The 112960-nt window shown below is 64.3% G+C and carries 103 protein-coding genes, 6 tRNA genes, 1 other RNA gene, 2 pseudogenes and 1 riboswitch (1 of these 113 cut by a window edge); of the genes and pseudogenes, 52 read left to right on the forward strand and 60 right to left on the reverse strand.

Going from position 1 to position 112960, the window contains the following annotated elements:
- Nucleotides 1-116 precede the first annotated feature (116 nt).
- Nucleotides 117-467 (reverse strand): annotated as a pseudogene (locus tag ACTJLC_RS12600) (alpha/beta hydrolase); the annotation flags it as partial.
- Nucleotides 468-679: 212 nt separating this feature from the next.
- Here ACTJLC_RS12600 and ACTJLC_RS12605 point away from each other — a divergent pair.
- The gene (locus tag ACTJLC_RS12605; RefSeq protein WP_310130081.1) at nt 680-2065 is read left to right on the forward strand and encodes an amino acid permease; all 1386 of its coding nucleotides are present in this window, start codon (nt 680-682) and stop codon (nt 2063-2065) included.
- A gap of 230 nt (nt 2066-2295) precedes the next feature.
- Here ACTJLC_RS12605 and ACTJLC_RS12610 read toward each other — a convergent pair.
- Nucleotides 2296-3925, reverse strand: a pseudogene (locus ACTJLC_RS12610) (methyl-accepting chemotaxis protein).
- 336 nt (nt 3926-4261) lie between these two features.
- Nucleotides 4262-4346 (reverse strand) — tRNA-Leu (locus ACTJLC_RS12615).
- 252 nt (nt 4347-4598) lie between these two features.
- Here ACTJLC_RS12615 and ACTJLC_RS12620 point away from each other — a divergent pair.
- The 3 genes from ACTJLC_RS12620 (at nt 4599) to ACTJLC_RS12630 (ending at nt 6502) form a co-directional block, all read left to right on the forward strand.
- A complete protein-coding gene (locus ACTJLC_RS12620; RefSeq protein WP_083084201.1) occupies nt 4599-4934 on the forward strand; it encodes a YkgJ family cysteine cluster protein in 336 nt (111 codons plus the stop codon).
- Between the two features lie 55 nt (nt 4935-4989).
- Nucleotides 4990-5583 (forward strand): DUF1439 domain-containing protein, encoded by a 594-nt coding sequence (locus tag ACTJLC_RS12625; protein ID WP_073427061.1) that lies wholly within the window; start codon nt 4990-4992, stop codon nt 5581-5583.
- 82 nt (nt 5584-5665) lie between these two features.
- Complete coding sequence (locus ACTJLC_RS12630; protein WP_073427062.1) at nt 5666-6502, forward strand: undecaprenyl-diphosphate phosphatase; 837 nt, start codon at nt 5666-5668, stop codon at nt 6500-6502.
- Between the two features lie 100 nt (nt 6503-6602).
- Here the strand turns inward: ACTJLC_RS12630 and trmB are convergent, their stop codons facing one another.
- The 5 genes from trmB to ACTJLC_RS12655 all read right to left on the reverse strand — a co-directional run bounded on the left by trmB (nt 6603) and on the right by ACTJLC_RS12655 (nt 10279).
- Nucleotides 6603-7382, reverse strand: a complete 780-nt coding sequence (trmB, locus tag ACTJLC_RS12635; protein WP_310121380.1) for a tRNA (guanosine(46)-N7)-methyltransferase TrmB — start codon at nt 7380-7382, stop codon at nt 6603-6605.
- A gap of 566 nt (nt 7383-7948) precedes the next feature.
- Nucleotides 7949-8022, reverse strand: a tRNA-Gly gene (locus ACTJLC_RS12640).
- Nucleotides 8023-8102: 80 nt separating this feature from the next.
- Nucleotides 8103-8666: a YggT family protein gene (locus ACTJLC_RS12645; protein ID WP_073427064.1), complete on the reverse strand. Its 564-nt coding sequence runs from the start codon at nt 8664-8666 to the stop codon at nt 8103-8105.
- A gap of 221 nt (nt 8667-8887) precedes the next feature.
- Nucleotides 8888-9208: an EthD family reductase gene (locus ACTJLC_RS12650; protein ID WP_073427065.1), complete on the reverse strand. Its 321-nt coding sequence runs from the start codon at nt 9206-9208 to the stop codon at nt 8888-8890.
- A gap of 150 nt (nt 9209-9358) precedes the next feature.
- Nucleotides 9359-10279 (reverse strand): Rossmann-like and DUF2520 domain-containing protein, encoded by a 921-nt coding sequence (locus ACTJLC_RS12655; RefSeq protein WP_310130089.1) that lies wholly within the window; start codon nt 10277-10279, stop codon nt 9359-9361.
- Between the two features lie 776 nt (nt 10280-11055).
- On the opposite strand from ACTJLC_RS12655, the gene ACTJLC_RS12660 reads away from it, so the two are divergent.
- Together ACTJLC_RS12660 and ACTJLC_RS12665 are read left to right on the forward strand one after the other, a co-directional pair.
- Entirely contained in the window at nt 11056-11376 is a 321-nt protein-coding gene (locus ACTJLC_RS12660) for a hypothetical protein (protein ID WP_073427067.1), read from the forward strand.
- A 231-nt stretch (nt 11377-11607) separates the two neighbouring features.
- Nucleotides 11608-12573, forward strand: a complete 966-nt coding sequence (locus tag ACTJLC_RS12665; RefSeq protein ID WP_310130092.1) for a threo-3-hydroxy-L-aspartate ammonia-lyase — start codon at nt 11608-11610, stop codon at nt 12571-12573.
- A gap of 84 nt (nt 12574-12657) precedes the next feature.
- On the opposite strand, the gene ACTJLC_RS12670 is transcribed toward ACTJLC_RS12665, so the two are convergent.
- Nucleotides 12658-13338, reverse strand: coding sequence for a LysE family translocator (locus ACTJLC_RS12670; protein WP_073427069.1), 681 nt, complete (start codon nt 13336-13338; stop codon nt 12658-12660).
- 52 nt (nt 13339-13390) lie between these two features.
- Nucleotides 13391-14959, reverse strand: a complete 1569-nt coding sequence (locus tag ACTJLC_RS12675) for a UbiD family decarboxylase (RefSeq protein ID WP_310130095.1) — start codon at nt 14957-14959, stop codon at nt 13391-13393.
- A 608-nt stretch (nt 14960-15567) separates the two neighbouring features.
- Between ACTJLC_RS12675 and ACTJLC_RS12680 the strand changes: the two genes are divergently transcribed.
- Entirely contained in the window at nt 15568-16752 is a 1185-nt protein-coding gene (locus tag ACTJLC_RS12680) for a lytic transglycosylase domain-containing protein (RefSeq protein WP_310130098.1), read from the forward strand.
- A 188-nt stretch (nt 16753-16940) separates the two neighbouring features.
- Here the strand turns inward: ACTJLC_RS12680 and ACTJLC_RS12685 are convergent, their stop codons facing one another.
- The 4 genes from ACTJLC_RS12685 to ribBA form a co-directional block, all read right to left on the reverse strand.
- Nucleotides 16941-18137, reverse strand: coding sequence for a pyridoxal phosphate-dependent aminotransferase (locus ACTJLC_RS12685; RefSeq protein ID WP_310130100.1), 1197 nt, complete (start codon nt 18135-18137; stop codon nt 16941-16943).
- Nucleotides 18138-18275: 138 nt separating this feature from the next.
- Nucleotides 18276-18710, reverse strand: a complete 435-nt coding sequence (gene nusB, locus ACTJLC_RS12690; RefSeq protein ID WP_073427073.1) for a transcription antitermination factor NusB — start codon at nt 18708-18710, stop codon at nt 18276-18278.
- Nucleotides 18707-19213, reverse strand: coding sequence for a 6,7-dimethyl-8-ribityllumazine synthase (ribH, locus tag ACTJLC_RS12695; protein ID WP_073427074.1), 507 nt, complete (start codon nt 19211-19213; stop codon nt 18707-18709). The genes nusB and ribH overlap by 4 nt, the downstream gene beginning before the upstream one ends.
- Before the next feature lie 49 nt (nt 19214-19262).
- Nucleotides 19263-20399, reverse strand: coding sequence for a bifunctional 3,4-dihydroxy-2-butanone-4-phosphate synthase/GTP cyclohydrolase II (gene ribBA, locus ACTJLC_RS12700; RefSeq protein WP_114163079.1), 1137 nt, complete (start codon nt 20397-20399; stop codon nt 19263-19265).
- A gap of 302 nt (nt 20400-20701) precedes the next feature.
- Here ribBA and ACTJLC_RS12705 point away from each other — a divergent pair, with 302 nt between their 5' ends.
- Together ACTJLC_RS12705 and ACTJLC_RS12710 are read left to right on the forward strand one after the other, a co-directional pair.
- Nucleotides 20702-20929 carry a transcriptional regulator gene (locus ACTJLC_RS12705; protein WP_009889671.1) on the forward strand — a complete coding sequence of 76 codons (228 nt, stop codon included), beginning with the start codon at nt 20702-20704 and terminating at the stop codon, nt 20927-20929.
- On the forward strand, nt 20926-21309 hold the full coding sequence (locus ACTJLC_RS12710; RefSeq protein ID WP_073427076.1) for a type II toxin-antitoxin system death-on-curing family toxin: 384 nt from the start codon (nt 20926-20928) through the stop codon (nt 21307-21309). Before ACTJLC_RS12705 ends, ACTJLC_RS12710 begins: the two co-directional genes overlap by 4 nt.
- Nucleotides 21310-21351: 42 nt before the next feature.
- On the opposite strand, the gene ACTJLC_RS12715 is transcribed toward ACTJLC_RS12710, so the two are convergent.
- The 5 genes from ACTJLC_RS12715 to ACTJLC_RS12735 all read right to left on the reverse strand — a co-directional run bounded on the left by ACTJLC_RS12715 (nt 21352) and on the right by ACTJLC_RS12735 (nt 25613).
- The gene (locus tag ACTJLC_RS12715; protein WP_310130106.1) at nt 21352-21981 is read right to left on the reverse strand and encodes a riboflavin synthase; all 630 of its coding nucleotides are present in this window, start codon (nt 21979-21981) and stop codon (nt 21352-21354) included.
- 15 nt (nt 21982-21996) lie between these two features.
- Nucleotides 21997-23166 carry a bifunctional diaminohydroxyphosphoribosylaminopyrimidine deaminase/5-amino-6-(5-phosphoribosylamino)uracil reductase RibD gene (ribD, locus tag ACTJLC_RS12720; RefSeq protein WP_073427078.1) on the reverse strand — a complete coding sequence of 390 codons (1170 nt, stop codon included), beginning with the start codon at nt 23164-23166 and terminating at the stop codon, nt 21997-21999.
- Nucleotides 23167-23250: 84 nt separating this feature from the next.
- Nucleotides 23251-24534, reverse strand: a complete 1284-nt coding sequence (gene hemL / locus ACTJLC_RS12725) for a glutamate-1-semialdehyde 2,1-aminomutase (protein WP_310130109.1) — start codon at nt 24532-24534, stop codon at nt 23251-23253.
- Between the two features lie 159 nt (nt 24535-24693).
- Nucleotides 24694-25362: a hypothetical protein gene (locus tag ACTJLC_RS12730; protein WP_310130111.1), complete on the reverse strand. Its 669-nt coding sequence runs from the start codon at nt 25360-25362 to the stop codon at nt 24694-24696.
- A 116-nt stretch (nt 25363-25478) separates the two neighbouring features.
- Nucleotides 25479-25613 carry a hypothetical protein gene (locus ACTJLC_RS12735; protein ID WP_310130114.1) on the reverse strand — a complete coding sequence of 45 codons (135 nt, stop codon included), beginning with the start codon at nt 25611-25613 and terminating at the stop codon, nt 25479-25481.
- Here ACTJLC_RS12735 and ACTJLC_RS12740 point away from each other — a divergent pair.
- The 3 genes from ACTJLC_RS12740 (at nt 25612) to ACTJLC_RS12750 (ending at nt 27800) form a co-directional block, all read left to right on the forward strand.
- The gene (locus ACTJLC_RS12740) at nt 25612-26832 is read left to right on the forward strand and encodes a Bcr/CflA family multidrug efflux MFS transporter (protein WP_310121446.1); all 1221 of its coding nucleotides are present in this window, start codon (nt 25612-25614) and stop codon (nt 26830-26832) included. The two genes, ACTJLC_RS12735 and ACTJLC_RS12740, sit on opposite strands and share 2 nt — an antisense overlap.
- Nucleotides 26833-26949: 117 nt before the next feature.
- Entirely contained in the window at nt 26950-27180 is a 231-nt protein-coding gene (locus tag ACTJLC_RS12745) for a hypothetical protein (RefSeq protein ID WP_073427232.1), read from the forward strand.
- A gap of 215 nt (nt 27181-27395) precedes the next feature.
- Nucleotides 27396-27800, forward strand: a complete 405-nt coding sequence (locus ACTJLC_RS12750; protein WP_073427080.1) for a RidA family protein — start codon at nt 27396-27398, stop codon at nt 27798-27800.
- Nucleotides 27801-27951: 151 nt separating this feature from the next.
- On the opposite strand, the gene ACTJLC_RS12755 is transcribed toward ACTJLC_RS12750, so the two are convergent.
- The 4 genes from ACTJLC_RS12755 to rph form a co-directional block, all read right to left on the reverse strand.
- Nucleotides 27952-28041 (reverse strand) — tRNA-Ser (locus tag ACTJLC_RS12755).
- A gap of 55 nt (nt 28042-28096) precedes the next feature.
- On the reverse strand, nt 28097-29326 hold the full coding sequence (hemW, locus tag ACTJLC_RS12760; RefSeq protein WP_440844134.1) for a radical SAM family heme chaperone HemW: 1230 nt from the start codon (nt 29324-29326) through the stop codon (nt 28097-28099).
- A complete protein-coding gene (gene rdgB, locus ACTJLC_RS12765) occupies nt 29323-29970 on the reverse strand; it encodes an RdgB/HAM1 family non-canonical purine NTP pyrophosphatase (RefSeq protein WP_440844136.1) in 648 nt (215 codons plus the stop codon). Before rdgB ends, hemW begins: the two co-directional genes overlap by 4 nt.
- Nucleotides 29963-30703, reverse strand: coding sequence for a ribonuclease PH (rph, locus tag ACTJLC_RS12770; RefSeq protein WP_114163073.1), 741 nt, complete (start codon nt 30701-30703; stop codon nt 29963-29965). Before rph ends, rdgB begins: the two co-directional genes overlap by 8 nt.
- A gap of 209 nt (nt 30704-30912) precedes the next feature.
- On the opposite strand from rph, the gene ACTJLC_RS12775 reads away from it, so the two are divergent.
- The 5 genes from ACTJLC_RS12775 to ACTJLC_RS12795 all read left to right on the forward strand — a co-directional run bounded on the left by ACTJLC_RS12775 (nt 30913) and on the right by ACTJLC_RS12795 (nt 35859).
- Nucleotides 30913-31836, forward strand: coding sequence for a YicC/YloC family endoribonuclease (locus ACTJLC_RS12775; protein ID WP_440844138.1), 924 nt, complete (start codon nt 30913-30915; stop codon nt 31834-31836).
- A gap of 18 nt (nt 31837-31854) precedes the next feature.
- On the forward strand, nt 31855-32535 hold the full coding sequence (gene gmk / locus ACTJLC_RS12780; protein WP_073427085.1) for a guanylate kinase: 681 nt from the start codon (nt 31855-31857) through the stop codon (nt 32533-32535).
- Nucleotides 32536-32595: 60 nt separating this feature from the next.
- Complete coding sequence (rpoZ, locus tag ACTJLC_RS12785) at nt 32596-32799, forward strand: DNA-directed RNA polymerase subunit omega (RefSeq protein ID WP_073427086.1); 204 nt, start codon at nt 32596-32598, stop codon at nt 32797-32799.
- Nucleotides 32800-32894: 95 nt separating this feature from the next.
- Nucleotides 32895-35252 (forward strand): RelA/SpoT family protein, encoded by a 2358-nt coding sequence (locus ACTJLC_RS12790; protein ID WP_073427087.1) that lies wholly within the window; start codon nt 32895-32897, stop codon nt 35250-35252.
- 118 nt (nt 35253-35370) lie between these two features.
- Nucleotides 35371-35859 carry a phage protein NinX family protein gene (locus ACTJLC_RS12795; RefSeq protein WP_114163071.1) on the forward strand — a complete coding sequence of 163 codons (489 nt, stop codon included), beginning with the start codon at nt 35371-35373 and terminating at the stop codon, nt 35857-35859.
- 124 nt (nt 35860-35983) lie between these two features.
- Here ACTJLC_RS12795 and ACTJLC_RS12800 read toward each other — a convergent pair.
- Nucleotides 35984-36060: transfer RNA gene (locus tag ACTJLC_RS12800), tRNA-Arg, on the reverse strand.
- Between the two features lie 89 nt (nt 36061-36149).
- Nucleotides 36150-36226, reverse strand: a tRNA-Arg gene (locus ACTJLC_RS12805).
- Nucleotides 36227-36346: 120 nt separating this feature from the next.
- On the opposite strand from ACTJLC_RS12805, the gene greB reads away from it, so the two are divergent.
- Nucleotides 36347-36916: a transcription elongation factor GreB gene (greB, locus tag ACTJLC_RS12810; RefSeq protein ID WP_154873394.1), complete on the forward strand. Its 570-nt coding sequence runs from the start codon at nt 36347-36349 to the stop codon at nt 36914-36916.
- Between the two features lie 440 nt (nt 36917-37356).
- Here greB and ACTJLC_RS12815 read toward each other — a convergent pair whose 3' ends face one another.
- Complete coding sequence (locus tag ACTJLC_RS12815; protein ID WP_073427090.1) at nt 37357-38502, reverse strand: porin; 1146 nt, start codon at nt 38500-38502, stop codon at nt 37357-37359.
- A gap of 528 nt (nt 38503-39030) precedes the next feature.
- On the reverse strand, nt 39031-39255 hold the full coding sequence (locus ACTJLC_RS12820; RefSeq protein ID WP_310121467.1) for a hypothetical protein: 225 nt from the start codon (nt 39253-39255) through the stop codon (nt 39031-39033).
- Nucleotides 39256-39683: 428 nt separating this feature from the next.
- Between ACTJLC_RS12820 and ACTJLC_RS12825 the strand changes: the two genes are divergently transcribed.
- Complete coding sequence (locus ACTJLC_RS12825) at nt 39684-39887, forward strand: cold-shock protein (protein ID WP_064268598.1); 204 nt, start codon at nt 39684-39686, stop codon at nt 39885-39887.
- Between the two features lie 343 nt (nt 39888-40230).
- Complete coding sequence (locus tag ACTJLC_RS12830; protein ID WP_310130123.1) at nt 40231-41382, forward strand: exonuclease domain-containing protein; 1152 nt, start codon at nt 40231-40233, stop codon at nt 41380-41382.
- A gap of 103 nt (nt 41383-41485) precedes the next feature.
- On the opposite strand, the gene ACTJLC_RS12835 is transcribed toward ACTJLC_RS12830, so the two are convergent.
- The 3 genes from ACTJLC_RS12835 to ACTJLC_RS12845 all read right to left on the reverse strand — a co-directional run bounded on the left by ACTJLC_RS12835 (nt 41486) and on the right by ACTJLC_RS12845 (nt 43352).
- Nucleotides 41486-42082: a chorismate mutase gene (locus ACTJLC_RS12835; RefSeq protein WP_310130126.1), complete on the reverse strand. Its 597-nt coding sequence runs from the start codon at nt 42080-42082 to the stop codon at nt 41486-41488.
- 267 nt (nt 42083-42349) lie between these two features.
- Nucleotides 42350-42499 (reverse strand): hypothetical protein, encoded by a 150-nt coding sequence (locus ACTJLC_RS12840; RefSeq protein WP_028200145.1) that lies wholly within the window; start codon nt 42497-42499, stop codon nt 42350-42352.
- 358 nt (nt 42500-42857) lie between these two features.
- The gene (locus tag ACTJLC_RS12845) at nt 42858-43352 is read right to left on the reverse strand and encodes an aldo/keto reductase (protein ID WP_440844145.1); all 495 of its coding nucleotides are present in this window, start codon (nt 43350-43352) and stop codon (nt 42858-42860) included.
- Between the two features lie 202 nt (nt 43353-43554).
- Here ACTJLC_RS12845 and ACTJLC_RS12850 point away from each other — a divergent pair, with 202 nt between their 5' ends.
- Nucleotides 43555-43755: a hypothetical protein gene (locus ACTJLC_RS12850; protein WP_073427096.1), complete on the forward strand. Its 201-nt coding sequence runs from the start codon at nt 43555-43557 to the stop codon at nt 43753-43755.
- A gap of 271 nt (nt 43756-44026) precedes the next feature.
- On the forward strand, nt 44027-45202 hold the full coding sequence (locus tag ACTJLC_RS12855; protein WP_310130129.1) for an acyltransferase family protein: 1176 nt from the start codon (nt 44027-44029) through the stop codon (nt 45200-45202).
- A 167-nt stretch (nt 45203-45369) separates the two neighbouring features.
- On the opposite strand, the gene ACTJLC_RS12860 is transcribed toward ACTJLC_RS12855, so the two are convergent.
- The 5 genes from ACTJLC_RS12860 to pepN all read right to left on the reverse strand — a co-directional run bounded on the left by ACTJLC_RS12860 (nt 45370) and on the right by pepN (nt 50314).
- Nucleotides 45370-45445, reverse strand: a tRNA-Thr gene (locus ACTJLC_RS12860).
- A gap of 55 nt (nt 45446-45500) precedes the next feature.
- Nucleotides 45501-46517 (reverse strand): class 1 fructose-bisphosphatase, encoded by a 1017-nt coding sequence (locus ACTJLC_RS12865; RefSeq protein WP_073427108.1) that lies wholly within the window; start codon nt 46515-46517, stop codon nt 45501-45503.
- A 121-nt stretch (nt 46518-46638) separates the two neighbouring features.
- Nucleotides 46639-47094, reverse strand: coding sequence for a HigA family addiction module antitoxin (locus tag ACTJLC_RS12870; RefSeq protein ID WP_073427109.1), 456 nt, complete (start codon nt 47092-47094; stop codon nt 46639-46641).
- Between the two features lie 16 nt (nt 47095-47110).
- On the reverse strand, nt 47111-47392 hold the full coding sequence (locus tag ACTJLC_RS12875; RefSeq protein ID WP_073427110.1) for a type II toxin-antitoxin system RelE/ParE family toxin: 282 nt from the start codon (nt 47390-47392) through the stop codon (nt 47111-47113).
- A gap of 216 nt (nt 47393-47608) precedes the next feature.
- Nucleotides 47609-50314: an aminopeptidase N gene (gene pepN, locus ACTJLC_RS12880; protein ID WP_310130132.1), complete on the reverse strand. Its 2706-nt coding sequence runs from the start codon at nt 50312-50314 to the stop codon at nt 47609-47611.
- A 246-nt stretch (nt 50315-50560) separates the two neighbouring features.
- Between pepN and ACTJLC_RS12885 the strand changes: the two genes are divergently transcribed.
- A complete protein-coding gene (locus ACTJLC_RS12885) occupies nt 50561-51268 on the forward strand; it encodes a DUF4136 domain-containing protein (protein ID WP_073427112.1) in 708 nt (235 codons plus the stop codon).
- A gap of 170 nt (nt 51269-51438) precedes the next feature.
- Here ACTJLC_RS12885 and ACTJLC_RS12890 read toward each other — a convergent pair whose 3' ends face one another.
- Nucleotides 51439-52011, reverse strand: coding sequence for a TMEM165/GDT1 family protein (locus ACTJLC_RS12890; RefSeq protein ID WP_114163567.1), 573 nt, complete (start codon nt 52009-52011; stop codon nt 51439-51441).
- A 58-nt stretch (nt 52012-52069) separates the two neighbouring features.
- A riboswitch (yybP-ykoY riboswitch) is annotated at nt 52070-52235 on the reverse strand.
- A 591-nt stretch (nt 52236-52826) separates the two neighbouring features.
- Here ACTJLC_RS12890 and ACTJLC_RS12895 point away from each other — a divergent pair.
- Genes ACTJLC_RS12895 through ACTJLC_RS12980 form a run of 18 tightly spaced genes read left to right on the forward strand, consistent with a single transcriptional unit; the run spans nt 52827 to nt 70140 of the window.
- A complete protein-coding gene (locus ACTJLC_RS12895) occupies nt 52827-53585 on the forward strand; it encodes a beta-ketoacyl synthase chain length factor (RefSeq protein WP_310121532.1) in 759 nt (252 codons plus the stop codon).
- Nucleotides 53569-54363, forward strand: a complete 795-nt coding sequence (locus ACTJLC_RS12900; RefSeq protein WP_073427115.1) for a lysophospholipid acyltransferase family protein — start codon at nt 53569-53571, stop codon at nt 54361-54363. The genes ACTJLC_RS12895 and ACTJLC_RS12900 overlap by 17 nt, the downstream gene beginning before the upstream one ends.
- Nucleotides 54338-54637 (forward strand): phosphopantetheine-binding protein, encoded by a 300-nt coding sequence (locus ACTJLC_RS12905; RefSeq protein WP_073427236.1) that lies wholly within the window; start codon nt 54338-54340, stop codon nt 54635-54637. The genes ACTJLC_RS12900 and ACTJLC_RS12905 overlap by 26 nt, the downstream gene beginning before the upstream one ends.
- A 3-nt stretch (nt 54638-54640) precedes the next feature.
- Nucleotides 54641-54892, forward strand: a complete 252-nt coding sequence (locus ACTJLC_RS12910; RefSeq protein ID WP_073427116.1) for an acyl carrier protein — start codon at nt 54641-54643, stop codon at nt 54890-54892.
- Entirely contained in the window at nt 54892-55554 is a 663-nt protein-coding gene (locus tag ACTJLC_RS12915) for a hypothetical protein (RefSeq protein WP_073427117.1), read from the forward strand. Before ACTJLC_RS12910 ends, ACTJLC_RS12915 begins: the two co-directional genes overlap by 1 nt.
- Nucleotides 55551-57368, forward strand: coding sequence for an AMP-binding protein (locus ACTJLC_RS12920; RefSeq protein ID WP_440844151.1), 1818 nt, complete (start codon nt 55551-55553; stop codon nt 57366-57368). The genes ACTJLC_RS12915 and ACTJLC_RS12920 overlap by 4 nt, the downstream gene beginning before the upstream one ends.
- A complete protein-coding gene (locus tag ACTJLC_RS12925; RefSeq protein WP_440844153.1) occupies nt 57368-59089 on the forward strand; it encodes a glycosyltransferase family 2 protein in 1722 nt (573 codons plus the stop codon). The genes ACTJLC_RS12920 and ACTJLC_RS12925 overlap by 1 nt, the downstream gene beginning before the upstream one ends.
- Complete coding sequence (locus ACTJLC_RS12930; protein ID WP_310130140.1) at nt 59076-60677, forward strand: HAL/PAL/TAL family ammonia-lyase; 1602 nt, start codon at nt 59076-59078, stop codon at nt 60675-60677. Before ACTJLC_RS12925 ends, ACTJLC_RS12930 begins: the two co-directional genes overlap by 14 nt.
- The gene (locus ACTJLC_RS12935) at nt 60674-61105 is read left to right on the forward strand and encodes an acyl-CoA thioesterase (RefSeq protein ID WP_114163054.1); all 432 of its coding nucleotides are present in this window, start codon (nt 60674-60676) and stop codon (nt 61103-61105) included. Before ACTJLC_RS12930 ends, ACTJLC_RS12935 begins: the two co-directional genes overlap by 4 nt.
- On the forward strand, nt 61093-61800 hold the full coding sequence (locus ACTJLC_RS12940) for a LolA family protein (protein ID WP_310130143.1): 708 nt from the start codon (nt 61093-61095) through the stop codon (nt 61798-61800). The genes ACTJLC_RS12935 and ACTJLC_RS12940 overlap by 13 nt, the downstream gene beginning before the upstream one ends.
- Complete coding sequence (locus ACTJLC_RS12945; RefSeq protein ID WP_310130146.1) at nt 61800-64244, forward strand: MMPL family transporter; 2445 nt, start codon at nt 61800-61802, stop codon at nt 64242-64244. Before ACTJLC_RS12940 ends, ACTJLC_RS12945 begins: the two co-directional genes overlap by 1 nt.
- Nucleotides 64241-65425 (forward strand): beta-ketoacyl-[acyl-carrier-protein] synthase family protein, encoded by a 1185-nt coding sequence (locus ACTJLC_RS12950; RefSeq protein ID WP_310130148.1) that lies wholly within the window; start codon nt 64241-64243, stop codon nt 65423-65425. Before ACTJLC_RS12945 ends, ACTJLC_RS12950 begins: the two co-directional genes overlap by 4 nt.
- 22 nt (nt 65426-65447) lie before the next feature.
- Nucleotides 65448-65933 carry a hotdog family protein gene (locus ACTJLC_RS12955; protein WP_310130151.1) on the forward strand — a complete coding sequence of 162 codons (486 nt, stop codon included), beginning with the start codon at nt 65448-65450 and terminating at the stop codon, nt 65931-65933.
- Nucleotides 65930-66655, forward strand: coding sequence for a 3-ketoacyl-ACP reductase FabG2 (locus ACTJLC_RS12960; protein ID WP_310130154.1), 726 nt, complete (start codon nt 65930-65932; stop codon nt 66653-66655). Before ACTJLC_RS12955 ends, ACTJLC_RS12960 begins: the two co-directional genes overlap by 4 nt.
- The gene (locus ACTJLC_RS12965) at nt 66655-67881 is read left to right on the forward strand and encodes a beta-ketoacyl-ACP synthase (protein WP_114163050.1); all 1227 of its coding nucleotides are present in this window, start codon (nt 66655-66657) and stop codon (nt 67879-67881) included. Before ACTJLC_RS12960 ends, ACTJLC_RS12965 begins: the two co-directional genes overlap by 1 nt.
- Nucleotides 67878-69131: a beta-ketoacyl-[acyl-carrier-protein] synthase family protein gene (locus tag ACTJLC_RS12970; RefSeq protein ID WP_310130158.1), complete on the forward strand. Its 1254-nt coding sequence runs from the start codon at nt 67878-67880 to the stop codon at nt 69129-69131. Before ACTJLC_RS12965 ends, ACTJLC_RS12970 begins: the two co-directional genes overlap by 4 nt.
- A gap of 34 nt (nt 69132-69165) precedes the next feature.
- A complete protein-coding gene (locus tag ACTJLC_RS12975) occupies nt 69166-69645 on the forward strand; it encodes a signal peptidase (protein ID WP_073427128.1) in 480 nt (159 codons plus the stop codon).
- A 51-nt stretch (nt 69646-69696) separates the two neighbouring features.
- Nucleotides 69697-70140, forward strand: coding sequence for an excinuclease ABC subunit A (locus ACTJLC_RS12980; protein WP_073427129.1), 444 nt, complete (start codon nt 69697-69699; stop codon nt 70138-70140).
- Nucleotides 70141-70199: 59 nt separating this feature from the next.
- Here the strand turns inward: ACTJLC_RS12980 and ACTJLC_RS12985 are convergent, their stop codons facing one another.
- Nucleotides 70200-70928, reverse strand: a complete 729-nt coding sequence (locus ACTJLC_RS12985) for a class I SAM-dependent methyltransferase (protein ID WP_083083289.1) — start codon at nt 70926-70928, stop codon at nt 70200-70202.
- A gap of 90 nt (nt 70929-71018) precedes the next feature.
- Here ACTJLC_RS12985 and ACTJLC_RS12990 point away from each other — a divergent pair, with 90 nt between their 5' ends.
- Entirely contained in the window at nt 71019-72278 is a 1260-nt protein-coding gene (locus ACTJLC_RS12990) for an NAD(P)/FAD-dependent oxidoreductase (protein ID WP_374710275.1), read from the forward strand.
- Nucleotides 72279-72358: 80 nt separating this feature from the next.
- Here ACTJLC_RS12990 and guaD read toward each other — a convergent pair whose 3' ends face one another.
- The 10 genes from guaD to ACTJLC_RS13040 form a co-directional block, all read right to left on the reverse strand.
- On the reverse strand, nt 72359-73756 hold the full coding sequence (guaD, locus tag ACTJLC_RS12995) for a guanine deaminase (RefSeq protein WP_310130166.1): 1398 nt from the start codon (nt 73754-73756) through the stop codon (nt 72359-72361).
- Between the two features lie 104 nt (nt 73757-73860).
- Entirely contained in the window at nt 73861-74913 is a 1053-nt protein-coding gene (locus ACTJLC_RS13000; RefSeq protein WP_310130169.1) for an adenosine deaminase, read from the reverse strand.
- 23 nt (nt 74914-74936) lie between these two features.
- Nucleotides 74937-75953: a xanthine dehydrogenase accessory protein XdhC gene (gene xdhC / locus ACTJLC_RS13005; RefSeq protein ID WP_310130171.1), complete on the reverse strand. Its 1017-nt coding sequence runs from the start codon at nt 75951-75953 to the stop codon at nt 74937-74939.
- Between the two features lie 96 nt (nt 75954-76049).
- Nucleotides 76050-78506, reverse strand: a complete 2457-nt coding sequence (gene xdhB / locus ACTJLC_RS13010) for a xanthine dehydrogenase molybdopterin binding subunit (protein ID WP_310130174.1) — start codon at nt 78504-78506, stop codon at nt 76050-76052.
- Nucleotides 78506-80062 carry a xanthine dehydrogenase small subunit gene (xdhA, locus tag ACTJLC_RS13015; protein WP_310130177.1) on the reverse strand — a complete coding sequence of 519 codons (1557 nt, stop codon included), beginning with the start codon at nt 80060-80062 and terminating at the stop codon, nt 78506-78508. Before xdhA ends, xdhB begins: the two co-directional genes overlap by 1 nt.
- Before the next feature lie 336 nt (nt 80063-80398).
- A complete protein-coding gene (locus ACTJLC_RS13020) occupies nt 80399-80908 on the reverse strand; it encodes a disulfide bond formation protein B (protein WP_154873374.1) in 510 nt (169 codons plus the stop codon).
- Between the two features lie 121 nt (nt 80909-81029).
- Nucleotides 81030-82409 carry an amidase gene (locus tag ACTJLC_RS13025; RefSeq protein WP_310130180.1) on the reverse strand — a complete coding sequence of 460 codons (1380 nt, stop codon included), beginning with the start codon at nt 82407-82409 and terminating at the stop codon, nt 81030-81032.
- A gap of 64 nt (nt 82410-82473) precedes the next feature.
- Nucleotides 82474-83154, reverse strand: a complete 681-nt coding sequence (locus ACTJLC_RS13030; RefSeq protein ID WP_154873373.1) for a GntR family transcriptional regulator — start codon at nt 83152-83154, stop codon at nt 82474-82476.
- Nucleotides 83155-83309: 155 nt separating this feature from the next.
- Nucleotides 83310-84662, reverse strand: a complete 1353-nt coding sequence (locus ACTJLC_RS13035) for an MFS transporter (protein WP_310130182.1) — start codon at nt 84660-84662, stop codon at nt 83310-83312.
- Nucleotides 84663-84673: 11 nt separating this feature from the next.
- Nucleotides 84674-85360 carry a DUF2848 domain-containing protein gene (locus ACTJLC_RS13040; RefSeq protein ID WP_310130186.1) on the reverse strand — a complete coding sequence of 229 codons (687 nt, stop codon included), beginning with the start codon at nt 85358-85360 and terminating at the stop codon, nt 84674-84676.
- Between the two features lie 207 nt (nt 85361-85567).
- On the opposite strand from ACTJLC_RS13040, the gene ACTJLC_RS13045 reads away from it, so the two are divergent.
- The 3 genes from ACTJLC_RS13045 to ACTJLC_RS13055 all read left to right on the forward strand — a co-directional run bounded on the left by ACTJLC_RS13045 (nt 85568) and on the right by ACTJLC_RS13055 (nt 90308).
- Nucleotides 85568-87325 (forward strand): cation:proton antiporter, encoded by a 1758-nt coding sequence (locus ACTJLC_RS13045; RefSeq protein WP_114163038.1) that lies wholly within the window; start codon nt 85568-85570, stop codon nt 87323-87325.
- A gap of 307 nt (nt 87326-87632) precedes the next feature.
- Nucleotides 87633-89066: a gamma-glutamyl-gamma-aminobutyrate hydrolase family protein gene (locus ACTJLC_RS13050; protein ID WP_412534839.1), complete on the forward strand. Its 1434-nt coding sequence runs from the start codon at nt 87633-87635 to the stop codon at nt 89064-89066.
- Between the two features lie 528 nt (nt 89067-89594).
- Nucleotides 89595-90308 carry a DUF2968 domain-containing protein gene (locus ACTJLC_RS13055; RefSeq protein ID WP_310121584.1) on the forward strand — a complete coding sequence of 238 codons (714 nt, stop codon included), beginning with the start codon at nt 89595-89597 and terminating at the stop codon, nt 90306-90308.
- Between the two features lie 74 nt (nt 90309-90382).
- On the opposite strand, the gene ACTJLC_RS13060 is transcribed toward ACTJLC_RS13055, so the two are convergent.
- Nucleotides 90383-91573, reverse strand: a complete 1191-nt coding sequence (locus tag ACTJLC_RS13060) for a hypothetical protein (RefSeq protein ID WP_310130189.1) — start codon at nt 91571-91573, stop codon at nt 90383-90385.
- Between the two features lie 298 nt (nt 91574-91871).
- The gene (locus ACTJLC_RS13065; protein WP_073427144.1) at nt 91872-92396 is read right to left on the reverse strand and encodes a GNAT family N-acetyltransferase; all 525 of its coding nucleotides are present in this window, start codon (nt 92394-92396) and stop codon (nt 91872-91874) included.
- A gap of 304 nt (nt 92397-92700) precedes the next feature.
- On the opposite strand from ACTJLC_RS13065, the gene ACTJLC_RS13070 reads away from it, so the two are divergent.
- The gene (locus tag ACTJLC_RS13070; RefSeq protein WP_440844164.1) at nt 92701-94002 is read left to right on the forward strand and encodes an MFS transporter; all 1302 of its coding nucleotides are present in this window, start codon (nt 92701-92703) and stop codon (nt 94000-94002) included.
- A 138-nt stretch (nt 94003-94140) separates the two neighbouring features.
- Here ACTJLC_RS13070 and ACTJLC_RS13075 read toward each other — a convergent pair whose 3' ends face one another.
- Nucleotides 94141-95988, reverse strand: coding sequence for a tetratricopeptide repeat protein (locus tag ACTJLC_RS13075; protein ID WP_440844166.1), 1848 nt, complete (start codon nt 95986-95988; stop codon nt 94141-94143).
- A gap of 140 nt (nt 95989-96128) precedes the next feature.
- On the opposite strand from ACTJLC_RS13075, the gene ACTJLC_RS13080 reads away from it, so the two are divergent.
- The 3 genes from ACTJLC_RS13080 (at nt 96129) to ACTJLC_RS13090 (ending at nt 99381) form a co-directional block, all read left to right on the forward strand.
- Complete coding sequence (locus tag ACTJLC_RS13080) at nt 96129-96476, forward strand: ArsR/SmtB family transcription factor (protein ID WP_440844168.1); 348 nt, start codon at nt 96129-96131, stop codon at nt 96474-96476.
- Nucleotides 96473-97510: a cation diffusion facilitator family transporter gene (locus ACTJLC_RS13085; RefSeq protein WP_440844170.1), complete on the forward strand. Its 1038-nt coding sequence runs from the start codon at nt 96473-96475 to the stop codon at nt 97508-97510. Before ACTJLC_RS13080 ends, ACTJLC_RS13085 begins: the two co-directional genes overlap by 4 nt.
- 137 nt (nt 97511-97647) lie before the next feature.
- Nucleotides 97648-99381: an FAD-dependent monooxygenase gene (locus tag ACTJLC_RS13090; protein ID WP_114163031.1), complete on the forward strand. Its 1734-nt coding sequence runs from the start codon at nt 97648-97650 to the stop codon at nt 99379-99381.
- A 110-nt stretch (nt 99382-99491) separates the two neighbouring features.
- Here ACTJLC_RS13090 and ACTJLC_RS13095 read toward each other — a convergent pair whose 3' ends face one another.
- From ACTJLC_RS13095 to ACTJLC_RS13110, 4 genes are read right to left on the reverse strand one after another with little or no spacing between them, the layout of a single operon-like run.
- Nucleotides 99492-99743 (reverse strand): formate dehydrogenase subunit delta, encoded by a 252-nt coding sequence (locus ACTJLC_RS13095; RefSeq protein ID WP_440844172.1) that lies wholly within the window; start codon nt 99741-99743, stop codon nt 99492-99494.
- A 7-nt stretch (nt 99744-99750) separates the two neighbouring features.
- Entirely contained in the window at nt 99751-102696 is a 2946-nt protein-coding gene (fdhF, locus tag ACTJLC_RS13100) for a formate dehydrogenase subunit alpha (RefSeq protein WP_310314640.1), read from the reverse strand.
- A 15-nt stretch (nt 102697-102711) separates the two neighbouring features.
- Nucleotides 102712-104280, reverse strand: coding sequence for a formate dehydrogenase beta subunit (locus ACTJLC_RS13105; RefSeq protein WP_440844174.1), 1569 nt, complete (start codon nt 104278-104280; stop codon nt 102712-102714).
- Nucleotides 104277-104762 (reverse strand): NAD(P)H-dependent oxidoreductase subunit E, encoded by a 486-nt coding sequence (locus ACTJLC_RS13110; protein WP_073427153.1) that lies wholly within the window; start codon nt 104760-104762, stop codon nt 104277-104279. The genes ACTJLC_RS13105 and ACTJLC_RS13110 overlap by 4 nt, the downstream gene beginning before the upstream one ends.
- Before the next feature lie 137 nt (nt 104763-104899).
- Here ACTJLC_RS13110 and ACTJLC_RS13115 point away from each other — a divergent pair, with 137 nt between their 5' ends.
- Both ACTJLC_RS13115 and ACTJLC_RS13120 read left to right on the forward strand, forming a co-directional pair.
- Complete coding sequence (locus ACTJLC_RS13115; protein WP_083083300.1) at nt 104900-105979, forward strand: substrate-binding domain-containing protein; 1080 nt, start codon at nt 104900-104902, stop codon at nt 105977-105979.
- A 108-nt stretch (nt 105980-106087) separates the two neighbouring features.
- Nucleotides 106088-106354, forward strand: a complete 267-nt coding sequence (locus ACTJLC_RS13120) for a hypothetical protein (RefSeq protein ID WP_073427155.1) — start codon at nt 106088-106090, stop codon at nt 106352-106354.
- Between the two features lie 90 nt (nt 106355-106444).
- Here ACTJLC_RS13120 and ACTJLC_RS13125 read toward each other — a convergent pair whose 3' ends face one another.
- From ACTJLC_RS13125 to ompA, 6 genes are all read right to left on the reverse strand, one after another.
- On the reverse strand, nt 106445-106804 hold the full coding sequence (locus ACTJLC_RS13125; RefSeq protein ID WP_073427156.1) for a COG4315 family predicted lipoprotein: 360 nt from the start codon (nt 106802-106804) through the stop codon (nt 106445-106447).
- A 96-nt stretch (nt 106805-106900) separates the two neighbouring features.
- Nucleotides 106901-107050, reverse strand: coding sequence for a hypothetical protein (locus ACTJLC_RS13130; protein ID WP_310314629.1), 150 nt, complete (start codon nt 107048-107050; stop codon nt 106901-106903).
- A 345-nt stretch (nt 107051-107395) separates the two neighbouring features.
- Nucleotides 107396-107765, reverse strand: a transfer-messenger RNA (tmRNA) gene (gene ssrA, locus ACTJLC_RS13135).
- 124 nt (nt 107766-107889) lie between these two features.
- Nucleotides 107890-108603 (reverse strand): phosphoglycolate phosphatase, encoded by a 714-nt coding sequence (gene gph, locus ACTJLC_RS13140; protein WP_073427158.1) that lies wholly within the window; start codon nt 108601-108603, stop codon nt 107890-107892.
- A 31-nt stretch (nt 108604-108634) separates the two neighbouring features.
- Nucleotides 108635-109333, reverse strand: a complete 699-nt coding sequence (ubiG, locus tag ACTJLC_RS13145; RefSeq protein WP_073427159.1) for a bifunctional 2-polyprenyl-6-hydroxyphenol methylase/3-demethylubiquinol 3-O-methyltransferase UbiG — start codon at nt 109331-109333, stop codon at nt 108635-108637.
- A gap of 210 nt (nt 109334-109543) precedes the next feature.
- The gene (gene ompA, locus ACTJLC_RS13150; RefSeq protein WP_073427160.1) at nt 109544-110191 is read right to left on the reverse strand and encodes an outer membrane protein OmpA; all 648 of its coding nucleotides are present in this window, start codon (nt 110189-110191) and stop codon (nt 109544-109546) included.
- 475 nt (nt 110192-110666) lie between these two features.
- On the opposite strand from ompA, the gene gyrA reads away from it, so the two are divergent.
- Nucleotides 110667-112960 carry the 5' portion of a DNA gyrase subunit A gene (gene gyrA, locus ACTJLC_RS13155; protein ID WP_073427161.1) on the forward strand. It continues 343 nt past the right edge of the window, so the window shows 2294 of its 2637 coding nt (coding positions 1-2294); it begins with the start codon at nt 110667-110669; its stop codon lies off the right edge, out of view.

A 112960-nucleotide genomic window follows, 5' to 3' on the forward strand; every position in this document is an offset into this window, starting at 1 on the left:
CCGTCGGCATCTGCATCGCCGGCAGAAGGAACCTCACGTGATTCGCAATCTGTTCAAGGAAAAGCATGTTCGTTACGCCGCCTGAGAACATAAGGCAATATTTGATGCACCCATCAGTAACCCTTCTGCTGCAGTTTCGCGACGACGCCGTTCCAGCTCGAGCCGTCGACGAAAGCGCCGTGCACCAGCACCACATTGCGCACGGGGCCGGTCATCGGCGCGGCGGGCGGCGTTGGGACTGTGGCGAAAGGCGTGGCGGGCGGCGCGGTTGGCGCGTCGGTCGCCGCCGGTGCAGATGCTGCGGTGGGCGCCGCTTGATCCGGAACTGGCGTGCCCGGCTCGCTGGCCGGCCTGGCCTCGGGTGCCATGATGAGTGACGCCGCAGGCGCCGTGCTCTGCGCGAGCGCACCCGCCCCAGCGAAACACAGACACAAAGCAGCGGCGCGGAGCAGGCGTTTGGGCGACATGTTGAATCTCCGAAGGCTGAAACCTCGACTAGCGCAACATACCGAAGCGGCTCGCGGTGTCAATCAATATCGTTGCACGTCAGTAAGGTGCGGAACCGGGCGCGGGTTGCTCCCAGTATTTAGGCCCTTTCGGTCACGGTAAAATTTTTGGTTCTGCCGGGACGGACCACGAGTCTGTCCGGGTGATCGAAATCCATACACTGGGGCGCAATTTGAATAGTGCACAACCGCAAGACGGCCTGAAGCGCGGGCTCAAGAATCGCCACATCCAGTTGATCGCGCTGGGTGGCGCGATCGGCACCGGCCTGTTTCTCGGCTCGGCCAGCGTGCTTCAGGCAGCCGGCCCGTCGATGATTCTCGGCTATGCGATCGGCGGCGTCATCGCCTTCATGATCATGCGGCAGTTGGGCGAGATGGTCGCGCAAGAACCGGTTGCCGGTTCGTTCAGCCACTTCGCGTACAAGTACTGGGGCGACTTTCCCGGCTTTCTGTCCGGCTGGAACTACTGGGTGCTGTACGTGCTCGTGAGCATGGCCGAGCTGACCGCGGTCGGCACCTACGTCCATTACTGGTGGCCCGGTGTGCCGACGTGGGTGTCGGCGCTGGTGTGCTTCGCGCTGATCAACGCGATCAATCTCGCCAACGTCAAAGCCTACGGCGAAACCGAGTTCTGGTTTTCGATCGTCAAGGTCGTGGCGGTGATCGGCATGATCGCGTTCGGCGGCTATCTGCTCATCAGCGGACGCGGCGGCCCGCAAGCCTCGCTCGCCAATCTCTGGAGCCACGGCGGCTTTTTCCCGCACGGGTTTCAAGGCCTCTTCATGATGCTGGCCGTCATCATGTTCTCGTTCGGCGGGCTCGAACTGATCGGCATCACGGCGGCCGAAGCCGCCGATCCGCAGAAGAGCATTCCGAAGGCCGTGAATCAGGTGATCTACCGGATTCTGATTTTCTACATCTGCTCGCTGACAGTGCTGCTCTCGCTATATCCGTGGAACCAGGTCGCGGCCGGCGGCAGCCCGTTCGTCATGATCTTCTCGCAGATCGGCTCGACACTGACCGCGAACGTCCTCAACGTCGTCGTGTTGACGGCGGCGCTGTCCGTGTACAACAGCGGCGTGTATGCGAATAGCCGCATGCTCTACGGTCTCGCGGAGCAGGGCAACGCGCCGCGTGTGCTCATGAAGGTCGACCGGCGCGGCGTGCCGTATATGGCGATCGGTTTGTCGGCGCTCGCCACGTTCACCTGCGTGATCCTCAACTATCTGATTCCCGCCGAAGCGCTCGGCCTGCTGATGGCGCTGGTGGTGGCCGCACTGGTGCTGAACTGGGCGTTGATCAGCCTGACGCATCTGAAGTCGCGCAAGGCGATGATGGCGGCGGGCGAGACGCTCGTCTTCAAGTCGTTCTGGTTTCCGGTCAGCAACTGGATCTGCCTCGCCTTCATGGCGATGATCCTCGTGATTCTGGCGATGACGCCGGGCCTGTCGGCCGCGGTGTGGCTCGTGCCCGCGTGGCTGGTCGTGATGTGGGGCGGCTATGTGTTCAAGCGCCGGCGCGCGGCGATGCTTGTCGGCGCGCGAATGGCCGAGCGATAAAGCTCGCGGCGGTGGGGGCGGCGAGTATTGCGCTGTGACGTCGGCGCAGGCGTCGCGCGATTCAGAGCCGCTCCACGCATGCCGCTGAAACGGCTGCGGGAGCGGTTTTTATTTGCGCGCTGACATAGCGGATTCGGAGGGCGCGCCGCTTTGAATTTGCACGATGGCTTGCCGCCTCCGCGTGGAACGGAGCCGATCCGCGAACGACCGGCGCGACGCGCAGCCGGCGCTCACGCGAACGCCGGCTCGCGCGCGCGGCGCGGCGCTGCCTGGGGTTCGCTCCCGGCTTCCTCGCCGACGTCGCGCGTGTCGAGCCGGAAGGCCGCGGCCGTGTGCTGCAGATGCAGCGCCTGCTCCTTCAGCGACTGCGCCGCGGCCGCCGCTTCTTCGACGAGCGCCGCGTTCTGCATGGGTCATGCTGTCCATCTGCGTGACCGCGAGATTGACCTGATCGATGCCCGCGCTCTGCTCGGCCGCCGCCGCCGCGATCTCCTGCACAACGCCGGTCACGCGCAGGATCGCGTCTCGCGCGTCGTCGATCGTCGAGCCGGTGCTTTCGACCAGCGTCGCGCCGCTGCCGACGCGTTCCACCGCATGGCTGATCAGCTCGCGGATTTCCTTCGCCGCGGTCGCGCTGCGTTGCGCGAGACTGCGCACCTCGCTCGCGACGACCGCGAATCCACGGCCCTGCTCGCCCGCGCGCGCCGCCTCGACGGCCGCGTTGAGCGCGAGGATATTGGTCTGGAATGCGATGCCTTCGATCGTCGCGATGATCTCGACCATGCGCCCCGATTCGCTCGAAATGTCCTTCATCGCGCCGACGGCCTCGGTGATCATGTCGCCGCCCCGGTTGGCGATGTGCGCCGCATTGGCCGCGAGATCGCTGGCGGTGCGCGCGTGCTCCGCGGTCTGCCGGACCATCGCGGTCATCTGTTCCATGCTCGAAGCCGTTTCCTGCAACGACGCCGCCTGGTTCTCCGTGCGCGCCGACAGGTCCGCGTTGCCGTTCGCGATTTCGTTCGCGCCGCACGCGACGTTGTCGGAGGCGCGCTTGATCTGGCGGATCGTGCCGGTGAGCGCGTCGCGCATGCGCTGCATCACGTGCAGCAGGCTCGACGTGTCGCCGCTGCGCGTGGCGATCGCAACGGTCAGGTCGCCGGACGCGATCGCCTCGGCGACCTCCGCCGCGTAGGCCGGATCGCCGCCGATCGTGCGGAGGATGCTGCGGTTCGTCACGGTGACGAGCGCCACCAGCAGCAGGGAGATCCCGACGAAGATCGCGCCCAGCATCCACAGCGAGCGCATGAAAGCGGCGTCGATGTCGTCGACGTAGGCGCCCGTCGCGATGATCCAGTCCCACGGCGCGTAGCGCAGCACGTAGCCGATCTTGGCGACCGCCTTCACCGGCGTCACGTTCGGGTGCGGAAACACGTAATCCACGAAGCCGCCTTCGGGCGCCTGCGCCACCGAGGCGAAGCTCACGTAATGGTGACGGCCGTCGGCATCGGCCGTTGCGGCGAGGTCGCGGCCTTCGAGCGCCGGCTTGATGGGGTGCATGACCATCCGCGGCTTCGAGTTGATCACGAGGAAATAGCCGTCCTCGCCATAGCGGATCTCGCGCAGCCGGGCGAGCGCCTGTTTTTGCGCGTCCGCTTCGGACATCGCTCCGCCTTGCGCCAGCGCCGCATATTCCTTGACGATACTCACGCCGACCTGCCCGACGTTCATGAGATCGTGCTTACGCTCCTCGATGCGGGTCTCGCGCGATTGCCAGGCGGCGAATACCGATACCGCCAGCAACGCAACGAGACTGATCAGCAGCGGCAGCCATAACTTCTGCGTAAAACGGAGCTTTCGCATCTGCGCCTTCTTCATCGAGGTTGGTGAAGTTCGCGCCGCGGCGCCACGCAATGCGGCACTCGAAACCAGCGCGGCCGATTTGCCGGCGGACTGACTGGCAAACGGTTCCTGTCCGCGTTATCGGCGCGGCGGGAATAAAGTTTCTAGAGTTAAACCCGCGGTGAGACTTCTTGCGGTTTCGAACGCTCGATTGGAAGCTGATTGCGATTGCCAAAGAACGCGTTGAGCATCGACGTGTGGCGGTGTGACAAGCTTGGGGAATTTTTCCGCGAATGGAGGGATTTCGCGGGATTGGGTACTGAAGGGTAGCGGGGATGCTAACGCTTGGATTTTGTTTGGTGCCCAGGGCCGGAATCGAACCGGCACGCCTTGCGGCGGGGGATTTTGAGTCCCCTGCGTCTACCAATTTCACCACCTGGGCAGATCTTGCAGCGCACGCGCTGGAACATGGCGCGCGGCGAAGACGCAGATTATGGCCGAAAATCCGGCGACGGGCAAGCCGGCCGCTTTGGGTTCGCGCGAAGCCTTCACGCAAGCGTTCCCGTTCAGGCTCGAACGTATCGGTGAAGCGGATGCCATACGCACGCAATTATGCAAAAGCCCGCACGGAATGCGATGGCACAATGCGGTTCTGCTTATGCATTGCGTGTTGTCGAGTGTCAGGAAAAATGCCGTGAAAGATGTGCCAAACACCGTTGCGAAGCGCGAATCCCCGTTCCATGTGGCGGGTCACGCCTGCCGACCCGATTGCGGCGCGTGCTGTATCGCGCCGTCGATTTCGAGTCCGATTCCGGGCATGCCGAACGGCAAGCCGGCGGGCGTGCGCTGCGTGCAACTCGGTGACGATTTGCGCTGCGCGATCTTCGGGCAGCCGGAGCGGCCGGCCTGCTGTTCGGGCCTGCAACCGCAGACCGAAATGTGTGGCGCGAACCGCGACGAAGCACTCGCGTGGCTAACCCGGCTCGAAACGCAAACTCAGCCGCAAGCGCAAGCGTCGGCACGCCGATAGCGCGAACGGCGCGCCGCAACCGATGTCAGAAAAAGCTTCCCCAAGGAGATTTCGCATGACCCGATCCGCTGCGCCGACCCGGCGCCGCTTCCTGCTCGCAGCGCTGACAGGCTGCGGCGCGCTTGGCATCACTGTGTCGCTGGCAGCCTGCGCCGCATCGATCTTTCCGTTCATCCCGTCGCACTACACGTTTTCGCAGCAGCAGGTGCAAGACGCGGTGCAGCGCAAGTTTCCGTATCAGCGCACGGTGTCGCAAGTGTTCGATGTCGTGCTGACGCATCCGGTGGTCGGCCTTCTGCCGGATGCGAACCGCGTCTCGGTGAAGCTCGACGCGCGCTTCGCGAGTCCGTTCATGCCGCAGCCGGTCGACGGCGTCTTCACGCTTTCCAGCGAACTCGCCTACGACGCCGCCAGCAAGTCGGTCGTGCTGAAGTCGCCGAACGTCGACAACGTCAGCGTGACCGGACAGGCGCAGGCCTACACGCAGCAGATCAACGCCGCGGCGGGACTGCTCGCCACACAGTTGCTGACCAATTATCCGATCTACACTTTCAAGCCCGAACAGCTGCAATTCGCCGGTGTGAATTACGAACCCGGTACAATCACCATCCTTACAAACGGCATACGTGTGCAAATCGTCGAGAAATGACGCAAGCGCGCGGTCGTCAGGGCCGCAGCGTCATCGTGCGGCCCTTGTTCCAACTATCTACATACAGCGATGAGGGGCACGGATGGACTGGCTATTGGCTTGCAAGGCGCTGATTCTGGGCGTCGTCGAAGGGTTGACGGAGTTCTTGCCGGTATCGAGCACCGGCCACTTGATCGTCGCGGGCAGTCTGCTCAATTTCACCGATGAACACGCGAAAACCTTCGATGTCGTGATCCAGCTCGGCGCGATTCTCGCCGTGTGCTGGGAGTTCCGCCGCCGCATCGTCAGTGTGGTGGTCGGCTTGCCGAGCCGACCCGATGCGCGCCGCTTCACGCTGAACGTGATCATCGCGACGATTCCGGCAATCGTGCTTGGTTTGCTGTTGGAAAAGTCCATCAAGGCCGCGCTGTTTTCGCCGGTGCCGGTCGCGTTCGCGCTGGTGGCGGGCGGGGTGGTGATCCTGTGGGCCGAAGCACGCCAGCGCGCGCAAGGCGAGAGGGCGGCGCGCGTGCAGAGCGTGGACGATCTGACCGCGCTGGATGCGCTGAAAGTGGGCCTGGCTCAATGTTTCGCGCTGATTCCAGGCACTTCGCGCTCGGGCTCGACGATCATCGGCGGAATGCTGTTTGGGCTCGACCGGCGGGTCGCCACGGAGTTCTCGTTCTTCCTCGCGATTCCGATCATGTTCGGCGCGACCGGTTACGAGCTCCACAAAGGCTGGCAACTGCTGTCCGCGGATGTGCTCGGCACCTTGGCGATCGGTTTCGTGGCGGCCTTCATCAGCGCGTTCGCCTGCGTGCGCTGGCTGTTGCGCTATGTCGCCGCGCACGATTTCACCGCTTTCGCGTGGTATCGGATCGGCTTCGGGCTGTTGATCCTGCTGGTCGGCTATAGCGGCGCGTTGAGCTGGACCAGTTGAGTTTGTCTTGACCCCGTTGCCATGAGTGCCATGAGTGCCATGAAAAAAGGTCCGCGTTTGCGGACCTTTTTCGTTGCAGCTTGCGAGGCGCGATCAGCGATCAGAGCGCGCCGCGTTTGCGGAACACCAGATCCCAGACGCCGTGTCCGAGCCGCAGCCCGCGGCGTTCGAACTTCGTCACGGGACGATACTCGGGGCGCGGCGCGTAGCCGTCGGCGGTGTTCTCGAGCGCGGGCTCCGCGCTTAGCACTTCCAGCATCTGTTCGGCGTAGTTTTGCCAGTCGGTCGCGCAATGCAGATACGCGCCAGGCTTCAGGCGCGAAACCAGCAAGGCGACGAATTTCGGCTGGATCAGCCGGCGCTTGTGATGACGCGCCTTGTGCCACGGATCGGGAAAGAAGATATGCGCGCCGTCGAGGCTGTCCGGCGCGATCATCTGTTCGAGCACTTCGACCGCGTCGTGCTGAATGATGCGGATGTTCGACAACTGCTGCTCGCCCATCAGCTTGAGCAACGCGCCGACGCCTGGCTCATGCACCTCGACGCCGAGGAAGTCGTCGTCGGGACGGTGCGAGGCGATTTCCGCGGTGGTCGCGCCCATTCCGAAGCCGATTTCCAGCACACGCGGTGCTTCACGGCCGAACACGCTGTTCCAGTCGGGTTGCTGCGGGGCGAAGGGCACCACGAAACGCGGACCGAATTCATCCATCGCGCGGCGCTGGCCGGTCGAGACGCGGCCGGCGCGCGTGACAAAGCTGCGGATACGGCGCCGGTGCGGGGCTTCCTGTTGCAGCGTGTCGCCGGCGGATTGGCCATCGGTTTCGCTCGCGGGCGTCGTGAGTTCGTCGGGCAAGCCGGCGTCGTTTGGATCGTGGATCATTGTCGAGACTGCTACAAGGTGAGGACTTCGCGCCGCCACTACAAAAAAGCCGCCTTCATCGAGGCGGCTCGTGCTGGATTCCGCTAGAGGCTCGAGGCTTAGCAGGAAGGTGGAGCGGGCGTTGCAAGTGCGCGTAAGGTAGCACAACCCAAAAGGCGGCGTCCAGACGAGGGCGCTTGCGGCTGCGTTCGGCATCGCCGGCATGATGACGTTTTGGTCACCGTCATGGCCATCCGTAAGTGGGATCGCGCAATCCGAGGTCTTCGGCACGCGGGCTTTATCAGTTATTGCCGGCGCAATATGCGTTGAATCCCGAGGGAGAAAAATCGTTTGGGAATGCGGTGGAAGAATGCCGCGGCGGCATTCGCTATGTTCTCGGCCGCTATCGCAATGCCGCGTTTGCTCGCCGGTTATGGCAAGCGAATCAGTGGGTTTGAGATGCGTGAAAAACGCTGATTGTTTTTGAGTGACAAGCGCAAGAGGATGCGACATGCGGGACATGCAGATTCTTTCGCGTGGCCGCCTGGTTTCTATCTGGTTCGTCACCAGGCGGGATGGAAAGTATCTGGAGCGGGCGATGGGAATCGAACCCACGGCTCTAGCTTGGGAAGCTAGGGTATTACCATTATACGACGCCCGCAGAGCGCATTATTTTACTCGGGAACAGGCGGTTAGCGCAAATCGCGCCGCCGCCCGCTTTCACTGGCGCAGCGAGCGCCTTCAGATCACGAAGTAAGTCAACTGAACGGCCGCGCGCGTTACCACCATCAGCAGCACCTGCACGATCACGAACAGCAGGATCGGCGAGAGGTCGATGCCGCCGAGTTGCGGCATCACGCGGCGCAGCGGATTCAGAAACGGCGCGGTCAGTTGATACAGGATCGGCATGGCCGGCGAGCGCGGATTGAGCCATGACAGCAACGCCATCAGGATCGTCAACCAGATGATCAGATTCAGCGCCCACTTGACGAGCGTCAGCACGGCGACGATCAGCAGCGTCGGCGCGAGCGTGAGCGGATCGGCGCCGGTGAGCACCACCATCAGCACCACATAGACGATCGCCGCAAGCAGAGCCGCGACGATACTCGCCCAGTCGACGTTGCGCGTGCTGTGCAGAATGCGCCGCAGCGGCAGCACGATCCAGTTGGTGGCTTGCAGCACGGCATTCGTGACCGGGTTGTAGGGCGGCATGCGCACGACTTGCAGCCATGCGCGCAGCAGCAAGGCGGCGCCGAACAGCGTGAAGATGGTATTGAGTAAAAAGCGGGCGATATCGCCAAACATCTCGTGTCCTTATCCTTCGAATAGCGGCCGTCCACCGGCCGCGGGGTGCCGGCGCTGTCCATCGACGCGCCGGCGGTTTCATTTGGGTTCAAGCGCTCTCTCGCGGGAGCGGCGCGTCAAGCATCTTTCTCAAGCAATCGCGCGGCGCTCCGATTCAGCGCCTCGCGAGTCGTGTTCAACGTCGAACCAGCGCGTCGCGACCCGACCCAAGCCGCTCGACATCAAGCCGAAACCTTGATCTCGCTGATCAGGATCGTGCCGTTGCCAGCATCGGTGTAATTGGGGATGTCCGCGACCAGTTGCTCGGAAGCGGGCTTGAACGCCTTGTAGAAATCATCCGCGCTGTCGAACAGAAAGTGGCCTGCCGCGACATACGGCGGCGGCGTGCCCGGCGGCCCCGCGTTGATGCCGACGTCGACCGACCAGCCCTTCAGCGACCGCCCAAACAGTTTCGCCGCAAGCGGCATGTGCGTGACGCAGTAATAGTTCACGTCGAAATGGCCGTTTTCCCGGTACGGATAAAGGATGCTGACCTTGATCATTGTTGGTTCTCGTCTGTTGATGCCGAAGCCTGGTCCCTGAGCGTGGTCCTTAACCTGCCCTTAACCCGGTCCCTAACTTGGTCGCTAAGCCGGCCCCTAAGCGCGTCGCTGGCGGATTGCGCGCGGCGCCGGACGTCACATTATCACGGCTTACTTGACGCTTGCACCTGCCGCAGCCGCATTTAGGGAGCGGGTGAGCGATTCCTCCACGGCCTCGGCGATCGCTTCGATCGCGGCGGGCGGTGCGGCGCGGCGTCGGGCGAGTTCGACCGCGCGCCGCGACAGCAAGCCGTACAGCGCCGCATGGTCGCCGCCGAAGCCTTCGAGCAGCGCGAGCTGTTTGCGCACGACGCCCGTGTCGCCGCGTGACACCGGGCCCGCGAGCGCGTTGGGCAAACCCTTGTCGCGTGCGGTTTCAATGGTGCCGGCGAGCATCGGCAGCAGCGCGCGCAGCGCGTCGTCTTCGGCAAAGCCCAGCGTGCGCCACAGCGCGACGCATTCGGCGAGGCTGCACAGCGCAAAACTCGCGGCATAGTGCGCGGCGGCGTGATACAGCATGCGGCCGCCCGCCGGAATGGACAGCGGATGGCAGCCCAGCGCGACGGCGAGCGCCGTCAGCGAGCCCTTCAACGGCTCGTCGGCCTCGATCGTGACCGAGCAGCCGGCGATCCGGTCGAGGTCGGCGAGATCGCCGCCAAACAGGTACAGTGGATGAAAGCCCCCGACCGCCGCGCCCTGATCGCGCGCCGGCGTCAGCAGTTCGACCGGCGATGCGCCGCTGCAATGTACGAGCGCCTGGCCGTGCGGCCTGAACCGCAGTGTGTGCGCTGACGTACCGATGCTGTCGTCGGGAACGGCTAAAAAGACGATGTCCGCGGCGTCGACCACCTGTTGGGGATCGTCGAACGCCGCGCACTGCCCGATTTGACTGGCGAGGCGGCTGGCCGAAGCCGCCGTGCGGCTCGCCACCGCGGTGACCGGATAGCCGGCGCGTGAAAAACCGAGCGCGAGACAATGCGCGAGGCGGCCCGCACCGATAAAGCCGAGACGCGGCAAAGAAGACTGGGACATAGGTGCCTGCTCCAGACTGGGACGTTTGAAGGGAATGCCGCAGTATCGCGCATCCGTCCGCCCTGCGGCATGGCCGTGCCGGCTTTCCTCTGATCAGTTCGCGCCCGATATGGCGTGGCTGAGCGCTCATCGGGCGGCGCGCACCCGGTGGGCTCGCAAACTGCTTAAAGTGGACCATGAGATTGGACCATGAACCGGTTTCGCAGTTGTTGTTCCGGGTATTTGTCTCGCAGTCAGATTCGGGAGGTCACCATGAGCATTTTTTCTTACCGAAAACACTTGCGGTTCCTGACACATGCGCAGCGCCGCCGTTGGTGGGAGCAGAAAAAGCGTCTTACGCCGCGCGTGCGGATCAGCGGCGCGTATGTTCCACCCAGCGTGTCCCGCGAATTCGTCTATGTGAAAGTCGGTTGAAATAGCGCCGTCTCGACAGCCAGGGAATGCCCGGCGCGATTGCGTCGGGCATTTTGGGTTTTGGGCGTCAAATTGAATCTAATTTGTAATCAAAGATTACCGGTTGCCGGTCGGCCGGGGCGGCGCGGTGGAAAAGCTATTGACCGGCGCGCGTTAAGAAGACATGCAATCCCTTGGTGGGCAACTCACCGCGCGGCCCGCCCGTTGCAGGCAACGCAGGCCGCCGGAGCCGCTCCTTGCCGCGAATTGCAATTTGCAACAAATGCAAACAGCGCTATGCGATCTTTTTCGATACATTGATTTTGTAGCATGCAAGGCATGCGAAGTCGGCGACCACAGTGGGCCGCGCCAGGAGAATAGAAGTGAAAAAGATCGTTCCGTTTGTCGTTGCCGCCGCGCTCGGCGCGGGGCTTGTCGGCGCCGCGCAGGCGCATGTTTCCGTCGGTATCGGCATCGGGGTGCCGATCGCGCCGGCGTACCCGGTCTATGCCGCACCGCCGCCTGTCTATTACGCGCCGCCCCCGCCGGTGGTGTATGCGCCGCCTGTGGTCTACGGCCCGCCCCCTGCGGTGGTGGTGGGTGGCGGGTACTACGGCTACGGTCGTCCTTACTATGGCCGTGGCTACTATCGTGGTGGTTATGGTGGTTATTACGGGCACGGTCGCGGCTACTATCGTCATTGATCGCGGCAACAACGGAATGTACTAACGGCGTAACGCCGGCTTGACCGCCGGGTTACGCCGTTTGTTTTTATGCGGGCCTTTTGAGTTGTTGCAGCGATGAAGCCTTGAGTCCGCGCTCGCGGTGTTTCGCGCTGCCGGCCCAGGTAAAAGATCATCGCGCGGTTCACGTTCCAAAGCATTGTGGAAGCTGGGAGAATGGCGGCTTCGCCACCGCTCTGGAGAGTTTCGCCGATGCAAGCGCTTCCCGCTCCCACCTTCGACGACGTACTCGACGCCGCAGCGCGTCTTGAGGGCGTCGCTCACCGCACCCCCGTTTTGACTTCGAGCACGTTCAACGAGCGCACCGGGGCGTCGGTGTTCTTCAAATGTGAAAACTTTCAGCGCATGGGCGCGTTCAAGTTTCGCGGCGCCTACAACGCCATTTCGCATTTCGATGCGGAGCAACGCAAGGCCGGCGTGCTGACGTATTCATCGGGCAATCATGCGCAGGCGATCGCGCTGTCGGCGCGCCTCGCGGGCATCAAGGCGACGATCGTGATGCCGCACGACGCACCCGCGGCCAAGGTGGCGGCGACGCGAGGCTATGGCGGCGAGGTGATCACCTACGACCGCTATACCGAGAATCGCGAGGAGATCGGCCGGCGGCTCGCCGAAGAGCGCGGCATGACGCTGATCCCGCCATACGACCATCCGCATGTGATCGCAGGGCAGGGCACGGCGGTGAAAGAGCTGATCGATGAAACCGGCCCGCTCGACATGTTGTTCGTTTGCCTCGGCGGGGGCGGGCTGATCGGCGGCAGCGCGTTGTCGGCGGCGGCGCTGAGTCCGGCGTGCACGGTGATCGGCGTCGAGCCCGAGGCAGGCAACGACGGTCAGCAATCGCTCGCGCGCGGTGAGATCGTGCATATCGACGCGCCGCGCACGATCGCCGACGGCGCCGCTTCCACGCATCTGGGCGATTACACGTTTGCGATCATCCGCAAACGGGTCGCGCGAATCGAAACGGTCAGCGACGCGCAGTTGATCGAGACCCTGCGTTTTTTCGCGCAGCGCATGAAGATGGTGGTCGAGCCGACGGGCTGCCTCGCCGCAGCCGCGGTGCTGAACGGCGTCGTGCCGGTGAAGGGCAAACGCGTGGGCGTGGTGGTGAGCGGCGGCAACGTCGATCTCGAGAAGCTCGCGCAGTTTCTCGCCTGAGCCTCGTTCGTGAGCAGGCTTCCGCTGCCACGCTTGCTGCATCTAAAGCGAAGACGGCTCGTCAGCCTCGGCTGCGAACCGTCTTTATGAGCTTGCCGCGTGCGCGGTCTGCACGATCAGATCGCGATACCCGTTGACGATCACGCTATACGAGAAGTACGCGAACAGCAGCGCCGACAGCACATGGCAGGCGCGCAGCAAACCGGTGCCGGCGCGTTTGCGCCCGTGGCTGCCGAGTCCGCAGATAAAGACCGTCCAGCACAGACCGCCGAGAAAGAAGCCGCCTAAAAACACCGGCGCGGTCGTCGCGCTCGTGGCGCCGGCTTTCGCGATCAATGCGCCGCCCACCGCCGCGAACCACAGAATCGCCGAGGGCGACGACATCGCCAGCAACACGCCGCGCAGAAAACCGCGCCACGCTGACAGATGCGGCGCATCGGCATCCGCCTCGCCGGCCACGGGCGGGGCCGAGGCCGGGAACATCGCCTCGCGCGCCATCTTCCACGTCAGAAAAAGCAGGATCGCCGCGCCGCCGATCCACACCACCCAGCGCACCGACTCGAACTGCAACAACGCGGCCATGCCCGCGAGCGCGAGCGCCGCGTAAATCAGATCGCCGATGCAGGAACCGAGGCCCAGCCAGAAGCCCGGCTTGAAGCCGTGCGACAGCGTCAGCGAAATCATGGCGACGTTCACGAGACCGATATCCAGGCACAGCGACAAGGACAGGAAAAAACCGTCCGACATCATTGAAAAGGCATGCATCCGCGCAACGGCTCCGTCAGCTTCGTTATTCAGTCTTGTTGTACCGATCGCCCTACAGGCCCAACTCGTTCCACAGCGTGTCGATGCGCTGCTTGACCGCGTCGTCCATCACGATCGGGCGGCCCCATTCACGGTCGGTTTCGCCGGGCCATTTGTTCGTTGCGTCGAGTCCCATCTTCGAGCCGAGCCCGGCCACGGGCGAGGCGAAATCCAGGTAGTCGATCGGCGTGCGGTCGACCAGCACCGTGTCGCGCGACGGGTCGACGCGCGTGGTGATCGCCCAGATCACCTCCTTCCAGTCGCGGATGTTCACGTCCTCGTCGACCACGACGATGAATTTCGTATACATGAATTGCCGCAGGAAGCTCCACACGCCGAACATCACGCGCTTGGCGTGGCCGGGATAGCTCTTTTTCATCTGCACGATCGCCATCCGGTAGCTGCAACCTTCGGGCGGCAGGTAGAAGTCGGTGATCTCGGTGAATTGCTTCTGCAGCAGCGGCACGAACACTTCGTTGAGCGCGACGCCGAGCACGGCCGGTTCATCGGGCGGTTTGCCGGTGTAGGTGGAGTGGTAGATCGCGTCGCGCCGCATGGTGATGCGCTCGACCGTGAAGACGGGAAACCACTCCTGTTCGTTGTAGTAGCCGGTGTGGTCGCCGTATGGACCTTCCAGCGCATGTTCATAGCCGGCCGACGCGCCCTTGGCCGGACGCGGCGGAGCACCTGCGGGAGCGGCCGAGGGCGTGCCTTCCTGCGGATGAATGAAGCCTTCGAGCACGATCTCCGCGCGCGCCGGGACCTGCAGGCCGTCGACGCCTGGCGTGATGCACTTCGCGAGTTCGGTGCGCCCGCCGCGCAGCAGCCCGGCGAACTGGTATTCGGACAGCGTGTCCGGCACCGGCGTGACCGCGCCGAGGATGGTCGCCGGATCGGCGCCCAACACCACGGCCACCGGATAGGGCTTGCCAGGATTGCGCAATGCGAACTCGCGGAAATCGAGCGCGCCGCCGCGGTGCGCAAGCCAGCGCATGATGAGTTTGTTACGGCCGATCAGTTGCTGGCGGTATATGCCTAGATTTTGTCGGCTCTTATTCGGGCCTTTTGTGACGGTAAGACCCCATGTGATCAGCGGGCCGGCATCGCCCGGCCAGCAGGTCTGAATCGGCAGTTTTTCCAGGTCGACATCGTCGCCTTCCCAGACGATTTCCTGGCAGGGCGGCGCGCTCACCGTTTTGGGCGCCATGTCCCAAACCGCCTTCGCGAGCGAGAACAGCTTGCCGGCATCCCTGAACCCTTTCGGCGGCTCCGGTTCCTTCAATGCGGACAGCAGACGGCCGACGTCGCGCAGCGATTCGAGTGCGGCGCCGTCGCCTTCACCGGCTTGCGTGTCGATGCCCATGCCGAGCGCGACGCGGCGCGGGGTGCCGAACAGGTTGCCGAGCACGGGAAACGCATGCCGCTGCCTGCTCTCGAACAGCACGGCCGGGCCCCCGGCGCGCAGCACGCGATCGCATATCTCGGTCATTTCCAGGACGGGGGAGACGTTTTGCGAGATACGGCGGAGTTCACCGATCCGTTCCAGGCGGCCGACGAAATCGCGCAGGTCTTTGTATTTCATCTGTTGCGGTTCAGAGCCGCGCAAGCGGCGAAAAAGGAGGGCGCGGCAAGCATTTGCGGCACCAAAACGATTGTCGATTTTACCTGTGTTGGCTGACGCACGTGGATCGGCCAAACGGCCAGGTTCGAACGAGAGAATCGAGATAGCTCGAGAAGGGCTTGGCGCGCGGTTTTGAGTGGCGTGAGCGCCTTTCATTATTACAATTAGTTATACTTTTGCCTATCTATAGTGTTGACGATCTATAAAACGCTGAATAGAATCCGTCCACGTTGGTTGCAGGGCGTGAACCTTTTTACCACTGCCCCCGGTCCCATCAGACGCAACGCGTCACCGTTTTGCCGACCCCCTGCACGGTATCTGACGGCCTTGTTGAAGTCCTCGCCAGCGTCCGACTGACGCTGGTTTTTCGCGTGGGAGCCGCCGCCCGCCTGCTTTTTGGTATGCCGCGGGCTCTTTCCAGGATGGCTCCCCACAAACGGTATGTGCCGTTTTCCCGACGCCGCTGCTGGCCTAACCAGACAGAGCACGCGACGTCTTGACTCTGCGAATGTGTGTTACCGCCTGTTGAACTGGCGGAGTTCGCGGATCATGCAACATGGGAGATCTGAATGAACGCCTGGTTATCGTGGCGTCCCGATGAGCGTATCGCGCAAGTTGTGCGCGGTGTGCTGCGTCGCGGGACCCGAATGAGTCATCACCTGTTCAGCATCGTCGGCGGTATCGCCGTCGTGGTGGCGCTCGCGCTGTGGCTGATGCCGGCCGCCTGGCGCGGCACCGTGGCCGCCAAGCTGATGCCGGTCATTTCCGCCGCTGTGCAAGCCGGTCCCGCACGTCTGCTGCAGGGCCATCCGCTGCCGGCCTTCGGACCGGCTGGAAGCGCGGCTTCCGACGACTCGTTGTCCGCGAATTCGGGCGCTGCCGACGCGATCGGCGGGGCGAGCAACGCTAACACCATCGTGAGCACCAGCAATACCGGCTACGACGGCGCCTTTGACGGCACGGGCTCGGCCGGCATGGGCGTGGCGGCGCTCAACGGGCTCGACCCGCGCACCATGCACAGCGTCGCCGCGCTGGCGGAGCTGATTCCGTCGCAGCGCGTCTCGGCCGACGCACGCGACGACCGCGTGCTCATCTCGACTCGCGAGCAGGATCTGGTGGCGTCGTACCTCGCGCGCCGCTATCGGGTGGCGCAAGAGCCGGTGAGCGAACTCGTGAAGGCCGCGTTCGACACCGGCCGCGAAGTCGGTCTCGACCCGCTCCTGCTGCTGTCGGTGATGGCGATCGAATCGGGCTTCAATCCCTACGCTGAGAGCGGCGTCGGCGCGCAAGGGCTGATGCAGGTGATGTCCAAGGTGCATTCGGACAAGTTCCAGTATTTCGGCGGGCAGAGCGCGGCGCTCGAACCGGTCGCGAACATCAAGGTGGGCGCGCTGGTGCTGAAGGACTGCATCGCGCGCGGCGGTTCGCTGCCGGGCGGCTTGCGCCTGTACGTCGGCTCGACCTCGCAGGACGACGGCGGTTACGGCGCCAAGGTGATGGCCGAGCGCGGCCGTCTGCGCGACGTGGCACGCGGCCGCAAGGTGCCGGTCAATGCCCCGCAGGCGCCGGTCCTGACCGCCTCGAACAATGCGCCTGCCGCGGCTGGCACGAACAACGGCAAGCGCGTGCAGGTGACGATGGAAGGCAGTCGTCCGCTGAGCGCGGCAGCGCCGAAGACGCCGGTTTCCGAGCAGGACGACGCCAGCTCGAATGCGCCCAAGCATGTGGCATCGGCTTCGGAGATGGGCGCCTGAGGTTCACGGCGTTACGCTGATCGCGTATTGCGACAGCGATGGTTACGAAAAAGGACACCCGACGAGGTGTCCTTTTTGCGTTTGGGGAACGGCGTTTGGTTCGGCTGGCCGCGGCTGATGGCTCATATGACTCATACGGCCCCTGGCTCCTGTCGGCCGTGACCCGCGCGGCGTGCCGCTTTTTCCGGTCAATGTAACCCGAAGAGCCTCGCCAACCGGTCGACCGCTTCTTCCAGTTTCGGATAGGCGGTTGCGTACGACAGCCGGATGTACCGCTTCGGCGCGTGCGTGCCGAAGTCCATGCCCGGCACCAGCGCCACGCCCGCATCGTGCAACATCGCTTTGGTGAGCGCCGCGCTGTCGCCGGCCGCCGGATGCGCGACCGTGCGGCAATCGGCGTACACGTAGAACGCGCCGTCCGGCATCACCGGCACCGAGAAGCCGAGCGATTCCAGGGCCGGCGCAATGAAGTCGCGGCGGCGCTTGAATTCGAGCCGCCGCGCTTCGTAGATCGCGATCGTTTCCGGTTCGAAGCACGCTAGCGCCGCATGCTGGGCGAGCGCGGACGCGCAGATGAACAGGTTTTGCGCGAGCTTTTCGAACGCGCCGACCATGCCGGGCGGCACCACCAGCCAGCCCAGACGCCAGCCGGTCATGTTGAAGTACTTCGAGAAACTGTTGACGGTGATCACGTCGTCGCCGAACGAGAGCGCCGACACGGGCTTCGCGTCGTAGCTCAGGCCCTGGTAGATCTCGTCGACGATCGTGAAGCCGCCGCGCGCCCGCACCGCCTTGACGATGCGTTCCAGTTCGGCCGGTTCGATCGACGTGCCGGTGGGGTTCGACGGCGACGCCAGCAGCACGCCACGGGTGCGCTCGTTCCACAGGCGCTCGACGTCCGCGGCGGTCAACTGGAAACGCTCGGCTGGGCCGCTCGGCACCATGACCGGTTTGCCTTCGGCGGCCATCACGAAATGACGGTTGCACGGATAGCAGGGGTCGGGCATCAGCACTTCGTCGTCGCGATCGACCAGTACCGCGCAAGCCAGCAGCAATGCCGCCGAAGCACCGGCGGTGACGACGATCCGCGCCGGATCGACGCTCACGCCATGGGCCTCGGCGTAATGCGCGGAAATCGCCTCGCGCAGCGCATGCAGGCCGAGCGCGCTGGTGTATTGCGTGACGCCGCGGCGCAACGCGCTCGCAGCCGCCTCGATGACCGGCTCAGGCGCCGTGAAATCGGGTTCGCCGATTCCCATGTGAATGATGTCGCGCCCGTCGCGCTCAAGGAGCGCGGCTTCCTTCGCCAGTTCCATCACGTAGAAAGGCTGGATGGCGTCGACGCGGGCAGCAAGCCGCACCAAGGGTTCGGTCACGGAGTTCATACGATCAAATCCAGTTCAGAAGCAAGGGCGGGACGGCGTCTCGTGCATTAGATTCATGCGTTCGACGGCGTCCTTGCAGCGGCTCGGCCCTGCTCGAATACGGCGCATGGCGCGCGAAACGGCCATGCGCGCGACACTTCAATGCTTGCGGGCGGCCTGTGTTTCAGCGACGCGCAGTTGCGCCGACAGCTTGTCGAGCACGCCGTTCACGTACTTGTAGCCGTCGGAGCCGCCGAACGTCTTGGCGAGCTCGACCGCTTCGTTGATGACCACGCGATAGGGAATGTCCAGGTGGTTCTTCAGTTCGAAGGCGGCGACCAGCAGCACCGCGCGTTCGACCGGCGAAAGCTGCTCGAGCGGGCGATCGAGGCACGGTGCGATAGCGGCGGAGAGCGCCTCCGAATCGCGGATCACGCCGTGCAGAATGGCGTCCAGATGCTCGTGGTCGGCCTTGTCGTAGCCCTGCGCGCCGCGCAGTTGCGCGTCGATTTCACCGCCGGGCGAGCCCGACAGCAGCCACTGATAGAGCCCCTGCGTGGCCAACTCGCGGGAGCGTCGGCGTGCGCTCTTCATGCCTGTTCCTCTTCTTCGTCTTCTTCCTCATCGTCGCCGCCGAGTTGTTCGAGCGCGACGGCGAGGTTCGCCATTTCGACGGCCACGCGCGCCGCATCGCGACCTTTCTCGGTCATGCGGGCGACGGCTTGCTCGTCGTTTTCGGTGGTCAGCACCGCGTTCGCGACCGGAATGCCGAAGTCGAGGCCGATACGCGTGATGCCCGCGCCGCTTTCGTTCGACACCAGTTCGAAGTGGTAGGTCTCGCCGCGAATCACCGCGCCGAGCGCGATCAGCGCGTCGAATTGCGCGCTTTCGGCGAGCTTTTGCAGCGCGAGCGGAATTTCCAGCGCGCCCGGCACGGTGACGAGCAGCACGTCTTCACCGGTCACGCCGAGGCGTTCGAGTTCCTCGATGCAGGAGTCAGCGAGGCCGTTGCAAACGGGTTCGTTAAAGCGCGCCTGGACGATGCCGATGCGCAGTCCGTCGCCGTCGAGATTCGGTTGATATTGTCCGATTTCCATGTGAATTCCGTAGTGTTTTGAGTGAGCGCGAAGCGCGTGAATGGTCGGATCAGCCTTGCTGCGGGGCCTGCGAGGTGCTGCCCGGCATCGGCACGAAGCCCGTGACTTCGAGACCGTAGCCCGACATGCTGCCCAGCTTGCGCGGGTTCGACAGCACCTGCATCTTGCCGACACCGAGTTCGCGCAGAATCTGTGCGCCGATGCCGTATGTCTTGAAGTCGACCGGGCGGCGTTTGAGCGCCTCCGCTTTTTCCTTCGAATCGAACGCCTTGAAAACGTCGATCAGATGATCTTTCGAATCGCCGCAGTTCAGCAGCACGATCACACCGAGGTCGTGTTGGGCGATTTCCTTCATCGCCGCGTCCAGCGTCCACGAATGGGTGGATTCGCCGACTTCGAGCAGATCCAGCACCGACAGCGGTTCGTGTACCCGCACCAGCGTGTCGTGGTCGGGTTGCGGCGTGCCGCGCACGAGAGCGATATGCGGCTGGCCGCTCGGCTGGTCGAGATACATCACCGCGCGAAACGCGCCGTGCGCGGTTTGCATGGTGCGCTCGCAAATCCGCTCGACGATCGACTCGGTGCGGCTGCGATAGTGGATCAGGTCCGCGATCGTGCCGATCTTCAGGCCGTGCTCGCGGGCGAATTCCAGCAGATCCGGCAGGCGCGCCATCGTGCCGTCGTCCTTGATGACTTCGCAGATCACCGCGGCCGGCGTGAGGCCGGCGAGCGCCGTGAAATCGCAGCCGGCTTCCGTGTGGCCGGCGCGCACCAGTACGCCGCCCGGCTGAGCCATGATCGGAAACACGTGGCCCGGCTGCACGATGTGCTCCGCTTTCGCGTCCGGCGCGACCGCCGTGGCGATCGTGCGGGCGCGGTCGGCCGCCGAAATGCCGGTGGTCACGCCTTCGGCCGCTTCGATGCTGACCGTGAACGCCGTGCCGTACTGCGTGCCGTTGCGGTAGGTCATGAGCGGCAGGTTGAGCAGCTTGCAGCGTTCCTGCGTGAGCGTCAGGCAGATCAGACCGCGGCCGTAGCGGGCCATGAAATTGATCGCTTCCGGCGTGACGAATTCGGCGGCGATCACGAGGTCGCCCTCGTTTTCGCGGTCTTCTTCGTCGACGAGGATCACCATCCGGCCTGCTTTCAGTTCGGCGATGATCTCTGGAGTGGAGGCGAGCGTCATGTTGGCGAGATTTTCGGGAAAGCGCGTATTTTACGCCACGCGCCCGTCCACGTCGCCTCTGCCGGACGGTATAGGCCGTTTGGCTGGCTGGCGCTGAGCCGCCCGCCGTTGCTATTGCTCGTTCGAACGGTGGATGCATGAACGGGTTGAGGGCGGCAAGGCGCCGCCGCCAGCCCATGCGTGTGCGGGTGTTGCCGGTTTTTGCAGTTTGTTATTTCGGCGTGTTTCAGTCAGCGGAGACAGCCTTGTTCCTTGGGAGATTTGCGGCTATATAATAAAAGTTATATAGCGAGGAGGGCGTCATGCTTACTTTCAAGGTCACAACGGTGGGGGCTTCGGCTGGCTTCATTCTCACCAAGGAGGCGATGGCACGCCTCAAGGTACAGAAGGGCGATACGGTCTATCTGACCGAGGCACCCGAAGGCGGGTACCGGATCACGCCATACAACCCGGACTTTGAACGCCAGATGAAACTGGCCGAAGAGATCATGCACGATGATCGCGATATTTTGCGAGCACTGGCCAAATGACAGCATGGCGTTGGGTGCGCGCGGATCTCACTTATGCCGTGCATGATCGCCAGCTTGCCGAGCACGGCGGGCTCGATGGCGTGCGCGACAAAGGGGCGGTGGAGTCGGCGCTCGCACGGCCGCAAAATCTGGACGTGTATGCCGATGCCGATGCGGCTGCCCTGGCAGCGGCCTATGTCTACGGGTTGGCGCGGAATCATGGCTTCGCGGACGGCAACAAGCGGACAGCCTGGGTGGTTGGGCGGCTTTTCCTCGCCGACAATGGCTATCGGCTGAAGTTCGACCCCGCCGACGCGGTAAAGACGATGGAAATGGTCGCCGCCGGGGCGCTCGAAGAAGTTGCGCTGGCGGAGTGGTTCCGGCAGCGGATCGCCGAGTAAGTCGGCGAGGACTGAACCGGGGACTCCGCCTGGTTCAACGAACTACGACCGACCCGTGGTTGACGCCGCCGACAGCATGCGCTCAACATACCGCGCGATCAGATCGATCTCCAGATTCACCTTCGCGCCTTCGCGCAGATGCTTGAGGGCGGTGACTTCAACCGTGTGGGGAATCAGGTTGATCGAGAATTCGCAGCCATCGTCGCGATCTTTAACCGAGTTGACGGTCAGACTCACGCCGTTGACAGTGATCGAGCCTTTGTACGCCAGATAGCGGCCGATCTCGCGCGGCGCCAGCACGCGCAGTTCGTGCGATTCGCCGACCGGCGCGAAATGCGTGACCGTGCCGAGGCCGTCCACGTGGCCGGAGACGATATGGCCGCCGAGCCGGTCGCGCGCGCGCAGCGCCTTCTCGAGATTGACTTCGCCGGGTTCGCCGAGGCCCGCCGTGCAGTTCAGGCTTTCGCGCGACACGTCCACTTCGAACGAATGCGCGGTTTTCGCGACCACCGTCATGCAGGCGCCCTGGATCGTGATGCTGTCGCCGAGCTGCACGTCCTCGAGATCGAGGCCGCCGGCTTCGACGTTCAGCCGTACGCCCGCGTCGCCGTCCGTGCCCAGCGGCTTGACTGATTCAATGCGGCCGACTGCCGCGACGATTCCTGTGAACATCGTGCTATTCCTTGCTCAATTCGAAACGGGTGGGGATGCCGGATCGGTGCCGGGGCCGGCGGTATGCTCAGGCGCGACCGAGGGCACGAAGCGCGCGAGAATCCGCAGATCGTCGCCGATCCGGTCGATCGAGTGGAAATTCAGTTTGACGCGGCCTTCGAGCGTTTCGGGGGCGCTCAGATTGAACATGCTCATCGAGTCCATGCCGAGCAGGCTCGGCGCGAGATAGACGAGCAGTTCGTCGACGCAGCCTTCGCGCAGCAGCGAGCCGTTCAGCTTGTAGCCCGCTTCCACGTGCAGTTCGTTCACGTTGCGCTCGCCGAGCACCGTGAGCATGGCGGGCAGGTCGACCTTGCCGGCGGCGTTCGCCAACTGCACGATTTCGGCGCCGCGATCGCGCAGCGCGTTGGCGCGCTCGGTATGACGCTGGTCGAGATTGCCGCAAAAAATCAACGTGGATGCGCCGGCCAGGATCTGCGCTTCAGGCGGCACGTCGAGCTGGCTGTCGATCAGCACGCGCCGCGGCTGGCGCGGCGTGTCGACGGCGCGCACCGTCATGCGTGGATCGTCTTCCCTGACGGTGCCGATGCCGGTCAGAATCGCCGACGCGCGGGCACGCCACGCATGACCGTCTGCGCGCGCCGCTTCGCCGGTGATCCATTGGCTGATGCCCGAGGGCAAGCCGGTGCGGCCGTCGAGCGAGGCCGCCACTTTCATCCGCACCCACGGGCGGCGGCGCGTCATGCGCGACACGAAGCCGATGTTCAGTTCATGCGCTTCGTTGGCGAGCAGCCCGCAGCGTACTTCGATGCCGGCGTCGCGCAGCATCGCGAGGCCACGCCCGGAAACTTGCGGATTCGGATCTTCCATTGCCGCGACCACGCGCGCGACCTGCGCTTCGATCAGCGCGTTCGCGCACGGCGGCGTGCGGCCGAAATGGCTGCACGGTTCGAGCGTCACGTAGGCGGTGGCGTCGCGCAAATCGTGACCGCGCGAGCGCGCGTCTTTCAACGCGCGGATCTCGGCGTGGTCCTGCCCGGCCGGTTGCGTGAAGCCCTCGCCGATCACCGTGCCGTTCTTGACGAGTACGCAACCCACACGCGGATTGGGGTCGGTCGTGTACATGCCGCGCTTGGCTAACGCGAGCGCGCGTTCCATATGGACGAAGTCGGTTTGCGAGAACATCGGGGTCCGGTCGGTACGGTGGCTAGGCAGTATGGGGCTTCGGTTCAGGCTTCGGTACGGTTTGCGTTGCGTCCGTTGCGGGGTTCAGGCCGTGAGCGAGGCGAACACGCCGCGCGCCGCGTCGATCGTGGCGTCGATGATCGCGTCGTCGTGAGCGATGGAAACGAAGCCCGCCTCGTAAGCCGACGGCGCAAAGTACACGCCGGCGTCGAGCATCTTGTGGAAGAACGCGTTAAAGCGCGGCACGTCGCTCTGCGTGACCTCGGCGAAGCTCGCCGGGATCGATTCGGTGAAGTACAGCCCGAACATGCCGCCCAGCGAATCGGCCGCGAACGGCACGCCGGCTTCGCGCGCCACCGTCGCGAGACCTTGCGCGAGCCGCGTGGTGCGCGCGGCCAGCGTGTCGTAGAAGCCCGGCGCCTGGATCAGTTGCAGCGTTTTCAGACCGGCGGCAACGGCGATCGGATTGCCCGAGAGCGTGCCCGCCTGATAGACGCCGCCGAGCGGCGCGAGGTGAGCCATGATGTCGCGCCGGCCGCCGAAAGCCGCCGCCGGCATGCCGCCGCCGATCACCTTGCCGAGGCACGTCAGATCCGGCGTGATGCCGTAGACCTCTTGCGCGCCACCTAACGCGACGCGGAAACCGCACATCACTTCGTCGAAAATCAGCACCGAGCCGTATTCGGTGCACAGACGGCGCAGCGCTTGCAGGAATTCGGGCGTGGCGCGCACGAGGTTCATGTTGCCCGCGACCGGCTCGACGATCACCGAGGCGATTTCGTTGCCGAATGCCTTGAACGCTTCCTCGAGTTCCGCGACGTTGTTGTATTCGAGCACCGTGGTGTGCTTGGCGATGTCGACCGGCACGCCTGCCGAAGTCGGATTGCCGAAGGTCAGCAGGCCCGAACCCGCCTTGACCAGCAGGCTGTCGGCGTGGCCGTGATAGCAGCCCTCGAACTTGACGATACGGCTGCGGTTCGTGAAGCCGCGCGCGAGACGCAGCGCGCTCATGGTCGCCTCGGTGCCGCTCGATACCATGCGGACCTGTTCGATCGAGGGCACCAGCTTGCAGATTTCCTCGGCGATTTCGACTTCCGATTCAGTCGGAGCGCCGAACGAAAAGCCGTTGACCAGCACGCGCTGCACGGCTTCGAGCACTTCCGGGTGGACGTGGCCGAGGATCATCGGGCCCCACGAGCCGATGTAATCGGTGTAACGCTGGCCGTCCGCGTCCCAGAAGTAGGCGCCTCGGGCGCGCTCGATGAAGCGTGGCGTGCCGCCGACCGAGCGAAATGCGCGGACCGGCGAGTTCACGCCGCCAGGAATGGTGCGTTGCGCGCGGTCGAAGAGGGTTTCGTTTTTGGACATGACGATGGATGGAATTGGGGTAGCGCGGCGGCGCGTGGGGCGTGCAGCCGGTTCGCGCGGCGCCGGGGTGAGTGGCGAAATTGTACCGGAGTCAGCGTGAACAGGCTTTGCGGTAGCCCCTGCCAGGCTGGGCTTGCACGCAGTGATTGCGCGCGTGGCTCATCGACGCCGCTTGCGTGTCGTTGTCGTGGGTTTCGTCGCAGCCCTGGTTGCCGCCTTGGTCCCGCCCGTAACCGCGCTTTGGTTCGACGGTGTTGGCGACGCGTCCGACGTGTCCGACTTGATCGTCGTGCGACCTTGCGCCGCGCTTTTTTCAGCAGCGGCCGCATGCGCGGTGACCTTGCTGGAGCGCGTGGGTCCCGCCGGCGCGGCATCGAATCCCGGCGGTTTGCGCCTGCCGGTGAGCTCGGCCCAACGCTTTTCCAATGCACCTTCGGCGATCGGCTTGATGACGGTGCCGGAACTCTGTGCATCCCATGTCTGCACCGAGAACGGATGCACGCGCAACGCTTCGCGTGGGATCACCGGGCTCTCGTGCGCATCGACCAGCCAGTCGTAGACGAAGTCGATGCACAGCCGGTAGCCGCGTTTGGTCGCCGGGTCGGGAACCTCATAGGGGGCGCGCGTCACGTAACCGGAGCCGAAAATGCCCTTCGGCTCCTGGGCGACGCGATGCAGGAACACGCGATCACCCGGCAGGATGCCGCGAGCGAATCCGCATCCCCATACGTCAGTCACCGCGATACCCGCGGCGACACGCTTTGCGACGTCGGGCAATTCGGGCCACGGCCATTTCCTGGGGCTCCAGATCAGCAGGAATGCGGTCATCGAAAGGTCCAGGCGGAACGGTGGGCAAAGGGCACGGCGGACACACCAAGCGTAGCGTCCGCGGGGTTCAGGCGGCAGCTTAACCGATCGGCGACGCGCTTGCCGCAGGCGCATTCTCATGTGGCGCCCGATTGCGATCCGACGCGGCGGCGCTTTAACCGTCGCGTACAATCGAGGCCGTCAAGCTGCTGTTTTCCCTGTTTCACCGCTTCGCTGCCGGTCACGGCGCGGCGCTTCATCTGGATTCCCATGTCTCACGTCGTCAGACGCCGGCCCGATGGCCGGCTGATTCTGTTGCTCGGTGCGCTTGCCGCGTGCGGACCGATTTCCATCGACATGTATTTGCCGAGCCTGCCGACCATCGCGCAGGCGTTCGCCATCAGCACCGGCGCCGCGCAAACGACGCTCACCAGCTTCATGTTCGGCTTTTCGATCGGCATGCTGCTCTATGGTCCGCTGTCGGACACGTATGGCCGCCGACCCGTGTTGCTCGGCGGCATCGTCATGTATGCGGTGGCCAGCGTGGCGTGCGCGCTGTCGTTCTCGATCGGATCGCTTATCGTGTTCCGCTTCGTGCAGGCACTGGGCGCGGGCGCGGCCTCGGTGCTGGCGCGCGCGATTGCGCGCGACGCGCACGGGCCGACCGACGCCGCCCGCGTGCTGTCGATGCTCGCCATCGTCACCTCGATCGGGCCGTTGCTGGCGCCGTTGATCGGCGGGCAGTTGCTGCTGCTCGGCGGCTGGCGCGTCGTGTTTGTCGTATTGACGCTGTTCGGGACGGTGTGCGCGGTGACCGCGTTCCTTAAGGTGCCTGAAACGTGGCCGCGCGAGAAACGTGCGCAGTCGGCCTTGCTGCAATCGTTCGGCGCATACGGCAAGTTGCTGCGCGATCCGGTCGCGTGGGGGCACATGATGTGCGGCGGCATGGCGTTCGCCTCCATGTTCGCGTACATCACCGCGACGCCGTTCGTGTACATCGAATATTTCCACGTGTCGGCGCAACACTACGGCTTTCTGTTCGCGCTGAATATCGTCGGCATCATGCTCGGCAACTTGATGAACACGCGTCTCGTCGGCCGGCTCGGGTCGCTGCCGATCATTTCGTTTTCGGCCAGCGTCAGTTGCATCGCTTCGCTGTTCGTCTGCCTCGTGTCGCTGACGGGATGGGGCGGGTTGTGGTCGATCGTGGCCGGTCTGTTTTTCGTGGTCGGCGTGGTGGGTCTGTTATCCGCCAATTGCACGACCGATCTGATGCACCGCTATCCGGCGAATGCCGGCGCCGCGGCCGCGGTGTTCGGCGCGATGCAGTTGGCGCTGGGCGCGTTGTCGAGCCTCGCGGTCGGACTTTGGGAGGACGGCTCGCCCAAGGGCATGGGCATTGTCGTTGGCGTCGCGGGCTCGCTGTGCTACGTCGGGCGGATCCTGGTCGTCCGGTGGCATGGAACGAAGGTGCCCGTTGCCGCCGCTTGATGGCGAGTTGACCTCGCCGCGCGACGGCTACGGAAAACACCAGGTGTTGCGCGCGCGCGACCGTGCAGTTTGATTTGCGTTGCTATGATGGTGTCACTGTTCCTCGGAGCGGCAATCATGGCGATCAGAGACTTGATGAATGGCGAACGGCAGCATGCCGCTTTTGCCGAAGCGCAGAAGCTGGCGGACAGCGGCGCGTATCACGACTACACCGATATCGAATACGTCTTGCGCTTTGATTACGGATTGTCCGACGTATCGACATTGCTCGACAGCCAGTTGATGCATCGCGATCTGAATCGCCGTTGCGCCGATGCGCGCGAGAAGCTCGAGACGCTTGGCGTGTGATGTGTGATGCGCGGGGCGGGGGACGGGCGGTCTGCACCGGCTCTTTCGCTGGAACGGTTGATCGCGCGAAATATCGCGGTGTCGGTTTGCCGCGTTGTCTCTCTGCGAGCGTTCTCCATGCTTTCGCGTAAGCCGTTGCGGTCGCACGATCGAGCCGCATGCGGCTCATATGCGTGGGCATGCGCAGCATAGTCACCACCTTCGGAATCGGATTCATGGCTGATAGCCAGCAGGCCCTTCGTTTGCCGCATACAGACAACCCCGTCAACCTCGCGAAACCGGGCGGTCATTACAGTCACGTCGCGATCGCCAACGGTTTTGTTTTCGTGTCGGGACAGTTGCCGATCAATGCGCAAGGCGAGAAGCTTTCCGGCGCCTCGTTCGAGGTTCAGGCCGAGCAGGTGCTGGCCAATCTACGGGCCGCATTGGAAGGCGCCGGCAGCAGCATCGCGCAACTGGTGCAGGTGCGCGTCTATATCGCGGATGTCGAATACTGGGTGAGCTTCAATCAGATCTACGCGCAATGGGCCGGCGACGCACGGCCGGCGCGTGCGGTCGTGCCGGTTCCGCAACTGCATTACGGATTGAAGATCGAGGTTGAGGCGACCGCGCTGGTTTAGGTGGTGGTGGCAAAAAACAGCGAGGGGCGCGACCGGAGCGGACCACAAGTCGATCAGATTAGACGAGCCGACTCGTTCATTGCGCGTTGATTGCTATCACGCCCAGTAGAAACGCAAAACGGACCTCGCGGTCCGTTTTGCATTGATGATCTGGCGGAGGCGGTGAGATTCGAACTCACGGAAAGATTGCTCCTTCGCCGGTTTTCAAGACCGGTGCCTTAAACCGCTCGGCCACACCTCCAAGCCGCAAATTGTAACCTGAAAAAACCTCGTTGCGGCGTCCGGCCAGCCCGCAATCACTGCGAATCCTTCAGAAACAGCGCTTGCAAATCGTTCAGAAACGCCTGGCCGAGCGGCGTCGGCGCAATCTTTTCATGGTCGCGCGTAATCAGCTTGCGCTGTTCCGCTTCCTGTAAAGCCGGTTCGATCGACGTCATCGACATGCCCGTGCGTTCGATGAACCGATGCACCGGAAACCCCTCCACCAGCCGCAGCGCGTTCAGCATGAACTCGAACGGCAGATCGCGTGGTCCGACCTCGTGCTCTTCCTGCACTGCCGCGCCTGCCTTGGCCTGCTCGATGAAGGTGGTGGGATGCTTGTAGCGCGCCTGACGCAACACGCGATTCGGAAACGACAGCTTGGTGTGCGCGCCCGCGCCGATGCCGAGATAGTCGCCGAAGCGCCAGTAGTTCAGATTGTGCTTGCTCTGACGATGCGGCCTCGCATACGCCGACACCTCGTAGCGCTCGTAACCGGCCGCCGCCGTGCGTTCGTGAATCCAGTCCTGCATATCGGCGGAGGCATCGTCGTCGGGCAAGGCGGGCGGGAATTTGGCAAACAGCGTGTTCGGTTCGAGCGTCAGGTGATACAGCGACAAATGCGGCGGCGCGAACGACAGCGCCGTTTCGACGTTCGCCTGGCATTCGGCGAGCGTCTGCCGCGGCAGGCCGAACATGAGGTCGAGGTTGAAGTTGTCGAACCTGGTCGCGGCGACTTCGACGGCGTGACGCGCTTGCGCCGAGTCGTGGATCCGGCCGAGCGCCTTCAGGTGCGCTTCGTTGAAACTCTGGATGCCCACCGACAAGCGGTTCACGCCGCTCGCGCGAAACTGCGCGAACTTGTCGGCTTCGAAGGTGCCGGGGTTGGCTTCAAGCGTGATTTCCGCGTCGGCGTCGAGCGGCAGCAGCGCGCGCACGTCGGAGAGCATGCGGTCGAGCCCGGCCGCCGACAGCAGGCTGGGCGTGCCGCCGCCAATGAACACCGTATGCACCTGGCGTCCCCAGACGAGCGGCAGCGCCATCTCCAGATCGGCGCGCAAGGCGTCGAGATAGTCGTTCTCGGGAAATGTCTCGCCTTTCCACTCGTGCGAATTGAAATCGCAATACGGACACTTGCGCACGCACCACGGAAAATGCACGTACAACGACAACGGCGGCAGCGACGTCAGCCGAATGCTGCCCGGCGACGTGAATGCCTTGATGACGCCATTGCCGATATCGGCCGGCGCCGGTCTGATCGGAATCACGCTTCCTCCGTCAAACGCGCGAGCAGTTGCCGCAACGCCATTGCGCGATGGCTGCCGGCGTTCTTCACCGCCGGCTCCAGTTCCGCGGCGCTGGCATTCAGCGAGGGCAAAAAGAAGTACGGGTCGTAGCCGAAGCCATGCCGGCCGCGCGGCGCGTCCAGAATCTCGCCATGCCAGCGGCCTTCCGCGATCAACGGCTCGGGATCGTCCGCGTGACGCACGAGCGCCAGCACGCAGTAGTAATACGCGCGCCGGTCAGCTTCGCCCTTCAACAGGGAGACGAGGCGCGCGTTATTCGCGGCATCGCTCTTCTCGCCGCCGGCCAGTTGCGCGTAACGCGCCGAATAGACGCCCGGCGCGCCGCGCAGCGCGCGCACGCACAGGCCGGAATCATCCGCGAGGGCGGGCAGGCCGGTGAGCTTCGCCGCATGACGCGCCTTGGCAAGCGCGTTCTCGATGAAAGTCGGATGCGGCTCTTCCGCCTCCGGCACGTTCAACTCGCCTTGCGGAATCAATTCGATGCCGGCCGCGCCGAGCAGCGCCGCGAATTCGCGCAGCTTGCCCGCGTTGTTCGACGCCAGCACGACTTTTGTCAACGGCGAACCTGATGCAATCGCGCCGTTGCCTTGACGACCTTCACTCACCCTTGTGCTCCAACGCTTCTTTCTGCTTCGCGATCAGCGTGTTGATGCCGTCGCTCGCCAGATCAAGCAGCGCGTTCATTTCAGCGCGCGAGAACGGCACGCCTTCGGCCGTGCCCTGAACTTCGACGAAACCGCCCGCGCCCGTCATCACCACGTTCATGTCGGTGTCGCATTGCGAGTCCTCGTCGTAATCGAGGTCGAGCACCGGCAGTCCGTCGTACACGCCGACCGAAATCGCGGCGACGTAATCGCTGATCGGCGAGGTTTCGATACGGCCGGTGGCGAGCAGCTTCGTCACCGCATCGTGCGCGGCGACGAAGGCGCCGGTGATGCCGGCGGTGCGCGTGCCGCCGTCGGCCTGGATCACGTCGCAATCGATGTGCAGCGTGCGCGCGCCGAGCTTTTCGAGATCGAACACCGAGCGCAGCGCGCGGCCGATCAGACGCTGGATTTCCTGCGTGCGGCCGGTTTGCTTGCCGCGCGCCGCTTCGCGGTCGCTGCGGGTGTGGGTGGCGCGCGGCAGCATGCCGTATTCGGCGGTGAGCCACCCTTGACCACGGTCACGCAAAAACGACGGCACGGTTTCCGCGATGCTCGCCGTGCAGATCACCTTGGTGTCGCCGAATTCGACCAGCACCGAGCCCTCCGCATGCTTCGTGTAGTGGCGCGTGATGCGCACGTCGCGCAGCTGGTTGGCCTGGCGGCCGCTGGGGCGTTGGGTGGTGTCGGTCATAGTGGGTTTGGTCGTGAGGAAGGCGGAAGGAAAAGCGCAATTTTACAGCCGATCGGGCAGGCCGGTTGCCCACGTGCAGCGGGCATCTCAAAGGGGTTCTATCGCCAAAGATGGGATAATACGAATTCCCCGCCCCGCGCCTCGTACACGCCGGGCGATTCGACTCTCCGGCCATCGTCGAACGCATGGCCACAATCGCGAGAAATACGATGATCTACAGCATGACTGGCTATGCGAGCGCGACACGCGAACTCGTCGCGGCGGCAGGCACCGGCGGCGTGAGCGTCTCGGTCGAACTGCGCACGGTGAACTCGCGCTTTCTCGATCTGAACTTCCGCATGCCCGAAGACGTGCGCGTGTGCGAACCGACGCTGCGCGAGATGCTGATGAACAAGCTTTCGCGCGGCAAGGTGGATATCCGCATCAACCTGCAGCGCAGCGAACAGTCCGCCAACGCGGGGTCGATCAGTCACGACACGCTGGCGCAACTCGCGTTGCTCGAGCGCATGGTGCTCTCCACGTTCCCGGAAGCGGAACGTCTGCGCGCCGGCGAAATTCTGCGCTGGCCGGGCGTGCTCGCGGAAACCGGCGTGGCGCAGGACGTGCTGCGCGACGCGGTGCTCGCCTGCGGCAAGCAGGCGATTACCGATCTGATCGACGTGCGCGCCCGCGAAGGCGCGCAACTGGCGACGATGCTGCTCGCCAACGTCACCGAGATGGAAGCGATCGTCACGAAGATCACGCCGCTCGTGCCGGAGCTGATCGCCAGGCACCAGCAGAAGATCGTCGAACGTTTGCAGGAAGCGCTCGGCATCGCCGCGCCGGATACGGCCGCGACCATCGTCTCGCGCGAGGAGATCAACGAACGGATTCGCCAGGAAGTGACGATGTACGGCATCCGCATCGACATCGCCGAGGAACTGTCGCGCCTCACGGCTCACCTGAACGAAACGCGTCATGTGATCGAGAAGGGCGGCAAGGTCGGCAAGCGGCTCGACTTCATGATGCAGGAGCTCAATCGCGAGGCGAACACGCTCGGCTCGAAGGCGGCCGCGAAAGAACTGGCGGATTCGTCGATGACCTTGAAGCTGCTCATCGAACAGATGCGCGAGCAAGTACAAAACCTGGAATAAGGCTGGAGCAACACGAACATGACCGACCCTACACGCGAAACCGGCGCACCGCGCAATCCCTACGCCGGCGCTTATCCGGGCAACCTGTTCATGGTGGTCGCGCCGTCGGGCGCGGGCAAGTCGACGCTCGTGAACGCGCTGCTCGCCGGCGACGAAGCGATCCGTCTGTCGATCTCGTACACCACGCGCCCGCCGCGCCCGAAGGAACAGGACGGCGAGCACTATCACTTCACGACCGTCGACGATTTCATGAGGCGTCACGACGCGGGCGAGTTTCTGGAAAGCGCGGAAGTCCACGGCAACTACTACGGCACTTCGCGTGTGTGGATCGAGGAGCAGATGAAAAGCGGCCATGACGTGCTGCTCGAAATCGACTGGCAAGGCGCGCAGCAGGTGAAGAAGCAGTTTCATAACGCAGTGGAAATCTTCATCCTGCCGCCGTCGCTCGAAGCGCTCGAAGAGCGGCTGAAAAAACGCGGCCAGGACGAGCCGAACGTCATCACGCGCCGCCTGCTCGCTGCGGGTAGCGAGATGGCGCACGCGGCCGAAGCGGAGTATGTCGTGATCAACGACAACTTCGATCGCGCGCTCGGCGAACTGCGGTGCCTCGTGGCCGCCACGCGTTCGCGTTTCGGCTCGCAATACGCGCGTCATACGCAGCTTTTCGTGCAGCTCGGCATTCACCTGCCGCACGCGTGAGCGCGGTGGTGTGTCGAGCACATAAGGTAGAATAAGCAACATACTGAGAAGGAACCCAACATGGCCCGCATTACCGTCGAAGACTGCCTCAAACAGATCCCGAATCGTTTCGAACTGGCGCTTGCCGCAACCTATCGCGCGCGTCAGCTCGCTCAAGGGCACACGCCGAAGATCGAGAGCCGCGACAAGCCCACGGTCGTCGCATTGCGTGAAATCGCGGCGGGAATGGTCGGCGTCGAAATGCTGAAGAAGGTGCCGGTTTAAGGCGCCCCGTTCCGTTCCGATCGCGGCTTATCTCCCGCATGTAATCGCATCAACGTACAGATCGGCGTCCAACCCTAACCGCTACGGAGGCGACCATGAGTGCTACCCCGCCCACCGCCACGGATGTGGAACACGACGCCGACTCGCCCTCTTCTGCACGGAAGTACATCGACGCGGTCCTCGAACAGTCGTTTCGCCATCTGTTCGGGCCGACCGCCACGCCGGAGCAACCGCGCCGGCATGACGTCGTATCCATTGCCAGGCTGACGTCCGCCTTGTCCGGCTATCTGCAGCCGGAAGAGATCAAGGAGGTCAAGGCGGCCTTCCATTTCAGCGACGAAGCCCACCTCGGCCAGTATCGCCAGAGCGGCGAACCCTACATCACGCATCCTGTCGCCGTCGCGGAAATCTGCGCCGGCTGGAACCTTGACGCCCAGGCGATCATGGCGGCGCTGCTGCATGACGTGATGGAAGACCAGGGCGTGACCAAGGCGGAACTCGCCGAGCGATTCGGCGCCAAGGTCGCGGAACTGGTCGACGGGTTGTCGAAGCTGGACAAGATGGAGTTTCGCAATCGCGAGGAGGCGCAGGCGGAAAATTTCCGCAAGATGCTGCTGGCGATGGCGCGCGACGTCCGCGTGATTCTGGTGAAGCTCGCCGACCGGTTGCACAACATGCGCACCCTCGGTGCGGTGCCGCATGAAAAGCGCCGCCGCGTGGCGCGCGAAACGCTCGATATCTACGCGCCGATCGCGCACCGGCTCGGTCTGAACAATACCTATCGCGAGTTGCAGGATCTCAGCTTCGCGAACTTCAATCCGCACCGGTACGCCACGCTCGAAAAAGCTGTCAAGGCCGCGCGCGGCAATCGGCGCGAGGTGGTCGGCAAGATCCTGGAGTCGGTGCAGCGCGCCATTGCGGACGCGAAGCTCGACGCGGAGGTCACCGGCCGCGAAAAGACTATCTTCAGCATCTACAAGAAGATGCGCGACAAGCAACTGTCGTTCTCGCAGGTGCTCGACGTGTACGGTTTTCGCGTGGTGGTCGACAGCGCACTGGAATGCTACACGTGCATCGGCGCGCTGCATGCGCTCTACAAACCGGTGCCGGGCAAGTTCAAGGATTACATCGCGATTCCGAAGGTGAACGGCTATCAGTCGCTGCACACCACGCTGGTCGGCCCGTTTGGCGCGCCGATCGAGTTCCAGGTGCGCACGCGCAAGATGCATGAGATCGCGGAAGCGGGCGTGGCCGCGCACTGGCTGTACAAGAACGGTGGCGCCGATCTGAACGACGTGCAAAAGCGTGCGCATCAATGGTTGAAATCGCTGCTCGACATTCAGAGCGAAGCGGGCGATTCGAGCGAATTCCTCGAGCACGTCAAGATCGATCTGTTCCCGGATGCGGTCTACGTGTTTACGCCGAAGTCGAAGATCATGGCGTTGCCGCGCGGCGCCACCGCGCTCGACTTCGCCTATTCGATCCACAGCGACCTGGGCAACCAGTGCGTCGCGGTGAAGATCAACAATGAACTGCTGCCGCTGCGTACCGAGTTGAAGAGCGGCGATATCGTCGAGGTGATTACAGCGCCGTATTCGAAGCCGAATCCGGCGTGGCTGGGTTTCGTGCGCACCGGCAAGGCGCGTTCGGCGATCCGCCACTATCTGAAGACGATGCGTCTGAACGAATCCGTGCAGCTCGGCGAGCGCCTGGTCGATCAGGCGCTGAAGGGCTACGGCCTCGCGTTGTCGGACGTGACGCCCGAAGCGTGGGAAAAGCTCGTGCAGTGGACGGGTAACAAGAATCGTCAGGAAATCTTCGCGGACATCGGTCTCGGGCGGCGTGTCGCGGCAGTCATGGCCAAGCGCATCGAGGTGCTGATGAGCGGCCGCGATGCCGACGACGACGGCTCGCGCTCCGAATCCGGGTTGCCTCATGCGCCGCCGGTCGTCATCACCGGCACGGAGGGTATGTCGGTGCAGTTGTCCGCCTGCTGCCGTCCGATTCCGGGCGACGACATCATGGGCTATATCGGCATCGGCCTCGGCATGGCGATCCACACCACGGATTGCCGTGTCGCGCAGCGGATTCACCGGCGCGATCCGGGCCGCTGGATCGACGTCGCCTGGGCGCCGCAGCCCGGACGTCTGTTCGACGTTGCCGTGAAGGTGCTGGTCAAGAACACCAAGGGCGTGTTTGCCCGCGTGGCGGCCGACATCACGTCGGCGGACGCGAACATCGTTCACATTGCGATGGACGAGGATTTGTCGCAGGAATCCACGGTGCTGCGCTTCGTGATCCAGGTGAGCGATCGTGTCCATCTCGCCAATGTGATGCGCAGGGTGCGCACGAACCCGGACGTGATGCGTATAGCGCGTGAACGGCCGAGCGAGGAAGGGCATCATCGGCACGACGGCGGCATGCGGATCGACCGCGAGCGGGCGGATTACTGATCTAGGGCTTGCTCCAGGGCGCCTTTGGATTGGGCCCGCTGCGCTTCGGGCCTCCTTCGTTCCACTCTGAACCCGCCGGTCACCAGCGAGTCTCATCTGAAAATCAGGGAGAACGCTCATGAAAGTAGCTGACCTCAACGGCTTTGCGCTCGACTATTGGGTCGCTCGCAGCCTGCACGACTTCGTGCGCGAAATCCAGTTCACCGACAGCGGCGAAACCGTTTCGATCATCGGCAATGACCGCGGTCGTCCGTGGGACGGCCGCTTCACGCCCTCCACCTCGTGGGAGGCGGCCACGGCGGTCCTTGATCGGGTGCGACGGCTGGAAGTGCGTGAGCGGACCGACCACGGCGTGGCGCACTGTGTCGCCGAATTCGATGGCGGGCGAGGAGCCGTGGAAGGGCGAGGCGAGTCGTTGCGGGTTGCGCTGCTGCGGGCTTTCGTCGAAAGCCGTTTCGGCGATAGCGTGGGCGACGTGATACGTCAGGCGCAGACGCTGATGGGCGAGCGGGCGCATGCGATCGGCGAGCAAACAGCGGAAGATTTCGCCGAGGACGTACCGACCCCGGATGGCCGGATCGGCGATATCAAGTCGCCGCCGCGGTAACGGCCTGAATGTAGACAGCCACTGAGGTTGCCGGGCGTGGCGGGGTCTCAAGCTAGCGTAATCACGGACGCCGGACATAAAAACAAAGGGCCTTCCGATCGGAAGGCCCTTGTGCATGTGCGGATGGTGCGGCTGGCAGGATTCGAACCCACGACCCCTTGGTTCGTAGCCAAGTACTCTATCCAACTGAGCTACAGCCGCACGCTAAAACAGGTAGCGTCTCGCGCAATGATGCTGCGATGAAACCGGGTAAAACTAAGGGCCTCCCCGGAGGGAGGCCCTCGAATAAGTGGTGCGGCTGGCAGGATTCGAACCCACGACCCCTTGGTTCGTAGCCAAGTACTCTATCCAACTGAGCTACAGCCGCACGCAGAAACGAGATTATAGCAAAGCTTTTGAAAAAGGGAAGCATGTAACTGCGATTTGTCTCATGGTCACGATCGTGTACCCTTGGTAGGCAGTCGCTTGCTGCGGTTAACGGACCATCATGAACAAGGCCTTTGTCAAAGAGTCGAGTGAAGAGAATGACGACGACCTCGACGTCGCCCAGCCGGAAGTGCCGGCGGGTACGAAAAACTACATCACGCCGGCCGGTTACCGGCGCATGCGTGATGAACTGCTGCATCTGATCGACGTCGAGCGGCCGGAGGTGGTCAGGCTTGTGTCGTGGGCGGCGTCGAATGGCGATCGCTCCGAGAACGGCGATTACATCTACGGCAAACGCCGGCTGCGCGAAATCGATCGGCGAATCCGCTTTCTGACCAAACGCCTCGACCTTGCCGAAGTCGTCGACAGCAGCAAACAGGAAAACGTCGATCAGGTGTTCTTCGGCGCGACCGTCGAATACGCGACGGAAGACGGCGAGGTGCATAGCGTGACGATTGTCGGCATCGACGAGGTCGATCTCGACATCGGTCATGTGAGCTGGATCTCGCCAATTGCGCGCGCGCTGCTCAAGGCAAAAATCGGCGATACGGTGACGCTGTATACGCCGGCCGGACCGCAGCCGATCGATATACTCGACGTCAAATATCCGCCGCCTGACAACGGTGGCTAGACCGGCGCCGCGCGCCGTCGTGTCGCAATAGGCGGGCGAGACGAAGGAGGGTGGTGCGCTTCGCGCTGCTTTGGTGCCCCGCGCAAGAGAGTCCTGAACGCCGGGCAGCGCGCGAATCTGCTCGAGCGTGCCGTTGCGTTTCCAGCTCAGATACCTCGCGTAACAGGTTTGTTATGGCGGAAAGTGGGTGGGCAGATATAGCCAGCGCTCGCCCGTGCGCTCAATCCATGGAATTGCGTCGAGCATGGCACGCGGGTCCGCGGTTGCTGGGCCAGCGATCTCTAGCGCCCGCCGTACGGAGCAAGTGCTTGGTGCGCTCCGATTCGACATCTGACAACCGGTCTATCCCATATCGTCAGCGCGCGCTTCTATTTGCGGCATCAATGAAAAAAGGCGCCGCGAACGGCGCCTCTTTCATAGTGCGGGTACTGCTCGCCGCTTTAGAAGCGGTGACGCAGACCTGCGGTCACAGCAACTTGCTTGTTGTTGCCCGAAGCGGCCAGACCGTTGATGTCGGCATCGACGACGGCGTTTTCGTTGACTTGCTGATATTCGCCTTGCAGGTACACGTCGGTACGCTTGGACAATGCGTACGCGGTTTGCAGGTTGAACTGGTTCCAGTGCGGACGCGTGCCAGCCAGGCTCGCACGGGTGTACGTGTACGAACCGGCGATGCTGACCGCCGGCGTCAGAGCGTAACGAGCGTTCGCTTCGAAGTTCTGGAAGTGAGCGCTGTTGTTGGCGAAACCGATACCGCCGGTTTGGCCCGATGCGCCTTGGCCGATGCCAGCGAGGCCCGACAGGTTCGTTTGCGAGTACACGAGGCCGACGGTTGCCGGGCCGAACGAGTAGTTCGCGCCCGCGCCCCACGTTTGCTGACGGCCGGCGAAGAACGTGTTGTCGCTCGACACCGCACCACCGCTATTGAACGCTGCGGATGCGCCTGTTGCGCCGTTGCTGTTCAATTGCAGGTAAGCCGCAGCGACGTTCAACCCGCCCCAGTTATACGATGCGCCCGCGCTGTAAGCGCGATTGTTCGCAAAGCCGTCGGCCTGGTTCGAGAAGCCGTACATGCCGCCGAACTTGAAGCCGCCGTAGTTGACGCTCTGAAACTTGACCGAGTTGTTGACCCGGAACGAGTTGTTCAGGTTGTCGTTGTCGAACGGGTGCGCGAACTGCGTACCGCCGTACTGCGTGCCGGTCAATGCCAGCGGGCCGACATAGTCGACCATGCTGTCGTATTGACGGCCGAGGGTGACGGCGCCGAACTGGTTGCTCGACAAGCCGACGAACGCCTGACGGCCGAATTCGCGACCACCTTGCTTCAGCGAACCGTCGTTGATGCCGAAGCCGTTTTCCAACGTGAAGATGGCCTTCAGACCGCCGCCCAGATCTTCAGCGCCGCGCAGGCCCCAGCGGCTGCCGTTCACCGAACCGCTCGTTTCTTGCCAGTTGCTGTGGCCATGTTGGTTGTTCGTGTAAGTAATACCGGCGTCGATCAAGCCGTACAGCGTGACGCTGCTTTGAGCATGTGCAGCCGTTGCGAACACGCCCGTGAGGGCCGCGACCATGAGAGTCTTTTTCATGTTGTAACTCCGAGAGCGAGAGTGGGTAATGGAACCCTGGCTTCAGGAAACCTTCACGCGGGCGCTGCGAGAGGCGTGGTCCGCATAAGCGCGCGTCGCAGTCTGAACGCGCCGGTTTCCAATTACGCAAAGTGTAGGGAGACGGCTTGGGCCGTGGGCGTTCCGATTTTTGCAATAAAGTATTACGCGATAAGAAACGATGCGCCGTGCGGATCGAGCCTTATAAACAAAGGCTTTCGCGGTTATTGGAACGATGGGGATCGCGTGTCAACCAAACAGCGTTGCTCATTTACTACAGCGTTCGATGCGAGAAAACAACGTTGGAAATCACCACGAAATGATTGTTGTCGGTATTGCAATAGATGATTGTTATTTATGTAAACAATCACGCGAGACCGAGCAGCTATACTCAGGTTTCTGCTTTCCGAAGCAGACTTTTTCGTTGACGAAAAAGATCTCCAAACCTTTGTCGGCGCGACTTCCTAGTCGCGCTTTTTTTTCGCCCGCCGGTCTCGGAGAGGGACGTACTCAGTGCGCCGGCAGTGGCCCGTCCACGTCGGTCCAATCGACCAGGCGAGGGACGCTCCAGTCTTCCATCACGTAACGGCGCGCGTCCATCGGCGATGACAACAGGTTTTGCCAATGATCTCCATGCCACATGGGATCGAACTCCAGCGTAGATGAGTCGGAGAAAACCTCAAACGGCGATTGGATGAGCCAACTGATAAAACGTCGCAATTGGTTGAACAGCATGGTGAACTCCTGATACGCGTTACTACTAGGTGATTTCCATCATGATGCGCCGACTCGGGACCAACAACTCGGACAAACACTTACGGAAAAACATCTTTTGTTACATATTTTAGGATGAAATCTGAAAATTTTCCCGCTATCCGGCATAAGCAGTTTTTAATCCAGTAACAAGACCCGAATCGGCCGGATTGCAGCGGGATGAGTGACGCTCTTTTAACTTGGCACGCACCGCGCATTATCTCTATGCAGGCTAAATGCATACGAAAAATTTGCTTGACGCCAATTCTTCGTTCCTCGTATAACGACAGTGCCCTTTCATTCAATCTGATTTGCGCACAGCCGTGAGGGCCTCAATGGTGAATGAAATGGCAAGCAATTCGGCGCGAGCGCAAATGCGCGATATTTGAAACTCATCAAGGAAACAGGAAATGGAAACGGGTATCGTCAAATGGTTCAACGATGCTAAGGGGTTTGGTTTTATCACGTCGGATTCGGGTGGCGAGGACTTGTTCGCGCACTTTTCGGAGATTCGCGCCGAAGGCTTCAAGTCGCTAAAGGAAAACCAGCGCGTCTCTTTCGACGTCAAGGCCGGCCCGAAGGGCAAGCAAGCGGCGAACATTCAGCCGCTGTGAATCGCAGCAACGCTGCTTCTCGTACGCTGCCGGGCAATTGATTGTAGAGAGCCCTCGTTTAATGCGAGGGCTTTTTATGTGTATCGGGTTTTTCTTGCGATGCGCAATGTCCAGGTTTAAAAGAACGGCAGCGGTCGCGACCAAAATCGAATGGCTTCCTTGATTTTTTGAATCCGCCTTACTCGCGCTAAGTAATTCCCGGGACGCTAGTCCGCGACTGGGGCGCATCTCAAATCCACGCTCTCCGTACGCAGTCCAGCCCTAAACGACATGCTGTTCGAGTACGCAGCAGCCAACTGGTGCATACTTCCCGCAAAGCCACGCGTCCAAAGTATCTTCTTTCATGTCTGAACAGTTTCCGCCGGAACCGGCCCTGAATGTACCCATCGCTTTCGTCGACCTTGAAACCACCGGAGGCTCGACCAGCGAGCATCGCATCACCGAAGTCGGCGTAGTCGAAGTGGGACCTGCTGGCGTGTCGCGTTGGAGCAGCCTGGTCGACCCGCAGCAGCCGATTCCATCCTTTATTCAGCAGCTCACCGGCATCACGAACGCCATGGTGCGCGGCGCGCCGACCTTCGACGCCATCGCCCCGGCACTGTTCGAGCGCCTGAACGGCAAGCTGTTCGTGGCGCACAACGCCAGTTTCGATCGCGGCTTTTTGCGCGGCGAGTTTCGCCGGGTGGGACTCGCGTTCGACCCAGACGTGCTATGCACGGTGCGCCTGTCGCGCGCGCTTTTCCCCGCGGAGAAGCGCCACGGGCTGGACGCATTGGTGGAACGGCACGCACTCGTCCCGTCGGATCGCCACCGCGCGCTGGCCGACGCCGATCTGATCTGGCAGTTCTGGCAGCGTCTGCACGGCCTCGTACCGCTGGACGTCTTGCGGACGCAAATCGAGCGCACCACGCGGCGTTACCAGCTTGCCGGGGACATCACGGAAGACCTGCTCGATACGGCGCCGGCCGGATGCGGCGTGTATGTGTTCTATGGAGACGCAGACCTGCCGCTGTACGTCGGACGAAGTGTGCGCGTGCGACAACGGCTGCGCTCACATTTGACCGGCGAGCGGCGTTCGTCAAAGGATATTCGGCTTGCTCAGCAGGTGCGTCGTGTCGAATGGCGCGCGACCGGCGGCGAATTGGGCGCGATGCTCGCGGAAGCGCAGTGGATCGCCACGCTGCGCCCCGGTCATAACCGTGTGCCGCGCGTCACGAAGAGCGATCCGGCGGATGCGCCGTGGCCGTTTCCGGGGCCGGTTGTTTTCGAGGAGCGGGAGGAGGCGTCGCAGTCGCGCGCCTTTCACGTTGTCGACCGGTGGCATTACGTCGGCCACGCGTCTTCGCTTGCGCAGGCCGCGCAGTTGCATGCTTCGAGCGTCGCGGGACCATTCGAACCATCGACGTATCGCATCCTGCAGAGCCATCTCGCGCGCGGCTTGCGCTTGATGCCGCTGAGTGTATCGAGTGACACCCCCGTGCCGAGTCCTGCTTGAAGGAGCTCGTCTAAGCGCTTCCCGCTCAAAGCGAGTTGCACCCGGCATTCGCGTGCCGCCCCCGTGCAACCGCTCCAGGTCTGCGGCTCTCAAGCTTGCATGATCAACCGGTCGCGCCCACTCCACCGGTTTCACAGACATGGCCCAGCGCGCGCGTCAGCGCGCCCGAACGGGTCGAGTCGTAGCGCGTCAGCGATTTCCAGTTAGCCAGCGATTGCGCCACACGCGACGGACAATCCGGCGCGGCGCGCAGCGGCTGCACGCGTGCGAGCCCGGCCACGAGCGACTGTGTCAGCCGGTCCAACTGCGGTCTCGTACTCGTGGCGAGATCCGGCGCCGGCCCTTCGGGCGGCTGACTGCTGCGCCACGAGGCGAACAGCGCGTTTTGCACGTCCTTGCTTGCGTCGATCTGATCCTGGAAGAAGGCCCGAGCGAACGCCGGGTCCACATTCGCCGCCACGGCGCGCTTCTCGACGTCGGCAAGCAACGCGTTCTCCCGCGGCGTGTCGGTGATCTCCCGATGGTTCGCCCACTTCCAGCGCGCGACAGGTTCCGCCAATGCGAGACGTTGCGAAGCCAGCGCGATCAGATTGGTGAGGGCGGTGTCGTCGCCGTCCGCGATGGCTGGGACGGGCGCGAACGCGAGGGCCGCAAGGAACATAAGCGCGCATGATGCGCCGAAGCGATACGAACGATTCATGGAAGGCGGGCGTGGGCCGAGCGGCCGTCGAAGAAAAAACAGAAGGATAGACGATGTGCGGGAACGGATGCGCCGACCGGCGGAAAACAAGCGCGGCGACGTCGCGGGACTGCGGACGAGACACGTCCGCGTCGCGAGGGCGGCGCCGAACTCAACCGGCCATGTGCCGCTTGCCCGGATGAGTATCAAACGACTCGTGGGACGCGTGCACCCCATCGCCGCCCGCGGCACGCGCGGACGCCGATGCTGCATCGCGCCACTGCTCGATTATTTCGAGTCGCACGACTTGCGTTGTTCGTCGAAAAAAGCGCGAACGTGCTCAGGCAATTCCGCACCCAAAAATTCGACGCCAGCGGGCTCCGGATCCGGACTAAAAACTTTATCCGGGGTCGGAATCTTCGGCGGTTTGGCATCCATGGTCTCTCTCCTTTACAAACCGATTATCTGCCTCGGTCCCCGTTTCGCACCAGTATCTGATGCGACTGAAATGTTCTTTGTTGCTTTAACGGCACATGGCGGCAATGCAACATGGTATTTGAATAAAATTTTTCGGTTGATTCGGTAGGCGGGCCATCGATGGTGATCTTTAGGTCATCCGCGATTTTGTGCAATGCAGAATCGGCACGATTTTCGTCTTGCGAATCGCACGTCCGTTATTTACCGATCCCGCCCGCCATTTCATTCAACCCATTCAGTCAGTAAACGATTGATACCCCGATATCGTTGACGGGTAAGTACGCTTTCGAGCGTTTCGGTAAACAAACATGCTGCGCTTTCACGCGCTCGACGCAGGAATCTTCACGGGCTTGGCGTAGGCCGCTGGCTTGTCGGCGACTTCCACTTCTCCGTGGATTCGCGCTTGATGTCCGTCCGCGAACATGTAATACGGGAATGGGCGCGCGGGTTCCGATATGGCGTCGAGCCGCGCGACCAGTTCGGGCGCGAGCGTGAAGTCCAGCGAGCCGAGCGACTCCTGTAACTGATCCGCCCGCGTGGCGCCCACGATGATGCTCGATACGCCACGCTTCTGGTGCAGCCAGTTCAGCGCGACTTGTGCCATGGGGCGCCCGGCCAGATTCGCGACCGTCTCCAGTTCCGCGACGATCCGGAAGTTGCGCTCGGTCAGTTTGTCGAAGCCGGGCGGCGGCGCGCTGGCCATCGCCGCAAGACGCCCGTCGCCGGAAAAACCGCTTTTTTCGCATCGAAAAAGCGCATTGTCCGCGGGGTTGTGACGAGCGCCGTTCTTCCTGACACGAGCGTTGGCCCACATCGGCCAAAGTCCGCTGAGGTTTTCCGCAGGCCCATGCAGCCATCCTCGCGCGCCAAAACATCGCCGCCAAATGACAGGCCGGTTCGCGCCGTCACCGCCGCCTATCATTGAAGCAGCTATCCGCGGCCCTGAGTGCGGTGGATAACGGAAGCGCCGCGACTGGCGCGGAAGATGGCTGTGTTCGCCCTTCAGAGAGTTCGTCATGGAAAACGCTGTCTACTGGAATGGACGCCAGGTCGGAATCGAATGTGCCGGCCGGATCTTGTGGTTCCCGTCGGCACCGCAGGAAGCGGTCGTTGCATACGGGACTCGGCGAAACGAGACGGCGATTGTTGAAGATCCCGTCGTGGCCCGCAATCTTTCGATCACCGGTCAATACGACAGGCTGCGCGTGGGCGAGTAAGTGCAATGCGGCGCCTGGGTTGCCGTGGCAGCCAATGGCGACTCGGCTATAGAAAGTGCGGAAAGACAAAAAGCTCAGTCGCGAGGACTGGGCTTTTTGCTTGAATCTCGAAGCAAGAAGTTTGGTATTTCTCGACGCTGCTGGAAATTGCCAGGCTCCGCCGGAATGAGTAAAAGGGAAACGATCTCTCGCCAATGCGTGGGTGTCGCGCCAACGGCAGAGGACAGCGTGCCTCCTCTGGCTATAATTGCCGCTTTTTCGGCGTGTTCCCATGCAGATTGGCGGCTCCGACCTCGTATCCGGCGTTGCGCTTGTCATCGCTATTTCAATGGCGATTTCAATTTGTCTCGCCCGCTTCGGCTTCTTCAAGTCCGTTTTACAGCGCGAAATCTCTTCCAGCCGATTCCATGCAATTGACGGTCTACGCGGATATCTGGCATTGGGCGTCCTGGTGCATCACGTCGTAATCAACGAACAGTTTTATCGAACGGGATCATGGGATTTGACACCGTCGCGATTAAACACCTTTCTGGGACGCGGCTCGGTTGCCTTTTTCTTCATGATCACCGCTTTCCTTTTCTGGGGGCGAGTTATCGAGAACGGCGGCGGCATGGACACATTGAAGTTTTATGCGTCCCGCGTTCGTCGTCTGGTGCCGATGTACCTTGCGAGCGCGGGACTTGTCATCGCTACAGCCGCGGCGCTGACACATTTCCGCCTTTCGGTGCCGCTCGCCGACATCGCCGAACAAATCGCATCCTGGTTGCTTTTCACTATTCCCGGCGCACCGGATATCAATGGGCTTAAGCAGACCGGCCTGATCAACACTGTTTTCTGGTCGCTCGTCTACGAGTGGAAGTTTTATTTGATCCTGCCGTTCGCCGCAGCGCTTGCTGCCGGCGGTCGAACCTGGGTTGTGGCGACGGGTGCGGGACTCTGCATCGCGCTATTTTCACCGACGCAGATCGAGTGGTTTTTCGTCGGTGGCTGTGCCGCCGCTCATCTGGTCCGCGTCAGGGCGGTACGGGAACTGGCTGCGGGGTTGACTGGCTCAGTTGTCGCGCTTGGCTGCATTGCTGCAACAGCGCTTTACCAGGCTAATACGTATACGCCGCTCGGCGCCGCTTTGCTCTTCGCTCCCTTTGTTATCTTCGCGGCGGGTAATTCCCTTTTCGGCTTGCTCACCTGTCGTCCCGCACGGCTTCTGGGCCTTCTTAGTTATAGCGTGTATCTGCTTCACAACTGGGTGCTGTATCTCGCCTCGCGTTTGGTGAATCACTACACGCCGGTCGCGGACCTGTCGCCGGCACACTATTGGGCCTTGGCTGCCGCGGTCGCCACGGTGACTGTTATGTGTTCCGCCTTCACATACCGTTTCATCGAATACCCCTCTATCGGTGGAATTCGGAAGGCGATTCCTCGGCGATCATGGCGCCCCGCGCGGTGATGAAACGCCACCGTTGCCGCGCGATAATTTCGTCGCCGTGACCTCGCGGGGCGGTCGTCGAAGGAGCGCGGTTCGGCTTGCATGAACGAGTCGCCAGTAGCGGATACAGAGAACCTGAAAAGCAAAAAGCCCAGTCGCGAGGACTGGGCTTTTTGCTTGAAACTTATTGGTGCCGGAAAGAGGAATCGAACCCCCGACCTTCGCATTACGAATGCGCTGCTCTACCGTCTGAGCTATTCCGGCATCAGGAGAATCGAGATTATAGGGACTTCTTTATCAGCTTGGCAAGCCCCTGAACTCACTTTTTCGCTTCGAGATGGTAGCGGGTGACCCGGTCGACTTCGTTCTTCGAACCGAGGAACACGGCCACGCGCTCATGCAGGCTCTTGGGTTGAATGTCGAGAATGCGTTTCTCGCCGTTGGTTGCCGCGCCGCCCGCCTGTTCGACGATGAACGACATCGGATTGGCCTCGTACATCAGACGCAGCTTGCCCGGCTTGTCGGGCGTGCGCTTGTCCGCCGGATACATGAAGATTCCGCCGCGGTTCAGAATACGATGTACGTCGGACACCATCGAGGCGATCCAGCGCATGTTGAAGTCGCTCTGACGCGAGCCTTCCTTGCCGGCCTTCAATTCGCCGATGTACTGCTGAACCGGCGGATACCAATGGCGTTCATTCGACGCATTGATCGCATACTCGCGCGTTTCGACCGGAATACGCATATCGCTTTGCGTGAGCACCCACGAGCCTAGCTCGCGGTCGAGCGTAAAGCAGTTCACGCCGTTGCCGGTGGTGAGCACGAGCACGGTTTGCGGGCCGTACACCGCATAACCCGCGGCGACCTGTTGCGTGCCCGGCTGCAAGAACGATTGTTCGGTAGGCTGCTGACCGTCCGGGCAGCGCAGCACCGAGAAGATCGTGCCGATCGACACGTTCACGTCGATGTTCGACGAACCGTCGAGCGGATCGAACACCAGCAGGTATTCGCCCTTCGGGTAATTGGCCGGAATCGGGAAGAACTGCTCCATTTCCTCGGACGCCATGCCGGCCAGGTTGCCGCCCCATTCGTTCGCTTCGAGCAGAATTTCGTTCGACAGAATGTCGAGCTTCTTCTGCACTTCGCCCTGGACGTTTTCGCTGCCCGCCGTGCCGAGCGCATCCCCCAGCGCGCCCTTGCTGACGTGGTAGCTGATCGCCTTGCACGCGCGCGCGACGACTTCGATCAAAAGGCGCAGATCGGCAGGCAGGTTGTTGGTCTCGCGCTGCTGCTCGATCAGGTACTTCGTGAGAGTGGTACGACGTTGCAAAGCCATTGCTGTACTCCGGAGGCTTGAGGAATGTCTCGATTTTACCCGCTCGCTGTGCCGGCTCCGTGCTTTTAAAAACCAAAGGGCGCGAGGCGGTGGCGCGTGACACCGGCCGAGGCGGCGAATTTCAGGCTTTGCCGCGCGCCTTGCCGAGCGCGGCGTTGCCTCTGAGACTGGCCGCAAGCGCAGCGGCGCGGCCATGCTCGGCCGACACTTTCGGCATTTTCGGGCGGTCCGCCTTGGGCATGGGTTCGATCTCGCGTTCGATCTGCTCGCCGGCCGCCGCGGTGGCGACGCGCAGATCGTAGGCGATTTGCAGATGGAGCCAGAACTGCGCGCTCGCACCGAAGTAGCGCTCGAGGCGCAGCGCCGTATCCGCGGAGATGGCGCGCTTGCCGCGCACGATGTCATTGATGCGCGGCGCCGGCACGCGCAACGCCAGCGCCAGCGCATTCACGGACATGCCGAGCGGCTCCAGAAACTCGCTGCGCAGAATCTCGCCCGGATGAATCTCCGGGATGCTGTCGCCGGTATCGATGTCGGAGAAATCGATGCTGTTCAGATCGGAGCGTTTGATGACCATGCCGGTCTCCCAATAGTCAGTGATAGTCGACAATCTCGACATTCAGCGCCTCTCCGTCGACAAAATGAAAACAGATGCGCCATTGCGCATTGATCCGAATACTCCATTGCCCGCTGCGCCGGCCTTGCAAGGCTTCGAGCCGGTTGCCGGGCGGCGCGTGCAGACTGTGGATGGAGCTGGCGGCGTCGATCATCAGCAGCTTGCGGTGCGCGAGCGCCTGCATGTGAAGCGGCAGTGAGTGCACGAACTTGCCCTGAAAAATTCTCGCCGTGGCCTTGTCGCCGAATGTCGTGATCATGGGATGATATAACGCATCGCGTTAAACGTAAAGAGTTAAATGGATGCGTTTACTTTCACTCCGCCGGCGTCAAACGAACAGTCGTCCGGATGGCTAACCTTGAGCGCCGCGGGCCGGCCGACTCGCAAACGCGCACGCACACGCACACGCGCGGGACGAAAAAAAGCCGGCAACACGTGCCGGCTTTCCGATGCAAGAACAGCTTTCAGGTGTGCATCACGCGAGCGCTTTCTCCACGATCTCGCGCACGTCGCGCGATTTCACCTGCGACGCCACTTGCTCCAGCGCCGCACGCATGCCCTCGCGCAGCGTCGGCGTGAAGCGGCGCCACAGTTCGAGCGAGCGGGCGAGGCGGGCGGCCACTTGCGGATTGATGGCGTCGAGCGCGATCACCTGGTCGGCCCAGAACGCGTAGCCCGAGCCGTCTTCGGCGTGGAACTGCGCCGGGTTGGCCGCGCAGAAGCTGAAGATCAGCGAGCGCGCGCGATTCGGGTTCTTCAGGTTGAAGGCCGGATGCGTCATCAGTTTGCGCACGATCTCGATCACCGGTCGCTGCGCGCTGCCACGCTGCGTGGCTTGCAGCGCGAACCACTTGTCGATGACGAGCGGCTCCTTCTCGAAGCGCCGGTAGAAGTCGTCCAGCGCCTGCTGCGCCTGCGCGCCGCCGCCATGCGCAGCCGCCGCGTTGAGCAGCGCCGCAAGCGCCGCCGAGCGGTCGGTCATGTTGTTCGCGGCATCGTATTGCGCGGACGCGAGGCGCACGGCGTCGGCCGGATCGTCCAGTTCCACGAGATACGACAGCGCGAGATTCTTCAGCGTGCGATGACCGGCGGCCTCGGGTGTCGCTTCATATGCGCCGGGCGTGCGATGTTGTTCATACACCGCGAGCCATTCGTTCTTGAGCGCATTCGCCAGGCGCTTGCGCACGAACTGTCGCGCGGCGTGCACGGCGGCCGGATTGGATTCCGCCATCTGCTCGGCGAGATATGCTTCGGACGGCAGCATCAACGCCAGTTCGCGGAACGAAGGCGAGAGCGTTTCGTCGGTGAGCACGCGGGCGAACGCGGCGACCACCGAGTCGTCGAGTTCCAGCGCAACGCCGGTGGCCGCGCGTCCGGCGAGCGCCAGCAGTTCACGCGTGGCGAGCCGTTGGCCGGCTTCCCAACGGTTGAACGGATCGCTGTCGTGCGCGAGCAGGAACGCCAACTGTTCGGCGGAGTAGTCGTATTCGACGATCACCGGCGCCGAGAAATTGCGCAGCAGCGAGGGCAGCGGGTCTTGCGCCACATTGACGAACGTGAAGGTCTGTTCGGTCTGCGTGAACTCGAGCACGCGCGTGGTGGAGGCCGACGCCGCGGCATCGCCTTCGAGTTGCAGCGGCAGGTCGCGGCCGTCCTTGCCGATCAGGCCGATCGCGAACGGAATCAGCAGCGGACCCTTTTGCGTTTCGCGCGCGGCAGGCGCGGCCTCGCCATAGCCTTGCGTGAGCGTCACGCTGTAGCGCTGCTGCGCGGCGTCGTACTTCGTGCGCACGGACACGCGCGGCGTGCCGGCCTGGCTGTACCAGCGCTCGAACTGCGCCAGATCGCGGCCGTTCGCATCGGCCAGCGCATGGCGGAAATCGTCGCAGGTCACGGCCTGCCCGTCATGACGCTCGAAGTACAGGTCCATGCCCTTGCGAAAACCCTCGCGGCCGAACAGCGTCTGATACATCCGCACGACTTCCGAGCCTTTCTCGTAGACCGTCATCGTGTAGAAGTTGTTGATCTCGACGTAGCTTTCCGGGCGCACCGGATGCGCCATCGGACCCGCGTCCTCGGCGAACTGCATCTGGCGCAGCACGCGCACGTCCTCGATACGCTTGGTGGCGCGCGCGGCTTCGTCGCTACCGTTGCTCTGGCCGCCGGCCATGTCGGCCGAAAACTCCTGATCGCGGAACACCGTCAGGCCTTCCTTCAGGCTCAACTGGAACCAGTCGCGGCAGGTCACGCGATTGCCAGTCCAGTTGTGGAAGTACTCGTGGCCGACCACCGCCTCGATGTTCGCGAAGTCGGTATCGGTTGCCGTCTCGGGGTTCGCCAGCACGTACTTCGTGTTGAAGATGTTGAGCCCCTTGTTCTCCATCGCGCCCATGTTGAAGTCGCTCACCGCGACGATCATGAAGCGGTCCAGATCGAGTGCGAGCCCGAAGCGTTTTTCGTCCCAGCGGATCGAATGGATCAGCGAATCCATTGCGTGACGGGTCTTGTCGAGATCGTGCGGTTCGACCCACACCTGCAAAAGCTTTTCCTTGCCCGAACCGGTTTTCACGCGTTCCTCGAGCGCGACCAGCTTGCCCGCGACCAGCGCGAACAGATAGCTCGGCTTTCTGAACGGATCTTCCCAGCGCGCGAAATGGCGGCCGTCCGGCAAATCGCCTTCCTCGAGCAGATTGCCGTTCGACAGCAGCACCGGATAATCCGCCTTGCTCGCCCGCAGGGTGACCGTGAAGGTCGCCATCACGTCCGGACGGTCGAGGAAGTAAGTAATGCGCCGAAAGCCCTCGGCCTCACACTGCGTGAAGAAGTTGCCGCTCGATACATAGAGCCCCGACAGCGTGGTGTTCCCGGCCGGATTGCAGATGCTGGTGAGCGTGAGCTCGAAGCTGTCCGGCACGTTGTCGAGCAGCAAGCCGTGCTCATGCGCATGCGCATTGGCGAAGGGCTTGCCGTCGATCGCGGCGCCGACGAACTCCAGTTGCTCGCCCATCAGCTCCAGGTGCGCGGCGCGCGACGCGTCCGGATTGCGGCGCACGCGCATCGTGTTTCTGACGACGGTGCGTTCGGGGACCAGATCGAACTCCAGTGCGACGGTGTCGATCAGGAAGGCAGGCGGCGCGTAATCGGCGCGGCGGATCACATTGGGCGTTGCGGTATCGGCCATGGCGTTCTGTGGTGATGGGACTTGAGCGGCCGGCTGCCTGAAGCTCATATGAAGGCCATATGAAGGGCAATGAAAGCGCAGACCAGCCGGGCTTGTCGGGCCATTGTACAAAGCCTCGGCGGATCGTGCGGGCCGAACTTTTTACCGAACCGCCAGGTCAGCGTATTATCGGGCGCCCATGCGGATAAGCCGTATGAATGGGAGAACCCAAGGCAGAGGCAACACTGAGGCTTCACGAGGTAGACCATGAAAATCAATCGATGGACCCGCCGCGCCACGCTGCTACTGGCGGCGCTGACGGTACTGCTGTCCGGCTGCACCACCTATGTCACCACCCAGGTCACCGCGTTCTCGGACTGGAGCGGCAGCGACGCTACCCGTACCTACGCGTTCACGCGGGCGGCGGATCAGCAGAACAATCTGGAACTCAGCACTTACGAGCGCATCGTCGCCAACGAACTCGCCGCGCATGCGTTCCGCCAGGTCGACACCGCGCAGGCGCGTTACCTGGTCGGGCTCTCGTATGGCATTCGCTCCGACATGGTGACGGTCGCCGAGCCGGTGTATTACAACCCGTGGCCGGCGCCTTATTGGGGAAGGCCGTTCGATCCGTGGGGTCCCTGGGGGCCTTGGGGTCCGTTTCCGACCGCTTACGTGAATCAGAGCTACCCGATCTTCACGCATCTGCTGGGCGTGCGGATTACCGAGCGCGCCACCGGCAAGGAGGTCTATAACGTAACGGCGCGCAACTCGGGCGGCGAGTCGTCGCTGGTGCGGGCCATGCCGTATCTGGCGCGCAGCGCGCTGGCCGATTTCCCGATCGGCAACGGCGTGGTGCGCACGGTGAAGATTCCGCTCGACAAGAACGGCGGCGCCTCGAACGAAGTGGCCGCGACCGGCGCCGCGCCAGCGGCCGCGCCGGCGCCGGCGTCGGGCGCGAAAGCGGTGCAGTAGGCAAGCGGTGCGAAGCCGGCGCGCGCAAAAGGCGTCGGCTGTGGCACGGCTCAAACGGCCCGGCAGGTCATCCTCGCCGGGCCGTTTTCTTTGGCGCGCCGCGATGCGCCGCGCGGTGAGGCGGGCGTTGCACCGCCGCCCTCAGGCCCGGCCGCGCTTGCGAACCACGGCTAAACTCCCACGCCGCACAACGCCAGCACGCCCAGCACGATGAATATCACCGCCGCGATGCCGTGCACGAGCGTCGTCGGCAGGCGATGCGCGAAGCGGTCGCCGAGCAGGATCGCCGGCACATTGGCGATCATCATGCCGACCGTGGTGCCCGCCACCACGCCGACGTAATCGTGAAAGCGCGCGGCGAGCGCCACCGTCGCGATCTGCGTCTTGTCGCCCATCTCCGCAAGAAAGAACGTCACCACGGTCGCGCCGAACACGCCGAAATGCGTGCGGCTGGTATCGGCTTCGTCCGCGTCGAGTTTGTCCGGCACGAGAATCCACAAGCCCATGCCGATGAACGATACCGCCAGCGTCCAACGCATGATGGTCGGCGTGAGCAGCGAGCCGAGCCACGCGCCGAGCGCGCCGGCGCAGGCGTGATTGATGAGGGTGGCGGTCAGCACGCCGAGAATGATCGGCAGCGGCTTGCGATAGCGCGCGGCCAGCACGAGCGAGAGCAGTTGTGTTTTGTCGCCGATCTCGGCGAGCGCGACCGCTCCGGTCGAAATGATGAAAGCGTGATCCACGTTGTATAGGTTCCCCGGGCCGAGATGTGAACGAGCGACGACCCACGACACGCCGGGCCCTCTTGCGGCGCGTGTGGATCATCGGTCTCGCCAGGCCAGAGGCTGCGGCTGCCATGGCCGTACAGGCCAAGTGTGTTGACAGACGCCCCCGCGAACCGCACGTGCGATGCACCGGACAGCGGTGCGGACGTGCCGCGGGGCGGCTACTCCCCAATGAGGGACGGAGTATAGCAGGCGTGACTGTCCTTATGCGCAACGGGGACGCCGCAGGCCAGTACGGGAACGGCGCGATTGGTTGGCACGGCGAAGCGGGCCTTGGACTGCATGGATAGCCGCTCGCTCACGCGCCGGCCGACGTTATTGAGATGTTCCCAGGTGAAACAGTTCGTGGAAAGTTAAATGAAAGTATGTGTCCGTTAATCCCCGGCATCGCGCCGCCGGGGAGCGTCGCAAACCGTCCCGCACCCGATCCGATCAGGGCGGCGGGGCCGCCGGACCGGCGCGAAACGGCTACTTCGCGGATCCGTGGCACTGGCGAGACGGATTACAGATAGATACGTCTTTTCCGGCTGATTTAATCCAGAATATTCAGTATGATTCCGGCGACCCAAGGAGCCCGAGACCATCCACCAACAAATATCAAAAGGCACTTAATAATCGGACCAAAGTGCCGTTAATCCGCTGAACCTACATAAAAGACGATTGGTTTGACCCCGGCTGGAGATTGCCGGTCCGCGCGGCGCCTACACGCTGTGACGGCTGTGTATTCCGTCAGGCGCTTCAGCCTCTCCCTGCTTCTACGCGCGAACACCGATATGCCCGATCCGCACTGGACCATTCCGGTCGCTCGCTGGTCTTGCTGGCCTGCTGCCGCATCCGCACCACCCGATATCGGCTTTATCGAGCCGATCGTGCGGCGTCGCCTGAGCACGCTGTCCAAAGCCGCGTTGAAAGTTGCGCACGATTGTGTCGCGCGGAACGAGGTTCGGGTCGTATTCGCCTCGCGCCACGGCGAATTGCGGCGCACCACCGACATTCTGCGCGCCATCAGCGCGGGCGAGCCGGTCTCGCCGACCGCGTTCAGCCTGTCGGTGTTGAATGCGATGACGGGCGTGTTCGGCATCGCGCGCGGCGACCGCTCGGCGGCCAGCGCGATCTCGGCCGGCGCCGAGACGCTCGGCTACGCGCTGCTGGAAGCCTACGCGCAACACGCCACCGAGCCGGGCGCGCCCGTGCTGCTGGTGTACGCTGACGAACCGGCCGACACAGCCTACGGCACGATCGAGGACGAAGTGCAGGGCGGCGCGATCGCGATCCTGCTGGATGACGAGGCGGCGACGGGGCGCCTGACGTGCACGCGGTCCGCGGCCGGCGAGGCTCAGGCAGCGCCGCCAATCGAGGCAATCGAGGCAAACCAGGCAGGCGAAACAAACAAGGCAAGCCCCACGCCCCCCGCCGAGCGTTTCGCGACCCAAAGCCAGGCGCTGCTGCACTGTCTGGAAACCGGCGCGACCACCGCCTGGCAAGGCGCCGGGGTTATCTGGCATTGGAGTTGGCATGATCGCGCGGCTTGATTACATCTGGCGGTTCTGCGCGACGGGCATGGCCTTCGTGGTGTTCGGCGTGTGCGGACTGCTGTTTTCGGTGCTGGTGTTTCCGTTCGCGTGGCTGTGGCCGCATCGCGCGTCGCGCCAGTTCGCGGTGACGACCGTGATTCACTGGTTTTTCCGCGCGCTGGTCGCGGTGCTGCAGCGCATCGGCGTGATGGAACTCGAGGTGTCGGGCGCGCGGATGTTGCGCGCCGGCGGTCCGGCGATCGTGGTCGCCAATCACCCGACCTACCTCGACGTGATGGTGCTGCTGTCGCTCACCCCGCATGCCTGTTGCGTGGTGAAAAACGCGCATTGGGGCAACCCCTGTTTCTGGGGCATCGTGCGCTCGGCGGAATACGTGAGCAATGCCGATCCCACCGATCTCGTCGAAGCCGGCGCGCGGCAGCTCGCGGCAGGCTATACGATGATCATTTTTCCCGAAGGCACGCGCAGCCCCGCGCCGAACCGGCTGCACGCGTTTTCGCGTGGTTTCGCGCACATGGCGTTGAAGGCCGGCGCGCCGATCGTGCCGGTGCTGATGGATTGCGACCCGCCCGCGTTCACCAAGCAGATGCGCTGGTACGACGTGCCGGCGCGCGCGTTCCGCATACGTGTGAACGTGCTCGAGCCGCTTGGCGTCGAGCAGTTCGCGGACGACGACACTACACCGGCTCTCGCCGCGCGCAGCGTGACGAGCGCCGTCGAGGCACACATTACCCGGCACCTGTTCGATTATGGATTCTTTAAAACTGGAAATTAAACAGCTTCTGATCGAAGCTCTCGATCTGGAAGACCTGAGCCCCGCCGATATCGACGACGACGCACCGTTGTTCGATACCGACGGCATCGGTCTCGATTCGATCGACGCGCTGGAAATCGGCATCGTGCTGCGCAAACAATACCAACTGACCATCGCGGCGAACGACGAGCGCACGCGCGAGCACTTTCGCTCCATCAGCACGCTGGCCGCGCTGGTGGCGAGTCAGCGCGAAGCGGCGCAGGTTGTCGGCGAAACTACAAAGAAGGGGGAATAAACCGTGTCCGAGGCTGAGATTCTTGAGCGCATCCGCGCCATTTTCAAAGAGAACTTCGCGATCGAGCCCGAGCGTGTCACGCCCGAGGCGCATCTGTTCGAAGACCTCGATCTCGACAGCATCGACGCCGTCGACCTCGCGATCAAGCTGCAGGAAATGACCGGCCGCCGCATCAAGCCCGAGGAGTTCAAATCGGTGCGCACCGTCGGCGACGTGATCGTTGCCGTCGAATCGCTGCTGGCGGCACAGGGCTGATGCATTCCGTGCGTCCGCGAATGCAGGCGGCGTCGGACCGGGTCGCGCAGGCCTCGCCTCGCGCGGGGCGCCATTGGGCCAAAACCGTCTTGCAGGTGCTGTTGAAACTCGCGTATCCCGCGCTGATCCTGTGCGCGTGGCGCTGGGACACGCCGCGCTATGTCGGCTGCATGCTGTTCGCGATCCTGTGGCTGCAGCGCTGGGCCGGCAGCGGCCCGGTCGCGACTTCGCTGCGGCGTCTTTCGACGATCGACTGGACCGTGGTCGGCTTGCTGAGCTGCGCGTCCGCGGCGATCGTCTTCACCAACAGCGAATTGTTGTTGCGCCTCTATCCGTCGCTCGTGAATCTCGGTTTGCTGATCGCGTTCGGCGCGACGCTCGTGCGCGGGCCGACGATGATCGAAAAATTTGCGCGCCTGGGCAATCCGGATCTGCCGCCTCGCGCGGTGCGCCATACGCGGCGCGTGACCCAGGTATGGTGCGTGTTCTTCGCGCTGAACGGCGCGTTCTCCGCTTATACGGCGCTGTACTGGAGCCGCGCGAGCTGGTCGCTCTATAACGGCGCGATCGCCTATGGGCTGATCGGCGTGCTGCTGGTGGCCGAAGTGATCTGGCGTTATCTCGTGGTGCTGCCGCGCGCCGCGCGTTCGGAGGCCGCATGATCGCGCTGCATGATCTGTTGACGGCCGAGGCTTCGGCGGCGAATGCGCCGGTATGCCGCGATGGCGGTGCCGTGCTCGATCGCACGGCGTTTCGCGCGCGCGTCTCGGCATTGGCCGCGTTGGTGCGGGAGCGGTCCGCGCAACGCTACGCGTTGTGCATCGACGATCCGTTCGATTTCTCGTGCGCGCTGTTTGCGCTGTTCGCGTGCGGCAAGGAGCCGGTGATTCCGGCCAATGCGACGCCGGGCTATCTGGCCGATCTCGCCGACGCCTACGATGTGGTGTTGAGCGACGCCGACCTGCCGCCCTTCGTGTGGGATGCTGCTGCCAACACCAACACCAACACCAACGCCAACGCCAACACCAACGCCAACGCCAACGCCAACGCCAACGCCAACGCCAACGCCAACGCCAACGCCAACGCCAACGCCAACGCCAACGCCGCCGATGCGCCGCGCGGCGCACCCACCGCATACACGATCGATCCGCAAGCCCCGCTCACGCTCTACACATCGGGCAGCAGCGGCCGTCCCAAACCGATCCGCAAGACGCTCGCGCAATTCAACGCCGAAGTGCACACGCTGGAACAGCAGTGGGGCGCGCTGGTCGGCGACGCGACCATGCTCGCGAGCGTCCCGCATCATCACATCTACGGCCTGCTGTTTCGCGTGCTGTGGCCGCTGGCGGCGGGCCGCGCGTTCGACCGCGCGGTCAGCATCGAACCCTTGCATCTGCAAACGCAGATCGGGCACTGCGGCGCGACCGTGGTGGTCTCGACGCCCGCGCAACTGTCGCGCTGGCCCGCGCTGCCCGGCTTCGCCGCGTTGACGCCCGCGCCGCGCGCGTTCTTCTCGTCGGGCGGGCCGCTCGCGCTGGAAGCCGCGCAGGAATATGCCGCGGCCTTCGGCGCCGCGCCGCTCGAAATCTACGGCAGCACCGAAACCGGCGGCATTGCGTGGCGTCGCCAGGATCAGGGCGACGCATGGCGACCGGTGACCGGCATCGAAGTGCGTCGCGACGAAGACGGCGCGCTGAACGTCCGCTCGCCGCATCTCGATCACGACGGCTGGCATCGCACCGACGACAAGATCGCGTTCGACGCCGACGGCCGTTTCCGTCTGCAAGGCCGGCTCGATCGCGTGCTGAAGCTCGACGGCAAGCGCGTCTCGCTGCCGGAACTCGAAGCGCGGCTCGCGTTGCATCCGTATGTCGTGCAAGCGGCGATCGTGCCGCTCGAAGGCGCTTCGCGCGAGCGCGTCGGCGCCGTGGTGGCGCTGACCGAAGCGGGCAGCGCGGCGTTGCGCGGCCAAGGTCGCGTGCTGCTCGCGAAAACGCTGCGCCGTCATCTCGCTGAATATTTCGATGTGGTCGTGCTGCCGCGCCACTGGCGGTTTCGCGTGACCTTGCCGTTCGACGCGCGCGGCAAGCTGCCGGTCGCCGCGGTGGCGGCGGCTTTCGAGCCGCGCGCCGAGGGCGTGGAAGTGCTCGCCGAAGCGCGCAGCGGCGACACGCTGCATTACGAGCTGCGCGTGCCGCCGACGCTCGCGCATTTCGCCGGCCACTTCCCCGGTCTGCCGATTCTGCCGGGCGTGGTGCAGGTGGATTGGGCAATGCGTCTCGCCGCCGATCATCTGCCGGCCGTCAGCGCGGTTGCGTCGATCGACCGCCTGAAGTTCATGGCGCCGGTGCCGCCCGGCGCGGTGCTCGATCTCACGTTGGCTCACGACGCCGCGCGCCGGCGCGTGCAGTTCAGTTATCGGCTGAGCGGCCGCGACTGCGCATCCGGTGTGATCGTGTATCGGGAGCCCGCGTGATGAGCTTCGCTCCGTGCATCGTCATTCCGATCTACAACCACAAGGACGCGATCGGCGGGACCGTCGCCCATCTCGCGGTGCACGGCTTGGCCGTTTTCGTCGTCGACGACGGCAGCGATGAGCCGACCCAGCACGTGCTCGCCGCGCTCGTGCGGCAATACGCGGGGCAACTCACGCTGCTGCGTTTGCCGGTCAACGGCGGCAAGGGCGCGGCGGTGATGGCGGGCCTGCGCGCCGCGCGCGCGGCGGGCTACACGCACGCGTTGCAGATCGACGCCGACGGCCAGCACGACGCCACCGACGTGCCCCGTTTCATCGACGCCGCGCGTGCCGACCCGGGCGCGGTGATCCTCGGCCGACCGGTCTACGACGAGAGCGTGCCGAAAGCGCGCCTCTACGGCCGCTATCTGACGCACGTATGGGTATGGATCGAAACGCTCTCGCTGACGATCCGCGATTCGATGTGCGGCTTTCGCCTCTATCCGCTCGCGCTGGCCTGCGATCTGATCGACCGCGTGCGGTTGCCGACGCGCATGGACTTCGACATCGAGATTCTCGTGCGCCTCTACTGGCGGCGCGCGGCGTTCCGTTCGATTCCGACGCGCGTCACGTATGCCGCCGACGGCGTCTCGCATTTCGACGTGCTGTGGGACAACGTGCGCATCAGCCGCAGTCATACGCGGCTCGTGTTCGGGATGCTGTGGCGTCTGCCGATGCTGCTCGCGCACAAGCTGATGCCGCGCCGCTCTGCTATCGCAACCGCAACCGCGGAAAGCGCGCAAGACTGGTGGCGTATCGCCGAACGCGGCTCTCACCTCGGCATGTCCTTGCTCGCGCTCAGTTGCAAGCTGTTCGGCCGACGCTTCACCTCGCTCTGGCTGCATCCGATCGTCGCGTATTTCCTGCTGACGGGCCGCGCCGCGCGCGAGGCGTCGCGCAACTACTTCAGACGTCTCGGCGAGGCCGCGCCGCAAGACGATACGCCGCGCCCCGGCTGGCTGTCCGCCTACCGGCACATGCTGGCCTTCGCGCAATCGGGCTTCGACAAGCTCGCCGCATGGTCGGGCCGCGTGAATACCGCCGACGTCACGTTCGAGGATCCTTCCGCGTTCGAGGCATTGGTCGCAAGCGGCAAGGGCGCGCTCGTGATCGGCGCGCATCTCGGCAACCTGGAAATGACTCGCGCGCTCGCCGCGCGCGGCGCATACGCGAAGGTCACGGCGGTCGTCTATACGGAGCACGCGCGGCGTTTCAATAGCGTGCTGGCGTCGGCCAACAGCGAGTTCGCCCGGCATCTGCTCGAAGTCAGCGACTTCGGACCGGAGACCGCGATGATGATGCAGGAGCGTGTCGATGCGGGCGAGCTGCTGGTGATCGTCGGCGACCGCGTTCCCGCGCACGAAGCGGGCCGCACCACCGAAGCGCAATTTCTCGGCTCGGCCGCGCCCTTCGCGCAAGGCCCCTACGTGCTCGCGCATGCGCTGGGCTGTCCGGTCTATCTGTTCTTCTGCCTGAAAGAGCGGGGCGGCTATCGCCTGTATTTCGAGCCGTTCGCCGAACGCATCGAGTTGCCGCGCCGCGAACGCGCGCAGCATCTCGCCGCGTGGGCGCAGCGCTACGCGGCGCGGCTCGAACACTATTGCCGCAAGGCTCCTTATCAATGGTTCAATTTCTTCGATTTCTGGGCCAGCCCCAAGCGAGGCGCGAATGGCCGAACATGATCTGATCGAAACGCCGAGCGCAAGCGCAAACGAAAACGCAAATGCAGACCCGGTGTTGATCGGCGCGCGCAAGCTGACGATCGAAGAGGTCGTCGCGATCGCGCACCATCGCGCGCCGGTTGCGTTGAGCGCCGATCCGGCGTGGCGCGCGCGCATTCAGCGCGGCGCGGATTTCCTGCGCCGTCATCTGGCGGCGGGCGCGACCGTCTACGGCGTGAATACCGGTTACGGCGACGCATGCGTGGTCGACGTGCCGATGGACCTGGTCGAAGCCTTGCCGCTGCAACTGACGCGTTATCACGGCTGCGGCATGGGCCGGCATCTCGACGACGCGCAAACGCTGGCCGTGATCGCCGCGCGGCTCAACTCGCTCGCCTATGGGTTTTCCGGCGTGCGCCCCGTCTTGCTTGAACGCCTTGCCGACCTGATCAATCATCGCGTGCTGCCGCGCATTCCGTCCGAAGGCTCGGTGGGCGCGAGCGGCGATCTGACGCCGCTCTCGTATGTGGCCGCGGCGCTCGCGGGCGAGCGCGACGTGATGTTCGAAGGCCGCTTGCGCGATGTGCGCGACGTGTGGAGCGAACTCGGCCACGCGCCGCTCACGCTCGCGCCGAAGGAAGGTCTCGCGTTGATGAACGGCACCGCGGTGATGACGGGCCTCGCCTGTCTCGCGTTTGCCCGCGCCGATCATCTGACGCGGCTCACCGCGCGCCTGACCGCGCTCTCCACGGTGGCGCTGGACGGCCGCGCCGCGCACTTCGACGCCATGCTGTTCGAAGTGAAGCCGCACGCCGGCCAGGCCGAAGCCGCCGCGTGGATTCGCGACGATCTGAGCGGACGCGACGATACGCCGGGGCATCGTCTGCAAGACCGCTATTCGATTCGCTGCGCGCCGCATGTGATCGGCGTGGCGCGCGACGCGCTGTCATGGGTGCGCCGCGACGTCGAGAACGAGCTGAACAGCGCGAACGACAATCCGCTGATCGATCCCGACAACGAACGCGTGCTGCACGGCGGCAACTTCTACGGCGGTCATATCGCGTTCGCAATGGACTCGCTGAAGGTCGCGGTCGCCAATCTCGCCGATCTGATGGACCGTCAGCTTGCGCTGCTGGTCGACGTGAATTTCAACAACGGCTTGCCGCGCAATCTGTCGGGCGCCGCGCCCGCGCGCGCCGCGATCAATCATGGCTTCAAGGCCGTGCAGATTTCGTCGTCCGCGTGGACGGCCGAGGCGCTGAAGAACACGATGCCCGCGAGCGTCTTTTCGCGTTCGACCGAGGCGCACAACCAGGACAAGGTCAGCATGGGCACGATCGCCGCGCGCGACTGCTTGCGCGTGCTCGAGTTGACCGAGCAGGTCGCCGCCGCGCATACGCTCGCAACGGTGCAAGCCGCGCGTCTGCGTTTGAAGATCGATAGCGCCACGCCGATTCCCGCGCCGCTGCAAGCGTTTATCGACAGCGTGAGCGCGCAGTCGCCATTCGTCGACGAAGACCGCGCGTTGGAAAACGAACTGCGCGCGCTGACCGCGCGCATCGCCGCATGCGAATTGCTGCACGACTATCGCGGAGGCGCGAACGCATGACCCGCTCCCGCAAAACGCTCACGGCAAGCGCGATGGTCGAAGTGCCGTTTCACGATGTCGACGCGATGAACGTGTGCTGGCACGGCCACTATCTGAAGTACTTCGAGATTGGCCGCGCGGCTTTGTTGCGCGCGTTCGATTACGACTATCGCGAGATGCAGGCTTCGGGTTATCTATGGCCGATCGTCGAGGCGCATCTGAAGTATGTGCGGCCCGCGACTTACGGCCAGCGGATCGAAGTCCGCACCGAACTGCTCGAACACGAAAACCGCCTGAAAATAGGCTATGAAATCGTCGATTGCGGGTCCGGCACGCGGCTGACGAAGGGCTACACGATCCAGGTCGCCGTCGACGCCGCGACGCAGGAGTTGCAGTTCGTGTCGCCGCCGGTCGTGTTCGCCAAGCTGGAGCGCGTATGGGGACGATGAAGTTGCGCCGCACGGCAGCGGGCCGTTTGATCGGATTGAGCGTGGCAAGCATGGCAAGCGCGGCATGCTTGCTGAGCGTATCGGCCATCGTGAGCTGGCCGGCCACGGCCCGCGCCGCGGAAACAACGCCCACTGGCAACCCCGCCCTGGTCTCCCAAATCGCTTCACACCTCGCGCAAGCCAAAGGCGTGCGTGCGCAATTCACGCAAACCCAGACGCTTGCCGCGATGAAGCAGCCGCTCGTCAGCACCGGCTCGCTGCTGTTTTTCCGCGAGCGCGGCGTGATCTGGCGGATCGACACACCGTACCAGGCCACCTATGTGATCACCGACAGCGGCGTGACCGAAGTCGACGCCAACGGCCGGCGCGTGACGGCCCGCGGCGCGCAAGGCACGCGCGGCGTCGCGCAAGTTTCGAAGATGATGCGTGCGATGCTCGGCGGCGATCTGTCGGCGCTGTATTCGCAATTCGACGTGCAGGCCGAGGGCAGCGCCGCGCAATGGCGCATGCAGCTCACGCCGAACCAGCCGCAAATCGCGCAATCGATCAAGGGCTTGCAGATGAATGGCGGCGACTATCTGCAAAGCTTGCGCATCACGCTCGCGAACGGCGACATCACGAAGCTCGACTTCGCGAAGAGCGCGGCGGTGACCGAACTCGCGCCGGCTGAGCGCACGCTGCTCGGAGCGCCGTGATGGACATGCTGCAACAGCGATCCGCGAAACAGGTGTGGGGCATACGTGCCGCATGGCTGTTGCTCGCGCTCGTCGCGTCGCTGTATTGCGGCTGGCGTTTCGCGGGACCGTCGCCGTTGCAGACCAATCTGCTCGCCTTGCTTCCCGCGACCGAAGCGGACCCCGTCGCCGAAAAAGCGGTCGATACGCTCGCGAGCGCGCTCGGCGACCGCACGGTTTTTCTCGTCAGCAGCAACGATGACGCGCACGCGAAAGCGGCGGCGAAGCAGCTCGGCGCGTCGCTGCAAAAGAGCGGGGCGTTCGGTTCGGTCACGGCGGAGTTGCCGCCGTTCGATTTGTCGCGGATCGCCGCCTTGTACATGCCGTACCGCTTCGGTTTGCTGACGCCGTCCGACCGCGCGGCCCTGGCGACGAGCAATGCGTCGAGCGCCACGGCGGGGGACGCCCCCAAAGAAGCCCCCAAGGCGCTGGCGGGCATGCTCGCCCAACGCATCTACAGCCCCTTGCGCGGCGGCCTGACCACGCCGCTCGCCGACGATCCGTTCGGCTGGCTCGAACACTGGCTCGGCGGCCTGCCGCTCGCCACGTCGAACCTCGAACTCGAAGACAACATGCTGGTCGCGCATCGCGGCGCCGACACGAGCGTGCTGATCGTCGCCACGTTGCGGGGCTCCGCCTACGAATCGAAAACTCAACACGCCGTGCTCGCCGCGCTCGCCCAAGGCGAAAACGCGTTGAAGCAGGCGTTCCCCGACGTCTCGGTCGCGCGAACCGGCGCCGTGTTCTACGCCGAATCGGCGCGCAGCGCCTCCGAACACGAGGTGCATCTGATCGGCGTCGCGTCGCTGTGCGGCATCGCGTTGCTGATGATGTGGGTGTTCCGCTCGCCGCGTCTATTGCTGCTCGGTTTCGTGTCGACGGCGCTCGGCATCGTCTGCGCGCTCGCCGTGACGATGCTGGTGTTCGGCAAGCTGCATCTGTTGACGCTCGTGTTCGGCGCGAGCCTGATCGGCGAAGCGGTCGATTACTCGATCCAGTACTTCGTCGTGTATCTCGGCGCGCAGCGCGATTGGGATTCGCGTCGCGGCGCGCGCACGGTGCGCCCGGCATTGACGGTCGCGCTGACGACCAGCCTGCTCGGTTACGCGATCCTCATGTGGGTGCCGTTTCCCGCGCTCAAGCAGATCGCGTGTTTCGCGATCGCGGGCATCGTGACGGCGTTCGCGTCCGTGCTGTGGCTACTGCCCGCGCTGCTCACGCACGCGCCGAAGCGCAGTCCGCAGCGCCTCTTTGCCGGCGCGGCGCGCGGGCTGACGGTGTGGCATCGCGCGATTGGCGGCAAGCGCGCGTGGTTCGTGGCGGCGCTGTTGCTGATCGTCGCGATTCCCGGCTGGCTGCGTTTGACGAGCGACGACGACATCCATCTGCTGATCGAGCGCGATCCATCGCTCGTCGCGCAGGAGGACAAAGTGCGCGCGGCGGTCGGCGTGGATAACAGCGCACAGTTTTTCGTCGTGCGCGGCGAGACGCCGGAACGCGTGCTGCAACGCGCCGAAGCGTTGGGTGCGAAGCTCGATGCGTTGAGCGGCACCGCGAACCAGGTCGGCGGCTATCAATCGGTGGCGCAGTTCGTGCCGTCCGCGAAACAGCAGACCGAAGACCGCGCGTTGCTCGCACGGCACGTATTCGACGATCCCGCCGCGTTGCGCGCCACGCTGCTGCAAGCGGGCTTCAAGGACGAAGTCGCGGATGCGTGGCTCGCGGCGTTCGCGCAACCGCAGCCCTTGCTGACGGTGGATAAATGGCTCGCCGCGCCCTGGTCGCAACCGTACAGGCATCTCTGGCTGGGCCAAGTCGATTCGAACACGCAAGCCTATGCGGCCGTGGTGATTCCGCAAGGCGTCACATCGCGCAACGAAGCCGCGCTGATCGCCACCGCCCAGGCGGTGCCGGGCGTCGCTTTCGTCGACAAGGCGGCGAGCGTGTCGAAGCTGTTCGGCGCTTACCGGGTGGACAGCGGCTGGTGGCTCGGCGGCGCGCTGGCGCTGGTGCTCGTGCTGCTGATGCTGCGCTACGCCCCGCGCGGCGGCATCGCCGTCACCTTGCCGGTCCTGCTCGCGGTGGGCGTCACACTCGCGGTGTTCGGCTACGCGCGCGTGCCGCTCAATCTGTTCAACTGGCTCGCCTTGATGCTGGTGCTCGGCGTCGGCGCAAACTATGCGGTGTTTCTGCGCGAAGGCTGTTTGCGCGCGGACGCGGATCTCGGCGCAGTGTGGACGGGCGTGCTGCTCTCGGCGGCCACCACGCTGCTGTCGTTCGGCATGCTCGGCATGAGCGCGATGCCGGCGTTGAAGAGCTTCGGCGCGACGCTCGCGCTCGGCATCGCGGTATCGGTGCTGCTCGCGCCGATCGGCATGCCATCGGAATCAAGGAGGCTCGCATGAATGCGCCATCGGTTTATTTACACGCGCTCGGCATGATCAACGCGCTCGGCGGCGACCTCGACCGTATCGTTCCCGCGCTCGCCGCCGCTCGCGCGCCCGGCATGGCGAACGCGCACACGGGCATCGGCGAGGCGTTCGTGGGTAGCGTGCTCGCGCCGCTCGATCTGGCGCCGCCCGCCGCGCTCGCCCGTTACGACTGCCGCAATAACCGCTTGCTGCTGGCCGCGCTCGCGCAGATCGCACCCGCGGTCGACGCCGCGCGCGCGCGCTTCGGCGCGGATCGGATCGGCGTGGTGCTCGGCACCAGCACGTCGGGCATCGAAGCGGCCGAAGCCGCGTTCGTCTATCAGGCCCAGGCGGGCGATCTGCCCGCCAACTTCAATTACCGGCAAATGGAAATCGGCACGGCCGCGCCGTTCGCCGCCGCCGTGCTCGACCTGCATGGCCCAGCGTTCACGATTTCGACCGCTTGCACGTCGAGCGCGAAGGCGTTCGCGTCGGCGCGCCGGCTGCTGCAACTGCAACTGTGCGATGCGGTGGTGGTGGGCGGCGTCGATTCATTGTGCGAGTTGACGGTGCAGGGTTTCGCATCGCTGGAATCGACCAGCGGCGTGCGCACCAATCCGATGAGCCGCAACCGCTGCGGGATCAACGTGGGCGAGGGCGCGGCCGTGTTTCTCATGAGCCGCGACGAAGCGGCGGTGCGGCTCGCGGGCGTCGGCGAATCGAGCGACGCGCATCATATTTCGTCGCCTGATCCCACCGGCGCGGGCGGCGAACTCGCGTTGCGCGGGGCGCTGGCCGATGCGGGCATCGCGCCGTCGGCGATCGGCTACGTGAATCTGCACGCCACCGCCACGCGCAAGAACGACGAGATGGAAGCGCATCTGATGGCGCGCGTGTTCCCCGGCGGCGTGGCGACCAGCGGCACCAAGCCGTTGACCGGCCATCAACTCGGCGCGGCCGGCGCGACCGAACTCGGCTTCGCATGGCTCACGCTCGCGCGCGACGATGTCGCGCTGCCGCGCCACCTGTGGGACGGCGAGGCCGACCCCGCGCTGCCCGCGCTCGATCTCGTCGAGAGCGAACGCTTCTTGCCGCGCGGCGCCGGCGAGCAGTACGTGATGAGCAATTCGTTTGCTTTCGGCGGCAGCAATGTCAGCCTGATTCTTGCCCGATGATTCTTGCCCGATAATGCGCGCGATGAACCCGACGCCAACTCTCCAGGAACTGATCGATCAACCGATCGAAGCGATCATCCCGCATCGGGGCACCATGCTGCTGCTCGACGCGGTGAGCAGTTTCAGCGAAGAGACGCTGAGCGCGCGCGCCACCGTGCGCGCCGACGCGTGGTATGCGAACGCCGAGGGCGCGATGCCCGCATGGATCGGCATCGAGTTGATGGCGCAGGCGATCGCCGCGCACGTCGCGTTGCTGGCCATGCGCGGCGGCGGCCGCGCGCGTCCCGGCGTGCTGCTCGGTTCGCGCAGCTACAAGGCGTTGCAGGCGTCGTTCGCGGGCGGCGCGCAATTGCTGATCCACGCCACCGAACTGCTGCGCAGCGAGGAAGGCCACGGCGCCTATGAATGCACGATCCACGATGGCGACGCGTGCTGCGCCGAGGCGGTGATCAAGGTGTTTCAACCGGCCGATTTTCAGTCATTCATCGAAGGGAGTTTCAGTTCATGAGCCGGCGTGTTCTCGTTACCGGCGCAAGCCGCGGCATTGGCCGCGCGATTGCGTATCAGTTGGCCGCCGACGGCTTCGCCATCTCCGTGCATTGCCGCACGGGACGCGCCGAAGCCGAGGCGGTCGCGACGGGCATCGCCGCGCAAGGCGGCACGGCGCGCGTGCTGCAATTCGACGTGCGCGAGCGCGCCGTGTGCCGCGAGGTGCTCGAAGCGGACGTGGCGGCGCACGGCCCGTATTACGGCATCGTGTGCAGCGCGGGCGTGACGCGCGACGCCGCGTTCCCCGCGCTCACCGAGGAAGACTGGGACATCGTGATCGAAACCGGTCTCGACTCGTTCTACAACGTCGTCCATCCGCTGACCATGCCGATGGTGCGCGCGCGCAAGGGCGGGCGCATCGTCACGATCGCGTCGGTGTCGGGCGTGATGGGCAACCGCGGCCAGGTCAACTACAGCGCGGCCAAGGCCGGTTTGATCGGCGCGACCAAGGCGCTCGCCGTCGAACTGGCGACGCGCAATATCACCGTCAATTGCGTGGCCCCGGGACTGATCGAAACCGGCATGCTCGACGAGATGCCGCTCGAACATGCATTGAAAACGGTGCCGATGAACCGCGTCGGCCAGCCTGCCGAGGTGGCGTCCGTGGTCAGCTTCCTGATGTCGGATGCGGCCTCCTATGTCACGCGCCAGGTGATCGGCGTCAACGGCGGGATGGTGTGATGAAGCGCGTCGTCATTACCGGCATGGGCGGCGTGACCGCGTTCGGCGATAGCTGGGACGTCATCGAAACGCGCCTGAAGAGCGGCGTGAACGCGGTGCGGCGCATGCCCGAATGGGATTACTTCGAATCGCTGCATACGCGGCTTGCGTGTCCGCTGCCGGCGTTCAACGCGCCCGCGCACTATCCGCGCAAGAAAACGCGCTCGATGGGGCCGGTCTCCCTGTACTCGGTGCGCGCGAGCGAACTGGCGTTGATGGACGCCGGCCTCGCCGAAGACGCGAGCATCAAGGACGGCCGCATGGGCGTCGCCTACGGTTCGTCGTCGGGCTCGGTGCAGCCGATTCGCGCGTTCGGCACGATGCTCGAAACCGGCTCGATGAGCGACGTCACGTCGAACAGCTACGTGCAGATGATGCCGCACACGGCGGCGGTCAACGTGAGCCTGTTCTGGGACCTGAAAGGGCGGATCATTCCGACCTCGTGCGCGTGCGCGTCGGGCAGCCAGGCGATCGGCTACGCGTATGAAGCGATCCAGGCCGGCAAGCAGACGCTGATGCTGGCGGGCGGCGCGGAAGAACTGTCGGGCCCGGCGGTCGCCGTGTTCGACACGCTGTACGCCACCAGCACGCGCAACGACGCGCCGCATCTCACGCCGCGTCCTTTCGACGCCGCGCGCGACGGCCTCGTGGTCGGCGAAGGCGCGGCCACGCTGGTGCTGGAGGAGTACGAACACGCGGTGGCGCGCGGCGCGCGGATTCACGCGGAGATCGTCGGCTTCGGCTGCAATTCGGACGGCGCGCACATGACCCAGCCGACCGCCGAAACGATGGCGCTCGCGATGCGGCTCGCGCTCGCCGACGCGCAACTGCCGCCGCAAGCGATCGCCTATGTGAACGCGCACGGCACTTCGACGGATCGCGGCGACATCGCCGAAAGCCATGCGACCGCGCAGACCTTCGGCGAGCGCATGCCGATCAGTTCGCTCAAGAGCTACGTCGGCCACACGCTCGGCGCGTGCGGCGCGCTCGAAGCGTGGTGGACCATCGAGATGATGAAGCGCAACTGGTATGCACCGACCTTGAATCTCGCGAACGTGGACCCGGCTTGCGCGCCGCTCGATTACATCGTCGGCGCGGGGCGCGAGATCGACGCCGAGCATGTGATGAGCAACAACTTCGCGTTCGGCGGCATCAATACGTCGCTGATTTTCAGGCGCGTTCGATGAGCGTGGCGGCACAACGCAAGCTGCAACGCGTGGTCGTGACCGGCATGGGCATCGTGTCGTGCCTCGGCAATACGCTCGACGAAGTGTCCGCCGCCTTGCGCGCGGGCCGCTCGCGCATCCAGCGGATCGACGCGTGGCGCGAGCGCGGCTTCGCCTCGCAGGTGGCGGGCGTCGCCTCGGTCGCGCACGAGCCGCCGTTCGAGCGCAAGCTCGAACGCTTCATGGGCGACACCGCGCGTTTCGCGTGTCATGCCGCGCGCCAGGCGATCGCCGACGCCGGGCTCGACGCCGCCGCGCTGCATTCGCCGCGCGCCGGCGCGGTGATCGGCTCGGGCGTCGGCGCGATGGCGAGTTACGACGCGGCGATGGCGATCGCCCATGCGCGCGGCGTCGAGAAAGTGCCGCCGTACACGGTGCCGCAGGCGATGAGCAGCACCGCGTCGGCGAATGTGGCGCAGGTGTTCGGGCTCGAAGGCGTCGGCTATTCGCCGTCGTCGGCGTGCACGACCTCGGCGCTCGCGCTCGGCCAGGCGATGCAACTGATTCAGAGCGGCCGTCAGCAGATCGTGCTGGCGGGCGGCAGCGAAGCGCTGCACGACAACATGACGCTGATGTTCGATGCGATGGGCGCGTTGTCGCGGCACTTCAACGACACGCCGCAAGCGGCGTCGCGTCCTTATGACACCGCGCGCGACGGCTTCGTGATCGCCTCGGGCGGCGGCGTGCTGGTGGTCGAAGCGCTGGAGCATGCGCTGGCGCGCGGCGCGCGCATCCACGCGGAGCTGACGGGCTTCGGCGAGTGCACGGATAGCGCGGGCATGGTCGCGCCGCGTGCGGCGGGGATCGCGCGCGCGATGCGCGGCGCGCTCGACGAAGCGGGCAAGCGGCCCGACTACGTCAACACGCACGCACCGTCGACGCCGCTCGGCGACATCGAGGAACTGCGTGCGTTGAACGAGGTATTCGGCGTGGCGTCCGGTGGCGAGGTTCCGGCGTTTTCGTCGACCAAGGGCATGACCGGGCATCCGCTCGGCGCGTGCGGCGCGCACGAGGCGATCTACACGCTGCTGATGATGCGCGACGGTTTCATCGCGGGCACGGCGGGCATCGAAACGCCGGAGCCCGATGTCGAACGCATGCCGCTCGTGCGAACGACGCGCGCTGCAAGTATCGACACGGCGATGTCGGTGTCGTTCGGGTTCGGCGGCAGTTGCGCGAGCCTGATGTTTGAAGCATGGCAGGGCGGCTGACACGGCCGCATTCGAAAAATCGAGGGTGACAAAAATGAAAAAAGCTTTGGTATGGGGCGCAGTGGCGGCCGTGGTGCTCACGCAAGCGGGCTGCGCGACGCAGGTGAAGTCGCTGCCGCTCGCGGCGGCGGGCGGCGAATCGCCCGGCGGCGTGGCGGTGAATGCCGGCAAGCAGGATCGTCCGGCGGTGAAGAGCCAGGTCGGCGGCGTGCCGGTGTATTTCGGCAAGCAGGATCATCCGGCGGTGAAAAGCCAACTCGGCGACGTGTCGTATTCCGTGCGGATCGCCCGCAAGGTATCGAGCCCGGACGACGCCTGCCATGAAGCGCTCGCCGAGGCGGTGCAGAAGCTGCGCGCGGCGGCACGCGAGCGCAACGCCAATGCCGTGATCGACGTGTCGACGCGCTTTCACAGCAGCGAAAGCAACTCGGCGACCGAGTTCACCTGCGGTGTGAGTCCGAGCGCCGCCGCGATCGCGGTGAGCGGCCGGCTCGTCGTGCTCGAAGCGAACTGAGCCGAATAAAAAACAGAACACTTGACCAACAAAAACCAACGAGGAACCTCAATGAAACGCCATCTGATGTGTGCCGCGCTGTTCGCTTCGTTCGCCGTGCTGGGCAGCGCGCCGGTTTTTGCCCGCGACACGGTCGGCAACTATCCGGTCGAAGAGGCGCTGAAAAGCGAGCCGGGCAAGGTCGGCGACGACATCCCGCTGTATTTCGCGGGCCAGCGGCATCCGGCCGTCGTCAAGACGATCGGCGAGTTCGCCACCAACAAGAAGACCAACGCGTTCGGCAAGAGCGACGTCGCGGCTTGCCAGCACGTGTTCCTGTCGGCGGTGATCGAATTGCAGGACCGCGCGCGCAAGGAAGGCGGCAACGCGGTGATCAACATCAAGAGCAACTACAAGAACGAAGTGCGCGAGAGCGCGACCGAGTTCACATGCGGCGCGGGTGCGGTGATCGCGGGCGTCGCGCTGAAGGGCGATGTGGTGACGTTGCGCAAGTAAGCGCAGGTGCGAAGGCGAGGCGGTGGCGCGGCCACCGCCTCGTGAGACGTTCCAGGCCGCTAATCCGCTTTGACCGCCGCCACATTGACGAGCGTCTCGCGACGCTTGCCGGGTTGCGGACGGTACAGGCCAAGACGTTCGAGCAGGCCGAAGTCTTTCGCGCGGCTCCACCAGAGGTAAGGCAGTGAAACGTTGCGTTGCCCGAACGCAAAACCGCCGCGGCGAATCATATCGAGGTAACCGTCGGCGCTCTTTTGCACCTGCATCGGATGACGGAACAGCAGCCGGATCACCCACGATTTGATGTACGCGTCGGTGGATTCGGCGAACAGCAGAAGGCCGCCCGGTTTCAGCACGCGGCGGAACTCGGCGAGCGCGCGCTCCTGCTCGACGAGATGATGGAAGGTTTGATGGCAGAACACGATATCGGCGCTTGCATCGGGCAACGGCAATTGGGCGCAGTCGCCGTGCAGCAGTTCGATATCGGCGAGCTTGTCGCGGCACGCGTTGGCCGCATTGGCGGCGAGCGCCAGCGACGGCTCGTGAAAGTCGATGCCGATGATGCGTTGCGGCTTGAACGCGTTGGCGAGCAGGCGAAACGATATGCCTTGCCCGCAGCCGACGTCGACGATCACCGGCGCGGTGGGCAAGGGCGCATCGATCAGGCGTTTGAGGTCGTTGATCGCGACGCGCAGCACATGATGCTCCCACGTATGGGTACGCAGGAACCAGATCCCGAAGGCCGTTTCCGGCACGAAAGGCACGCTGGATGTTTCGGATGGCGACACGCTGGGCTCCCGGCGAAATATTTGTTTTACGGTCGACGCGAATTGTAACGAGAAGTAAGGATGCAGCGTAACGCTGTTCGCGGCAAGTACATGATTGAGGTTAATTTGGATACACATTCGTCACGGCGCACGGCGGTCGACGTCGCGATCATCGGCGCGGGTCCGGCGGGCGCTGTCGCGGCGGCGTTGCTGCGCAAGGCGGGCCGCTCGGTGCTGGTGCTGGAGCGCCAGCACTTCCCGCGCTTCTCGATCGGCGAGAGCCTGCTGCCGCAAAGCATGGCCTACCTCGAGGAAGCGGGCATGCTGCAAGCGGTGGTCGAGGCCGGCTTCCAGTACAAGAACGGCGCGCATTTCGTCTACCGCGATCAGTCGTCGTCGTTCGACTTCCGCGACAAGCATTCGCCGGGGTGGGGCACCACGTATCAGGTCGAGCGCGCGGTGTTCGACGACATCCTGATTCGCTGCGCGGCGCGGCAAGGCGCCGACGTGCGCTTCGGTCACACGGTGCGCGCAATGCACACCGGCGCGACGCCGCTCGTCGATGTGGTCGATGAAGCTGATCATGCGTATCAGGTCGAAGCGCGTTTCGTGCTGGACGCGAGCGGCTTTGGCCGCGTGCTGCCGCGCTTGCTGAGTCTCGAAGCGCCCACGCGCATGCCGACGCGCGCCGCGATCTTCACGCATGTGCGCGACGGCATTCCGGCCGGCGCGACCGACCGCAACAAGATTTGTGTCGCGATGCATCCCGAGCGCCGCGACGTGTGGTTCTGGATGATTCCGTTGGCGGGCGGCCGCTCGTCGGTGGGCTGCGTGGCGGAGTCGAGTTTCCTGGATGTGCCGGAGGCGGAGCGCGAAGCCAAACTGCGCGCGTTGATCCAGCAGGAGCCGACGCTCAACCGTTTGATCGGCAACGCGCCGTTCCTGATGCCGGTGCGGCAGATCGGCGGCTATGCGGCGAACGTCGAGCGTTTGCATGGGCCGGGTTATGCGCTGCTCGGCAATGCGGGCGAGTTTCTGGACCCGGTGTTCTCATCCGGCGTGACGATCGCGCTGCGCTCCGCGCATCTCGCGGTGCAGACCTTGAACCGGCAATTGAACGGTGAGCCGGTCGACTGGTCCGCCGATTACGATGTGCCCTTGCGCAAGGGGATCGATACGTTCCGCGCATTCGTCGAGCGCTGGTACACCGGCGAGTTGCAGGACATCATCTACTACCCGGACCAGACGCCGTCGATCCGGCGCATGATCAGCGCGGTGCTGGCGGGTTATGCATGGGATGAATCGAATCCCTATGTGGCCGATCCGGTGCGTCGATTGAATGCGCTGCATGAGGTATGCACGCAGCGTTGACCGCGATATACGGCGGGGAAAATGCAAACGGCGCTTCGGAGCAACGAAGCGCCGTTTTTTTACCTGCAAACTATTTTGCTTCAGGCCGCGATTCTCGCCGCACGCGGCGCAAGCTGGCGCACATCGTCGCGGCGATGCACGCGCCTGCCGGCCGCATAGGTTTCATAAACGGCGCGATCGTCGCCGAGCAGCGCGAACGCGAACAACAGTTCTTCCAACGACTCCGTGCGCGCCGTGCGGCGCGCGAGCAGCGGCGTCGCTTGCGGATCGAGCACCACGAAGTCGGCTTCGGACTTCGGCTTCAACGTACCGACTTTGTCCGCGAGATCGAGCGCTTCGGCCGCGCCCGCGGTGGCGAGATAGAACATGCGCGTGGCCGTCAGATGATGGCCGCCCAAACGCGCGACCTTATGCGCTTCGTTCATCGTTTGCAGCATCGAGAACGACGTGCCGCCGCCCACGTCGGTGGCGAGCGCGATCGGCATGCCGGTTTTGTCGGCCTTGTCGAAGTCGAACAGGCCGCTGCCGAGGAACAGGTTCGAGGTCGGGCAGTGCGACGCGACGGCGCCGGTCTGCGCCATGCGCTTGCGGTCTTCGTCGTCGAAATGGATGCAATGGCCGTACACCGCGCGGCGGCGCAACAGGCCGTAGTGATCGTAAATGTCCAGATAGCTGCGGTGGCCGGGGAACAGATCGGCGACCCATTTCACTTCGTCGGTGTTTTCCGCGACGTGGCTTTGAATAAAGACATCGGGATGCAGGCGGGCGAGCGTGCCGCATGCTTCGAGTTGCGCTTCGGTCGAGGTAGGCGCGAAACGCGGCGTGAGCGCGTACATCTGACGGCCGCGGCTGTGCCAGCGGCCGATCAGTTCGGCGCTGTCGTCGTAGCCCGATTGCGCGGTGTCGCGCAGAAACTCGGGGCAGTTGCGATCCATCAGCACCTTGCCCGCCACCATGCGCAGATTGCGCGCTTCGCTTTCAGTGAAGAGCGCATCCGCCGATTCCTTGTGAACCGTGCAGTACACGAGCGCGGTGGTCGTGCCGCAAGCCAGCAGTTCGTCGACGAAAAAACTCGCCGTCTCGCGCGCATGAGCCGGATCGCTGAAGCGGCGCTCGGTGGGGAACGTGTAAGTGTCGAGCCACGGCAACAGCCCCGGCGCCGGCGACGCGATCATGTCGGTCTGCGGAAAGTGGATGTGCGTATCGATGAAGCCCGGCACGATCAGCTTGTCGCGCATCTCCCGTACTTGCGTGCCGGGCGCGAGCCGCGGCGCGAGCGCCGCATACGCGCCCGCTGCGACGACGTGGCCGTCCTCGACGATCAGCAAGCCGTCCTCGTTGAAGACCACGGCATTGGACGAGTGCGCGGGATCGCCGTTGAAGGTCAGCAGTTGCGCGCGGAATGCTGATTGGGCCGCCGCTTCAGGCGCCGCGTTGGCCGCGTTGGTCGCTTTAGCCGCTTTAGGCGATTGAGTCATGGAAAAACCGTCTCCGAATGTGAAAAGCCGAACAGCGCGGACGGCGGCTTTATCCCGGCTCCGCAAGGAACCCCAGCCGCCGCCGGCTGCCGTGCGCTGGCCCGTCAGTGCGAGCCGTTCCGATGCCAGTACGCGTCGAGCTTCGCGATCAGTTCGCGGCGTTCCTCGGGCGTGACGAACGACGCTTCGAAGCCATTGCGGATGATCGTGTAGACCTCGGCATCGTTGAGCTTCAACGCGTCGATGGTGGCGAAGTAGTTGGCGTTCACGTAGCCGCCGAAGTAAGCCGGATCGTCGGAGTTCACCGTCACCGCGACGCCGCTATCGAGCAGGTCTTTCAGCGTGTGCTTGGTGAGGTCGTCGAACACGCACAGCTTGAGGTTCGACAGCGGGCACACGGTCAACGCCACGCGCGTATCCGCGAGGCGCGTGACGAGCGCCGGGTCCTCGATGCTGCGCACGCCGTGATCGACGCGGTCCACCTTCAACAGATCGAGCGCTTCGTAGATATACGAAGGCGGTCCTTCCTCGCCCGCATGCGCGACGAGCTTCAGGCCGAGCGCGCGCGCCCTGGCAAAGAGGCGCTCGAACTTGGAAGGCGGATGGCCGCGCTCCGACGAATCGAGGCCGACGCCGATCAGACGATGCCTGTACTGCTCGAACAAAGGCCGCGCCTCGTCGAAGGTGGCGAGCGCGTCTTCCTCGGACAGATGGCGCAGGAAGCACAAAATCAGCTTGCTCGTCATGCCGCGCTTTTCCGCGTCGGCGAGCGCGCGTTCGATGCCGGCCACGACGGTCGCGATCGGCACGCCGCGTTCGGTGTGGGTCTGCGGGTCGAAGAAAATTTCGCTGTGAACCACGTTGTCGGCGAGGCAGCGTTCCACGTACGCGGTGGTCATGTCGTAGAAGTCCTGCTCGTGCAGCAGCACGCTCGCGCCGGCGTAATAGATGTCGAGGAACGATTGCAGATCGGTGAACGCATACGCGGCGCGCAACGCTTCGATCGAATCGTAGGCGAGCTTCACGCCGTTGCGTTCGGCGAGCGCGAAGATCAGTTCGGGTTCGAGCGAGCCTTCGATATGGATATGCAGCTCAGCCTTCGGTGCGCGAGCGGTTTTCTCGGCGAGCGATATCGGGGTGGCGGTCGTTGTTTTCATGGTGGTTCAAAAGTTCGTTAGCGTTAGACCGTTTGCGTGGCGTGACGCGGGTTCGCGTTCGCCTCGACGGCCTGCAACAATTGCGCGGCCGCCGAGATCGCGATGATTTCCGGCGACTTGTCGAGAATGCCGTCGACGCCGAGCGGGCACTTCATTCGCGCGATCCGCGACGGGTCGATGCCGCGCGCGGCGAGCCGATGCTCGAACTGCTTGCGCTTGCTGTGCGAGCCGATCATGCCGAAGAACGCGAAGTCGCCGCGCCGCAAGATGCGCTCGGCCAGTTCGAGATCGCGCGCATGGTTGTGCGTCATCACGATGAAGTAGGTGTTCGGCGCGGCTTGATCGATGGCTTCGTCGGGGGCGTCGTTCGGATCGAGCTTCACGTTCGGCGCGTGCAGCGATGCCGCGGAGGGAAACTGCGCATCGCGTTCGTCGACCCAGCGCACGTTGCACGGCAGCGTGGCGAGCACGCGAACCAGCGCGGCGCCCACGTGCCCGGCGCCGAACAGCACGACCGCGAAGTCGCGCGGCGCGATGGTTTCGGTGAGCAGCGCGCCGCTGTCGTCGAAACCGGCGCCGTCCCACAGCAGGCAGTCGGCGGCATCCACACCCGGCTCGGGATCGGACAGCATCACCGCATCCGGGGCGGGGCCGAATGATACGCTACGCACCGTCGAAAGACCGGCGGCCACGCGCTTCGCAAGCGACGTGATCCAGCCGAGGTCGCCGATGTCGAGCCGCTCGAACGCGAGGATCACGGCGCCGCCGCAGCATTGGCCGAGGCTGGGGCCGAGCGCGAAACGTTCGAGGCGGCGCATGTGCGGCGAGCGCATGCCGTCGCGCAACACCTGGCGCGCGGTCTCGATGGCCTTCCATTCGAGGTGCCCGCCGCCGATCGTATGTTTCGCCGAGTCGCGCGTGACGATCATCTTGGTGCCGGCACCGCGAGGCGCCGAACCTTCGACGCGCGCGACCGTCACCAGCACGGCTGCGTCGCCGTGCGCGAGCAGTTGTTGCAGGTCAGGCAGCCAGGCTTGCATCCGGCGGTTCTCCGTGCGTGGCCGCGCGGGGTGTCCGTGCGGCCGGTTGAGTGCGGCGTGACGCGTTCGTGTCGCGTCGAGCCTTGGTATCGTTTATCAAGCTGTCGTGTCCGTTGTTGCGGACTGGGTTGCGGACTGCGTTGCGAGTTCGTTCGCAGCGGGCGCTTGCAGTGCTTCCAGGGCATCCAGAATCGCTTCAGGCGTGGCCGGCGCGCGCAGCGGCGGCGCGGGTTGGGCACCGGCCGTTACACCAGGCGCCGCAGCCGCGATCGCGTCGCGAATCGCGAGGAACACCGAGAACGGCAGCAGCAAGGGCGGCTCGCCAACCGCCTTCGAACGGAACACGGTCGGCTCGGCGTTGCGGTTCTGATAGAGCCGCACATGGAAAGCGGCCGGCGTGTCGCTCACGGCGGGAATCTTGTAGGTGGACGGCGCGTGGGTCATTAGACGGCCATCGCGGTTCCACCACAACTCTTCGGTGGTGAGCCAGCCCATGCCCTGAATGAAACCGCCTTCCACCTGACCGATGTCGATCGCCGGATTGATCGATTGACCGGCGTCGTGCAGCAGGTCCGCGCGCAGCAGTTTCCATTCGCCGGTCAGCGTGTCGATCACGACCTCCGACACCGCCGCGCCATACGCGAAATAATAAAACGGGTGACCGGTCAGCGTTTTCGCATCCCAATGCACTTTCGGCGTGGCGTAGAAACCATCGGACCACAACTGCACGCGCGCCAGATACGCGGCGCCGACCAGTTGCTCGAACGGCATCGCACCGCCATTCACCGACACCTCGCCGTGGGCGAATTGCACCGCGTCCGCGGTGCCGCCGAGTTGTTTGGCCGCGAGATCCGCGAGCCGTGCGCGAATCGCGCGAGCCGCGGCTTCGGCGGCTTTGCCGTTCAGATCGCTGCCGGTGGAGGCCGCGGTGGCCGAGGTATTCGCGACCTTCGACGTATCGGTCGCCGTCACGCGCACGCGCGAAAGCGGCACGCCGAATTCGTTCGCCACGACTTGCGCGACCTTCGTGTTGAGCCCCTGGCCCATCTCGGTGCCGCCGTGATTGACGAGCACGGAGCCGTCTTTATACACATGCACCAGCGCGCCGGCCTGATTCAGGAACGGCACGTTGAACGAGATGCCGAACTTGACCGGCGAGAACGCGAGGCCGCGCTTGAGCACCGGACTGTTCGCGTTGAACGCGGCGATCGCCGCGCGGCGCGCGCGATAGTCGCTGGTGGCGAGCAGCTCGTCGGTGAGCGGCGCGATGATGTTGTCCTCCACGCGCTGACCGTACGGCGTCGTGTCGCGTTCACCGATGCCGTAGTAGTTGGCCATGCGCACGTCGAGCGGATCGCGATTCAATCGACGCGCGATGCTGTCGAGCATCACTTCGATCACCAGCGCGCCTTGCGGTCCGCCGAAGCCGCGAAACGCGGTATTCGACTGCGTGTTGGTCTTGCAGCACAGCGCGACGATGTCGACGTCGGACAGGTAGTACGCGTTGTCGAAGTGACAAACCGCACGCGTGGCGACCGCGCCGGACAGGTCCGCCGAATAGCCGGCTCGCAACGCGATTTCGACGCGCGCGCCGAGAATGCGGCCTTGATCGTCGAAGCCCGCCTCGTATTCGTAGACCGCGTCGTGCCGCTTGCCGGTGATCATGAAATCGTCGTCGCGATCGGCGCGCAGTTTGACCGGGCGGCGCAGCAGTTTCGCCGCGAGCGCCGCCACGCACGCGAACAGCGCCGATTGCGATTCCTTGCCGCCGAAGCCGCCGCCCATGCGTCGGCATTCACACACCACGTTATGCGCGGGCCAGCCGAGCATGTGCGCGACCACCTGCTGCATTTCGCTCGGATGCTGCGTCGAACTATGGACGAGCATGCCGTCCATTTCCTTCGGCACCGCGTAGGCGACCTGGCCTTCGAGATAAAACTGCTCCTGGCCGCCGACTTCGAACCTGCCGCTGATCCTGTTGGGCGCGGCGGCGATTTTCGCCTCCGGGTCGCCGCGCTTCAGATGCAGCGGCGGCAGCACGAACTGCTTCGCCGCCTTCGCGTCGGCGGGCGTAAGAATGGCTTCGAGCGGTTCGTAGCGGATCACGTCGTCGCTTTTGGCGAGCGCGGCGGCACGGCGGGCAAGGTCATGGCTTTCGGCGATCACGGCGAATACGGGCTGGCCGAGATACAGCACTTCGTCGGCGGCGAGAATCGGATCGTCGTGCAGCACGGGGCCGCAATTGTTTTCGCCGGGGATGTCCTCGGCGCTCAGCACGGCGATCACGCCCGGCGCTTTTCTGACCGCGTCCAGATCGAGCGAGACGATGCGCGCGTGCGCATGCCGCGAGAGTCCGAGCGCCGCGTGCAGCGTGCCTTGCAGTTCGGGAATGTCGTCGGTGTAGGTCGCTTCGCCGCTCACGTGCAGCGCGGCGGATTCATGCGGCAGCGAGGCGCCGATCGCCGTCTCGTTGTTCTGAGGCGCGGCGTGCTTTCCTTCCTGCGTTCCTTCATGCTTCGCGGCGGGGTCGACAAACGCATCGGTCCGGTTCATCACAACGGCTCCTTCGCAACGGCCGCGTCCGGAGCGCCGGCTTCGAACGCGAACGCATTCACGTCGAGGAGGGCGAGCGGCGCGTCATCGCGCGTTTCCAGGTGGAAGCGCCACAGCAGGTTGCGCGCCACCTTCAGTCGATAGGCGCTCGAAGCGCGCATGTCGGTGAGCGGCTGGTAATCGGCGGCGAGCGCGTTCATCGCTTGCCGCGCGGTGCTTTCGTTCCATGTCGCGCCGGTCAGCGCGGCTTCGGTTTGCGCGGCGCGCTTCGGCGTGGCCGCCATGCCGCCGAACGCGACGCGCGCCTCGCTGATCGTGCCGCTGTCGCCGTTCTTGCCGAGGCGCAGCGCGAACGCCGCGCATACCGCGGAGATGTCCTGGTCGTAGCGCTTCGAGACCTTGTAGGTGCGAAAACGCAGATCGCCCGCCGGCCGCGGCACGCGCAGCGCCGCGACGAATTCGCCCACGGCGAGCGCGGTTTTCTGGTAACCGACATAGAACGCGTCGAGCGGCAGCGTGCGCGTTTTCGCGCCGTGGCGCAGCACCACTTCGGCGTCGAGCGCGAGCAGCGCCGGCATCGAATCGCCGATCGGCGAGCCGTTCGCGATGTTGCCGCCGAGCGTGCCCGCATTGCGGATCGGCAGCGAGGCGAAGCGCGTCCACATTTCGGCCAGTTCGGGGTAATCGACGGCGAGCGCCGCGTAGGCGTCTTCGAGCGTGACGGCGGCGCCGATCGTCAGCGTTTGCGCATCGCGCTCGACCGTCTTCAGTTCGGCGACGTTGCCGATATACAGCATGTCGCCGAGATCGCGGAACTGCTTGGTGACCCACAGGCCGACGTCGGTGCTGCCCGCCAGCAGCCGCGCCTGCGGATGCTCAACGCGCAGCCTGGCGAACGCGTCGAGCGTGAGCGGCGCGTGGAAGGCGGGCGAGCCGAACGCGGCGCCGCATGCGTCGGGCGCGCGGTATTCGAAGGTGTCATGGCGTTGCAGTTGGCGCAGCGTGTCGGCGACGGCCTTGCGGTCCAGCGTGACGCGTGGGTAGTGCGGGTAGTCGAACATCTTCTGCGCCGCGTCGACGATCGGCCGGTAGCCGGTGCAGCGGCACAGATTGCCGGACAGCGCGGTGTTGATTTCATCGCGCGTGGGCAGGCCCGCGGCGGCCGGCTGGTTCTCGTATAGCGCCCACATCGACATCACGAAGCCGGGTGTGCAGAAGCCGCATTGCGAACCGTGGCAATCGACCATTGCCTGTTGCACCGGATGCAGCGCGCCGTCGGCGCCGCGCAGGTCTTCGACGGTGAAGAGGGCGCGGCCGTCGAGCGTCGGCAGGAACTGGATGCAGGCATTGACCGCCTTCAGCGCGAGGCCGCCTTGCGCGTCCAGTTCGCCGACGACGACCGTGCACGCGCCGCAGTCGCCTTCCGCGCAACCTTCCTTGGTGCCGGTGCAATGCAGGTCCTCGCGCAGATGCTGGAGCACGGTGCGCGATGCGGGCACGCCCGCGACCTCACGGACGGACCCCTGGTGATAGAAGCGGATGGTTTGCGTTGTCATGGCGAATCCGAAAGACAGTGCGGACCGGGCGCGCGTTACGCATGGGGTCGGGCCGAAGCCGGCCTCGCGCACGTAGATCGCCATCCATGTCCGACGATAGCACTAGCTTGCCCCGAAAATATTTCCCTTCTCGCATGAAGCTTATTCGGAAGCGGTCATGTGATCGGTACGATTCGCGGCAGGCCGCGAAGTTGCGGGAGATTGGGCGGGGGGCGCCGGTCGCGCCATTTGGCGCGATGCGGCAACGCCGGGGGGATTTCGGGGCAAAAAAACGCCGGACCGCGGCCGCCACGGCGGGCGGCGCGGTCCGGCGTTATTGCAACGCGGCAAGCGCGTTCAGACCACCCGGCCGCGATTGCGATACAGGCTCAGCGCGAGCGCGATGAACGCCACCACGAACGCGATCAGCGACCACTGCGGCAGCGACAGGCCCAGAATCGGCGGATACGGCGTTTCGCACAGCCCGGCCACCTTGAACACGCCCGGCAGCCACTGAGCGGGCGGCAAGCCGTCGACCAGCGGCTGCAGCGCGTCGAAACCGCAGCTAAAACCGGGCCGGGCCTGAACATACACATGCCGGGCGGCGGTCACGATGCCGGCCAGCGCCGACAAGCCCGCCAGCACTTCCAGCAGACGCACGCCGCGCCAGCTGTTAAAGAACGCGCCGAGGAACGCGAAAATCGCGACCAGCAGGAAGAAATACCGTTGGATGATGCACAGCGGACACGGGTCTTCGCGCTTGAAATATTGCAGGTACAGCGCGCCGGCCACCAGGCCGACGCAGATCAGGCCAAGCAGGACCAGCAGGGTGCGCTCGCGGCGCAGTATCGCTTCGTCGTTATTCATGGATCGTGTGGCTCTCTCTAGACTAAAGGGCGGTGCCCGCGATTCTAGCGCGAACGTCCGCCCGGTCACTGCGCCGTCACTGCACTGCCGTCACCGAGCGCCGTCGAGTCCATGCCGACGCTCAACGAATCGCGTTGAGCACCGCTTCGGCGCCGCGGCCGATGGCGAGCAAGGCGTCGTCGGCGTGCGGCGCGCCTGCGAGCATCAGGCCGACCGGCGCTTCGCCGCGCAAGTGGCAGGGCAGCGACAGCGCGCACGCATCGAGGAAGTTGAACACGCCCGGATTGCGCAGCATCAGCGCGTTGACGCGGCCAAAGGTTTCGTCGTCGTGGACCAGATCGGCGACGCGCGGCGCGACCACCGGCACGGTCGGCGCGACCACCGCGTCGAAACGCTGCCACAGCGTGCGGGCGGCCTCGTCGAGCATGGCCTGGCGTTCCGCGAGCAGATCCAGATAGTCGGCGGCGCTGGCAGGCTGGCCTTTGAGAATCCGCACCAGCACGCGCGGGTCGTATTGGTCGCGGTGCTTTTCCAGCAGCGGACGATGCCACGCATACGCTTCGATCGGCGCAAAGCCGAAGCGGTTGATCTCGGGCAAACGGTCGAGCGGCGCGAAACGCACTTCGCTGACGATCGCGCCGGCCGCTTCCAGATGCTTGAGCGCGGTATCGATCGCCGCCGCGACTTCCGGCTCGACGCCGTCGGTGACGTAGTGAGTGAGTACGCCGAGGCGCACGCCTTCGAGCGGACGGGCCGCCGGAATGCGCGGTTCGAGCCCGGCCAGCATCCGGTCGACCAGCGCGCAGCACGCCACCGAGACGCCGATCGGGCCGAACGAATCGAGCGTCGACGACAGCGGCACGCCGCCTTGTTTCGGGATGCGCGCGGCGGTCGGCTTGAAGCCGGTCAGCCCGCACAGCGCCGCCGGAATGCGCAGCGAGCCGCCCGTGTCGGTGCCGAGCGCGACCGCCGCCATGCCGTCCGCGACGGACGCCGCCGCGCCCGATGAGGAGCCGCCGGAAATCCGCTCGTCGCCCTTCACGCCGCGCCGGTACGGCGACAACGGATGGCCGTAATGCGGGTTCAAGCCGAGCCCGGAAAACGCGAACTCGCTCATGTTGGTGCGCCCGACGATCACCGCGCCGGCGCGCTTCAGGCGCGCGACCGTGACGGCGTCGGCCTTGGCGGCGGGCGCGCCCGCCAGCACGATGGAGCCGGCGCGGGTCGGCTGGCCCTCGATATCGAACAGGTCCTTCACCGATACCGGAATCCCGGCGAGCGGCGAGAGCACCGTGCCGGCCGCGCGCAGCCGGTCGTGCGCGTCGGCGGCGGCGCGGGCGCTGTCCGCGTCGACGTGCATGAAGGCGACCGCGCCCTGGCCCGCCGGATCGGCGATCCGTTCGAGCGCGGTTTCGACGAGCGCGCGGCTGGTGGTGCGCCCGGCGGCGAGGTCGGCGGCAAGCTGGGCAAGCGGCGGGAAGGGCGTAAATTCGGTGGCCATGATGTCGGTGGAGTCCGGTTGAACCGCGTGAAGCCGGTCGGGTTTCAGGTTCGTTCAGCTTCGTTCAGATGCGATTGAAGAGCGTCGCGCGGAACGCCTCGATGTGCTTTTGCACCGATCGACGGGCGCCTTCGGCATCGCGTTCGCGCAGCAGGCGAAACAGTTCGAGATGTTCTTCGTGCACGTCTTCGAGATGATGCGGCTCGGACAGCGAGATGAACCAGAACCGCAGCGAGCGTTCATGCAGCCCGCGCAGGATGTCGGCGAGCACCGGGTTGCGCGAGGCCGCCGAGATCGCCAGATGAAACTCGCGGTCGATGTCCATCATGCCTTCGATGTCGTGCGCCGCGACGCACACGGCGGAGCGCTCCAGCAGCGCCTGCATCGCATCGTAGTCGTGCTGCTGCGCGTGGCGCGCGGCCAGTTCCACGCAGTGGCTTTCGTTGACGAGCCGCACGTCGATGATGGCGAGCACGTCGTCGAGTGAAACCGGGCGGACCATGATGCCCTTGCGCGGCATGATGGTCAGCATGCCTTCGTGCACGAGCCGGTGCAGCGCCTGGTGCACCGGCGTTCTGCCGATGCCGGTCAGCGCCATCAATTCGGCCTCGTTGAGCACCTCGCTCGGCCGCAGGCGCATCGTGATGATCTCGCGCTTGACGAACGCATACGCCTGTTCGGCGAGGCTCGCGGCAGCGGTCGCGCGGGTGGGCCGGGGAGGGCGGGCAGTCTGCAAAAGCGTCATGTCGAAAGAGAGCGGGCGGGGTCGTCCGCATTGTAGAGCAAGGTTTTGCGGGTGCGGGGTGGACAACGCCGGTCGGCTTGGGTGACCGGCGCGCCGCGCGGTCCGCGCAGCGCGGATGTCGCACGGATCACCCGGATCGCGCGCAGCGCAGCCACTCAGGCGCCGCTTGGCGCGATCCCGGCGGCGTGCCGTACCTTCACGCGCGGCATCATCAGCGTGACCAGCCCGCCGACGATCAGCGCGCCCGCGATCAGCACCAGACCGAACGTCACGCTATGCGTCGCGTCCTTGACGATGCCGAGCACATACGGGCTCACATAACCGGCGAGATTCGCGATCGAATTGATCACGGCGATGCCGGCCACTGCCGCGGTGCCTTGCAGGAAGGTGGTCGACATCGACCAGAAGATGCCGAAGCCCGCGAGAATGCCGATATACGCGATCGACAAGCCGGTCACGGCGAGCGGGATCGAGTTCGTCACCGAGGCGCTGCCGAGCAAGCCCGCCGCGCCGATGAAGCAGCACACCGCGTAGTGCCAGCGCCGTTCGCCGGTCACGTCCGAGGAGCGGCCGATCAGGATCATGCCGATGCCCGCGGCCAGATAGGGAATCGCGGTGACGAAGCCATTGGTGACGAGGTTGGTCACGCCGAGGTCCTTGACGATCTGCGGCAGCCAGAACGAAAAGCCCGCGTTGCCGGTGACGAGGCAAAAGTAGATCAGCGTGAGCAGCCAGAAGCGGCCCGAGCGCAACGCCACCGCGAGACTGTGCTCCGCGCCGGCCGCCGCGGCCGAACTGCTGTCACGCGAGAGTCGGCTCAGGATCACGCGCTTTTCGTCGGCGCTGAGCCAGGCGGCTTCGGCGGGCGTGTTGCGCAGCACGGCCAACGCCCAGAAGCCGGTGAGGATCGACGGAATGCCTTCGATCAGGAACATCCACTGCCAGCCGCGCAAGCCGTGCGCATCGTGCAGCGCCGACATCAGAAAGCCCGACAACGGCGCGCCGATGATGCCCGCCACCGGAATCGCCGCCATGAATACGGCGACCATCCGCGCGCGGCGGTCCGACGGAAACCAGAAGGTCAGATAGAGCACCACGCCCGGCACCAGGCCGGCTTCGGCGACGCCGAGAAAAAAGCGCAGTACGTAGAACATCGTTTCCGAGCGCACGAACATCATCAGGCAGGACAGCAGTCCCCATAGCATCGTGATGCGGGCGATGGTGGCGCGCGCGCCGAACTTCTTCAACAGCAGATTGCTCGGCACTTCGAACACGAAATAGCCGAAGAAAAAGATCCCCGCGCCAAGTCCGTAGGCCGCGTTGGAAAGGCCGAGGTCGCCGGTGAACTGCAGCTTCGCGTAACCGATGTTGACGCGGTCCAGATACGACAGCACGTAGACGAGAAACAGGAACGGCATGATGCGCCAGGTGATCTTGCGCAGGGCGGCGGCTTCGAGCAATGCGTCTGACGACGCGTCGGCGGTGGCGGAGAGCGAAGGTTGAGTCATGAGTGGATGCCTCATTCGACGATAGGAAGCGCTCGCACGCGATAGGCGTGGCGCAGTGTGCGGTTCAGGACGGGATCGTGCAATTCGAGTTCGAGCGCGTCGCCGTCGGCCATGCCGACGATGCCGCCTTGCACGGCGAGCGTGCCGCAGAACATCGCGGCGCCGCGTGCGAGCGGCGCGCGCTCGAGCAAGTCGGCGGCGGGCAGCAGCGAGGCGACGCTGCCTTGCTGATAGACGCGCCGCTCGCCGTTCGTCACCGCGTAGGCGCGCAATTCCAGTCGATCCCAGTGGCCGGCGAGGTCGTCGAAACGCCAGGCGTCGCGCGCCACCGGTTTCGGACACACCTGCTTGGAGACGGTCACGCCATAGGCTTCGACTTCGCGGTCGGTGTGGTCGGAGCCGACGGTGACGAGCAAGCCCGCCTTCGATTGCACCAGCACGCATTCCGCCTCGCCGCTGGACTTCACGCCGACCACGTCGACGAGTTCGGCCTGCGTCAGCAGCTCCGCGCCGAGGCGGTAGAAGCACGGCGTAGTGGAGGGACGCTTCACGCCAAGCGCGGCCAGTTCCGCGATGTGATGCTCGATCGCGGCCTGGTCGCGACCGGCCCAACCGGCGATGGTCAAGCGATTCACTTCCACCGTTTCGGCGCGACTGTCGCCGGAACGCTCCACAACATTGAAGGACACCTGCCGCATCATTCGACTCCCCTAAAAATATTCGCCAAATATTATGGTGATATTTCACAGGCGTCCAGCGTGTCAAAAACATTCTGCTGCGCGGCATCGTCGGGAGTTCAAGAGCGGGCGGCAATCCCACGCCCTTCGGCGCTTTCCGCGATTCGGCGCCAGGCGGGCGTTTGCTACACTGCGTTTTCAAGATTACTTTCTGTAAGGAACGCATTCATGCACCACGGCATCGGCTTCATTCAGGATCTGGCGGTCGTGATGGCGCTGGCCGGCGTCGTCACCGTGCTGTTCCATCGCCTGAAGCAGCCGGTGGTGCTGGGTTACATCGCCGCGGGCGTGATCATCGGGCCGTACACGCCGCCGTTCCAGTTGATCCACGACGAGCAGACCATTCAGACCCTCGGCGAACTCGGCGTGGTGTTCCTGATGTTTTCTCTGGGGCTGGAATTCAGCCTGCGCAAGCTGTTCAAGGTCGGCGCGACGGCGATCGTCGCGGCGCTCTCCGAAATCGTGCTGATGCTGTGGCTCGGTTACGAGATCGGCAGCGCGTTCGGCTGGAGTCCGATGGATTCGCTGTTCCTCGGCGCGATCCTCGCGATCTCGTCGACCACGATCATCGTCAAGGCGCTTTCCGAGCTGGGTTTGAAGCGTGAGAGCTTCGCGCAACTGGTGTTCGGGATTCTGATCGTCGAGGACATTCTCGCCATCGCGATGCTCGTGCTGCTGTCCGGCATCGCGCAGACCGGTCAACTGAGCGCGGGTATCGCAGTGGTCACGCTCGGCAAGCTGCTGCTCTTCATGACGGTGTCGCTGGTGGTCGGCATTCTGGTCGTGCCGCGCGCGCTGAACTATGTGGCGCGCGCGAGGAGCGACGAGATGCTGCTGGTGTCGGTGCTCGGCTTCTGCTTTGGCTTCTGTCTGCTGGTGGTGAAGCTCGATTACAGCATCGCGCTCGGCGCTTTTCTGATCGGCGCGATCATGGCGGAGTCGCGCCATCTGCACCGCATCGAGCATCTGATTGCGCCGCTGCGCGACGCGTTTTCCGCGATTTTCTTCGTGACGATCGGTTTGATGCTGGACCCGGCGGTGCTGGTCGACTACGCGTGGCCGATCGCGGTGATCACGGTGGCGGTGATCGCCGGCAAGATCGTCTCGTGCGGGCTCGGCACCTTTCTCGCCGGCAAGGACGGACGCACGGCGATGCGGGTCGGCATGACCGTCTCGCAGATCGGCGAGTTCTCGTTCATCATCGCGTCGCTCGGCTTGACGCTGAAAGTGACGAGCGCGTTTCTCTATCCGATCGCGGTCGCGGTATCGGCATTGACCACGCTGTTTACGCCTTATCTGATCCGGGCCGCGGACCCGCTGACGCAGCGGCTGGGTCACGCGATGCCGCGCACGCTCGCCAACGTGTTCGGCATGTACGGCCAGTGGGTGCGCAGCTTGAGCACTGGAACCGGTGAACCGACGCTGTTCAGCATGACGCGGCGAATCATTTTGCAGATCGCCGTGAACCTGGCTTTGGTCGCCGCGATTTTTCTGATCGTGTCGTATAGCGCGCCTTACACCGGCGGCTTGCTCGCGCGCTGGCTGACGGCCGAGCCCATGCAGCGCGTGGTCTTGTGGAGCATTGCGCTGGTCATATCGATGCCGTTTCTGGTGGCCGTCTATCGCAAGACCAAGTCGCTCGCGCTGCTGCTCGCCGAGGTCAGCGTGCAGCCGGCGATCGCGGGGCGCTTCACGCGTGCGATCCGTTACGCGATCTCCGATCTGGTGCCGGTGGTCTCGATGGTCGGCGTGTTCCTGCTGGTCGCGGCGCTCTCGAGCGGCATCCTGCCGCCGACCGGCCTGCTCATCGCGGTGCTCGGTTGCGCCGCGCTGCTGCTTGCGCTCGTGTGGCGCTGGTGCGTGAAAATCCACGCGGCGATGCAGATCGCGCTGCGCGAAACGTTCGACGAACAGCCCGATCCTTGAGTCGGATGGCGTGCATTGCCCGCCGCAACAATGTGACCAATTGTGTGTGGGTTTGCGGGGCTTGGTCCGCTGGCGGATAATCAGGGCATATTCATTCGTTCGCGTGCAAGGCGCCTGTCTGACTGTCATGAGCGAAAACAAACCTGAAAATGCCGGCGAGCCTGGCAGCCCACCGTCGCCTTCGGCGTCGCCGGCCACGCCGGGCGCACAGAAATCCGACATCGCGCCGAATGAGCCAGCGGCCTCGCTGCCTCCCTCGCATGAAGATTCCACGCAATCTCCCATCAAGGATGCGGTGACGCCGCAGGTGTATTCGGGGACGGCGGGCAAGGGCGCGAGTCCTTCAGCGGGCGGGGTTTCACGCGCCGCGGCGTCAGCCGCGGGTGCGGATTCCAGCGCCGGCGCGCCGCGCTCCAGCGTGTTGCCGGAAGGTTCGCCGTCGAGCGCTAGCGGTGCTTCCACCACATCTGCGGCAACTGAGGGAGCCGCCGTCCGGTCATCCACCGACGACCCTGAAAGCGCGTCGGCCGTCACACCCACCGATTCGCAAACGGCGCGGCAACGCGACGCCGAAGAGGCACGCAGTTCAGCGGCGGCATCCACCGCGAAGCAGGAAGCGGCGGCTCACGAGCGTGACGCGCAGCGTGTCGGCACCCGTCCCGTGACGCCGCCACCCATGCCGCCCGCGAGCAGCGAAGCGATTGACGGCGAACTGGTTACCTCTGCCGGCGATACCGCCGCTTCAGGTCAGGCAGCGGCATCCAGCGGGCGCCCGGCCGGCTCGCCGCCGCCCGGTTTCGGCGCCGCGCCCGACTTCAGCGCGTCCAATCCGCCGCCGCCGAACGCATTGCCGCCATCGCCGCCGCGCTATCTGAAGCAGAACGATTCGGCGTGGACGGTGTTCGGCCGCATCATCGCGGCGCGCGCGCGCCAGTTGTTCGATCGCGCCGGCCAGCGGATCACGCAGCGCACGCTGCGCATCGGCGTGTCGGCGCGCATCTTTCATCCCGAGCCGGGGGCGAGGGGCTTGCGCGGCAAGACGCTGCAGTACCTGGAGGAATCGATCGCGCATTGGGTGATGTCGCGCGACGTGCTGGTGTTCATGATTCCGACGGTCGGTCATCAGGGCATGCTGCACCCGAGCAATATCCGTTTGCGCGATTATGCAAAGCATCTCGACGGCCTGTTGCTGCAAGGCGGCGCGGACGTCTCGCCGCAGTCCTACGCGGAAGCGGCAACCAGTCACGAATGGCCGGGCGACCGTGTGCGCGACATGTACGAGCTCGAACTGCTGCACGAGTTCATCGAGTCGGGTAAGCCGGTGTTGGGTGTATGCCGCGGCTGTCAACTGATCAACGTGGCGTTTGGCGGGACCTTGTATCAGGACATCGCTACCGATGTGCCGACCGCCGGCGCGCACGTCAACGAGAACTATGATCAGCATCGGCACGGGATTCACTTCCCGGACGGCTCCACGCTGGTGAATATGTTTCCGGGCCGGCGCGATGCGATCGTCAACTCGATTCACCATCAGGCGGTCAAGACGCTGGGCCGCGATCTCAACATTGAAGCGGTGTCGGCTTCGGACGGCATCATCGAGGCCGTGCGCTATCGGCGGGCGCCGTTCGTGATGGGCGTGCAGTGGCACCCGGAGTTCCATCGCGCGGGTGGCGAGGAACTGCTCGACTGCACGCCATTGCTCGATACCTTTCTGCGGGTGGCGCGCGAAACGCGGTTTTGATGTTGCTGAGATTCGCGGTGGCCAAGAGCGCGTTCTGCCGGGTGGATTTGTCGGGGGCGCGTTGCTGTTGGATTCGGCGGCGCGCCTCGCGTTGGTTTCCCGGTCGTTGCCTTTCGGTCCACGCTCCGCAGTCTCACCGAGTCTTGGCTTGTCGATGCAGCAATGCTTTTGTCCGCCGCTTGATTACCGGTCGCTTTTAAGGCGGCGAGGAATGCGAGTTGTTGATGAACCAAGATCGACGGCACGCGAATTTAACGACAAGCAATCTATCTCCATATTGCAAACCCGCATATCGTTGGATTTACGTAAATTAACGTGATCCGACCGCAGTCCACAAAGGGCGGATCGTTGCGTTTCGGTCCTATCTGAAATTTTTTATTCCGCGATTACCCGAGTTATTTGGCCAATCCATTCGCCGGCGATTTATCTCGATTTAAAGTCTGTGCGCGCAACATCTGAACGCTTCGCTTAACGACTAATCCGCGCGATAATCCTAGGCTGATCTGGATTTGCATGGAGCATGCACGTATGAAGTACCCCTTGATTGTACGGCGCGCCATGCTGCTCGCGACCTCGTGTGCGCTGTTGCAGCATGGCGGTTTTGTGCTGGCAGCGCAAAGCGACGAGTCCGCCCCTCTGGTCGGCACGCGACCGGCCATGAACACGTTGACACCGGAGCCGGTGGCCGCCGCGCTGCGCAGCGCGGCCTCAGGCACGCCTGCCGCCGCGGACGCGCAAGGCAACGTCGCCGAACTGATGCAGATGATTCACGACGCGAAGCTGAGCGAACTGCGCACCACATATAACGGTAGTTACGGCGCGAGCCTGTTCTTCTATCCTCGGGAGATGGCCTACTACGTCGCATTATTTCAGGACAAACATTTCTGGCGCGTGATCAAGTCGGAGAACGCGGGCCGAGCCGAGGCGATCTATGCGGGCTTCGTCCAGCAGACGGCGCAACTCGCGGAGGTCGAGATTCGTCGCACACAGTTGCAGGCCCAAAAGGCTTACATCGAGGACATCATCGCGTTGTCGGCGGAGCGCGCGAAGCGCTTGCAAGCGGATCTCGACGTCGCGCGCACGCAGCAGGCCAAGGTCAACGACTACCAGCGGCAGACTCAAGGCGAAGCGGCCGCATTGCACGCGGAAAAGGAAAGGGCGCAGGCGCAACTGCGTCAAGTGCAGAACGAAGTGATGCAACTGCAGCGGCAAACGGAACTTGGCCTGCCAGGCCAGAAGTAAGGGTATGAAGGTAAAAAGCCCGGCCATGCATGGCCGGGCTTTTTTTTGCGCCGCGAGTTCCAGCGGCGTTGCGCTTACCTGGCGAATTGATCCGGGACTTCGGTTACACGGCGCTGCGACATGTGATTCATCCATTCCGTTCCATTCGTTCCAGACGGATGACTTGTGGAAGCTGCGCGCGGCGACCGCGCGATGTCGTGAAGGTGCGTGCCGGCGGACATCGCCACGGACGTGTATTCGTCGACGCCAAGCCGCGATGGCTCCAGTGGAGAATAAGATCCCGCCGCCGATGGTTTCGCGAGCGTGTATTGCGTAGTCGAGGGAGCCGCGATATGCGGGATGTCATCGTTCGGTGCCGGCTGATACGGAAGCCGTTTTACCGTGCCGTTATGGCTGTTTTGACGGTAGCTCTTGCCGTGCAGGCCGGCAGCCTTCTCGCGAAGCTTGCCGCGGCGCTGTGAGACGGCCCTGCCCTCTGGGGCCTGCACGGATGAGACGGTGGCGGCGGTTGCGACACGAGCCGTGATTGCATCGGGAGAAGTCTTTTCGGCATGACGCGACGGAACCGGACCCGTTGGACGAGGTGTGTTGGCCTCCGACGCGGTCGCGACTGCGGATTCCTTGAAAGATCCGGTTGCGTTCGCAGTTGCATCCGTTGGTGAGGCACCTGCGCTCACGTGCGCCGATTGTCCACCCGGCGCTCGCCGATTTGCTTCGCCGTTCGCGGCCGCGTGCTGAGTCGCTGCTGCGTCAGCCCTGCGATCATCGGCCGACGGTGAGCCGCGATCGACCGTCAACGAACTGCCGAAAATACTGTCCCCAAGTGTCGGACGAGGGTCCAACTGACCGACAGTAATCCATGCAAGCATCGCAGCGCCGCCGAGTGCGCAAGCACCACCCGCTATTGCGCTCCAATGTACCGACGATCCATGCGATTCCGGCTCGAATGCAGGCATCCTGATTCGCTCGAAGGGCTGTCCTTCAGCGGTAATGGGCGGGAAGTGGTTGGACGGCGCATCGAATACTGTCGCGGCAGCCGCACGCCGTTCCAGCGGCACCCATTTGCATAGCGAGCGGATGGTCTCTTCGCTCATGCAGAAGGTACGCAGCATCGCTGCGTAGAGCGCCTTGAGTTCCGCACGCAAACTGCGGACCGGCGGCAGCAGCGTCCAGTCGTGACCGAAAGACGCCGGCAAGTGGCCAAGCGGGCGCAAGCGCGGCAGCGCCATGGCGCCTACGATTGGGGTGAGTGGAATGGTCAGCATCGGTCTGTTCCAGCGCCTTTAAAGTAGCCCGCCGATCAGCGGACGCAGGTCTAGGGACTCAGGCTTCAGGACGATGCGAGCGAAACGCCTGGCGTGTGCGGGTGGGTCGACGTTGCAGGGAAATGCCGCGCTCCGGGGAGCACGTGGGCGCGTGGGCGTTTTACTGTGAAGCCATCGGAGTGGCGAAGATAATGCCAAGGGGACGCCGAACAAACGATCGGACTGTTCCGAAAAGCAATGCGGATCGACCTTCGCCCGCGATCGTCTGGCCGACGATCAAACGACGCGCGCGCCTGTTTTATCGATCCAGCCGGTACACATAGCGCAAGGCGGTAATATCCACGCCGCCCATATGATCCGGCTCTGCGCCGACGAACTGCCAGCCTTGCCGCTCGTAGAAGCCGATCGCCGACGTATTGCCTTCGAGCACATACAGATATAACTGCGCCTCGCCTTGCGCGCGAGCCCAATCCTCGGCGGCGCGCATCAACAGCTTGCCCGCGCCGATGCCCTGGTACGCGGGCAACGCATGCAGGTTGTCCAGCAGCACGCCCCACGCGGAGTCCGGTTGTCGTTCCACGCAGACGAAGCCGATCGGCTCGCCCGCCAACTCGGCGATCAGTACGGCGCGGCGCTCGCCGCCCGGTGCGCTCAGTCGGGCTTCCCAATAGGCGGCGCGCTCCCGCGTGACTTCGCCGTCGAGGAAGGCGTCCGGCAGCAGGCCGCGATAGGTGGCCTGCCAACTGGTGCTGTGGATCGATGCAATGAGCGCGCAGTCCGCGAGGGTCGCGGGGCGCAGCGAAAGAGCGCGGGTGGTTTGCATCGGTAGTGCTCGACGAAAGTGCTGGCTGCAAAGTTTACCGCGAGGTTACGACGGCGCTGTTCGGTAATGAAACTGTATGAATTACGCCACAGCGCAATCAACGCTAACATTATGCGGACAGGGTTTCGCGTGATTCACAACGTTTACCCTGATACCACGCAAATGATTTGAATAAGAGAATGCAGCGCCCCCGGCGCGTCCGCTCTTCTATCCGCGCGTGGCATCCGCTTGCCGAATCCCATGGATCGTACCAACTGCCTGATCGCCGCGCGCACGCATGGCGAAGGGCTCATTAGAGAGTGTCATGTCTACTGCGTCACACGCCGCTTCCTCATCGCAAGAATCCAAGCTCAAGACAGTGTTCCGCGTCGTCAGCGGCAACTTTCTTGAGATGTACGATTTCATGGTCTATGGCTATTACGCCTCCGCGATCGCCAAGACCTACTTTCCGAGCGGCAACGAATTCGCCTCGCTGATGCTGTCGCTGTCGGTGTTCGGCGCGGGCTTCCTGATGCGGCCGCTCGGCGCGATCGTCCTCGGCGCCTACATCGACCATCACGGCCGGCGCAAGGGCCTGATCCTCACGCTCGCCCTGATGGCGCTCGGCACGCTCACGGTCGCGGCGATCCCAGGCTATGCGACGATCGGCGTGCTCGCGCCGGTGCTCGTGCTGTTCGGCCGTCTGCTGCAAGGCTTCTCCGCCGGCGTGGAGCTGGGCGGCGTTTCCGTGTATCTGTCGGAGATCGCCACTAAGGGCAACAAGGGCTTTTATTGCGCGTGGCAGTCGGGCAGTCAGCAGGTTGCCGTGGTGTTCGCCGCGCTGATCGGCGTGGTGCTCAACAAGATGCTGCCGGCGGACCAGATGGTCGCCTGGGGCTGGCGTGTGCCGTTCCTCATTGGCTGTCTGATCGTGCCGTTTTTGTTCCTGATCCGCCGTTCGCTGAAGGAAACCGAGGAGTTCGAGGCGCGCAAGCATCATCCGGGCATGGGTGAGATCGTGAAGACGATGGCCGCCAACTGGGGCACCGTGCTCGGCGGCATGGGCATGGTCATCATGACCACCGTGTCGTTCTACATGATCACCGCGTACACGCCGACCTTCGGCAAGGAAGTGCTTAAGCTCTCGTCGATCGATACGCTCGTCGTCACCGTCTGCATCGGCTTGTCGAACCTGATCTGGCTGCCGCTCGCGGGTGCGCTGTCGGACCGCATCGGCCGCCGTCCGGTGCTGCTCGCTTTCACCGCGCTGACGATCGTCACCGCCTATCCGGCGCTGCAATGGCTGGTCGCGGAGCCTTCCTTCGCGCGGCTGCTGGGCGTCGAACTGTGGCTGTCGTTCCTGTACGGCAGCTATAACGGCGCGATGGTCGTCGCGCTGACCGAGGTCATGCCTGTCGAAGTTCGTACGGCCGGCTTCTCTCTGGCTTACAGCCTGGCGACGACGATCGGCGGCTTCACGCCGGCTATTTCGACGCTGCTGATTCACGACACGGGCAACAAGGCCGCGCCTGGTCTGTTCCTGGGCCTTGCGGCGATCTGTGGGCTGGTTGCGACGCTGGCGCTGTATCGCACGCCGGGATCACGCGATCAGTATCGGACGGCCTGACGGTCGCCCGTTCATTCGGGCAATAGAAGAAAAACCCCGCGTTCGTGAGAACGCGGGGTTTTCTTTTGCCGCCGCCGAGGCAACGCGATCGCCCGCGAGCGCCGAACGACGCAGGGCGACGCAGGAGGAACGACGCGCCTAGCCGCGGCGCAATTCGTCCGCCACCGCCTCGACCACCTCACCCCATGCGCCAGGCCGCGGCTGACGCACGAGCGTCGCGCCCGGATACCAGGGACTGCGCGTCTCGCCGGCAAACCAGCGCCAATCCGCGGCGAACGGCAGCATCAGCCAGAGCGGCTTGCGCAGCGCGCCGGTAAGGTGAGCGATGGACGTATCCACCGACACCACCGCGTCGAGCCGCGCGATGATCGCCGCGGTGTCCGCGAAATCGCCGATCCGCTTGTCGAAACGATGAATCGACGCAGCCCGCGGATGTGCGTCGAGCGCCGCGCGTTCCTCGGCGCTCAGTTCCGGTTGCAGCACGATCCAGTCGATGCCGTCGAGCGCGAAGAGCGGATCGAGCGCGGCGAGCGGCATCGAACGTGTTTCGTTTTGCTGGATGCGTCCCGACCACGCGATGCCGATCTTGCGTTTTGCCTGACCGCCGAGCGAGCCGCGCCATTTGCGGGCATAGGCGGGCGGCACGCTGAGGTAGGGCGTGCGGGCCGGAATGGTGTCGTAGGTGGTGCCGAGCGCGAGCGGCAAGCTCAGCAGCGGGCAGTGCAGATCCGCGGCGGGGCGCGGCGCGCCCTGGGCGATCAGCGTGACGCGCCAGGCTTCCGCAGCCGGGGCCAACAGCGGCAGCAGTTGCGGCTGCACTTCGAGCACGACGCGCGCCGCGCGCTGCGCGGCCAGCGGGACGAAGCGCACGAATTGCAGCGTATCGCCGAAACCCTGTTCGGCATGAATGAACAGCGTGCGCTGCTCGATCGGCTCGCCGTGCCAGCGCGGCAGCGTCTGGATCGCCGGTTGCGCCATCGTTTGCAGCCGCCATTCGTATTCCGGCAGTCCGCGTGTGAAATCGCGCAATGCGAGCCATGCCAGCGCGCGGTTCATGTGCGCGCTCGCGAGGTCGGGGCGCAAGCGCAACGCCTGGTCGAATGCGCGCACCGCTGTGGCGTGCGCGCCGAGCGCCTGATGCGCGGCGCCGAGGCTCAGCCATGCGAGCGCGAATTGCGGATCGAGACCGACCGCGCGTTCCAGATACGGCAGCGCCTGCGCATGACGCCCCAACGCCGCGAGCGCATTGCCCATGCCGTAGATGGCCGGAGGCAGGTTCGGCTGCAAGGCGAGCGCGGCCTCGAATGACGCGACCGCTTCGGCGTGACGGCCGGTTGCGTCGAAGGTATTGGCGAGATTGAAGTGCGCGGCGACGAAGCGCGGCTCGGCGGCGAGCGCGGCCTGGAAGCACGGAATCGCCTCGTCCGCGCGACCCAGCGCGTTCAGCGACATGCCCATGTTATTGAGCGCGCCCGCGTGGCCGGGACGCAGTTCGAGCGCGCGCTGGAACGACGCGATCGCCTCCGTGTGGCGTCCGAGCGCGTGCAGCGCATTGCCGAGGTTGTTGTGCGACGAGGCGTCGTTCGGTTGCAGGCGCAGCGATTTCGCGAAGGCATCGGCGGCGTCTTCGTGACGGCCCGCGGCCGCATAGGCGTTGCCGAGGTTGTAGTGCGCCATCGGGAAGGACGGCGCCAGCGTCAGCGCGTTGCGGAATCGTTCGATGGCGTCCTCGAGTTTGCCGAGCGCCTTCAGGGCGTTGCCGAGATTCAGTTGCAGCGCGGCGTCTTCCGGGCGCAGGTTCACCGCACGCCGCACGAGCTCGGCGGCTTCGGCGTGCTGGCCTTGCTGGTGGCGCAGAACGCCCAGCAGATGCAACGCATCGACGTGCGCGGGATTGCCGTCGAGCGTCGCGCGGTAGCCGCGTTCGGCGTCGTCGAGGCGGCCGTCACGGTGCGCCGCGAAAGCGCGGTCAAATACAGGTTGCATGACGGGGAAGGGTAGGCCGGATGAAACGAACCGCCGCATTTTCCCACACTCGCCGGACCGCGCTGCGATTTGACCGGTCGTCTCAATAATGTATAACGTATGAATATCTGTTCATATGTACGTTCACGCTACCGCCTGTCATGGTTTCTTCCGCGCCGCCGAGCAGCCCTGAATACCGTTCCGCGGACACCCTCGTGCCGCTGGCCGATCTGTTCCGCCTGCTCGGCGACCCGACGCGGTTGCGCATCGTGCTGGCGTGTGCCGACGAACGGCGCGCGGTCGGCGCGCTGGCGCAGGCGCTGCATCTGTCGCCGTCGCTGGTGAGCCACCACTTGCGGCTGCTGCGCGCCGCGCGAATCGTGCGCGCGGAGCGGCAGGGCAAGCAGGTGTTCTACCTCGCCGCGGACCGTCACATCAGCGCGATGCTGGCCGGGATGCTCGAGCACGTGGCCGAACCGGCCAGCGAATTTCCTCTGGATCCGACATGAAGAACAACGTTGCCCCGAACCGCCCTGACGACGAGCGCGAGGACGAACACGTCGGCCATAGCCACAGCCATGGTGGCGGTAGCCACAGCGACGGCAGCCACAGCCACGCCCACCATCACCACGCCCACGCCCACGCCCACGCCCACCCGCCCGCCGCCGGCCACGGTCGCGCATTCGCGCTCGCCGTCGCGCTGAACGTCGCGATCGTGGTGATGCAAGCCGTCTACGGCGTGATCGCGCATTCCACCGCGCTACTCGCCGACGCCGGCCACAACCTCTCCGACGTGCTCGGCCTACTGCTCGCGTGGGGCGCCACATGGCTCGCCACGCGGCGTCCGTCGGCACGCTTCACGTTCGGCTTCGGCAGCTCGTCGATTCTCGCGTCGCTTGCCAACGCGGCGCTGCTGCTGTTCGCGTGCGGCGTGATCGTCGCCGAGGCGATCGGGCGCCTGATGAATCCGGCGCCGGTTGCCGGACTCGCGGTGTTCGTCGTCGCCACCGTGGGCATGGTGGTCAACGGGATTTCCGCATGGCTTTTCATGCGCGGTCAGAAGGAAGACCTGAACATTCGCGGCGCCTTCCTGCACATGGCGGCGGATGCCGGCGTCTCCGCGGCGGTCGCGCTCAGCGGCCTCGCGATTCTCTACACCAACTGGACGTGGCTCGACCCGGTGATGAGCCTGCTCGTGGTCGCGGTGATCGTGTACGGCACCTGGGGTCTGCTGCGCGATTCGGCGCATCTCGCGCTCGACGCCGTGCCGCCGGGCGTCGATATGCAGCGCATTCGCGACTATCTTGCGGATCAGCCGGGCGTCGTCGACGTGCACGATCTTCACGTCTGGGCGCTGTCGACTACCGGCAACGCGCTCAGCGCGCATCTGGTGATGCCGGCGGGCCATCCCGGCGACGAATCGCTCGACGGCATCGTCGTCACGCTGCGCGAACGTTTTTCGATGCAGCATGCGACGCTGCAAGTCGACCTCGGCACGACCGAGCATCGTTGCGCGATGGACCATCCGCCGCATGCGCATTGACGCGCGGCACACGCACGACATCGCGACGAAGCGCAACAGCCGCACGCTTATCCGCGCCCCCGCGATTGATGCGGCGCACCGTTGAGCAAGCGGTTGGCGGCGTACACTAGAGCGCACCGTTGTCTCCGGAGTTCTGCATGGACGCTGCTGCAAACGACGCGTCGCCGGTGCTGATCGTCGGGGCGGGGCCCACCGGGCTTGCCGCGGCGATGAGTCTCGCGCGTGCCCACATCCCCGTGCGTCTGATCGACAAAGCGATGCGACCGAACCCGTACTCGCGGGCCATCGGCATCCAGGCGCGCACGCTCGAACTACTCGAGCAGCATCGGCTGGTCGAGCGGTTTCTGGAACGAGGTCATCGCGCGCGTGCCGCTAACCTTTTTTCCAACGGCATGCGCCTCGCGCAGCTCGATTTCGATCCGCTGCACACGCGCTATCCGTATCTGCTGTTTCTCGATCAGTCGGTGACTGAACGTCTGCTGACCGAGCATCTGGCGGAGTTCGGCGTGACGGTCGAACGGGGCGTGGAACTGACCATGTTTTCGCAGGGCGCCGCGGGCGTTCAGGCGACGCTGCGGCGCGCGGACGGCCACACGGAAACGCTGCGTCCGTCGTACATGATCGCCGCCGACGGCGCGCACAGCGCGATCCGTCATCGGCTGGGTTTGAGCTTCACGGGCAAGACCTTCGAGCAGACTTTCCTGCTCGCCGATCTGCACGCCGAAACCGATTGGCCCGAAGACGAGTTCCATATTTTCGCTTCCGGCGAGGGCCTGGTCGCGTTGTTTCCGATGGGCCATGGCCGGCATCGTCTGATCGCGGATCATGCGGCCGAGCCTGCTGGCGGCGTGTCGCGCGCCACGCTCGCGACGCCGGCGGTGTTGGGCGAGCCGCCGCTCAACAGCGTGCCCGCGCCGTCGCTCGAAGCATGCAAGGCGCTGATCGCGCGGCGCGTGCGCGAACGAGTCGACGTGTCGGATCTCGCGTGGTCGTCGTATTTTCATGTGAACAGCCGGATGGTCGAGCGGCTGCGCGTCGGCCGCATCTTCCTCGCGGGCGACGCCGCGCACGTCCACAGTCCGGCCGGCGCGCAAGGCATGAACACGGGCATTCAGGAAGCGTTCAATCTCGGCTGGAAGCTCGCGCTCGTTTTAAAGGGCGCGGCGCCGGACCGTTTGCTCGACACCTATCATCTCGAACGTCATCCGATCGAACGCGACGTGCTGCGGCAGACCGGCTTCATCACGCAGATGGCCGAGGCCGATCATGGACCATTGAAGCTGCTGCGCGAGCGCGTGATGCCGGTGCTCGCCGCGCTCGGGCCGCTGCGCGATGCGGCGCGCCTGACCATCAGCGAGTTGTCGATCCAGTACCGGCGCAGTCCGCTTACGTTTGAACGCGTGCTCGACGGCGGCCCGCGTGCCGGCGAAAGGGCGCCCGATGCGCTGGTGCATGTGGTGGACGGACCGCTCGGCCGCGCGCCGGGCGTCGGCTGCATTTACGATCTGCACGACCCGGCGTTCTTCTCGCTGTTCCTGCTGGTGCCGCCGTTGCCCGTCGACGAAACGCCGCTCGATCCCGCGGCGAAGCACGCGCCGCCGCCGGACGCGGAACTGGAGCGGCTCGCCGCCGAGGTGGAGACATTGCTGCCGGGCGCGGTGCGCATCTGGCGCATCACGGATACGACCGGCGACGGTGGTCCGGCACTCGCCGAATCGTATGGACGCACGCGGCCGTCGTTCTATCTGGTGCGGCCGGACGGCTACATCAGCGCGCGCGGGCGCACCGGCTCCGATCTGCACGGCCTGGCGCGACACTGCGAAGCGTGGTTTGCGGTGAGCGGCGAGATACCGGAGCAGGCGGCCCTGTGAGGGGCCGCCTCGCGTGCTGGCTGCGGGGTGTTGCGGTGGGTTGCGGTGGGGTGACGGGCGGGCGGCAATTGCCGCCCGCTTCGCCAAAAGATGGCGACAGCCGCGCCTGCTCAGGCCGTGGCGGGCGCAGCCGGCGTCAGCGCCTCACGATGCTTGACGAGCGCTTCCTTGACGATCGCCGACATCGCAATGCCGTCGGCGTCCGGGTGATCCAGCGACGCCAGCAATGCGCGCCGCATGCGCGGCTCCCAGAAGCGGTGGATATGATCGGCGACGCCGGCGAGTGCTTCCTCGTGATCCGGCATCGACTCGAAAAACTCGCCGATCCGGTTCGCCATGTCGATCAGGTTCTGCTTGTCCATGCTCGCCTCACTTGCCCGACGTCACGTTGGCCAACTCGCGATGCTTCAGCAGATCCAGCTGCTCGGTGTTGAAGCGCGAGTAGTCCTTCTGCCATTGCGACGGCTGTTCGACCGGCATCACCTGCACCGCGGTCACCTTGTATTCCGGGCAGTTGGTTGCCCAGTCCGAACTCTCGGTGGTGATCACGTTCGCGCCCGATTCGGGGAAGTGGAACGTCGTGTAGACGACGCCCGGCTGCATCCGTTCAGTGATTTTGGCGCGCAGCACAGTCTGCCCCGCACGCGATTCGATGCCGACCCAGTCGTCCATCTTGATGCCGCGTTCCTCGGCATCGTGCGGATGGATTTCCAGCCGGTCCTCGTCGTGCCAGCGCGAGTTCTCGGTGCGGCGCGTTTGCGCGCCCACGTTGTACTGCGACAGGATGCGGCCCGTCGTGAGCAGCAGCGGGAACTTGCGCGTGACCTTTTCCGGCGACGCGATGAACTTCGTGATGACGAACTTGCCCTTGCCGCGCACGAAGGTGTCGATGTGCATGGTCGGCGTGCCGTCCGGCGCGTTCTCGTTGCACGGCCACTGAATGCTGCCGAGCTCGTCGAGCTTCTTGTACGAGACGCCGTGGAAAGTCGGCGTGAGACGCGCGATCTCGTCCATGATCTGCGACGGATGCGTGTAGTCCATCTCGTAGCCGAGCGCACGCGCGAGCAGTATGGTCACTTCCCAGTCCGCGTAACCCGGCAGCGGCGGCATCACCTTGCGCACGCGCGAGATACGGCGCTCCGCGTTGGTGAAAGTACCGTCCTTTTCGAGGAACGACGAACCCGGCAGCAGCACGTGCGCGTACTTGGCGGTCTCGTTCAGGAAAATATCCTGCACGACGATGCATTCCATCGACGACAGCGCCGCCGATACATGATGCGTGTTCGGGTCGGACTGCACGATGTCCTCGCCCTGGCAGTACAGGCCCATGAAGCTGCCGTCGAGCGCCGCGTCGAACATGTTCGGAATGCGCAGCCCCGGTTCCGGCTGCAGCGTGACGTTCCACGCTTGCTCGAACAGCGTGCGCGTGACCGTGTCGCTGATGTGGCGGTAGCCCGGCAACTCATGCGGGAACGAGCCCATGTCGCACGAGCCCTGCACGTTGTTCTGACCGCGCAGCGGATTCACGCCCACGCCTTCGCGGCCGATGTTGCCGGTGGCCATCGCCAGATTCGCGATGCCCATCACCGTGGTCGAACCTTGCGCGTGTTCGGTGACGCCGAGGCCGTAGTAGATCGCGGCGTTGCCGCCGGTGGCGTAGATGCGGGCGGCTTCGCGTACGGCTTGCGCCGGCACGCCGGTGACTTCCTCGGTCGCTTCCGGCGCGTTCTCCGGCAGCGCCACGAAATCGCGCCATTGCTGGAAGGCGCGCGTGTCGCAACGCTCGGCGACGAACGCTTCGTTCAGCAAGCCTTCGGTCACGATCACGTGAGCCAGCGCATTCACGACGGCCACGTTGGTGCCGGGGCGCAATTGCAGATGATGCGAGGCCTTCACGTGCGCCGTATCGACGATATCGATGCGGCGCGGATCGACGACGATCAGCTTCGCGCCCTCACGCACGCGGCGCTTCAGACGCGAGCCGAACACCGGATGGCCGTCGGTCGGATTCGCGCCGATTACCACGATGACGTCGGCTTTGTCGACCGAGGCGAAGGTCTGCGTGCCCGCCGATTCGCCGAGCGTGGTCTTCAGGCCGTAGCCGGTGGGCGAGTGGCACACGCGCGCGCAGGTGTCCACGTTGTTGTTGCCGAACGCGGCGCGCACGAGCTTTTGCACGAGATAGGTTTCCTCGTTCGTGCAACGCGACGACGTGATGCCGCCGATCGAGTCGCGGCCGTACTTCGCCTGAATGCGGCGGAACTCCGAAGCCGCGTAGTTGAGCGCTTCTTCCCAGCTGACTTCGCGCCACGGATCGGTGATCTTCGCGCGGATCATCGGCTTGGTGATGCGGTCCTTGTGCGTTGCGTAGCCCCAGGCGAAGCGGCCCTTCACGCAGGCGTGGCCTTCGTTGGCCGCGCCGTTCTTGTGCGGCACCATGCGCACGACCTCGTTGCCCTTCATCTCCGCCTTGAACGAGCAGCCGACGCCGCAATACGCGCAAGTGGTGATGACCGAGTGCTCGGCCTGGCCGAGCATGATGACGGTTTTCTCCTGCAGGGTAGCGGTCGGGCACGCGGCGACGCACGCGCCGCACGACACGCATTCCGAGTCCATGAACGGCTTGTTTTCGCTCGCCGCCACGCGCGATTCGAAACCGCGCCCGGCGATGGTCAGCGCGAACGTGCCTTGCGTTTCCTCGCACGCGCGCACGCAGCGATTGCAGACGATGCACTTCGACGGGTCATACGTGAAGTACGGATTCGATTCGTCTTTTTTGTCCTTCAGGTGATTCGCGCCGTCGAAGCCGTAGCGCACTTCGCGCAAGCCGGTCACGCCCGCCATGTCCTGCAGTTCGCAGTCGCCGTTGGCGGGGCAGGTGAGGCAATCGAGCGGGTGATCGGAGATGTACAGCTCCATCACGTTGCGGCGCAGCGATTGCAGACGATCCGTTTGCGTGCGGACCTTCATGCCGGCTTCGACCGGCGTCGTGCACGACGCGGGATAGCCGCGCTTGCCTTCGATCTCGACCAGACATAGGCGGCACGAGCCGAACGGTTCGAGCGAATCGGTCGCACAGAGCTTCGGCACGTTCACGCCGGCCTCGGCGGCGGCGCGCATCACCGAGGTGCCGGCTGGAACGGTGATCGACTGGCCGTCGATTTCGAGCGTGACGTCGATGTCGGCGTGGCGCGCCGGCGTGCCGTAGTCGGTGTCGTCGTACACCGAGCGGGTCGCGCGTTGTTGCGCTTGCGATTTGCACGCGCAGTTGCCGGAGCCGCAGCCGCCGGCAGGGGAGTTGAGCATGTCGGACATGGTGGGGCTCCTGGGTCAGGCCGCGGCCGCTTTGGGCGCGCTATCGTCTAGGTTGGCGAGACCGAAGTCTTCGGGGAAATGGTCGAGCGCGGAGAGAACCGGGAACGGCGTCATGCCGCCCATCGCGCACAGCGATCCGGACACCATCGTGTCGCACAGATCGCGCAGCAACTGCACTTGCCGCGTGGAGGTATCGCCGTTGCGGATCCGTGCGATCACCTCGACGCCGCGCGTCGAGCCGATCCGGCATGGCGTGCACTTGCCGCAGGATTCGAGCGCGCAGAAATGCATCGCGTACTGCGCGAGTTCGGCGAGGTTCGACGTGTCGTCATGCACGACGAGGCCGCCGTGGCCGACCACCGCGCCGACCGCCGCATACGCCTCGTAGTCCATCGGAATGTCCCACTGGCTTTCCGGCAGATACGTGCCGAGCGGGCCGCCCACCTGCACCGCGCGCGCCGGCCGGCCGCTTGCCGTGTCGCCGCCGTAGTCGTACAGCAGTTCGCGCAGCGTCACGCCGAACGCGAGTTCGACCAGGCCGCCTTGCTTCACGTTGCCGGCGAGCTGGAACGGCAGCGTGCCGCGCGAACGGCCCATGCCGAAGTCTTTGTAGAACGCCGCGCCGCGCGCGAAGATGATCGGCACGGTGGCGAGCGTGATGACGTTGTTGATCACCGTGGGCTGGCCGTAGAGGCCGACGAGCGCGGGCACCGGCGGCTTCGCGCGCACGATGCCGCGTTTGCCTTCGAGCGATTCGAGCAGCGCGGTTTCCTCGCCGCATACGTAAGCGCCGGCGCCCTTCGCCACGAACAGGTCGAAGCGATGCGCCGAGCCGAGCACGCTGTCGCCGAGCCAGCCGGCGGCGCGCGCCTTGGCGATCGCGGCTTCGAGCGTCGCGATCGAATGCGGATATTCGCTGCGCACGTAGATGTAGCCGACCGTCGCGCCGGTCACGACGCCCGCGATGATCATCCCTTCGATCAGCACGTAGGGATCGCTTTCCATCACGAGGCGATCGGAGAAGGTGCCGGAGTCGCCTTCGTCCGCATTGCAGACGATGTACTTCTGCGCCGCCTTGGCGCCGCGCACCGTGCGCCATTTGATGCCGGCCGGGAAGGCCGCGCCGCCGCGGCCGCGCAGACCGGATTCGATCAAGGCTTCGCAGGCGGCGTCGCCGTCGGTTTGCAGTGCGTTGCGCAGACCTTCGAGGCCGCCGTGGGCGGCGTAATCGTCGATCGAAAGCGGATCGGTGATGCCGATGCGCGCGAAGGTCAGGCGCTGCTGCTTCTTCAGGTAGGGAATGTCGTCGACCACGCCGACGCGCCGCGCATGCTCGCCGCCTTCCACGAAGCCGGCGTCGAAGAGCGCCGCGACGTCGCTCGCCTCGATGTTGGCGTAGCCGATGCGGCCTGCCGCGGTTGCGACCTCGACGAGCGGCTCGAGCCACAGCAGGCCGCGCGACCCGTTGCGAACCAGTTCGATTTCGATGCCGCGGCGTGCGGCCTCGGCCGCGATTGCTTCGGCAAGCGCATCGGCGCCGAGCGCCAGCGCGGAGGAGTCGCAGGGAACGTAGATGCGCGTCATGCCGTCACCTCCACACATTTGCTGGCGGCCGCGAAGATGGCGTCGAACTTCTGCGGCGTGACCCTGGCGTGCAAGGTGCCGTTGAGCATCAGCGCCGGTGACAGCGCGCACTGGCCGAGGCAGTACACCGACTCCAGTTCGACCGTCGCATCATGCTGATGCTCCGCGTCGAATCGACAACCGGTATGCGCCTCGATATGCTGCGCGAGCGCTTCGGTGCCCATGCTGCGGCATGCCTCGGCGCGGCACAGTTGCACCGTGACAGGCGCGGCGGGATGCGTGCGAAAGTGGTGGTAATAGGTGATGACGCCGTGCACTTCCGCGCGCGACAGGTTCATCGCTCTTGCGAGCGGCGCGACCGTGTCAGGCGGCACGTAGCCGAGTTCGTCCTGAATCGCGTGCAGTACCGCTAGCAGCGACATTCCCGGTTGTGCGTGACGCTGCACGATCTGCTCCGGCGCGATGGCGTTTGAATCGTCCAAGTGGGGGCTCCTCCAAAGTCATATATATGCACTTGTGATTCATAATGCGTGCACGTATGCTTTGCTTGTTAGATATATAAGATACCCAACGATATGCGGCAGGAACGGCTTGCGCAATAGGAAATGATTGAGCATATATGATCAGGATAGAGTGCCAGGCACAACTGGTGGTGAAGGGTCCGGACGGCCGGGAGGTAAGCCTGTCGGACGTGGTGCCGCTGCTCGCGTTGGTGGACGAGTCCGGCAGCATCGCGCAGGCGGCGACGCTTAAGGGTTTGTCCTACCGTCACGCGTGGGGTTTGCTGCGTGGTATCGAGGAGCGTTTGGGCGGTCCTCTGATCGCGAAGGAACGCGGCCGCGGCTCCGTGCTCTCCGAACTCGGGCAAGCGGTGCTGCGCGCGCAACGTTTGTGCGGCGAGCGGCTCGACGGCAACATGCGGGCACTCGCGAGCGAGGTGGCGAGCGATCTGAACCGCTGGCTCGCGCCGCCCACCGAGAACGTGCGCATTCACGCGTCGCATGGCTACGCGGTGGCCGCGCTCGTCACGACGTTGGTCGCCAACGATCTGCCGGTCGATATCAAGTACCGCGACAGCGCCGACTCGGTCATTGCGCTCTCGCGCGGCGAGTGCGATCTGGCCGGCTTTCATTTGCCGCTCGGCGAGTTTCGCGCGGTCTGTGCCGATACCTATCGGCGCTGGCTGGATCCGCAGCGTCATGTGCTCGTGCATCTGACGCGGCGCAAGCAGGGGCTCTTCCTCGGCAAGGGCAATCCGAAGGGAATCGGCGGCCTGAGCGATCTCGCGCGCGACGATATTCGCTTCGTCACTCGCCAGCCCGGCTCGGGCACGCGCATGCTGCTCGATCTTGCGCTACGCAAAGTCGGGGTCGATCCGGATCGCGTCAACGGCTATGCGTCGACCGAACTCACGCACTCGGCGATCGCGGCGTTCGTGGCGAGCGGCATGGCGGATGCGGGCTTCGGCGTGGAGCCCGCCGCGCATCATTTCGGGCTCGACTTCATTCCGGTCGTCGACGAAGACTATTACTTCGCGTGCGACCGCGCGCGGCTCGAGCGCGGGCCGCTCGCGACGGTGATCGAATTGCTGCGCGGCGCGGCGTTCCGGCAGAGCGTCGACTACCTCGAAGGCTACGATCCGCGCGACTGCGGCAAGCTGCTCGACCTGGAGTTTGGACTCGGCGAAGCCGCGGCGTAAGCGGTTGTAAACATAAAGCAGGGTTGGGCACTGCGCGGGGTGTCCGTTTGGGATACTCTCTCAGCTTTCCGCTTTGACCCTAACCGCGCGCGAACGCGCTGAATCGACATGAAAGTATTTCTTCACGCATGCGTTGCCGCCGCGACGGCCGGTGTGCTGGTCGCCACTGCTTCGGTTGCCTTTGCACAGAATTCACCCGGTGTGCCGGGCGGCATCTTGCAGGACGAGTTCCGCCTCGCGGAACATCCGCAAATGCCGTTCGCCGCGTCCGCGCCTTCGGACAAATATCAGCACGGCAACAAGTCGGCCAAGCGCAAGCGCGGCGACATGGGCGACCCGAACGGCTGCAACCTGCAGTGTCCGAAAGACGAGTAAGCGGGGGGTCTGTTTGTTGGCGAAACGCCGGCGTTCTGCCGGCGTTTTGCGTTTGGCCGTACCGCCTAGCTGTTTGGGACTGACGCTCGTTCAGGGCTTCGCCGTATGCCACACGTCCTTGAAGCCGTCTCCCTTCGTATCGCCCGCCTGCTTATCGGCCGCGTAGCGATAGAGCGGACGGCCCTTGTACGCCCACTGCTGCTTGCCGTCGGCGCCGGGAATCAACGTCCAGTCGCCCGATGGCTTGTCCGATGGGCTAGCTGTTGCCGCGGGCCAATAATTCACGCAGCCGCCAGTGCAGGCGCTCACGCCAGGCGTGGTGTCCTTGTCGAAGGTGTAAAGCGTCATGCCGTCGGCGGTGACGAAGCGGCCGTCGACGACTTTCGGCGCCTCGGCGAACGCCGTCTGCTGCAGTGCGAGAAGGGCGAGGCAGAAGAGAGTCTTGCGCATGTTGTCGGCTCCTGAATTTTGGTGTTGGTCTCGCGCGGAACGCGGCGTGCGGCCGCGCGTGACGTACAAACGATCGAGCGTTGCCGTTTATTCCATTCACTTCTTGTTCAGCGGGTCGAGACCGGTTCCGGCGATGTCGGCGGCGGCTTCGGGCGAGGCGAGAAACTGCAGCAATTGCCGCGCTTTCCGTGCTTCCAGTGGATGCCGGGTGCCGGTGGGAATGCCGGCGGCGTAGCGCGTGACCAATCGCAGCGGTCGGGAATCTTACCGACGAACTGGTGCTGGGTTGACACCGGAAGCGACTCGCTGGCCTGCTGAAAGCCCAAATGATATTCGCCGTTCGCGACGACGAGCCGATGGGGACACGGTCGCCTTGGGACAGAACTGGAGAATGGACTATGAGAAATGCGTCGTGTGGGCGGCGGCGCGCGCGGATGCGGCGCATCTTCCACCCTGAGCGGTGTTTTGTGAACCCGGGTTTGTTGCGGCAGCCAGGCAGAGCGGGTGGCCGGCGGGAAGGACAGCGACAGGCAGCAAAAACCCGCGAAGCAAAAGCTATCGCGGGTTCTAGGACTCTGCTGGAACAGAATTTGGTGGAGGCGGCGGGAATCGAACCCGCGTCCAGAAGCACTCTACGACCAGTTCTACATGTTTAGTTCAGTCTTTTCATTTAACCGCAGCGACGCGGACGAACACGCTGCACTACGGCGATTCACTAGATTTTCGACCCGGACGTCGTGACACCGCCAAGGCTTAACTGACGTATATGACCTCTGTCGGTATTGCTACCGGTCTTGCGACTCTAGCCCGTCAGTGAACTAGGCAGAGGACGGCGGCCCTTAGGCTGCCAGTGCGAACGTATCGTCGTTTGCAGTTACGTTTTTCCCATTGATTAACGAGGTGACGGGTCCTCGACATGCCCTAGCCGCTTCGCAACCCCTGTCGAAACCAGGTCGCCCCCGCGGTTCGTTGCCCAGTACTTATGGGCCAACAGCAATTTTACAATAGTTTGAACGCCGCGTCCTCGCTGATTGTTTGCGGCGCGGCCTTGTGCTGTCGCGGCCGCAACGCAGTCCGCGCGCGCGTTAGCCGATCTCGCGCAGCAGTCTTTGCAACTCAGCCGGTGATTGCACGACGTGTTGTGCGTGCCATTGCGTCGGCGGAATATCGTCGCCGCAGTAACCGTACGCGGCCGCCACCGTCTTCATGCCGGCGGCGAAGCCCGCTTGCACGTCGCGCAGGTCGTCGCCAACGTAGACAATGCGCTCGGGCACCACGTCCAGTTCGCGCGCGGCGTGCAGCAAAGGTGCAGGGTGCGGCTTCGAATGCGCCGTCGTGTCGCCGCTCACCACGCAGCCCGCGCGCTCCTCGAGGCCGAGTTGCGCAATCAACGGCTCGGTGAGCCGCGCGACCTTGTTCGTGACAACGCCCCAGCGCACGCCTCGTGCGTCGAGTTCGTCGAGTAATTCGGGAATGCCCGGAAACAGCGTTGTCTCGATGCACAGGTCGGCTTCGTAGTTAGCGAGGAATTCTTCCCGCATCGAGGCGAACTCGTGATCCTCCGGGCCAATCCCGAACGCGCCGCAGATCAGCCCGCGCGCTCCCGCGGAAGCAAGTGGGCGGAGGTTTTCGAGCGGCACCATTGCGAGGCCGCGATCGTGCCGCATTTTGTTGACGGCGGCCGCGAGATCAGGCGCCGTGTCGGCCAAGGTGCCGTCCAGGTCAAACAGTACGGCCTGGCAAAGACCGAGCGCATCGTCGTTGTCTTCGCGTTGGGGCAGGGGCGTGGGATCGCTCATTAATAGTCCAAGTCCGGCGGGTCGGGGCGGATCAGACGTCGCGGCGGCAGGCGAGCATGTAGTTCACGCTCGTGTCGGCGGACAGCGTGAAATGCTTGCTGAGCGGATTGTAGACAATGCCCTTGATATCGGCCGTGCGCAGGCCGGCGGCGCGCACGAAACCCGCCAATTCCGACGGGCGGATGAAGCGCGCGTAGTCGTGGGTGCCCTTCGGTAGCATTCGCGCGATGTATTCGGCGCCGATCACAGCGAACAGGTACGACTTCACATTGCGGTTCAGCGTGGAGAAGAACACCCAGCCGCCGGGTTTCACCAGTGTCTTGCATGCCTCGACAATGGCGGCTGGCTGCGGTACGTGCTCCAGCATTTCCATGCAGGTAACGACGTCGTAGGTTCCCGGTTCGCGCGCTGCGAGTGCCTCGGCGGCGATTTCTTCGTAACTAACCGTTACGCCGCTTTCAAGGCTGTGAAGATCGGCGACGCCGAGCGCCTGGTTCGACAGATCGATGCCTTTAACATGCGCGCCCAGTCCTGCCATGGATTCCGACAAAATGCCGCCGCCGCAGCCGATGTCCAGAACGTTCTTGCCGGGCAAATGTGCATGGGCGTCGATCCAGCTCAGGCGAATCGGGTTAAGTTCGTGCAGCGGTTTGAATTCGGCATTCGGGTCCCACCAACGATGCGCTAGATCGCTAAATTTCTGTAGTTCGTGGGGATCGGCGTTGGTCATGGCGAAAGCTGCCTCGATGAGAGGGTGCTCGAGGATAAACCGTGAGTATATAGGCGGAGGGGCGAGGCGGCAAAATGCCGTCCATCGGCGCCACGAAGCATTTAGAGGAGGCATTGCGCCCGCGTTTCGGGAATCCGCTGGCGCCGCAGAGGGCGGACACAAAAAAGCCCCGCCGAAGCGGGGCTTTTCGATACTGCGGTAATTTGTAGCTTACTGCTTCGAAGTACCGACAACTTCGACTTCCACGCGACGATCCGGTGCGAGGCAGGCGACGAGTTGCTTGTGGTTCTTCTGGTTGCAGCCGGTCGTGACCGGGTTGCGCTTGCCCTTGCCTTCCGTATAGATACGGTTGGATTCGATGCCCTTGCTGACCAGGTATGCCTTGACAGCTTGAGCACGGCGCAGCGACAGACGGTCGTTGTACTTGTCCGAACCGATGCGGTCCGTGTAACCCGTTGCGACGACGACTTCCAGGTTCAGGCCTTGGATCTTCGATGCGAGATCGTTCAGCTTTTCCTTGCCTGCCGGCTTCAGGATCGCCTTGTCGAAGTCGAACAGTGCGTCAGCTTGATACGTGATCTTTTGGCTGGTGATGGCTGGTGCGGGTGCGACCGGAGCCGGCGGCGTCGGAGCCTGAGCAACCAGGGCGCCGTCGCACTTGGCGTTGGCCGTTGCCGGCGTCCAGAATGCATCGCGCCAGCAGAGTTCGTTCGTGCCGTTCATCCACACGTATTCGCCGGTACCATTCACCCAGTTGTCGTTCGTAGCTTGTCGCGACGCCGGCACCGACTGTGCCATGGCGGATGCAGCCATAACCGCGGTAGCTGCAATGAACGCGAGCTTTGAAAGTTTATTCATATTTCTCCTCTCGAAATTGAGATTACCGCAGGTTTACTGCGAGCCTGTTGACGAAGACAAGTCATACATTGCTCGAAGTATAACATCGGTGCAGAACAAAAAAGGTGCTGTGTAGACTTCGAGCAGTGTCTAACTCTTTGTGCGTTGGCATTTTGCCATATCGTTCCCTTCCGACGATAAAAAAATCCGCCCCCGATCGAATCGCCCTCCAATTGTGGTGCATGCGCAACAAAAGCAATCGCCTGGACGGGCCGCCAGTCATGGCTCAGCGGCGGATTGCGCCACGCACAATTCGAGCCTGCTTCGGCTCGAAAGTGGGGCGGCGGCGCGCTCTTCACGCGCGCCCGCTAATAGGTATACGTACCCGCGCCAGGGCGGAATACGCGGCATGTTAGAATCGCGTGATGCGTTGCGCCTGCAATGCTTACGCGAAGGCGCGGTTTACTGCCGCCTTGGCACGTAAAAGATACGGATAATGGATCAATTCGCCAAAGAGACTCTGCCAATCTCCCTAGAGGAGGAAATGCGCCGTTCGTATCTCGATTACGCGATGAGCGTGATCGTGGGGCGTGCGCTTCCCGATGTTCGCGATGGCCTGAAGCCGGTGCACCGGCGCGTGCTGTACGCCATGCACGAGCTCAACAACGACTGGAACCGGGCTTACAAGAAGTCGGCGCGTATCGTCGGCGATGTGATCGGTAAATATCACCCGCACGGCGACACCGCTGTCTACGACACCATCGTCCGGATGGCGCAGGACTTTTCGCTGCGCTACATGCTGGTGGACGGCCAAGGCAACTTCGGTTCGGTCGACGGCGACAACGCCGCGGCCATGCGGTACACCGAAATCCGCATGGCGAAGATAGGCCACGAACTGCTGGCCGACATCGACAAGGAAACGGTCGACTTCACGCCGAACTACGACGGCAGCGAAAACGAACCGGCCATTCTGCCGGCGCGCATCCCCAATCTGCTGATCAATGGCTCGTCCGGCATCGCGGTCGGCATGGCGACCAATATCCCGCCGCACAACCTCAACGAGGTCGTCGACGCGTGCCAGCATTTGCTCAAGAACCCGGAAGCCACGATCGACGAACTGATCGAGATCGTCCCCGCGCCTGATTTCCCGACCGCCGGCATCATCTACGGCGTGGCCGGCGTGCGCGACGGCTATCGCACGGGCCGCGGCCGCGTGGTGATGCGCGCGCTCACGCACTTCGAGGAAATCGATCGCGGCCAGCGCATGGCGATCATCGTCGACGAGTTGCCGTATCAGGTGAACAAGCGCTCGCTTCTGGAGCGCATCGCCGAACTGGTCAACGAAAAGAAGCTCGAAGGCATCTCCGACATCCGCGACGAGTCGGACAAGAGCGGCATGCGCGTCGTCATCGAACTCAAGCGCGGCGAAGTGCCCGAGGTGGTGCTCAACAATCTGTACAAGGCCACCCAGCTCCAGGACACGTTCGGCATGAACATGGTCGCGCTGGTCGACGGCCAGCCGAAGCTGCTGAACCTGAAGGAAATGCTGTCGTGCTTCCTGTCGCATCGCCGGGAAGTGCTGACGCGGCGCACTGTATACGAACTGCGTAAGGCCCGCGAACGCGGCCACGTGCTCGAGGGCCTCGCGGTGGCGCTCGCCAACATCGACGAGTTCATCGCGATCATCAAGGCCGCGCCAACTCCTCCGATCGCCAAACAGGAATTGATGGCGCGTCCGTGGGATTCGTCGCTGGTGCGCGAGATGTTGGCGCGTGCCGAGACGGAAAACGCGTCGGCCGGTGGTCGCGAAGCCTATCGTCCGGACGGATTGAATCCGTCCTTCGGCATGCAGTCCGACGGACTCTACCGTCTCTCCGACACCCAGGCTCAGGAAATCCTGCAGATGCGTCTGCAACGCCTGACGGGTCTGGAGCAGGACAAGATCATCGGCGAGTACCGCGAAGTAATGGCGCAAATCGCCGACTTGCTGGACATTCTGGCCCGCCCGGAACGCATTACGGCGATCATCGTCGACGAACTGACGTCGGTCAAAGCCGAATTCGGCGACGCGCGCCGCTCGAAGATCGAGTTGAACGCAACCGAGTTGAACACCGAAGATCTGATCACGCCGCAGGAAATGGTCGTGACCATGTCGCATACCGGCTACGTGAAATCGCAGCCGTTGTCCGAATATCGCGCTCAGAAACGCGGTGGTCGCGGCAAGCAGGCCACTTCCATGAAGGAAGACGACTGGATCGACACGCTCTTCATCGCCAACACGCACGATCACATTCTGTGCTTCTCGAATCGCGGCCGTGTTTATTGGGTCAAGGTCTACGAGGTGCCGCAGGGTTCGCGGAATTCGCGCGGCCGGCCGATCGTCAATATGTTCCCGCTGCAGGAAGGCGAAAAGATTACGGTCGTGCTGCCGGTCAAGGAGTTCTCGGCCGACAAGTTCGTGTTCATGGCCACCGCCTTGGGAACGGTAAAGAAGACCCCGCTGGAAGCCTTTAGCCGACCGTTGCGCAAGGGTATTATTGCGGTCGGACTGGATGACGGCGACTACCTGATCGGCGCGGCCATCACGGACGGCCAGCACGACGTGATGCTGTTCTCCGATTCGGGCAAGGCGGTTCGTTTCGACGAGAACGACGTGCGGCCGATGGGCCGTGAGGCGCGCGGCGTGCGCGGCATGCAGCTCGAAGACGGCCAGAGCGTGATCGCGCTGTTGGTTGCGGGCGACGAGCAGCAGTCGGTGCTGACCGCAACCGAGAACGGTTTCGGCAAGCG

This window comes from Paraburkholderia sp. 22099, assembly GCF_052045835.1.
Classification (GTDB): domain Bacteria; phylum Pseudomonadota; class Gammaproteobacteria; order Burkholderiales; family Burkholderiaceae; genus Paraburkholderia; species Paraburkholderia terricola.

Coding starts and splice junctions, on each gene's coding strand:
- ACTJLC_RS12625 (WP_073427061.1), top strand. CDS start 4,990: ATGACCCGATCCGCTGCGCCGACCCGGCGCCGCTTCCTGCTCGCAGCG.
- ACTJLC_RS12630 (WP_073427062.1), top strand. CDS start 5,666: ATGGACTGGCTATTGGCTTGCAAGGCGCTGATTCTGGGCGTCGTCGAA.
- trmB (WP_310121380.1), bottom strand. CDS start 7,382: ATGATCCACGATCCAAACGACGCCGGCTTGCCCGACGAACTCACGACG.
- ACTJLC_RS12645 (WP_073427064.1), bottom strand. CDS start 8,666: ATGTTTGGCGATATCGCCCGCTTTTTACTCAATACCATCTTCACGCTG.
- ACTJLC_RS12650 (WP_073427065.1), bottom strand. CDS start 9,208: ATGATCAAGGTCAGCATCCTTTATCCGTACCGGGAAAACGGCCATTTC.
- ACTJLC_RS12655 (WP_310130089.1), bottom strand. CDS start 10,279: ATGTCCCAGTCTTCTTTGCCGCGTCTCGGCTTTATCGGTGCGGGCCGC.
- ACTJLC_RS12665 (WP_310130092.1), top strand. CDS start 11,608: ATGCAAGCGCTTCCCGCTCCCACCTTCGACGACGTACTCGACGCCGCA.
- ACTJLC_RS12670 (WP_073427069.1), bottom strand. CDS start 13,338: ATGCATGCCTTTTCAATGATGTCGGACGGTTTTTTCCTGTCCTTGTCG.
- ACTJLC_RS12675 (WP_310130095.1), bottom strand. CDS start 14,959: ATGAAATACAAAGACCTGCGCGATTTCGTCGGCCGCCTGGAACGGATC.
- ACTJLC_RS12680 (WP_310130098.1), top strand. CDS start 15,568: ATGAACGCCTGGTTATCGTGGCGTCCCGATGAGCGTATCGCGCAAGTT.
- ACTJLC_RS12685 (WP_310130100.1), bottom strand. CDS start 18,137: ATGAACTCCGTGACCGAACCCTTGGTGCGGCTTGCTGCCCGCGTCGAC.
- nusB (WP_073427073.1), bottom strand. CDS start 18,710: ATGAAGAGCGCACGCCGACGCTCCCGCGAGTTGGCCACGCAGGGGCTC.
- ribH (WP_073427074.1), bottom strand. CDS start 19,213: ATGGAAATCGGACAATATCAACCGAATCTCGACGGCGACGGACTGCGC.
- ribBA (WP_114163079.1), bottom strand. CDS start 20,399: ATGACGCTCGCCTCCACTCCAGAGATCATCGCCGAACTGAAAGCAGGC.
- ACTJLC_RS12705 (WP_009889671.1), top strand. CDS start 20,702: ATGCTTACTTTCAAGGTCACAACGGTGGGGGCTTCGGCTGGCTTCATT.
- ACTJLC_RS12710 (WP_073427076.1), top strand. CDS start 20,926: ATGACAGCATGGCGTTGGGTGCGCGCGGATCTCACTTATGCCGTGCAT.
- ACTJLC_RS12715 (WP_310130106.1), bottom strand. CDS start 21,981: ATGTTCACAGGAATCGTCGCGGCAGTCGGCCGCATTGAATCAGTCAAG.
- ribD (WP_073427078.1), bottom strand. CDS start 23,166: ATGTTCTCGCAAACCGACTTCGTCCATATGGAACGCGCGCTCGCGTTA.
- hemL (WP_310130109.1), bottom strand. CDS start 24,534: ATGTCCAAAAACGAAACCCTCTTCGACCGCGCGCAACGCACCATTCCT.
- ACTJLC_RS12730 (WP_310130111.1), bottom strand. CDS start 25,362: ATGACCGCATTCCTGCTGATCTGGAGCCCCAGGAAATGGCCGTGGCCC.
- ACTJLC_RS12740 (WP_310121446.1), top strand. CDS start 25,612: ATGTCTCACGTCGTCAGACGCCGGCCCGATGGCCGGCTGATTCTGTTG.
- ACTJLC_RS12735 (WP_310130114.1), bottom strand. CDS start 25,613: ATGGGAATCCAGATGAAGCGCCGCGCCGTGACCGGCAGCGAAGCGGTG.
- ACTJLC_RS12745 (WP_073427232.1), top strand. CDS start 26,950: ATGGCGATCAGAGACTTGATGAATGGCGAACGGCAGCATGCCGCTTTT.
- ACTJLC_RS12750 (WP_073427080.1), top strand. CDS start 27,396: ATGGCTGATAGCCAGCAGGCCCTTCGTTTGCCGCATACAGACAACCCC.
- rph (WP_114163073.1), bottom strand. CDS start 30,703: ATGACCGACACCACCCAACGCCCCAGCGGCCGCCAGGCCAACCAGCTG.
- ACTJLC_RS12775 (WP_440844138.1), top strand. CDS start 30,913: ATGATCTACAGCATGACTGGCTATGCGAGCGCGACACGCGAACTCGTC.
- gmk (WP_073427085.1), top strand. CDS start 31,855: ATGACCGACCCTACACGCGAAACCGGCGCACCGCGCAATCCCTACGCC.
- rpoZ (WP_073427086.1), top strand. CDS start 32,596: ATGGCCCGCATTACCGTCGAAGACTGCCTCAAACAGATCCCGAATCGT.
- ACTJLC_RS12790 (WP_073427087.1), top strand. CDS start 32,895: ATGAGTGCTACCCCGCCCACCGCCACGGATGTGGAACACGACGCCGAC.
- ACTJLC_RS12795 (WP_114163071.1), top strand. CDS start 35,371: ATGAAAGTAGCTGACCTCAACGGCTTTGCGCTCGACTATTGGGTCGCT.
- greB (WP_154873394.1), top strand. CDS start 36,347: ATGAACAAGGCCTTTGTCAAAGAGTCGAGTGAAGAGAATGACGACGAC.
- ACTJLC_RS12815 (WP_073427090.1), bottom strand. CDS start 38,502: ATGAAAAAGACTCTCATGGTCGCGGCCCTCACGGGCGTGTTCGCAACG.
- ACTJLC_RS12820 (WP_310121467.1), bottom strand. CDS start 39,255: ATGCTGTTCAACCAATTGCGACGTTTTATCAGTTGGCTCATCCAATCG.
- ACTJLC_RS12825 (WP_064268598.1), top strand. CDS start 39,684: ATGGAAACGGGTATCGTCAAATGGTTCAACGATGCTAAGGGGTTTGGT.
- ACTJLC_RS12830 (WP_310130123.1), top strand. CDS start 40,231: ATGTCTGAACAGTTTCCGCCGGAACCGGCCCTGAATGTACCCATCGCT.
- ACTJLC_RS12835 (WP_310130126.1), bottom strand. CDS start 42,082: ATGAATCGTTCGTATCGCTTCGGCGCATCATGCGCGCTTATGTTCCTT.
- ACTJLC_RS12840 (WP_028200145.1), bottom strand. CDS start 42,499: ATGGATGCCAAACCGCCGAAGATTCCGACCCCGGATAAAGTTTTTAGT.
- ACTJLC_RS12845 (WP_440844145.1), bottom strand. CDS start 43,352: ATGTGGGCCAACGCTCGTGTCAGGAAGAACGGCGCTCGTCACAACCCC.
- ACTJLC_RS12850 (WP_073427096.1), top strand. CDS start 43,555: ATGGAAAACGCTGTCTACTGGAATGGACGCCAGGTCGGAATCGAATGT.
- ACTJLC_RS12855 (WP_310130129.1), top strand. CDS start 44,027: ATGCAGATTGGCGGCTCCGACCTCGTATCCGGCGTTGCGCTTGTCATC.
- ACTJLC_RS12865 (WP_073427108.1), bottom strand. CDS start 46,517: ATGGCTTTGCAACGTCGTACCACTCTCACGAAGTACCTGATCGAGCAG.
- ACTJLC_RS12870 (WP_073427109.1), bottom strand. CDS start 47,094: ATGGTCATCAAACGCTCCGATCTGAACAGCATCGATTTCTCCGACATC.
- ACTJLC_RS12875 (WP_073427110.1), bottom strand. CDS start 47,392: ATGATCACGACATTCGGCGACAAGGCCACGGCGAGAATTTTTCAGGGC.
- pepN (WP_310130132.1), bottom strand. CDS start 50,314: ATGGCCGATACCGCAACGCCCAATGTGATCCGCCGCGCCGATTACGCG.
- ACTJLC_RS12885 (WP_073427112.1), top strand. CDS start 50,561: ATGAAAATCAATCGATGGACCCGCCGCGCCACGCTGCTACTGGCGGCG.
- ACTJLC_RS12895 (WP_310121532.1), top strand. CDS start 52,827: ATGCCCGATCCGCACTGGACCATTCCGGTCGCTCGCTGGTCTTGCTGG.
- ACTJLC_RS12900 (WP_073427115.1), top strand. CDS start 53,569: ATGATCGCGCGGCTTGATTACATCTGGCGGTTCTGCGCGACGGGCATG.
- ACTJLC_RS12905 (WP_073427236.1), top strand. CDS start 54,338: ATGGATTCTTTAAAACTGGAAATTAAACAGCTTCTGATCGAAGCTCTC.
- ACTJLC_RS12915 (WP_073427117.1), top strand. CDS start 54,892: ATGCATTCCGTGCGTCCGCGAATGCAGGCGGCGTCGGACCGGGTCGCG.
- ACTJLC_RS12920 (WP_440844151.1), top strand. CDS start 55,551: ATGATCGCGCTGCATGATCTGTTGACGGCCGAGGCTTCGGCGGCGAAT.
- ACTJLC_RS12925 (WP_440844153.1), top strand. CDS start 57,368: ATGAGCTTCGCTCCGTGCATCGTCATTCCGATCTACAACCACAAGGAC.
- ACTJLC_RS12930 (WP_310130140.1), top strand. CDS start 59,076: ATGGCCGAACATGATCTGATCGAAACGCCGAGCGCAAGCGCAAACGAA.
- ACTJLC_RS12935 (WP_114163054.1), top strand. CDS start 60,674: ATGACCCGCTCCCGCAAAACGCTCACGGCAAGCGCGATGGTCGAAGTG.
- ACTJLC_RS12940 (WP_310130143.1), top strand. CDS start 61,093: ATGGGGACGATGAAGTTGCGCCGCACGGCAGCGGGCCGTTTGATCGGA.
- ACTJLC_RS12945 (WP_310130146.1), top strand. CDS start 61,800: ATGGACATGCTGCAACAGCGATCCGCGAAACAGGTGTGGGGCATACGT.
- ACTJLC_RS12950 (WP_310130148.1), top strand. CDS start 64,241: ATGAATGCGCCATCGGTTTATTTACACGCGCTCGGCATGATCAACGCG.
- ACTJLC_RS12955 (WP_310130151.1), top strand. CDS start 65,448: ATGAACCCGACGCCAACTCTCCAGGAACTGATCGATCAACCGATCGAA.
- ACTJLC_RS12960 (WP_310130154.1), top strand. CDS start 65,930: ATGAGCCGGCGTGTTCTCGTTACCGGCGCAAGCCGCGGCATTGGCCGC.
- ACTJLC_RS12965 (WP_114163050.1), top strand. CDS start 66,655: ATGAAGCGCGTCGTCATTACCGGCATGGGCGGCGTGACCGCGTTCGGC.
- ACTJLC_RS12970 (WP_310130158.1), top strand. CDS start 67,878: ATGAGCGTGGCGGCACAACGCAAGCTGCAACGCGTGGTCGTGACCGGC.
- ACTJLC_RS12975 (WP_073427128.1), top strand. CDS start 69,166: ATGAAAAAAGCTTTGGTATGGGGCGCAGTGGCGGCCGTGGTGCTCACG.
- ACTJLC_RS12980 (WP_073427129.1), top strand. CDS start 69,697: ATGAAACGCCATCTGATGTGTGCCGCGCTGTTCGCTTCGTTCGCCGTG.
- ACTJLC_RS12990 (WP_374710275.1), top strand. CDS start 71,019: ATGATTGAGGTTAATTTGGATACACATTCGTCACGGCGCACGGCGGTC.
- guaD (WP_310130166.1), bottom strand. CDS start 73,756: ATGACTCAATCGCCTAAAGCGGCTAAAGCGACCAACGCGGCCAACGCG.
- ACTJLC_RS13000 (WP_310130169.1), bottom strand. CDS start 74,913: ATGAAAACAACGACCGCCACCCCGATATCGCTCGCCGAGAAAACCGCT.
- xdhC (WP_310130171.1), bottom strand. CDS start 75,953: ATGCAAGCCTGGCTGCCTGACCTGCAACAACTGCTCGCGCACGGCGAC.
- xdhB (WP_310130174.1), bottom strand. CDS start 78,506: ATGAACCGGACCGATGCGTTTGTCGACCCCGCCGCGAAGCATGAAGGA.
- xdhA (WP_310130177.1), bottom strand. CDS start 80,062: ATGACAACGCAAACCATCCGCTTCTATCACCAGGGGTCCGTCCGTGAG.
- ACTJLC_RS13020 (WP_154873374.1), bottom strand. CDS start 80,908: ATGAATAACGACGAAGCGATACTGCGCCGCGAGCGCACCCTGCTGGTC.
- ACTJLC_RS13025 (WP_310130180.1), bottom strand. CDS start 82,409: ATGGCCACCGAATTTACGCCCTTCCCGCCGCTTGCCCAGCTTGCCGCC.
- ACTJLC_RS13030 (WP_154873373.1), bottom strand. CDS start 83,154: ATGACGCTTTTGCAGACTGCCCGCCCTCCCCGGCCCACCCGCGCGACC.
- ACTJLC_RS13035 (WP_310130182.1), bottom strand. CDS start 84,662: ATGACTCAACCTTCGCTCTCCGCCACCGCCGACGCGTCGTCAGACGCA.
- ACTJLC_RS13040 (WP_310130186.1), bottom strand. CDS start 85,360: ATGCGGCAGGTGTCCTTCAATGTTGTGGAGCGTTCCGGCGACAGTCGC.
- ACTJLC_RS13045 (WP_114163038.1), top strand. CDS start 85,568: ATGCACCACGGCATCGGCTTCATTCAGGATCTGGCGGTCGTGATGGCG.
- ACTJLC_RS13055 (WP_310121584.1), top strand. CDS start 89,595: ATGAAGTACCCCTTGATTGTACGGCGCGCCATGCTGCTCGCGACCTCG.
- ACTJLC_RS13060 (WP_310130189.1), bottom strand. CDS start 91,573: ATGCTGACCATTCCACTCACCCCAATCGTAGGCGCCATGGCGCTGCCG.
- ACTJLC_RS13065 (WP_073427144.1), bottom strand. CDS start 92,396: ATGCAAACCACCCGCGCTCTTTCGCTGCGCCCCGCGACCCTCGCGGAC.
- ACTJLC_RS13070 (WP_440844164.1), top strand. CDS start 92,701: ATGTCTACTGCGTCACACGCCGCTTCCTCATCGCAAGAATCCAAGCTC.
- ACTJLC_RS13075 (WP_440844166.1), bottom strand. CDS start 95,988: ATGCAACCTGTATTTGACCGCGCTTTCGCGGCGCACCGTGACGGCCGC.
- ACTJLC_RS13080 (WP_440844168.1), top strand. CDS start 96,129: ATGGTTTCTTCCGCGCCGCCGAGCAGCCCTGAATACCGTTCCGCGGAC.
- ACTJLC_RS13085 (WP_440844170.1), top strand. CDS start 96,473: ATGAAGAACAACGTTGCCCCGAACCGCCCTGACGACGAGCGCGAGGAC.
- ACTJLC_RS13090 (WP_114163031.1), top strand. CDS start 97,648: ATGGACGCTGCTGCAAACGACGCGTCGCCGGTGCTGATCGTCGGGGCG.
- ACTJLC_RS13095 (WP_440844172.1), bottom strand. CDS start 99,743: ATGGACAAGCAGAACCTGATCGACATGGCGAACCGGATCGGCGAGTTT.
- fdhF (WP_310314640.1), bottom strand. CDS start 102,696: ATGTCCGACATGCTCAACTCCCCTGCCGGCGGCTGCGGCTCCGGCAAC.
- ACTJLC_RS13105 (WP_440844174.1), bottom strand. CDS start 104,280: ATGACGCGCATCTACGTTCCCTGCGACTCCTCCGCGCTGGCGCTCGGC.
- ACTJLC_RS13115 (WP_083083300.1), top strand. CDS start 104,900: ATGATCAGGATAGAGTGCCAGGCACAACTGGTGGTGAAGGGTCCGGAC.
- ACTJLC_RS13120 (WP_073427155.1), top strand. CDS start 106,088: ATGAAAGTATTTCTTCACGCATGCGTTGCCGCCGCGACGGCCGGTGTG.
- ACTJLC_RS13125 (WP_073427156.1), bottom strand. CDS start 106,804: ATGCGCAAGACTCTCTTCTGCCTCGCCCTTCTCGCACTGCAGCAGACG.
- gph (WP_073427158.1), bottom strand. CDS start 108,603: ATGAGCGATCCCACGCCCCTGCCCCAACGCGAAGACAACGACGATGCG.
- ubiG (WP_073427159.1), bottom strand. CDS start 109,333: ATGACCAACGCCGATCCCCACGAACTACAGAAATTTAGCGATCTAGCG.
- ompA (WP_073427160.1), bottom strand. CDS start 110,191: ATGAATAAACTTTCAAAGCTCGCGTTCATTGCAGCTACCGCGGTTATG.